Origin of the sequence: Glycomyces mayteni (assembly GCF_042428885.1) — a bacterium.
In the GTDB taxonomy this organism is placed as follows: domain Bacteria; phylum Actinomycetota; class Actinomycetes; order Mycobacteriales; family Micromonosporaceae; genus Glycomyces; species Glycomyces mayteni.
Genome location: NZ_JBHMBP010000001.1, coordinates 281,073 through 393,292, shown reverse-complemented (window position 1 = coordinate 393,292; position 112,220 = coordinate 281,073). Strand labels below are relative to the sequence as shown.

Below are 112,220 nucleotides of genomic sequence, written 5' to 3'. Positions count from 1 at the left end.
GAAGCGGCCCTGCGCGTCAGGGACGGCATCGTCACCGCCCGCGCCACCGGCCCCGGCGCCGCCCGCGCGGCCGCCGCGGCGGACTAGACCGGCGCACTTCGGCGGCCCCGGCCCCGGGTGTTCACCGATTCCAGATGACGTGATCATCCGGCGAGCGGCGTTACCGCTCACCGCTCTCACCTCCCGATCCGCTGGATGCGCCTGCGCTCCAGCCGATTGCGGCGCGGGCACGGCATGGGTAGTCTTGACGCGTCTTGACACCCTCTTGACGCAAAACAACAAAAACAGAGGTCATTGCAACGTAATAGCGATGAAATCTGTGTGAATCAAGGGTCCGTCAGAGAGTCGCCAAGGAGACGTCAACAGATCCGAATCGGACCGCCGACCGCAGTACGTTGGTCGCCGGATCCGCTCCCCCAGAGTGAAAGGCCCCCACCCTTGCCCTCCGTGTTTGAAGACCCCGAAGGCTATATGCGCGACTTCCAGGGGCGCATGGCCGCGATGGTCGAGCGCGCGTCGTCCCTCAACGAGGCCATGGCGACCGCCTCCGCCACGGCCGCGTCCCCTGACGGCGAGGTCGAAGTCACCGTCGCCGTCGGCGGCTCCCTCCAGGAGCTGCGCCTGACCCCCGCGATCAGGCAGATGTCCGCCCAATCGCTGGCGGAGACCATCAAGGCCGTCTACCGCGAGGCGGCCGAGGAGGCCGGACGCAACGCCACCGGCGCGCTGGCAGACGTGTTCGGCGAGGACAACGACCTGGTGCGCCAGGCGCGCGCCCGCACGCAAGGGGAGGACTGACCATGGGAGACGGCTTCAACGTCCCGGACCCGGCCGCGTTCGAGACACATGTGAACAATGTGGACTCCAAGGTGATCGGCCCGGTCGCCGAGTGCTACGCCGCCGCCGAGGCCAAGGGCTTCGGCTCCGTGCTCGACTTCGGGCTGGTCAACATCCAGTTCGCGGGCGTGGCGGCGGTCATCGCCGCGATCGCCACCAACCTCATCGAGTCCGCCCGCGAAGCGGCCCAGGAGACCACGACCCGCGTCAAGGCGACCTGCGACGCCTACCAGGAGTGCGACTCCTCGGTCGCCGAGACCTTCAACGTCTACATCAGGGGGAACTAGTGAACGACCTGATCGTCAACGACACCGCCGACGCCCCGCCCATGGGCGAGCTCGACGGCGCCCGCGCCCTCGCGAGCGCGCAGGACCTCCTGAACTCCGACTCCGGCCTTGAGTACGCGCTCAACGGGACCGTGGCCGCGCTCGACCTGCTCGCGTTCGTGGCGAACCCCTTCAAGGAGTTCCTCATGGCGGGCGTCGGATTCCTGATCGAGCACGTCGACTTCCTCAGGGAGCCTTTGGAGTGGGTCGCGGGCGACCCCGGGGCCATCAACGCCACCAAGGACACCTGGAACAACATCGCCGCCGCGCTCGACCAGGCCGGCGCCGACCTCCAGACCGAGGTCGCGAGCCTCTCGGAGTGGCAGGGCGACGCCGCCGAGGCGTACCGCACCCTCACCGCGGACTTCGGCAGCGCCATCCAGGGCGCGGGCACCGCGTCGAGCGTCATGGGCGGCTACATGATGGTCATGGGGATCTGGACCGCCGTGACGCGCGGCCTGATCCTGGAGCTGATCTGCGACTTCGTGTCGCGCGCGATCATGTACGCCCTCGCGGCCCTGGCCTCCTCGTGGATCACGCTCGGCGGCTCGTTCGCGGCGATGATCGGCGGGATCATCGCCGACGCCATGAGCGTCGGCGCAAAGATCATGAAGCACCTGACGAAGCTCGGCGACGCCATGCAGATGCTCAACACCCGCTTCACGAAGCTCAACGAGATCGTCGGCGACCTCGGCCGCGTCTTCTCGAAGTTCGCCGCCCCCAAGCAGATCAAGCTCGACTTCGGCTCCCTCGGGAAGAGCACGGGCCTGAAGTTCGACCAGCTGTCCAGTGTGATCAAGAACGACCTGCCGTTCCCGGGGAACGGCTACAGGTCGGGGTACCAGAGCGACATCGCCAAGGACGCGTACGACGTCATGGGCAATCTGTGGAGTTCGGGCAAGCTCAACGTCCCGGGCATGACGAGCGCCTACAACACCGATGTGTTCGGGAACGCGCTGGGCGACATGCTCACCGGCTACCCGATGACGGGTCTGAAGAGCCTGCTCGGCGGGACGCCGGGCGCGGTGCAGGACGGCGGATGACCGGTCTTGAGGCCGGCATGGTCGAACTCGGGGTGGTCGTCGGCGGGATCGTCTTCTGGCTGGCAGGCGTGGCCGCGGTGTTCTTCCGCGGGTTCGCCATCCCGGGCATCAAGCTCGACGACCTCCAATCCGAGGTCGCCGAGCGGCGGGGGCTGTTCACCCAGCTCCCGCCCGACGACCTTCCGCGGACCGAGGCCGAGCTGCGCGAGAGAGTGATCCGCAACGAGGTCGGAGTGCTGGCCTCTTCGCTCGGCAAGGAGCGCCTCTTCATCATCTGGGAGGCATGGAGGAACGATCCGGCCTTCAAGGCCGAGGTCATGGAGCGCTACCGCGAGTTCTACCCGCCGCGCCACACGTACGTCGCGCTGCTGCTCGGCGGCGTCTGGGACGCGGTGTTCCTGGCGTCACCGCTGCGGGACGCGCTCGTGCCGGAGCAGGTGGGGGTCCTCACGGCCGTCTGGGTCCTCGTCGTACCACTGTGGATCGCCTTCGGGGCGATACTGGTGATGGAGGCATGGAAGACCGCGGCCCGGCGCCGGAAGGCGAAGGTTTTGTGAAACCGGAACGCGGCGGAGGGGTGGTCGTCATGCGCAGGCCCACTCCTGTTCACCCGCAGCGCAATAGCATTGTCCAACTACCTCGCGGGGGAGCGGTCTCCGTTCCCGAAGGGCCGCGTGAGAGCAAGGAGAGCAAGTGAGCGAGACCCCCGAGCATGCGGAACCGGCCGAGGCGTTCGACCTCGCGGCCTTCATGCGGGACTTCGAGCGTCGGATGGGCGTGCTGCGCGGGGAAGCGGCGTCCGTCAAGCACCTCGTGGACGCGACCAGCGTCCGCCTCGTCTCCGACGGCGGCGAGGTCGCGGTGACCGCGAGCATCGACGGCAAGCTCGTCGACGTCGAGTTCCTGCCGCCCGCGGCGAAGCTGGCCCCGGTCGACCAGGCCGCGTTGATCATCGAGACGTACGAGCGGGCCGCTGACGCGGCGCGCGAGCGGACCGGCGACGTGGTCGCGGGCTTGGTCGACGAGTCGGCCCGCGCCCGCGAACTGGCGCGCCGCCTCGTGGAGGAGACGCGCGAGCGCAAGTCCGAGCAGTAGGCACCGCCGCGAACCGAAGGCCGCCAGGCGCATCCGCGCCCGGCGGCCTCGCCGTGCCGGGGGTCAGTCCCGCAGGAGCGGGAGGAGCTGGTCGCCCTGCCGCTTGATCTCCTGGAGGTACGGAGTGTCGGAGAGCACGAAGTGCGTGATGCCGAGCTCCTGGTACTTGCGCAGGGACGCCGCGACGTCGGCGGCGGAGCCGACGAGCCACGTGGTGCCCGCGCCGCCGCCCCCGAACTTCCCGGGGGCCGTGTAGAGGTTGTCGTCGAGGACCTCGCCGCGCTCGGCGAGGTCGAGGAGGCGCTGCTGCCCGACCGCGGTGCGGCGGTGGGCGTCGCGCAGGTACTCCTGGTTCCCGGCGGCCATGGTCGCCACCTTCGCCTCGGCGTCGGCCCACGCCTCCTCGGTCGTGTCGCGCACGAACGTGGTGATGCGCAGCCCGAATTCGAGGGGCTTGTGCTCGCGGCCGACCTCCTCGCTGAGCTTCTTGAGCCGCTCGATGCGCTCGCGCACGCCGTCCAGGGGCTCGCCCCAGAACAGCTGCACGTCCGCTTCGGCGGCCGCGACCCGTTCGGCCGCTTCGGAAGCGCCCCCGAAGTACAGCTTCGGGTGGGTTCGCTCGCCGCGGACGACGGGCCGCAGCTCCAGCGCAGAGTCGGTGACGGAGAAGTGCTCGCCCGCGTAGGTGACGCGCTCCTCGGTCCAGAGGCGCCGCACGATCTGCATGAACTCCCTGGTGCGGGCGTAGCGGTGGGCCTGGTCGCCCTCGCTGTCGCCGTACGCGGCGAGGTTGTCCTGCCCGGAGACGATGTTGACGAGGACGCGGCCGCCGGTGAGGTGGTCCAAGGTGGCGGAGGCGGACGCGAAGTTCGCGGGGCGCCAGTAGCCGGGGCGGATCGCGATGAGGGGCTTGAAGGTGGTGGTCCTGGCGGCGAGCGCGGTGGCGACGGTGAACGTGTCGGGCCGGCCCCAGCTCGTGCCGAGGAGCGCGCCGCCCCAGCCGTGGTCCTCCAGGGCCTTGGCGTGGCCGGTGAGGGTGTCCAGGCTGTTGTGGCCCTCCACGGCGTCGTCGCCGCGGTGCCCGGGGCGGGCCTGGTTGGGGATGTACCAGAGGAATTCGGCGCTCATATGTCTCCTCGCAGGGAATTCTAGTTCTCCTATCAAGCTAGTATAGTTTCTGGCGGAGCTACCATCCACCCGTCACCGCTCACTGTTGAAAGGGCGTACACCGTGTCATACGGCGCATTCGAGACGACCCACGCCGCCGCCGAGGACCGCTACGAGCGCCTCGCCTACCGCCGCGCGGGCCGCTCCGGCCTCGACCTGCCCGCGTTCTCCCTCGGCCTGTGGCAGAAGTTCGGCACCGACCACCCCTACGAGACGCAGCGCTCGATCATCCTGCACGCCTTCGACCTCGGCATCACCCACATCGACAACGCCGACCGCTACGGGCCGCCGCACCGCGCCGCCCAGCAGGTCTTCGGCCGCGTCCTCGCCAAGGACCTCGCGCCGTACCGCGACGAGCTCGTGCTCTCCACCAAGGCGGGCAACCCGATCGGCCCCAGCCCCTACCTCAAGGGCGGCTCGCGCAAGTCGCTGCTGAACTCCCTGGAGCACAGCCTGCGCGACCTCGGCACCGACTACGTGGACGTCTTCTACCACCACCGCGCCGACCCGACCACGCCCCTGGAGGAGACCGCCGGGGCCCTCGCCGACGCCGTGCGCCAGGGGAAGGCCCTGTACGTCGGCGTCTCGAACTACAGCCCCGAGCAGGCCCACGAGATCGGGGAGCTCCTTCGCGCGCAAGGCGTGCAGCTCCTCGTCCACCAGCCCCGCTACTCGATCTTCGACCGCACCCCCGAGCGCAGCGGCCTCCTCGACACCGCCGCGGCCGACGGCTTCGGGCTCGTCGTCTACTCCCCGCTCGCGCAGGGCCTCCTGACCGACAAGTACCTCCAGGACATCCCGTCCGGGGCGCGCGCCGAGAACAGCGCGTTCCTCAAGCCCGACGTCATCGACGAGGTCTACCGCACCCGCGCGGCGGCCCTGAACGACCTCGCGAAGCAGCGCGGGCAGTCGCTCGCGCAGCTCGCGCTCCAGTGGGTCCTGCGGCGTCCCGAGGTCACCTCGGCGCTCATCGGCGCCAGCTCGACCTGGCAGCTCGACCACAACGTGCAGGCCCTCGACTTCCCGGCGCTCACGGACGAGGAGCTCGCCGTCGTCGACGAGCACGGCGTCCACGGCACCGGCCTGGGCCTCTGACATGTCCGTCACCGAGCGGTACGGCGACCCGGACGCGCGCCTGGGCGCCGTCAACGACACCGTGCGGATCCAGCTGGCGCACCGCTCGGTGCGCCGGTTCGGGCCGCGCGAGGTCACCGAGGACGATCTGACGACCCTCGTGGCCGCGGCGCAGTCGGCGCCCACCTCCTCGAACCTCCAGCCGTGGAGCGTGGTCGCGGTCCGCGACCCCGGCCGCCGGGCCCGCCTCGCGCACCTGGCGGGGGAGCAGGCGTTCATCGCGCAGGCGCCGCTGTTCCTCGTCTGGATCGCCGACCTCGGCCGCGCCCGCCGCCTCGCGGCCCGCCGCGGCACGGACGTGCACGCCGCGGACTACCTGGAGACGACGCTCATCGGATTCATCGACACGGCTCTGGCCGCGCAGAACGCGGTGACCGCCGCGGAGTCCCTCGGGCTCGGCTCGGTCTTCGTGGGCGCCATCAGGAACCGTCCCGAGGAGGTCGCCGCGGAGCTGAAGCTCCCGCCGCACACCGTGGCCGCGTTCGGCTTGGCTGTGGGTGAGCCCGACCCGGCCGAGGCGGCGGGCGTCAAGCCGCGCCTGCCGCAGGCCGCGGTGCTCCACCGGGAGCAGTACGGCGAGGGCGCGGACGCGCACCTGGACGTCTACGACGAGCGCCTCGCCGCCTACAACGCCCGCTACGGCCTGAAGGGGAACTGGACCGACCGGGTCCTGGCGCGCCTGCGCGGACCGGAGTCGATGGGCGGGCGGCACAAGCTCCGCGCGGTCCTCGAATCCTTCGGACTCCCTTCGCGCTGAAGGGGAGAGGCCGTTCTCGCACCGGGGTGAGAACGGCCTCAGTGGATCGTCGCCCTTGATCAACTTCGCTTGGCGTGCGAGGATTCGCGCGAGACCCCCTTGTCCCCTCCCCGGAAGGACCGTCCCGTGCGACGCGTATCCCGCCTGGTCGTCCCCATCAACGCCACCATGCAGTCCTCGATGCGGCGCCAGACCGCCGACGTGGACGGCTACTTCGACAAGCTCGTGCGCCAGGCCGAGGCGGCCTCCGGCGGCAGCGCCGCGGGCGACGAGGAGTTCCTGGAGGGGTACCGGTTCCTGCTCCGCCAGGTCGCCAAGGTCCGCACCATGTCCCCCCTCGGCTGGACCGGTTTCACCGCCGACCTCAAGGGCCGCATGACGAACCGCTTCCGCGTGCGCCGCCTCGTGGCCGAGCACCCGGAAATCCTCGACGAGCCGATCGAGCGCCCCATCGTCGTCACGGGCATGCCCCGCACGGCGACCACGCTGGCGCACAAGATCCTCGCCTTCCCCGAGGGCAACCGCGCGCCGCTCATGTGGGAGCTCCAGGCCACCGACCGCGCCGACATCGACCCGAAGATCCGCAAGCGCCGCATCAACGTCGCCCGCGCCTCGGCCCGCTTCGGCCACTTCTTCTCGCCGGTGCTGCCCGACATCCACGCGATGGAGCCGGAGTCGCCCGAGGAGTGCGTGTTCGCGATTCCCCACGGCCGCAACCAGCTCGTGACGTTCCGCATGCCCGGGTACCGCAACTGGCTCGACGAGCACGACTTCCTCGCCGACTACCAGTACTACAAGACGGTGCTCCAGGTCCTCCAGTTCGGCGCGCCCCGCCGCCGCTGGGTCCTCAAGTCCCCGTACCACCTTGAGCACCTCGGCGTCCTCATGAAGGTCTTCCCGGACGCGCAGATCGTGTGGACGCACCGCGACCCGAACACGGTCATGGGCTCCTGGTGCTCGCTCATGGAGACCGGCGTGGCCATCTGCAACCGCGAGTACGACCCGTACCAGATCGGCGAGGACTGGCTCGGGATGCTCTCGCGCATGGTCGACATCGGTCGCGACGTGCGCACCACCCTCGCCCGAGACCGCGTCGTGGACGTCTCGTACCACCAGCTCACCGCCAACCCCTACGAGGAGCTCCCGGAGATCTTCCGCCGCCTCGGCATGGAGTTCACCCCCCGCGACGAGCAGAACCTCGCCGACGTCCTCGCCCGCCCCGGCATGAAGCGCGGCCACGAGTACAGCCTCCGCCACTACGGCCTCGACCCCGACATGATCGACAAGGCGTTCGGCGACTACGCCCGCATGGTCCACGCCATGCGCTGATCGCGCGCCGCCGCCTCCCGCCCCGGCCTAGGATTGCGGCGGGAGGCGGCATGAACGCATTGACACCGGGGTTCCGCGGACGGCGGCGCACCGTGGACGACCGGGTGCCCCCGGGCCAGTACCTCACGGAGGACTTCCCGGTGCTCAGCGCCGGGCCGACGCCCTCGGTCGCGGCCGCCACCTGGACGTTCAGCGTCACCGCCGAGACCGGCGAGCGGCGCGAATGGGACCGCGCGCAGTTCGCGGCGCTCCCGCACGAGACGCCCACGGTCGACATCCACTGCGTCACGAGATGGTCGAAACTCGACACGAGGTGGCGGGGTGTCTCGGTCGACACGCTCCTGTCCGGGCTCGGCACGGACGCCGTCTTCGCGGTCGCCCACTCCTTCGACGGCTACACGACGAACATGCCGCTCCAGGACCTCCGCGGCGGCAAAGCCTGGGTCGTCACCGAGTACGAGGGCAAGCCGCTCCCCGCCGAGCACGGCGGCCCCGCGCGCCTGCTCGTCCCGCACCTCTACTTCTGGAAGTCCGCCAAATGGGTCTCGGGGCTCACCCTCCACACCGAGGACCGCCCCGGCTTCTGGGAGCGCGCCGGGTACCACGACTACGGCGACCCCTGGACCGAGCAGCGCTACCAGGAGGGGTTTTGACCGGCCTCTGGCAGCGCGCCCGCCTGGTCGAGCGCCGCACCGAGACCGCCACGGCCGTCACGCTGGTCCTCGCGCCCACGGAGTGGCCGGGCCACCTCGCGGGCCAGCACGCCGACATCCGCCTGACCGCCGACGACGGCTACACGGCGGTCCGCTCCTACTCGATGTCCGCTCCGGCCCGGGACGGCCTGGTGGAGTTCACGATCCAGCGCGTCCACGACGGCGAGGTCTCCATGTACCTCTGCGACGACCTCCCGATCGGCGCCGACGTCGAGCTGCGCGGCCCGATCGGCGGCTGGTTCGTCTGGCGCGAGACCGAGACCAGGCCGGTGCTGCTGGTGGCGGGCGGCTCGGGGATCGTCCCGCTGCAAGCGATGATCCGCCAGCGCCGTTTGTCAGGCTCCGAAGCCCGGTTCCGCCTGATCTACTCGGTCCGCACCCCGGCCGACGTCATCTACGCCGACGAACTCGCCGCCGCGGAGGACGGCCTCGAAACCGCGATCCTCTACACGAGGACCGCCCCCGCAGGCGCCTCCCGCCCGCCGTCCCGCATCACCCTCGCCGACCTGAAGGCCCACGGCTGGACCCCCGGCTTCGACCCGTCCTGCTTCATATGCGGCCCAACGGGATTCGTAGAGACCGCCGCAAAAGCCCTCGTCGCCATGGGCCACGACTCCCACAAGATCAAGACCGAACGCTTCGGCTGACCGCGCCGGGGCTCACTCGGCCCCGGTGTAGGCGGGCCACTTCCCCGGGTTGAGGTAGTACGCGACCAGCGCGTTCGCGTGACCGTGGCCGAGTCCGTGCTCGGCCTTGAGCCAGTCGACGAGCGCCTTGTGCCCGGTGATGCCGCTCCCGGCGATCTCGGTGAGCCACTGGTCGATCGACTTGCCGTAGGTCTTCTCGATCGAGGGGAAGTAGGTCAGCGGTCCTTTGGGCTGAGCGGCCATGATGCCTCCGGGGTCATAGTGGTCCAAGCGGTCGTTGTTGTAGACGAGACTCCCGCTCGGAACTCATCGCCCACCCGGAAACCACTTCGCCCGGCCGTCAGTTCAGGCGCTGGGTGAGGTGGACGGCGACCTCGTCGCCGTCGGTCTTGCCGATCTGCTTGCGGATCGCGGCGGCGACGGGGAGCTTGTGGGTGCCGTCGCCGAGGGCCATGAAGGCGCCGCGGAAGGGGACGCCGTCGATCGTGCCCTCGACCTTGACGAGGCCGCGGGTGCCGAACACGGCGGCGGAGTCGGGGAGCTGGACGCAGGTCCAGGTGTCTCCGGGACGCACTTTGCCGAGGGCGGCGGTGAAGTCGATGTCGAGCGGTCCTGCGGTCATGGTTCCTCCTCTGTTTTCGCAGCTTAGGCGAGCGCGCCGACGAGCGCGCCGATCACGGCCAGTTTCACGACCCAGTCGAGCGAGTGGAGCGCAGCGAGCGGGACCGGGATGCCCTCGTGGACGACGGCGCCGGTGAGGATGGCCGTGGGGAGCGCGCCGAGCGCGAGGCCGAGCAGCGCGCCCGCGCCGAGGCCGCTCCATCCGGCCGCGTGCATGAGGCCCGCGATCAGGCACGCGGCGACGAGGCTGCGGGCGAGGACGGCCGCCATCTGCGCCGCGACCGGCATGCCGGGGCGCGGGGTGCTGTGGCGCTGCACGTAGGCGGCGACCGGCGGCGTGCCGTAGAGGGCGGCGCTCCAGACGAACGAGGCGACCGTGGCGGCCGCGATGGCGAGGATCATGGCGAACTCCTTCAGTACTTGCCAGTACTGAATCAACGTAGCCTTTGTTTTCAGTCCCGTCAAGTACTAAAATGACGGCATGACCGACACCGCCCGCCGCCGCGGCCGCCCCTCCGGCAAGACCGGGGCCGACCTCATCGCCGCCGCACGCGAAGTGTTCCTCGAATCCGGTTACGCCGGAACGACAATGGACGCCGTCGCCGCCCGCGCCCAGATCTCGAAGGCGTCGCTCTACCGCGAGCACCCCTCCAAGGACGCGCTGTTCGCCGCCGTCGTCCGCGGCTGGGCCGAGGCGGGCCGCGACGCCATGCGCCCGCACCTGGAACGCCTGGTCGCGGGCGCCGACACCCGCGCCGACCTCATCACCCTGGCCGAGATCATGCGCGCGGGCGTCCTCAGCCGCGACGTGCTCAACATGCGCCGCCTCGTCACCGGCGAGGCCCGGCGCCTGCCCCACGTGGCGGCGAGCTACCTGGAGGAGAGCTGGGACCGCAACATCCGCGCCCTCGCCGACGCCCTCCGCGCCCTCGACCACCAAGGCCGCCTTGCCGTCCCCGACCCCCTCGCCGCCGCCGACCAACTCACCTGGCTCATCATCGGCGCCCCCCTCAACCGCCTCCTCCTCACCGACACCAACACCACCGACACCCCCGCCGCCCCAGTCGCAACCGCCATAGACCTCTTTCTCGCCGGCTACGGCCCTACGGGATGATCGGCCGCGGTTTGATTGCGTTATGCCAAGAACGGGCCGAGTCTGATGCAATTGCATCAGGCTCAGCTATGGGAATCCCCGCGGAAGCGGGGCCACCTACGATCTTTCGATCGACAAGGTGCTTAAGAGCGGCTCATACCCGCGGAAGCGGGTCAGGCCGAAGGGCAACCATCACTATTGCAGGATGCTGATGGTAATGAGTATGGATACCAGGGCACTGATTGCTGCTATGGCTATTATTCCAAGTACGAGGAGTAGGGCAAAGCGGTCGCTCATAAACAAATGTCCCTTCATTCACCCCCGTGACTACCACTCATGTACTGAGGTCGATAATAATCAACCTCTTAATCACTTTGCCGACCAAGGGCTCCCTATTCCGCTCTGCCATGATCTAATTTTGGCGAGTGACGTTGACGAGTGGCCTTGACTTGTGAGGTGCCCGTTGAGAATTGCCTGGAATGCGTCTGAATTCGACAGTGCCGTACTGACATGTTGGGGCAAGTCGTCCCATTCCGATGACGGCGCGTGGATGCCGTTGCACCGGCATTTGTCCGATACTGCGGCGGTCGCCCGTCATCTGTTCCACCGGTTCCTGCCTGACTCGGTGCGGCGGACCCTGGCCGCCGCGATGCCCGGCGGCGAGGAGGACGCCGCCGTGCTCTGCACCTGGCTCGCCTCCGTTCATGACATCGGGAAGGCCACACCGGCATTCGCGATGCAGGTGCCGTGGTTGTTCGCGGCCATGGAGGCGGAGGGGCTCACCGCGCGGGATCAGGTGAAGGCCGACCGGCGCCAGGCGCCCCACGCCACCGCCGGGATGCTCATCCTCGATCGATGGCTGGAGGACCAGCACAACTGGGATCCGCAGCGCACCAAGCAGATCAGCATCGTCGTGGGCGGCCACCACGGATTGCCGCCCGACGGGATGCAGTGCGAGACCGCCCTCTCCCGCCCCCACCTGCTCGGCTGGTCCAGGCACGACCACCCGCATTGGCGGCGCACGCAGTTCGCCCTCCTCGACTGGGCCGCCGAGTCGAGTGGTGCGGTCGACCGGCTCGGCGACTGGCGTCAGGTGAAGCTCCCCCAACAGGTGCAGGTGCTGCTCACCGGGCTCGTCATCATGGCCGACTGGATCGCGAGCAACCCGGCGCTCTTCCCGTACCGCACCGACACCGCCTTCGACCAGGCCCGCATCAGATCCGGGCTCGCCGAACTCGATCTCACCGCACCCTGGAACGCGGTCGTGCCCGAACCCGGCGAGCACCTGCTGAGCGCCAGGTTCGGCCTCCCGAAGCACTACCGGCTCAGGCCGGTCCAGCGCACCGCACTCGCCGAGGCCGCCGCCGCGCCCGGAGCAGGCCTGATGATCATCGAGGCCCCGATGGGGGAGGGAAAGACGGAGGCCGCACTGCTCGCTGCCGAGACGCTGGCGGCGAAGTCCGGCGCCGGGGGCTGCTACATCGCGCTGCCGACCCGAGCGACCTCCGACGCCATGTTCGACCGGACGCTCGAATGGGCCCGGCGCCTCCCCGACCGACGCGTTGAGCGGGGCGACCACAGCATCGCGCTCGCCCACGCGAAGGCATTCGCCAACACCAGGTTCACCCGGTTGTTCCATCGCGGAGCCGCGAGCGCCGTAGCGCAGGACGAGGCCGGGCACGGACCGGACGCCCGGCTCATCGCGCACTGGTGGATGGCCGGACGCAAGAAGACGATGTTCAACAGCTTCGTCGTCGGCACGATCGACCAGCTCCTGTTCGCCGCGCTCAAAGCGAAGCACCTCGCCATGCGCCACCTCGACCTCGCGGGCAAGGTCGTCATCATCGACGAGGCCCACGCCTACGACGTCTACATGGGCGTCTACTTCGACACCGCACTGGAATGGCTCGCCTCGTACGGCGTCCCCGTCGTGATCCTCTCCGCGACCCTCCCCGCCCGGCGCCGCTGCGAACTCGTCGCCGCATACGAGAAGGGACGCAACGGACCCCGGCCGCCGGCGGGACGACGCCGCCGCCCCGCGCCGACTCCCGCGGAACTGCATCCCGAGCTGCTCGGCGACATCGGCTACCCGGCGGTCATCACGGCCGGAACCGAAGGCCCCGTGCGCATCACACCGGTCGAGTCCTCGGGCCGCGCCACAGCGGTCGAAGTCCGCGCGATCAAGGACGACCCGGCGTCCCTGATCGGGATGCTGCAAAGGGAACTCGACGGCGGCGGCTGCGCGCTCGTCATCCGCAACACCGTCAAGCGCGTGCAGCAGACCGCCGAAGACCTCAGGGACGCGTTCGGGCCCAAACTCGTCACGGTCGCGCACTCCCGTTTCGCCGCACCCGACCGGGCCGACAAGGACGAGCTGCTGCGCACCCTGTTCGGCCCGCCCGACAACGGCCACAAGCGGCCCGCCACACATATCGTCGTCGCCAGCCAGGTCGCCGAGCAGAGCCTCGACATCGACTTCGACCTGCTCGTCACCGACCTCGCCCCGGCCGACCTGGTCCTCCAGCGCATGGGCCGCCTCCACCGGCACGAACGCCCCGAGCGCACCCTGCCCGCCCGCTGCTACCTCACCGGCGTCGACTGGGACGCCGAGACACCCGAGCCGGTCCCGGGATCGGTCCGCGTGTACGGCGCATGGACCCTGCTGCGGTCCGCCGCAGTGCTCCACCCGTACCTCGACGGCGGCCGCATGGTCATCCTTCCGGGGGATATCGCGCCCCTCGTCCAAACCGCCTATGGCACCATCGACATTGGACCCGAGTCCTGGCTCCCGGCCTTCGCGGCCGCCGAGGCCCAGGCGCAGGCGAAGCGGGCCGACCAACTCCATCGGGCGAAGACCTACCGGATCCAATCGCCTTCTGCCGCAGGCAGTCCCATACTCGGATGGCTGCACGGCGGCGACCCCCTCCAAGACGAAGAATCCCCCGAAGGCCGCGCCATGGTCCGCGACATCCCCGCCGACACCCTCGAAGTCCTCCTCATCGCCCGCGACGGCGACCACTTCACGACCCTGCCCTGGCTCAAACGCCACCGCCGCGTCGCCCTCCCGACAACCACCTGCCCCGACGACGACCTCGCGAAGGCCATCGCGGCGACCACCCTCAACCTGCCCGTCGAGATGTCCACGCCCGACGTCATCGACGCACTCGAACGCCGCCACCCCTGGCTCGACGCCTGGCAGTCCTCAAGGGACCTCGAAGGGCAACTCGTCCTCGACATCGACCCCGACGCCGGCACCGACCTCGCGGGCTTCCACCTCGACTACGACCGACACGACGGATTGCGGGTGCGCCGACTGTGACCCCACGCTTCAACCTCGTCAACGACCCCTGGATCGCGGTCCGACGCCTCGACGGATCGCCCCAGACGGTCTCCCTCACCGACTGCATCGGCAGCGCCGCGAACTACAGCAGTGTCACCGGCGACCTCCCGACCCAAGCCCTCCCGATCCTCCGCCTCCTCCTCGTGATCGTCCACGCGGCGACCGACGGCCCCGCCGACGGCGACGAGTGGCGCCGAATGTGGGAGTCGAAGCGCCTCCCCGCCGATCACGTCACCGGATACCTCGCCACGCATGCCGACCGGTTTGAGCTCTTCCACCCGGAGACACCCTTCTACCAGGTCGCCGACCTCACCACCAAGAAGACCGAGACAGGCCTGAACGCCTTCATCGCGGACGTCCCGACCGGGAACCCGAAGTACGCCACCCGCGCCGCAGAAGGCCTCGAACGCATCAGTTTCGCCGAGGCCGCGCGCTGGCTCGTCCACTGCCAGGCATTCGACCTCTCCGGTATCAAAGGCGCCGCGGACGGCGACCCCCGCGCCAGAGGCGGCAAGAGCTACCCGATCGGGCCCGGGTCCCTCGGCCGCCTCGGCGGCGTCTACGCCGAAGGCGACAACCTCGCCGAGACCATCCTGCTCAACCTCATGCCCCTGGACTTCCTCGAAACCGCCGGAACCCCCATCGACGGCGACCTGCCCGCCTGGGAACGCGATCCCCACGGCCCCGCGCCCGAGCACCGCGAACCCGAAGGCGCCCCGAACGGACTGCTGGACCTGTACACCTGGCAGTCCCGCCGCCTCCGCCTCACCACCGACGGGCAGTCCGTCACCGGCGCGGTCATCTGCCAAGGCGACCGCCTCGAACTGCGCGACCAATGGGCCGCGGAACCCATGACCGCATGGCGCCGCAGCGAGAACCAGGAGAAACTGCTCAAACTCGAACGGGTCTACCTGCCCCGCAGGCACGACCCCGACCGCGCCTTCTGGCGAGGCATCGCCGCGAGCCTCCCCGCCCTCTCGGCGGGCACCGCCGCGGGAGCGCGGTGGGCGCCTCCCCTGATCGCGCGGTGGATCGGCCACGCCCACGCCACCGGACTCCTCGAACGCGACCGGAAAGTCCACTACCACGCGGTCGGCCTCGCCTACGGCACCCAGGAAGCGGTCGTCACCGACCTCGTCGACGACCGCCTGACCATGGCCGCCGCCGTCTTCGACGCCGCCCGCCCGGAACTCGCCACCACCGTCGCCGACGCCGTCGCGGACGCCGACAAGGCCGTCCGCGCGCTCGCCGCCCTCGCCCGCGACCTCGCCCGTGCAGCGGGCGGCCGCGACGGCGTGGAAGGCGCCGGGACCGCCGCCGCCAGCGCCGGATACGCGGCGCTCGGCGCCCGGTACCGGACCTGGCTCGCCCTCCTCGACGCGGACGCCGACACCGACGCGACCCGCGCCGCATGGCAGGCGGCCGTGTGGGCCGAGGTCCGCGACGCCGCCGCCCGGCTCGTCCGATCCGCCGGCGAAGCCGCCTGGAAGGGGCGCGGCACGGGCGCCGACCGGGTCAACAGCGCCATCGCCGAGAACCGCTTCCGCCGCAACGTCTTCAAAGGCCTCCCGCGCGCCTTCGCCACCCCCATTGGAGCCACCGACCGATGACCGACACTCTCGAACCCGCCGTCCGCAAACGGCCCAGGCATTCCCGCGAGCCGGAAGCCCTCGGCAGGCACGTCGCGTCCGTCGTAGACGACCTCCAGCGGCGCTACCTCAGGCAGGCGCCCGCCGCGATCGCGGCCCTCGCGCAGCTCCGCCAGGCCGTCAACGCCGAACCCGGCACCGCCGGGCTCGATGCGGTCTGGCTGCCCGACGCCCTGATCGAACCGGAGCTCCGCTCCGAGCGCGCCGAGCATCCGCGCGCGACCCCCTCGGAGCAGGCGCTCCACACCGCCGTGACGCTCTTCGCGATCCACCAGCAGTCCCAGCGGGAGCAGCGCATGCACACCCCGGGCACGACGTTCGCCGTCGCATGCCAGTGGCTGGCCGCCGTCCGCGACAACGACGAGACCGTCCACCGCCGCTTCGCCGCCGTCGGCACCGCCGCGACCTATCCCGAGCTCGTCTACCACGTGCGCAACATGGTCACCCAGCTCCGCGCCGCGAAGATCGGGTTCGACTACGGGGTGTTCGCCGACGACCTCCGCCTCTTCCAGCGCGGGCCCGCGCTGGTCAGCGGCCTGACGGGGGCCGACCACGTCCGTGCCTTGTGGGGACGCGAGTACTGGCGCGCCAGCGCGGGGCCGGCCCGTCCCGCCGCGACCGATCCCGACGCCTCCGACGCCTCTGATACTGCCGACCCCTCGACTTCTCAGGAGTAGCCATGCCCCGCACCATCATCGAACTGCACGCCCTCCAGACCGTGCCTCCGGCGAACTTGAACCGCGACGACACCGGTTCACCGAAGACGGCCGTGTTCGGCGGGATGCGGCGTTCGCGCGTCTCCAGCCAGTCATGGAAGCGGGCGATCCGGCTCGACTTCCGGGAGACGCTCGACCAGGCCGACCTCGGCTGGCGGACCAAGCAGATCGTGAAGCTCGTCGCCGAGCAGGTCGAGGCGACCTCGGAGATCGGAGCCGAGGAGGCCCGCGACCTGGCCGTGAAGGCGTTCAACGAGGGCGGCGTCAAGGTCAAGATCCAGAAGAAGGGCGACGAGGTCGAGGAGTCCGGGTACCTGGTCTTCCTCAGCCGCAACCAGATTGCGAACCTCGCCGCCGCGATCGTCGCCGCGTCCGAGAGCGGCGGGAAGCTGGAGAAGAAGGCCGTCAAGGCGATCTTGAACGACCGCCACTCCATCGACGTCGCGCTCTTCGGGCGGATGATCGCCGACGACGCGTCCCTCAACGTGGACGCCGCCTGCCAAGTGGCCCATGCGATCAGCGTCCACCCCGTGGAGACCGAGTTCGACTACTTCACCGCTGTGGACGACGAGAAGGAGGACCAGGACGAGACCGGCGCCGGAATGATCGGCACGGTGGAGTTCAATTCCGCGACGCTCTACCGGTACGCGAACCTGGATGTGGACCTGCTCCGCGAGAATCTCGGCGACGACGCCGCGACCGCCCGGGCTGCGAAGGCGTTCGTGCGCAGCTTCGTCCGTTCCATGCCCTCGGGGAAGATGAACACGTTCGCGAACCGCACCCTCCCCGACGCGGTCCTGGTGACCCTCCGCGACTCGCAGGCGATCAACCTCGTGGGCGCGTTCGAGCAGCCGATCACGGAGGCCAACGGCCGCATCGAGCGCGCATGCGAGGAGCTGAAGAACCAGCTCGAAGCTGTCAACAGCACTTACAACGAAGCACCGCTGCACGTTTGGACGGTGCGACTGGGCGGGCGCACCAAGGCGCTCGGCGACACCGGCGAGCAGGTGGACCTGCAAGGGCTCCTGGACGGCGTCGAGGCCACCGTCGCCGCGCGGTTCGGCGGATCCTGATGGGCCGCAAGACCCTCAGGCTGCGGCTGGCGGGGCCGATGCAGTCCTGGGGCACCTCCAGCCGCTTCACCCGCCGCGCCACCGACGCGGCGCCGTCGAAGAGCGGCGTCCTCGGGATGCTCGCGGCCGCCAAGGGAGTGCGGCGAACCGAGCCGCTCACGGAACTGCTCGACGTGCGCTTCGGCGTGCGCATCGACCAGCCTGGCGCGCTGCTGCGGGACTTCCAGACCACGCGTCCGCTCGACGTTCCCGACGCCAACGCGACGCTCGCCGAGCGCTTCTACCTCACCGACGCGGTCTTCCTCGCCGCGGTCGAAGGCGACGGCGACCTGATCGACGACCTCGCAGAGGCATTGCGCCGCCCGAGGTTCCAGCTGTTCCTGGGACGCCGCTCGTGCCCGCCCTCGGACAAGATCCTCCTCGACGCGGTCGACCTCCCCTTGGGGCAAGCGATCGCGGCCCAGCCCTGGCTGGCGGCCAGGCACCACCGCCACCGGTGCCCGCCGCGCGTGGACCTTGAGGTCGTGCGGGACGCGCGTCCCGGTGAGCAGGGCGACGCGGTCCAGGACGTCCCGGTCAGCTTCGACCCGCGGCACCGGCGGTACGCATGGCGGCAGGTCGTACCCGACAGCGTCACTGTGGATAATCCCGAGTCGCGCCTTCGACGCCACGACCCCTTCGCCGTCTTCGAGGTCTGACATGTACCTGACCCGCTTCCGCTTCAACACGGCCCGCCGCGGCGCGCGTGGCCTGCTCTCCGGCCCGAACCGGCTCCATGCGGCCGTCCTCCACGGCTTCCCCGAACCCGAACGGCTCCAAGGGGACGGCGGCCGCATCCTCTGGCGGCTCGACGCGACCGCCCGCCACGACGCGGTCCTGTACATCGCCAGTCCCGAGGAGCCCGACCTCACCCACCTCGTTGAGCAGGCGGGTTGGCCCGCCCGCGGCACCGGCTGGGACACCCGGCCGTACGGGAAGCTGCTCGCCTCGCTCGACACCGGCCAGCGCTGGGCGTTCCGCTTGACCGCCAACCCGGTGCACTTCGCGCGCACGACGCCTGAGGGCCCGAAGCGGTGGCTGCCGCATGTGACCCCGGACCAGCAGCTCGAATGGCTGCTCGACCGTTGCGCCGGGCGGGGGTTCACCATTCCCGCGGGGGCCGACGGCGGCCCGAACGTCGCGGTGCACGACCGCACCTGGCTGCGGTTCACGAAGTCGCAGGACCGGCGGGAGGTGACGATTCGCGCGGTCACTTATGAAGGCGTGCTGGAGATCGGTGACGTCGAGGCGCTGCGGCATTCGCTCGTCCACGGCATCGGCAAGGCCAAGGCGTACGGCTGCGGCCTGCTGACCCTCGCCCCGCTCGGAGGCCGCTGATGGGCTCGATCCCCGGGGTGCCTCCTCCGGAGCTGCCGGACCTGGTCCGGGTCGAGGACCGCATGTCGTTCCTCTACACGGAGCGGAGCACGCTCGGCCGGGACGCGAACGCGGTCACGATCAGCGACGCGGCGGGCGTCGTGCCCGTGCCCGCGGCGTCGCTCGGCGTACTGATGCTGGGGCCGGGCACCCGCGTCACGCATCAGGCGATGCTCCTGCTCGCCGAGAACGGCTCGACCGTGATCTGGGTGGGGGAGTTCGGGGTCCGCTACTACGCCCACGGCCGGGCGCTCGCCGAGACAAGCCGCCTGATCGAGGCCCAGGCCCGCCTGGTGAGCGACCGTTCGCTGCGCCTCGGCGTCGCCCGCCGCATGTACGCGATGCGGTTCCCGGACGACGACGAGGTCTACGGTCTCACCATGCAGCAGCTCCGCGGCCGAGAGGGCGCCCGCGTGCGGGCCTGCTACCGGGAGCACTCGAAGCGCACCGGAGTTCCTTGGGGGGCAAGGAAGTACGACCCGGCGGACTTCGACTCGGGCGACCCGGTCAATCGCGCCCTGTCGGTGGCGCACTCGTGCCTGTACGGCGTGGTCCACGCGGTGACCGTGGCTCTGGGCGCATCCCCGGCTCTGGGTTTCATTCACTCGGGGCACTCGCGGGCGTTCGTCTACGACATCGCCGACCTTTATAAGGCCGAGGTGACGATCCCCGTCGCCTTCGACGTCGTCGCCGCGGCCCCGAACGACGTCTCCGCGGCGACCCGCCACGCGGTCCGCGACGCGCTCCGTTCCGGGAAGGTGCTGGCCCGATGTGTCAAGGACATCCGGGACCTGATGGCCGCGGAGGATATGGAACTCGACGGCGATGGCCGCGAGGACTACTGGATGCAGACGGCCGAAGTGCGGCTTTGGGACGAGTCGGGCGACGATGTCGCGGGCGGTGCGAACTACGACTCCCCTCTGCTTCCAGACGAGCCCGAGGTTCCGTTCTGATGACGGTGATCGTGCTGACCGCTTGCCCCGCGGGGCTCCGCGGGCACCTGACGCAGTGGATGCAGGAGATCGCAGCCGGGGTCTTCGTCGGCAAACTGAGCCGACGAGTGCGCGAGCGCTTGTGGACCAAGGTCTGCGAACTATCGACCGGAGGCCGGGCCCTGATGGTCTACCAGAACAGAAGCGAGCAGGGATACACCTTCGAGACCCACGATCACCACTGGGAACCAGTCGACTTCGACGGCATCACCCTCATGCGCCGACCCAGCGGAGGAGCAGCCACGGGCAGCAAACTCAAACCGGGCTGGAGCCGTGCCTCGAAGCGCCGAAAGTACGGAGGCAGAAGTGGCCGCTGACGACAATCCAACCTGCCAGAATCGCCGATCACCAACGAGGCCACAATGGTCAGTGATCGAACTGCGCACTGTGCGGCCCCGGCACCCCTGATGAGGAAGCGCAAGCCCCGCACCCGCGGGGATGAGCCTCCATGTCGTCCTGCAAGGCGGCCGGGCGCCATGCAAGCCCCGCACCCGCGGGGATGAGCCCCTCGGCTCCGGCGCGCCGCTGATCTGGTCGCGGCAAGCCCCGCACCCGCGGGGATGAGCCCAGGGATTGCTCTTCGATGGCGATCGACCCGCCGCAAGCTCCGCACCCGCGGGGATGAGCCCCGCAAGGAGGTCTTCGAGCCCAGGCAGACCCAGCAAGCCCCGTACAAGCGGGGATGAGCCCTCGTCGTCTTCCAGCGGCCAGTACTCGATACAGCAAGCCCCGCACCCGCGGGGATGAGCCCTCGCCGTTGGAGGCGCGGATGATCATCGAGTCGCAAGCCCCGCACCCGCGGGGATGAGCCCGACGCCCCTGGACGCACCAAGGACGAGGTCACGCAAGCCCCGCACCCGCGGGGATGAGCCCGGCTCCAGCGGCAGCCACAGGTCCTCGTCGGGGCAAGCCCCGCACCCGCGGGGATTGGTTGGGGTTATTTGGGTTTGCGAAACTTTGTGAGCCAGAGGAGGTCTATTGGGAGGTTGAGGAGGAGGGCGGTTGCGACGCCTGGGGCGTAGCCGCCGTTGAGGATGGCGAGGGGGAGGTGGGGGATGGCGATGTTGATGAGCATGATCGTGGCGAGGGTGGTCACCGGCCAGGTGCGGTCTCTGCGGATGGCGAAGAGGATCAAGACGAGGCCGAGGATGGTGACGATCGCGGTTGCGAGTTGGAAGGCGGCTGCGGAGGGCCATGGGATGGGGAGGCTGGGCGGGAGGCTTTCGAAGAAGGCGGGGGCGGTGAGGGCTTCTTCGAGGTTGTGGAGTGCGAAGGCACCGAATACCGTCCACGCCCAGCCTTTTCGCATGCAGCAAGGCTAGCGGGATTGTGCGGGGGTGGGGGATGGGGCGCCGCGGAGGATTGCGGCGGCTATGCGGAGGGCTCGGGTGAGGCGTTTGCGAAGTGGGGCGCGGGTGGCGCGGGTGGGGATGTGGGCTTGGGCGAGCGGGGCCGAGGATTCGAGGAAGCGGGCCCAGGCGAGTTCGCGGATCACGACGACCTGGTGGTTGGGGGTCTGGAGGAGCGGGTCCGGGGCTTCGTCTCGACGGTGGCGGCCTGTGCGGGTGTCGCGCTGGTAGGTGGGGGAGTTTCGCCAGAGCCACGGGCCGGGGTCTTGGGAGTCGTATGGGGCGGTCCGGAATTGATACCCCGAAAGGGTCATCCGGGTGGGTGTCGGGCGGTTTTCGGGCAGGGTCGACTGCGGTACTGTCGTGAACGACATCGGAAGTAACTCTCCTTGTGTCATGCCGCCCGGTGGAACAAAGTTGGTAGCTGTGAGCCACTGGGCGGCGCTTCTCTCAAACGCCTTATGCGGTTGGTGCGACATGTTCACGGAACGTGTCGGTGCAAGCATGAGGAGTGGTTGTTGATTTTGTCAACCCCTCGTCGCGGCGTGTCCTCAAGTCTTATATGGACAATGCCATCTAGCAGGCACGAGTAAGGGGCCCATCCGGAAGGATGGGCCCCTTACTCGTGGAATTTCGGGATGCGTTACCCGCGGCGGGTGGCGTCGAGGAGGCCGACGAAGTCGGTAGCCGCGAGGTCGAACACGGGGGAGGCCTGGCCGAGCTTCGAGTCGCGGACCTGGAAGGCGCCAACGGTGGAACGGGCCTCCACACAGTTGGAGTTATCGGTGCCGCTGCTGCGGGTGCTCTTACGCCAAGCGGTCGCGCTCTGCATCGAGGTACTCCTCCACTGGTGTTGCACGATGCCAATTCGGCTCGATCGGCCCAGTGTACAACTTCACCCGCATTGGTTCCTCGATGCACGATGTGCGATCACGGATCTGGGTGAAGACGAATCCCGGACCTGCGGTCGGGCTCCCTTCGGGGAGGAACAGCACGAAGTGCCCGCGCAGGGTGTGTGATCTCGCCATGATCCGAATCTCGAAGTTCGGCCGGGCATTCCATTCACGCAAGAGCTCAAGCTGGTCGCGTCGATCGCCCGCTTCGAGCTCACGCAGCCAGAGCAGCGCCGACTCGCCGATGACGGTCTGCGATCGGAAGGGGGCTTCGCGGAGTTCCAAGGTCGTGCGGCGAAGCTCCTTGAATCCGCGCCCGAATCTGGCGACGTCATCGCTGGTCTCTTCGAGCGGCTGGAGAACCTTGTAGTGGAAGGCATCTGTCTGGAACGGGCCGGGAATTCGATCTACCTCCCACGTGAACTCGTAGTTGTAGTGGCGTTCCCCCTTCTGGAGGAGGATCGCATTGAACCGCGGATCGAACTCCAATCCGGTCTGGTCGGCCTTCTTGGTGCGGACCACCTTCTGCACGTACAGGATTCGCTCTTCGTCCGCGCCTCCGAACTGGGTGATGATCTCGCGGACATCGCCGACTGAGGGCTGGCCCTTGCCCTTCTTCCAGTTGCCGATCGTCTGTTGGCTGTAGTCCAGTGCCTCAGCGACTTCGGCATCCGACTTCCCGCTGTCGATGATGCAGTCAGTGAGGTCGCGGATGCCGTACCAGTTCGAGAGCGTCGGTTTGACCATGAGATGTACCCCGCATTTGGTGGGAAAGGCGCTGCTGGCCAATCATGATGACATATGAGGTCCTATTGCGAAACCTGCGGCATTGGAGTAAGGGGCTGCGGTGCAAGGAATTTGGGCCGTAAGGGGCGTCAAAAAATTATGGGGAAATTTTTGACGGGGGTCCCCAGGAGAAGAAGTAGCAGGTCGTGTCGGGTTGCTACCAGCGGAAACGTCGCCTAACTTGGAGTCACGGGGGTCGCAGAAGCGGCTCCTGTCTGGTGGGAAAAGCCGGGAGGCCGAGCCAACGTTCTTGCGAGCGTCGGCCTTCCGGCGCCGTTCGATCGGATATCCGACACTCCTGAATGGAGGGCGAGCATGGCTGGTGGGGCCGAATTGGTGCGGGGCTCGTTCCGAGACGACTATCGGAGCTATACGGTCCGCGCGTCGAGTGCGGACGCGCCCGACTCGTTTCAGGTGATCGCCGGAGCGCGCGAGGACGTCGTCCTCGTCATCTCCGGGCTGAACTCCGGCGACCTGAAGGCGAGCTGGGGGCAGTACTGGGCGCGGCTCAAGCCGCAGGACAAGATCTGGTTGGAGGAGCAGGCGTTCCGGGTGTTCTACCGGGGCAGGCACATCGTGGGCGGGGCGCGGTTCTGCGATGGGTAGCGGCGACGAGGGGCCCTACAACCTCCGGTCCGACGGGAAGCCCGGCGTGGACGGGTACCTGGGGGACTTCCGGAGGGGGCCGGCGGTGTTCACGCTGTATCGGCTCGGGCCCGACCATCCCGGCCGGGCGCAGAAGATGATCGCGTACCTGCTGGACGTCGATGACGGCGTGGGCGCCCGCGAGTGCTGCCGGTTCACCGACGACCCGGAGGACGTGCCCGAATGGGCCGCGACCTGGCTGGGCGACCCGTGGTGCGAGTGGATCCTGGAGCGCTGCAAGGCGCTCATCGACAACCCCGATACCGACTGACCTTGCCCTCCCCAACGGCCCGGTCGGGAGCAGGTGGGCTCCCGGCCGGGCCTCTTCGCGCGGCCCGCTTGGCCCGCTTAGGATTCGGCCGCCGGAGGCGTGTCGAGCGGGGACTCGTCGAACCCGCGGAAGTCGGCGTAAGCGACGATGTTGCGCGAGCGCAGAATGCGCAGGGCCCGGTGCCGCACCTTCAAGAGCACTTCGAGCTCGTTCGGCGACAACGAGCCGAGGTCGACCGCGGGCGGTTTGCCAGTGGTGCGGAGGCGGACGTCTGCGACGATTGCACCGATCGTGACGAGGATCAGCACGATGATCGGCACGATTACCGTCCATAGGGGAATGTCCGCCGTGCCCCGGACGATGACTGCTCCGAGCGCCAGCACCGCGCACACCATCATCATCACCGAGATGCCGCACAGCGTGCGGTCCCACTGCCGGTACGGCGTCAGCGCCCAGGGGACGAGGAAGCCGAGCACCGCGACGCAGGCCAGGCCCGAGCCGATGTACGCGATGGGAAGCAGCGCTTCGGCGTCGATGCCGGTGAGCATCACCAGCGCCAGCGTGACCCCCGCCATCAGTCCGATCACGGTGAAGATCCGCCCGATCACCGCGCATGCGCGGCCCAGGGCCGTGCGGCGGTACCAGCGCTTCGCCAACGTCAGTTCGACGTGGGCGTAGTCGGTGACGACGCGGTTGAGGCTCCCGATGTCGAAGCCCTCGAAGTTCGGATGGATGGTCGCCCACTCGTTGGGCTGTATCGCCGCGGCTTTCGGCATCGCCGGTCTCCCTTGGTGTCCGCCGGTCGTCAGGTCTGCGGGCCGAAGTCGCGCCAGCCGGTGTGGCGGCGTTCGAGGACTCGGCGCCATTCGCGCTCGTCGAGGCCGTCGAGCTCCGACCAGTATCCGAGGGGGAACTCGCCGACGCGGATCAGGTCGGCCTCATCGAGTTTGACCAGGCCGCGGTGCACCACGACCTCCAGGAGCCGCTGCCGGGCCCGCAGGGCGCGGGCGCGCTTGTCGCCGCGCGGGCCGCGGCGGGGCGGCTTGCGGGAGTGCCTGCGGCTCCGGCCTTCGGGTTTCGAGACGAGGCCGAGCACCAGCGTGACGGCGCTGATCAGCCCCGACGCGAGGATCAGGACCGGGAGCCAGGACTCCGCGCTCGCGCTGGAGACGGCGAGCAGCGTGAACGCGCCGGCCGAGCCGATCACGTTGATTGCGTTGACGATCAGCACGAGGGTGCTGCGGCGGCGCGTCTCCCACCAGATGGTGAGCATCGAGAACGCGGAGAGGTTCCCGACCACGAAGGCGAAGTTCGCCAGGGAGAACCAGCTCTGCGCGGCGTCGGCGCCGCTCACGTTGCAGCCGACCGCGACAAGGGCGAGTCCGATCAGCGGCGCTCCTGCGAGCGGGATCGCGATGACCAGGACCGCGGTCCAGCCGACGATGCCGAGCATGCGCGCCACCGTCGAGCCGGGCAGGCGCCCGTACTTGCGGGAGAGCACGGCGGCCTCGGCTTCGCCCCAGCTGAAGGGGCGGGCGAACTCGGCGGTGCGGGCCCAGGAGTCGACTTCCCGGCGTCCCCACTCGTGCTCGGCGCGGTCGACTTTGCGCGCCCATTTCGCCAGCGGTCCGGGGAGTTCCATCGCTGGAGTGTATGGGATCGGTGCAAGGCGCGAAATTGCAGGTCGTGTGGGTTGTCAGTGCGGTGTCAGCGGCGTGTCAGGCGGTCGGCCGATAGTTCTCTCATCAAGGCGAACCGCCGAGAAAACGAACCGCTTGAAGGAGCACGAAATGACCGTCAACATCACCGCCCAGGACGAGATCACCATCCGCACCGCCGCTTGGGGCACCGTCTCGCTCCTCGCCGCCGCCGGGATCGCCGGGTCGGCCCACAAGGTCGCCACCGACGCGGCCCTGGCGCTGAACGCCACGACCGGCGCGGTCGGCCACGTGGTCGCTTCCGCTAAGGGCGCCAAGCTCAAGGGCAAGTCCACCGCGGCCCTCGCCGACGAGGTGTTCCCCGCGCTGACGGAGTCCGTGAAGCTCCTGGAGGCGCAGGACCCGGCCGAGGCCGAGAACTTCCGCAACACGATCGGCGTCGTCATCGACGCGGCCGAGCGGGCGCACAAGGGCGCGCCGAGCCCCACCCTCGCCGAGATGGCCCGCAAGATCAACGAGGCTCTCGCCGCGTAGCCCCTCCCGCCGAACCGCACCACCCGCCGCCGTGCCGCAGGACCTTCGGGTCCTCCTGGCACGGCGGCGAAATGCGTTTGGGCGTCGGTCGGCGGGGGTCGCGGCGGGCTAGGCGTCGGTGTCCGTGCCTGTCCCGGTGCCGGTGCCGCACAGTCCGGCGGTGAGGAGGTCGTTCAACGCCTGGCCGAAGGCGGCCGGGTCGGTGTAGCCGTGCTTGTCGTCGATGTTCCACGACAACGTGATCCGGTGCTCGCCGTCGAGGGAGTGGAACGTCTGGGTCTGGTGGCCCATGCCGTCGCCGACGTGCCCGATGAAGAGCTGCCCGGGTGCGCCGGGGCAGTCGAGGCGGACGCCGCCCAGGCCGAGCCCGTAGTCGAAGCCCGTGCCGGTGTCGATGAACCGGGTGGCCTCGGCGAGCTGCGCGGCCGTCAGGAGGGTGCCGTCGGTGAGCGCGGTGTAGAAGTCGTTGACGTCGTGGACGGTCGAGACGACGCCGCCCGAGGCGCCGAGCTGGGAGTTCGACACTTCGGTGACGTCGAAGTACGGCTCGTCGGGGTCGCCGGTGCTGACGTACGGCACCGAGTGCGCGCCGCGGATGCCGTTGCTGTCGGGGCGGGGGAGGTAGGTGTCGTCGAGGCCGGCGGGCTCGAAGATGCGCTCGCGCAGTTCGTGGCGGAGGGTGTGGCCGGTGCGCTCCTCGATGAGCAGGCCCAGGACCACGTACCCGGTGTTGGAGTAGGACCAGCCTTCGCCGGGGTCGAACGGCGGCGTCTCGCCGGTGCCGATGGCGACCAGTTCCTCTGGGCGGTAGTGGTTCTGGTAGTCCTCGCGGAGCCCGGTGAGGTCGCCCTCGTCCAGGCCGGGGTAGGCGACGGCGACCCAGTCGGGGACCCCGGCGGTGTGCTGGAGGAGCTGGCGGATCGTCGGGTCCTCCTCGTACGGGAGGAGGCCGGGGAGATGGTCGCCGATCGGGTCGTCGAGGTCCAGTTCCCCTTCGCCGTCGAGCTGGAGGACGATCGCGGCCACCATCGACTTGGTGACGCTGCCGATGCGGACCCGGTCACCGGGCCGCGCGGGGCGCGCACCGTCTTCGAGGCTGCGGAGCCCGGCCGCATCGCTCCAGGACTCGCCCCCGTCACGGACCTCGGCCAGTGCCGACCCACCGGTGAGCTCGGCGAACGCCGCGAGCTGCTCCTCCAGGACCGCGGCGTCGAGATCGTCCTGGGGCGGGCCGGCGGCGGCCGGGGCGACCTGAGCGGCAGTGAGCACGCCTACTAGGCCGAGCGCCGCGGCCGCGGCGGGAATCGTGTGTCTTCTCATCATCAGAACCTATGGGCCGCAGCAGAAATGGGCGATCCTGCACACCCCCCGACGTCCGGTACGGCCTGCCCCACCCGCTGCGTGTTCACCCAAGGGCGCCCCCTTCCCCCATCAACGCTTGAACGTCTCCCGCACCAGCTCCCCGAGTTCGACCGTCAGCTCCTCGACCGAGACGGCTCCCGGTCCGAAAAGCTTGTCCTCGAAGCCGTTCCCGCCCGGAAGGTCCCTGCTTTCGAGTGTCAGCCTGAGGTTGCTGGAGGAGGCGATGCACTCGTAGAGCGTCGTGCCAAGGCCGGTGTCGACTTGACGGCAGAGGCCGTACTCCCATCCGTCGAGCGAGTCCGAATCCGCCGACCAGTCCTCTGATCCGAGGCCCAGGCTCGATTCGATCGACGGGTCGTGTTCGCCATAGGCGCGGTCGTCGTCCACGTCGATCGTCAAGGCCAGAAGCTGCCCGCCGCCACTCTCGGACCGCCATCGCCACTCGCACTGATACCGGTGGGACGACCCTCCGGTCCGAACCTCGGGCTGGGCCTCGGGGGCCGCCTCCCATTCGATCAGGTCCGCGGCGACGGCTTCACTGCCCAGGCACGATTCGGTCCACGTGTCCGGCAGCGCGAACCGGTAGTCGAGGTTCAGTCGCATCAGCCACGGGATCAGGCCGATGACCACCGCCAGCACGACGACCACCCCGACCGCGAGGGCCTTGCGCCGCACAGACCACGGCGCCCATCCCCGGGGTGATGGTGCAGGGCTAGATGGAGGATTCATGGTGAAACGACTCCGTATCGACCTCATCCGCACCAGGCGGTGCGGGAATCTCGATCTGCCGCATGGTCCATTCGCTGCGGACGGCGTCGATCGCGGTGTAGATGTCCTCGTCGGCGGTGTCGAGTGCCTGCTCTACATTGGTGAGTTCCTTGTTGAGCTCGTCGATGAACTCATCCAAGTTCTTCGCCGACATCTCCTTCTCGGCCGACTGGATGCTGTAGACCCCGGATGCCAAAGCCCCCGCGCCGCCGCCTGCCGCGGACGCGATCGCGGCGGCACCGGCCGCCGCGGCCAATCCGAATCCCATGGTCGCCAGGCCGATCACGGTGACACCGACCGCTACGGTCAGCGCGGCCTGTGCAGCCCAGTACCCGTCGATGAGGCCCTGCGCGAGTTCGAGAGCGCCTTCGATCTGGCTCTTGACGGCTGCAATGGAAGCGGTCACCGCGAGGTCGAGCGACATGCACGCGTTGATCGCCGAGGCGAAGAGTTCCGCTTGGCGCGACTGCGCCGGAGCGTAGGCCGAGAAGTACTCCTCGAACGCCTCTGCGGCGTCCCCGTACCAGTTGCCGATTTTTCCCAGAACGTTCCCCGGCGCGCCTTCGAGATCGACCATGCTCAGCGCGGCGGACTCAAGGGTGGCTTGGGCTGACCGGAAGGGCTCGGGTTCGATTTCGACGATGCGGCGAGTCCGCTCGGGGAGGTTGCCGAGGAAGTCCAGGCCCCCACCGGGATACGCCTCGTCGACTTTCTGAAGCGCGATCTCGTAGTAGACCGGGAAGCTCGGACCACCGGCGATGGAGCCGGCCGCGGTGAGCACGTTCCAATCGGCGACGGCCATTTCAAGGGCAAGAAGCTCCCTGATCTTGGGGGCCAGTTCAGACAGGTGACCTTCGAGTTGATCGAGTGTGTAGCGTTCTGCCATCGTGTTCGGGCTCCTCGGTGGTCCGGGTCAGTCGTCTCTCGGGGTGGGCTCGTTGCGATCGCTCGCCTCCGGATACACCGGCGGCCGAGGCGGGGGTTGCGTCTGGCCGGTGGGGAAGTCCTCGGCTCGGAAGGAGTCGAAATCGGCCCGGGTCGCGTCGTCCGTATCGGCGTAGCTGTCGGTGACGTCGATGAGTGTCACAGCCGCCGCCTCGATGTTCTCGCTGCTGCGGGCGAAGGCGTATTGAACGTCGTCTCGAAGGGCCACTAGGGCAGAGCCGGAACGGAGTGAACGCTGCCCTCCCGCCAGGGTGCCGCCGGTTGGCATCGGGTCGAGATTGCATGCGCCGGTCTCATCGACCTTGGAGGAGAGGGCGCTGTACTGCTCGGCGAGGGGGCGCAGGTCGTTTTGGGCGACTTCGTAGAGCTCGTAGAGGTCGGCGGCGAATTGGCCGCCGGAGCCGGGGGAGTCGGGCATGCGGGGGCTCCTGGGGATCGGGTGGGGGAGGGCGGGTTGTGGGGAGGCTACTAGAGGTTACTACGGGAATGTCGAAGATGCGGTACTTAGGGAGGGCATGGGGAAAGGGGCCGAACGGTGTTCGGCCCCTTGGTGGTCTAGCCCTTGATGGCTCCGGTGAGGACACCGGAGGTGAAGTAGCGCTGGAGGAACGGGTAGACGATGAGGATGGGGACGGTGGCGAGGACGATCACTGCCATCTGGAGGGTGACGCCGGGTGGGGGCGGGGCGTCGCCGGTGAGGGTGGCGCCGGGGATTTGGACGCCGGCGAGGACGTACTGCTGGAGGACGACCTGGATGGGCCACTTCTCGGAGTCGTTGATGTAGAGGAGGGCGTTGAAGTAGGTGTTCCAGTAGCCGACGGCGTAGAACAGGCCCATGACGGCGAGGACGGGTTTGGAGAGTGGGAGGACGATCTGGAGGAAGATCCGCCATTCGCCCGCGCCGTCGATGCGCGCCGCTTCGATGAGCTCCTCGGGGAGTCCTTGGAAGAAGTTCCTGATGACGATCATGTTGAAGGCCGAGATGAGGCCGGGGATGATCAGGGACCAGGTGGAGTCGAGGAGGCCGAGGTACTTGATGAGCATGAAGTTGGGGATGATCCCCGCGCTGAAGAACATCGTCGCCAGCACCAGGATCAGCACGGCCTTCGCTCCTGGGACTTGGCGGGTTCGCGCTAGGCCCCATGCCAGCATTGAAGTCGCGGTAAGGGAGAGGACCGTGCCGACCACCGTGATGAACAGCGAGTTCTGGAGACCTTGAGTGACCGTGCCGCCGTTGAAGATCGCCCTGTAGGCGTCGAGGGAGAACTCCGTCGGGAAGAAGACTCCGGCGCGGGCCTGGGCCGGGGAGGCGAAGCTCATTGCGATGACGTACACCAGCGGGTAGAGCATGGTGATGACGATCAAAGCGATGACCAGGGCCTTGATGGCGCGCACCCACGGGGAGGGCGGGCTCATCCACGGGGCGCCGTGGCGGCGCTGCTGTGCGAGTGCGGTCATCAGAAGATCCCCTCTCCGCCGAGGCGTTTGGCGATCCTGTTGGCGGACAGGACCAGGATGGTGCCGATGACTCCCTTGAGGAGTCCGGCGGCGGTCGCGATGCCCCATTGGCCGCCGAGGACGCCGCGGAAGTAGACGAACGTGTCGAGCACTTCGGCCGCCTCGGCCCCCACCATCGGCTGCTGAAGGAGCAGTTGCTCGAAGCCGACCGTCAGGATCGAGCCGATGTTGAGGATGAGCAGGAGCGTCGCGACCGGGACGAGCGCCGGGAGCGTGATGTGCCAGGTCCGCTGCCACGGGGTCGCGCCGTCGATCGCCGCGGCCTCGTACCGCTCGTTGGGGATGCCCGCGATGGCGGCGAAGAAGATGATCGTGCCCCAGCCGCATTCCTTCCACACCACCTGCGCGACGACGAGGAGCTTGAAGGTGTCGGCGTTCGTCATCGCGTCGAACCCGCTCACCCCCATGTCCCCCAACAGGTTCGCGATGAGCCCGCCGCCGCCGAGGACCTGCTGCCACACCGAGATGACGATGACCCACGACAGGAAGTACGGCAGGTAGACGACGGTCTGGACCATGCGCTTGACGCGGTCGGAGATCAGCGAGTTCAGCAGCAGCGCGAGCGCGATCGGCGCGGGGAAGGCGAAGACCAGTTGCAGCACCGCGATGACGAGGGTGTTGCGCAGCGCCATGAGCACTTCGGGGTCGCCCCAGATCGCGGTGAAGTTCGCGAAGCCGACCCACGGGGAGCCGTCGATGCCGCGGAACGGCGTGTACTCCTGGAACGCGACCACGTTGCCCAGCATGGGGACGTACGCGAACACCAGGAAGAACAGCGCGCCGGGGACGATGAAGGTGTAGGTCCACCGCTCGCGCCAGATGCGCTGGCGCAGTGAGGTCTTCGGCTTCCGGGGCGGGGTGGGCCCCGGGGCCCGCGCGGTGCGGGCCTCGGGGCTTGCGGCGATGTTCACGCTCACTCGGACGCGTCCTTGAGCGCCCGGGTGTACTCGTCCTTGACCTGGGTGCCGCCCTGCGACATGTAGTTGGAGACGAAGGACTCCAGGTCGCCGATGCTCTCGCGGCCGGTCACGACGCCGCGCTCGTAGTCGTCCCAGAGGGTCTGGAGCTGCGCGCCCTTGGCGACGAACGTGTCGGAGGCGCCTTCGAGGCCCGTCAGCGGCCGGTCGATCGAGTGCTGCGCCATGGACTCCATGACCTGCGAGAAGGACTCCGCCCACGGCGCCTGGTTCGGGTGGCCGCGGTAGGAGTTGTCGCCGGAGACGACGCCGACGTACTGGACGCCCAGCTCGGTCGCGTACTCCGGGTCGGGGATCGGGATGCCGTTCTCGTCGAAGTCGAAGTGGCGGCCCTCGATGCCGCTGCCGATGAACAGGGCCTCCTCCGAGCCGTAGGGCGCCGAGAGGTAGTCGAGGACGTCGAGGATGCGGTGGAGCTGCTCCTCGTCCTCCGCGGCCTTGGCGGAGACGCACGTGGAGCGGCCGTAGGGGATGTTGCGGACCACGAGCTGACCGGAGCCGTCGAAGCCGGGCAGGTCGAAGTAGTCGTAGGTCGCGCCGGGCAGGTCGTGCTCCTTGAGCGCCAGGCCGTCCGGGCTGGTGAACATCGCGCCGACGGCCTCCCAGGTGAAGGCCGCGCCGGAGATGATGTCGGCGGGGTTGGTGGTCATGGCGACCGGGTCGAACACGGCCTCGCCCCACGCCTGGGCGAGCCATTCGAGCATCGCCTTGTAGTTCTCGGTCTCGCTGGCGTGCACCAGGTCCCCGTCGGCGTCGAGCTGCCAGTCGGGGCCGACCTTGAACAGGCGCCGCCACATGACGGGCTCGTACTTGTTGACGCCGTAGACCTGCTGGCCGCCGGGGCCGGTGCCGAGCGCCGTCACTTCCTTGAGGACGGTGAGCAGCTGGTCGGCGTCGGCGGGCGCGAGGCCGACCGAGGTCTGGCCGAGGAGGTCGGTGCGCACGATCGGGAGGTTGGTGAGCGCCCAGACGGTGGAGGGGATCTGGTAGATGCGGCCGTCCTTGAGGCTGGCCTTCCAGATCTCCTCCTTGCGCGCGGCCAGGTTGGGCCACTTGAGGATGTTGTCGCCCGAGAGGGTCTCGGAGAGGTCGGCGAAGGCGCCGTCGCGGATGCCCTGGAGGTTCACTGCGGACTGGTCGTTGACGAACACCAGGTCGGGGACCTCGCCGGAGGCGAGCATCGTCGCGAACTTCTGGTCGAACACCGGCTGGGGCACGAACTGCGGCTCGAACGAGACGCCGAGGCGCTCGTTGAGCTCCTGCCAGTACGGGTTGTCCTCAAGCGGGGTCGAGGGGTCGCCCCACGTGAGCTGGAAGCTCGTGACGGTGCCGCCGGAGGCGGGCTCGCGCTCCACGGACTTGAAGAAGGTCTGCACCGGCTCGGTGTAGACCGACTCCATTCCCGGTGTCCCACTGGTGAAGTACGGCTGCACGTCCAGTTCGGGGGCGGCCTGGAACGTGGGGATGTCGTAGTCGCCGCCGGTGGCGCCGCGCGCGTTGTCGGAGCAGGCGGAGGTGGAGCCGACCGTGGCTGCTGCGGCGGCGGCGCCGACCGCTCCGAGGAGCCGGCGGCGGGTGAATTCGGCCATGAGGGGCCTCCTTGATCAACGTTGATACTGGTGAGGGATATTGCTGGTCACGGGATAGAGAACGGTATCATTCGATATGCAGAACGGTCAATCTCTAGCCATGTCTTACTGGAAATTCATGAGAGATACCGATTTCTATCGGTTGCTCAGGCCTGCCGCCACAGTGTCGCCGGGTCGACCCGGTGGGCCAGGTCCTCGCCGCGCGCCCACCGCTCGGCCTCCTCGACCATGAACAGCCCCATGCGGGACAGCTCGTTGCCGTGCGAGCCCGCGACGTGCGGGGTGACGAAGGCGTTCGGCAGGTCGTAGAGCGGGGACTCGGCGGGGAGCGGCTCGGGGTGGGTGACGTCGATGACCGCGGAGAGGCGCCCGGCGGCGACTTCTGCGGTGAGCGCGTCGGTGTCGACCAGGCGTCCGCGCGCGGTGTTGACGACGACGGCGCCGTCCTTCATGGCGGCCAGGCGCTCGGCGCTGATGAGCTTCGCGGTCTCGGGCAGGTCGGGGGCGTGGACGCTGACGACGTCGCAGCGGGCCACGAGCGCGTCCAGGTCCACCAGCTCCGCGCCGAGCTCGGCGGCCTCGGCCCCGTCCAGGTAGGGGTCGGCGACGAGGACGTCGAAGTCGAAGGGGCGCAGCAGTTCGATGACGCGGCGGCCGATCTTGGAGGCGCCGACGATGCCGACGGTGCGCCCGAAGTTCCCGACCTCGGGGTGGACGTGTCCGAGCGTGAACGACCGCTGTGTGCGGAAGTCCTCGCGCAGGCTGAAGATCCCCTTGCCCGCCATGAGGATCGAGGCGAGCGTGTACTCGGCGACGGGCAGGGCGTTCGCGCCCGAGGACGAGGAGACCGCCAGGCCCCGCGCCCAGCCCTCCTCGGCGACGATCGACTTCACCGTCCCGGCCGCGTGGAGCACGGCCCGCAGCCGCGGCGCCTTCGCGAGGGCCTCGGCGTCGAGCCGCGGCACGCCCCAGCTGGACACGAGCACCTCGGCCTCGGCGAGGACCGGCTGCACGGCCGGGTCGGCGAAGTCCTGGGCGACCAGGCCCGGGTCGAGGTCGAGCGCGTCGCGCAGGCGGCGCATGAGGGGGTCGGGGAACAGGAGGGGGAGGAACTCGGGGCTCATGGCGAGCAGCGCCCTCGGTCGGTCGGCCACGCGGGGTCCTTCTGTCGGCTCGATAGATATCGGTTTCTAGATTAAGGATCACTTGACGGCTTGTCGAGCCTCTGTCATCGACGAATCCCCATGCCCCGGCGTAGTCGTCCCGTAGTTAGGGTCTGATCTTCCAGCTAGAAGCGCTGTCGTTCGGACATAACGATTCGGTAACCGGTCGAGTCGCCTCTCCCGGAAACGCCCGATTGTGCAGAGACCGTTATCTGTCATGTCCTTGATTCGGGCCCGTGCAACCGCTATCGTCCGCATAGATGGATGCTGATATCCGGAAGGACAGTGCATTGGAAAGACGTGCATCGGGGCATGTCCCTCACCGAAAGCGCCTGCGCCTCTTGGCGACCGGCGCCGCCCTCGCCACGGGGCTCGGCCTGCTCTCGCTGCCTGCCCAGGCGCAGGCGCAGACGACGCAGTACGGCGACCTCCTCACCGACCATGTCGTGGCGATCAACGAGACGGTCTCCGACGCCGGGTTCGTGCACCCGGGCGTGGGCCTGACCGCCGACGACCTGCGCAGCGCCCAGGAGATGGCCCGCGCCGGCCAGGAGCCCTGGGCCTCCTACTTCGCCGCGATGGCCGACACGGCCTTCGCGTCCACGACGTACCGGGCGTCGAACTCCAAGTCCGCCGCCGAACCCGACGTGCCGCTCGACCCCACCTTCGTGCAGGTCGGCATGCGCAACCGCGAGACCAACGACTCCTTCGGCGCGCTCACCCAGGCGCTCATGTGGACGGTCACCGGCGACGAGGTGTACCGCCGCAACGCCATCCAGGCCCTGCGGACCTGGGCGAACATGGACCCCACGAAGTACGCGTACTTCCCGGACGCCCACATCCACACCGGCCACCCGCTCTACCAGTTCCTCATGGCCGCCGAGATCATCCGCGCCACCGACCCGGTGGACGACGACACCCCCGGCGAGTACGGCGGCTACGACGTCGCCTGGTCCGACGAGGACGACGCGGACCTGCTCGCGAACTTCGCCGACCCCGTGGTGGAGACGTTCCTGTTCTCCAACGAGCGGTGGATGAACCAGCACAACTTCGGCCTGTTCGGGCGCATCGCGACCGCGATCTACGCCGACGACGCCGACGCCTACGCCACCGGCGTCGAGTGGTTCACCGTCAACTCCGGCGACACCGCGTACGACAACGGCGCGCTCGCGCCGCTGCTGCCGCGCATCGACGCCGACGACCCGCGCAACCCCTACGGCACCGACTTCGTGCAGATGCGCGAGATGGGCCGCGACCAGGCGCACGGCGAGTGCAACATCGACAACTTCACCGGCCTCGCACGCATGCTCGAAGTCCAAGGGACGAAAGTCGATCCGGACGCCGGGACCGTCTCCGAGTCCGCTGACGCCGTGTCCGCCTACGACTTCCTCGACCGGCGGCTCCTCGACGGCGCGAACGTCTTCTACGGCTTCATGATGGGCGCGCCCACGCCGTGGATCGACGAGACCGGCCAGGGCGTCACCATCGCCCAGGCGTACCGCGGGCGCCTGTTCAACCCCGTCAACGAGCTGTACTACGAGTACGCGCTCGAACGCGGCGTGGACGTCGCCGCCGAGGCCCCGCACCTCGCCGAGCTCGCCGACCGCATGACCGGCCCGTACTACTGGTACGGCACGGGCGTCGCGAACTTCTGGTCCCCGGGCGACAAGAACCCCGAGTACTGGGTGGCGTTCCCCGAGTCCCTCGCCGGGACCGAGCCCGCGCCGCTCCCCGAGACCCCGGAGCTGTCGTTCGCCGACGCCTCGCTGGCCCTCGACGCGGGCACCGGGCTCGTCACCGAGGACGGCGAGACGTTCGCGCGCGCCTCGCTCACCGAGGACGGCACGACCAGCGTCGTCGGGCGCATGATGTACGGCGCGAACGCCCGCATCGGCCTGCGCTTCCGCAGCGACGGCCCCGCCGGCCTGGAGGTCCTCTACAAGGAGGAGGCCACCGGCCTCAACCCCGACGAGGCGCCGACGCGGACGCTCGCGGCGCTCGAACTGCCGGACACCGGCGGCGAATGGCGATACGTCACGTACCCCGCGGGCGGCCAGAACGTCAACTTTTACCGCCTCACCGGCGCCGAGGGGACCACCGTCGACCTCGACTCGGTGACCCTCTCCGCCGCCACCGACCTCACCGCGCCCGTCTTCGAATCCACTCAGGACGCCTACTTCCTGACGGCCCGCGACGAGGCGGCCATCGACCTGTCCGCCTCCGACACCGAAGGGACCGTGGCCTACACGGCCGACGGCCTGCCGCGCGGCGCCGACTTCGACACCGCCACCGGGGTCCTCACCTGGGAGCCCGCCAAGCGCGAGACCCGCACCTACGAGGTCCAGGTCGTGGCCGACGACGGCGAGTCCGTGGCCGCCCGCACCGTCGAACTCGTCGTGTCCCCCAACCGGAAGCAGACCGTCGAGAACGCCGTCAAGCACGGCACGGACCGCCGCACCGAGTACACCACCGCCACGCACGAGCCGTTCGAGACCGCCCGCGACGCGGCCAAGGACGCCGCCCGCCACGGCACTCAGGCCGAGTTCGACGCCGCGATGGACGCCCTGCTCGACGCGATCAGCGCGCTCGTGCCGCTCAACCCGCTGCTGGCCGACGGCACGTTCGACTACACCGGCGCCGCGGCCCCCACCGGGGTCAACGCCGCCGCGGTCGCCGCACTCGCCGACGGCGACAACACCACCCACGCAGGCGACCTGCGGTCGGGCTCGTTCACGCTCGACTTCGGGACGCAGTACCGGATCTCGGCCGAGTCGTTCGCGTTCCAGGCCCGCTCGCTGTTCCCGAACCGCTCGCAGGGCACCAACGTGTACGGCTCGAACGACGGCGTCACCTGGGACCTCCTCACCGAGCACCCGACCACCGAGACGAGCCGCACGGAGTCCATCCCGGTCGTCGCCGAGCACGCGGGCGAGGCGTACCGGTACCTGAAGGTCCAGCTCGACGAGCCGGGCATCCCGACCGACCCGGCCTACCCGGGCATCTGGTCGATCGGCGAGTTCCGCATCGACGGTGAACGCAGCGAGGTCCCCGGGACGATCACCACCGCCACGATCGCGTCCCCTGACGCGCTGGCGGGCAGGGTGACCGCGGGCGATGCGGTGGACGTCGCGTTCACCAGCCCGGCCGCGATCACCGGCGTGACGGCGTCGATCGTGGGCCAGCCGCTCACCGTCGCCTCAGAGGACGGTCTGAACTGGACGGCCACGGGCGTCCTCGGCGACCTCGACGGCGGCGGCCCGCTCGACCTGGCGATCGACCACACCACGGCCGACGGCGACACCGCCGCGACGGTCCACGGCTCGACCGACGGGACCGTCCTGTACGGCTCCGACGAGCGGAACCTCGTGGACCTGTCGGCCGCCGAGGTCGTCACGGCCGCAGGCGAACCGGACACGGCGAAGGCCCCGCACTCGGCGGCGATGCTCGACGGGAACGCCGCGACGTTCAGCGACGTGCCCGTCGTGGACGGGCGGTCCACGCTGATCTGGGACTTCGGCGAGGGCGCGAGCCTCACGCTCGACCGCGCCGACTTCCTCGCCCGGCAGGACAACAACGGCATGATCCGCATGGCCGACCTCGTCCTGGAGGGCTCGAACGACCTCGAATCGTGGACGCGGCTCACCGACCCCGCGGTCAAGACCCTGTCCTGGCAGGGCCTCGACGCCGAAGGGACCGAAGGCCACCGGTACCTGCGGGTGTCCAACGGCGCGCTCATCGACATCGCGGAACTGCGCGTCTTCGGCAGCCTCGGCCTCGACCTGGACGCCATCGTCGCCCGGGCCGAAGCCGTCGACCTCGACGCGCACTCGCGGGCATCGGCGATCCTGTTCACCCGCGAACTCGACGCCGTCAAGGCCGCCGCCGAAGCCGAAGGCGCCGACGGGACCGCGCTCGCGCGCCGGCTCCTCGACGCCTGGGGCCTCCTCGAAGCCCCGGCGACCGCGCAGGCCGCCGCGGTGGACGCGGCCTGGGTCGCGGCGAGCAGCGGCTCCTGGGACGGCACGAAGGACGCCGCCGCCAACGGGTGGGCGCTCTTCGACGGCGACACCGCCACGTACACCGACACCACGGCCGCCAGCGGCTGGGTGCGGGTCCTGCCCGGCGGCGACGCCGCGTTCACCGTGGAGGCCGTGCGGTTCCACCCGCGCTCGACCCACGTCTCGCGGGCCGTCGGCGTCCAGTTCCAGGGCTCGAACGACGGCGGCGCGACGTGGACGACCTTCGCCACCGCGACGAGCGCGAGCGCGGGCTGGAACACGATCGACCTCGCCGGGGCCGTCGAGTACGGGGCGCTGCGGGTGAATGCCCCGAGCGGGAACACGAACCTCGCCGAGGTCGAGTTCCTCGTGAAGACCGCCGACCGGACGGGGCTCGAACTGCTCCTCGGCGAGGCCGCGGACCTCGCCGAAGCCGACTGGACGCCCGCGTCCTGGACGGCCCTGACCGCGGCCCGCGACGCGGCCGCCGCGGTCGGCACGGACGCCGCCCAGGGCGAGGTGGACGCGGCGGCGGACGCGCTCGCCGCCGCCCTCAATGCCCTTGAACAGGCATAACACCGTTCGATGACGGGAGCCCCGGCCGCTGACAGCGGCCGGGGCTCCCGCGTTCATGCGGCTCAGCGGCATGTCAGCGCCCTGTCAGCGGCCGCGCCGATAGTTGCGGACATGAGCGGAACACGACCGATACCGACCACCACCGGCTTATCGTCGAGATCCCGCCCGCCGACCGCAACACCGAGACCAGGAGCACCGCCATGACCGTCGAACTCACCGCCCAGGACAAGTCCACCATCCGCACCGCCGCCTTCGGCGCCGTCACCCTCATGTCGTACGCGGGCATCGCCGGATCGGCCCACAAGGTCGCCACCGACGGCTCCCTCGCCCTCACGGCCGCCACCGGCGCGGTCGGCCACGTCCTCGCCGAGAAGCAGCGCGACTTCAAACTCCAGGCCAAGACCTCCGCCGCCCTCGCCGACCAGGTCCTCCCCGCCCTGACCGATTCGGTCAAACTCCTCGAAGCCCAGGACCCCGCCGAAGCCGAGAACTTCCGCCACACCATCACCGTCGCCCTCGCCGCCGCCAACCGCGCCCACCGCGGCGAACCCAGCCCCACCATGGCCGACATGACCCGAAAGATCACCGACGCCCTCAACGCATGACCGGCCCCGACCCGGGGCCCTGCGAACAATGTCCGTCGCAGGGTCCCCGGTCCGTCCGTCGTACTCGCTTCACTTACGGCGAGAACCTCGCAATGAACTCCAGAGCCAACGAAAGTAAATGAAGTCCTTCCAATTCGAGAAGAGTCAGGAAATGAACAATCGGTCTGCTCGGAATATTTGAAATAATCACCTGTGATTGTCGGTGATCTTCCGGAAGTTCGACTTCGATGCGAGTTTCGCTGGTAGCGCGTGCCTTCAGGCTGGCACCCGGTGCCGCTGCCGGGGAATCGAGGGGCGAGGGGTCTTTACGCCACGGGTAGGATTCTAGTATTGTGTTTGGACTCACTTACCCTCTAGCGCAATGACTTCCAGGGACAACGTGGTCCCAGGACGCGGTACCGGACGGGGAGATTCGAGGAGCCGGATGCCTGGCACAGAGTTCTGGACAACCGCTAATGATGCCTGTAGCGTGGCCGACGAGAACGGCCACCTCTCGGCAGTCCCTCTCCCTGCCTCTGCGCGCGCCTCTGATCCAGCAAAACCCAACCAAACGGGGGACGTCTATGGTATCTCTGCGTATCGGCATGTGATCATAGGGTCAAGGGTTCCGTGGCCGATCGCTAGGACGTTGGGTCGGAAGGAGTGAACCGCCATACCAGACGAGTCCAACTTCCGTAACCATCTCCAGGACGCCAGGATCGAGAACCTTATTCAGGCTTACTCGGTCCAGTTGGGGGCCATCAAGCCTCCGAAGCCGATGGAGGCGGCGCTGCCGCCTCGTCACTGGGTCGACCGCAGCGAAGTACTCGAAGCGGTCATAGAGCGCCTGACCGCACCCGAACGATCGCCCGTGGCGGTCTTCGCGCAATCGGGCACGGGTAAGACCGCGCTGATGCTGAAGATCGCCGAACTGCTCCGCGAACGATTCCCCGACGGCCAGATCTTCATCGACCTGTCAGCCGAGCGACCTGTATCCGCGATGAGATCAGTGCTCATGAGACTCGGCGAACCGAGCGACCGCCTGTCCGATTCCCTCGGCGCGCTTCTCAGTCATTATCGCTCCATCACCAGTGACAAGACGCTTCTCGTCATGGTCGACGGCGTGGACCGCGCGAAAGAGGCCATGCTGTTCCAGCCGAGTTCCCGGCAGTCGAGCCTCCTGTTGAATGCAGAGCACCGACTCGACGACCCAGACCTCCAGCAATTCGAACTCAGCGAACTCGATCCAGCGGACGCCGCTCTCCTGTTGCAGCGCCTTTGCCCCTGGATCGAAGCCTCGGAATCCGGCGCGCTCGTCGAAGTCCACGGAGGGTCTCCGGCGAAGGTCAGACGACTCGCGGGACTGATGCGAGCGAGACGCCACCGCAACGGCCGATCAGAGACCGGAGTCCTGGCGTCGTATTCGCCGGAGCGCGTCCTGAATGAGACTTTCAAGGCCTTGAGCCCCTCCGCCGCATGGCTTTCCGACTACTTGAGCGCACTCCCCGGCGAGGAGTTCGAGCAGTCGATGCTCTCGATATTCCGCACTCCCGACGACGCGCACTCAGACGCATTCGAGGAACTGGTAAACGCACAGCTCGTCTCCGAATCGCATCCGGGACGATACCGGCTGGAGCCGTTCGTCATCCGTGACGCCAACAGGGCACGCGGCGCGAGAAGCCTTCCAGTGGAACTGTTCACCGCCATGCACCAGACGCTCCGCTGGTACCTCCGGCGCGCAAGGCTTGCAGACGAGGCCATCATGGGGGACCGGCTTCGCCTCGGCGTCGCCCCCGACGACATCCGGACCCAGGGGTTCACCGACAGCGCTGAGGCGCTCAACTGGTTCGAACGGAACCACCATGCACTGCTGAACGCCATGAGGATCGCGGCCCTGCACGGCTGGCGGACCGAAGCCTGGTCGCTCGCCGAATCCATGTGGGCGTTCTACACCAACGCACCGCACCCGAAAGAGGCCGAACGGTGCTATCGCCTGGCGGCCGTCGTGGCCGACAGCGCGCGCGCCGAGTCCCGGATCCTGTCGCTGCTCGGCAAGACGCTCACCGACCAAGGGCGTTTCGGGGAGGCCGACGAGGTCTTGATCCAGGCGCTCGCACTCGCGCAGGACGAAGGCGACTTGGCGCTCATGGGGACCGCGACCGAACTGCGGGGCAGGCTCCTCCACAAGCAGGGACGTCCGGACGAGGCGGTGGAGGTCTATCAGGCGGCGCTGGCCAACGCCCGAACCCGAGGGCGGGCCAGATCCGAAGCCTGGCAGCTGCTCTTCCTCGGTCAGGCCCATGTGGACATAGATGACTCCTTCAGCGCGAGGGGGTATTTCGAGAAGGCGCTGGACAAGTTCGTCGAGGCAGAGGACGCGAGGACCGCGGCGATGGTCCGGTTCGAGCTGGCCATGCTCGACCTGGCGGAAGAGCCGGGAGCGACCGAGGAGGCGCTGAAGGCCATCGGATGGATGCACCGGCTCGGCCTCGCGGTCCACGAGGCGCGGTTCCTTGAGCGGCTCGGCAACGCCCTAGGCGAGGACGAAGGCAAGCGGTACCTTGAACAGGCGCTTGAGATATACGAAGACATCGGAGATGTCGACGGCGATCGCCTTCGACGCCAGCTTCTCCAGCATTAGGCAGATCGCGGTGGCGATCCAGTCGAGCACCCGCCGCTCCCCCTGCACCTTGATCCTCTCCCCGCCTTTCAGATCGATGTACACCTGCTTGGCGTCGATCATCACGCTGATGTTCTCCACCAGCGGATTGCCCGACCGGACGCTCTCCGCCAGCGCAGCCGCCTCGGGCTCGGTGTGGATCCTCTCGTGGAAGCGGATCACGTCAGCGGTGCTCGTCATCTCGCTGTCCAGGCAGCCCCCCTCGGCGAGCCGGTGCGAGCCCGGCCTCCATTGCTCCGTCGCCGGGTAGCACCGGCGATCACCTTCGCCTCGGTCCAGATCCCAGACGACGGAGAACGCTCCCGTGGCCTCGCTTCCCGGAAGCGGCGTCCCAGACGGGATGAGTTTCACCCGCGCTCTCGGTGCGGACTCCAATTCGAGGAGCTCGTGCACGATCTCGGCGAGCCGCTGCGCGGTGCTGAACTCGACTTTGGCCAGCACCTGAGTGAAGTCGAAGTCGAGCGGCGTCCACCCGTCGATCAGCGCCTCCAACTGACGGCCCAAGTCCCTGTGCTCGTCGATGAGGGGCAATGCCTCGCGGAACCGGTGAAGCGGCGAGTCCGCGCAGATGTCGTCAGTGCCGATACCGGGCAGCGTCGCCACGGGCTTGCCGATCGCGGCGGAGTAGAAGGTCGTCGACCCCATGTCGCCGATCACCAGGTCCGCGGCGATGGACAGGTCCCGCCACTCCTCCGGTTCGGTCATGATCAGTCCGTTGGCGCGCTGCTTGTCGAGCAGCGTCGACAGCGCGATCCCGTTGTCGAACTCCAGGTTCGGGTGCGCGACCACGGCGACCCTGAACGTGTCGGGCAGCCTGTCGAGCAGGTCCCGGACGAAGTCGAGGTGCCGCACCGCCAGCGAGTTCGGTCCGAACGAGCTTGAGAGGACGATCAGCCGCTGCTCGGGCGCGATGCCGTAGTGCGCGCGGTACACGAACTTGCGATGGCGGCTCTTCTCCAGCCGCTCCATGCACACGTCCCCCGTGACCTGCGCGTGCGGGACGGCCGCGGGGAAATCGCGCTCCAATTGGGCGAGCGACTCCGGACCAGGGAGCGCGATGCAAGTGGTGAGCTTCCCGTTGTCGCCGACGTGTTGGCTGGGGGAGATCCCCGAGACCCCGTTGATCCCCTTGCGCAACCGGTTGTGACCGGCGCCGTGCGGCAGTGTCAGCACATGGCAGTTGAAACGATGAAGGTCCTTGTGCGGACTGGAAGAGATCACGAGGTCCGGATCGAGACCGAGGGCCTTGAACCATTTCAAGGGTGCGATCCGCTTGCGGCGTCCCCAGGCGAGTGCGCCCGCGAAGTAATCCGATCCGGGAAGTAGGGAGTACTCGACTTTGATGTCGGTCCCCTGGAGATGAGGGGTCAGATCGAGGTCGATCCTTGCCAGGGACTGGTAAGTCCGGCCGACGACGAGGACGGTTCTCAGGGGCACGAAGCTCGCGCCGGGAAATCTGTCGTTCATTCGTGATCTGAAACCACCCTGAACTCGAAGCAAAAAATGCCTGGCGCCCACGCCGTCGTCCGGATCGGGACGGCCGAGACGGCTCTGCGGTTTGTCGGAGCCAGACCTGACTGCCGTGGTGGACCGCTGTCTGCACGCCGCTACGAGTATTACCTGGGCCGGTTCCGCTGTCAACGCGGGGAGGGAAAGAAGAACGGCCGCCCGCCCACGCGATCCGGAAGGTAGTACCTTTCGCGTTCAAGCGTTGCGCCACGAGTCTACTGAGGTCGGATGGGTCGAGCCCCATTTAAGCCTGACGTACGTCTTCTTAGCCGCGAGCCGCCGCATTCCCGCATGCGCCACTTCGAATTCATAGATGCATTTGCATTTTGGGCCGTGCCCGACGCCGCTCGGCACGGTGGGGACCCGCGGCGCCGACCGTGATCCGGCGCCATTCGCATATAGCCCGAACGGGTTAAGCCCAGCCGTCCGCGGCGATACTCTCGGCAGATGAGCGGCACACGACTCACCCTGACCTCCGTCACCGTCACCGCGCCCGACCCGCGCGCCCTCGCCGACTTCTACGCGCGCCTCCTCGGCGTCCCCGTCGCCGTCAGCGAACCGCCCCGCGCCGGCGAACCCGCCGAAGCCGGATGGGCCCAGGTCCGCACCGGCGAGGGCCTCACCCTCAACTTCGAGTACGAGCAGCACTGGCAGCCCCCCGTCTGGCCCGCCCGCCCCGGCCGCCCCCACGCCACCCAGCACCTCGACATCCACGTCGACGACCTCGACACCGCCGTCGCCCACGCCGCCGACCAAGGCGCCCGCCTCGCCCCCCACCAACCCCAACCCGACGTCAGAGTCCTCCTCGACCCCGCCGGCCACCCCTTCTGCCTGTTCCTTTAGCGCTCTGGGACACGGGCAGAGCGATAGCATCGGAGGAGTTGCCGGGTCCACATTGCGGGTAGGAGGTGGGGTGGTCGTGGGGGTTGTGGTCGGGGTGGCGGTCGGGCTTGCGACCGTGGTGGTGCTGTGGCGGTTGTATCGGAGCGGGACTCGTGGCGGGGCGTTGGGGCTCATGGGGGTCGGGGCTGTCGCGACCGTGGTCGGAGCGGCGCTCGTCGTCGCCGAGCCGTTCGGGAGCGGCGGGGCTGCGACCGTGATCACCGTGGTCGGGGGGCCGGTGGTGTTCCTCGTCGGGAACTCGATCGCCGTGCGGGCCGAGACCGGCCGCGTCTCCCGCTCCCGGATCGCCGCCATCATCGGCCTCGCCGTCGTCGCGCTCATCGGGTCCGTACTCCCCGCGCTCGTGCTCGCCGCGCTCGCCTTCGCGATCCTGCTGCTCCTCGCACTCGGAGCCTCAGGGTGGTTCAAACCGCCGTCGATGAGCGTCGAGGACTGAGGCCCTTGCGCTTCCCACTCCTGCTCCTCGCCTGCCTCACAGCGGTCCTCCTCTACGGAGCCCTCGCCGGAGTCGGCGACGGCGCGCCAGTCGAAGCCGACTGCTTCCACGTCGACCCCACCGGCGACATCGGCACCTGCGCCGACGCCCCCGAACCAGCCCTCACCAGCGCCCTCACCGCCGCCAACTGGGCCTGGTGGGGACCCGCCGCCGCACCCGTAGTACTCGGAGCCCTCGCAGTGTGGACCTGGTGGCGGATCAAGTCGACAGCCGCATCGCGGGCTCCGAGGAGACCGTGAACCCCAACTGCTCGTACAGACCCAGCCCCTTGTCCGTCGCCAGCAACTCCACCGTCCCCACCCCGTTGGCGCGGAACCACTCCACCAGCGCGTCCATGCACGCCCGCCCGTACCCCCGCCGCCGCCACGCGTCATCGGTGACCACATTGAACACCCACCCGTACAAGCCCGACGGATTCCCCGGAGTCGGCAGACGCTCGCTCACCGTCCCCACCGCGCACGAAGCCAGACGCCCCGACCCGTCCGGCGCATCCACGACCACGGCATGCATCGTCGGAGACGGCTCGGCGAGCCGCCGCGCCAGCGTCGCCGCGGTCACCGCACGCCACTGCGGATCGGACGTGTCGAACCACTCCGAGAGCAGGGCCGCCCGGAACCGGACGAGCTCGTCGATGTCGCCGGGGCCGGCACTGCGGGTCTCAGTCATGGCGCGAGTGTAGGCCGCGACGGACCGCCACCCGAACCGGTTCGCACGGGTACCACCCTGCCCCAGACCGTGCCATGATGGGACCTATGTCCCACCGCCCCAAGGACCTCACCCCCGAACAGCTCCGCTTCGTCCCCCAGAAGCCCGTGCGCTGGCTGTCGCCGCGCACGCTCATCGACACGAGCATGCGCTTCGGCCTCGCCCGCGTGTTCGGCGGCTACGTCGACAAGCGCGAGATCATCGGGGGCCGCCCGCAGCCGGTCTACGACCACTCCGGCGCCGAGGAGCTGTGGATCGACTACGTCGCCGACATCGGCGACGGGTTCAACGCCACCTACTCGGTCGCGTACCTCATGGCCCAGGACGAACTGGACGTCGGCGGCGAGCGGCTGCCGCGCGGGTCGGTGCTCGTCATGGGCGGCGACGAGGTGTACCCGGCGGGGGACTGGGTCGAGTACGAGCAGCGGATGAAGGGCCCGTACGAGGCCGCGAACCCGGGCAGTCCGGTTGCGCTGTACGCGATCCCGGGGAACCACGACTGGTTCGACGGGCTCACCGCGTTCGCGCGGCAGTTCACCGAGGGCCGCACGATCGGCGGGTACCGGACGTTCCAGAAGCGCTCCTACTACGCGCTGAACCTGCCGCACCGCTGGTGGCTGTTCGCGCTCGACGCGCAGTTCGACACGCACCTGGACCAGAACCAGATCGAGTACTTCCAGCGCGCGGCCGAGCGGATGCAGCCGGGCGACCAGGTGATCCTGTGCGTGGCGCAGCCCTCGTGGCTGTGGACCGAGGAGGACCCGCGCTCGTTCGACCGGATCGACCACTTCATCCGGGACGTCATCGCCGCGCGGGGCGGGCGGGTGCCGCTCATCCTCACCGGGGACCGCCACCACTACGCCCACTACTCCGAAGTGGACGGTGTGCGGCACCTGGTGGGCGCGGGGGGCGGCGGGGCGTACCTGTCGCCGACGCACACGCTGCCGGAGTCGCTGACGGCGCCGCGCAAGTCGGTGCCCGAACCCGATGCGCCCGAACGGGAGTACCGCCTCACCCAGACGTACCCGTCGAAGGCGAAGTCGCTGAGCTACGCGTTCGGGATCCTCGCGCGGCTGCCGTGGCTGAACAAGGGCTTCGTGGCGCTCATGGCCGTGGTCTCGCTCATCGCGACGGTGTCCATCCTGGAGGGCACCGGGACCACCGTGGCCGCGGCGGCGGTGCTCCTCGGTGCGGGCGTGGGCTTCGCGCACCCCGGGCAGGGCAGCCGCACCGGCAGGCACTACACGCTCGGGGCCCTGCACGGGCTCGCGCAGGTGGCGCTGTCGTGGACGGGCGCGCAGATCATCAAGCAGTTCGACGACGTGTCACTGTGGACGTACCTGGTCTACCTGCCGCTCGCCGGGCTCGCCGGGACCTGGCTCGTGGGTCTCTACCTCGTGGTCGCGAACCGCCTGGGCGTCAACGCCAACGAGCTGTTCGCGGGCATGTCGGTGATCGACCAGAAGTGCTTCCTGCGCATCCGCGTCGACGCCGAAGGGGCGACGGTCTACCCGATCGGGATCGACCGGGTCGGCCGCCGCTGGGCCGCCGACCCCGACGGGTCCGAGACGGACTCGTGGATCAAGCCGGTCGAAGCGCTGAAGCCGCGGCTCATCGAACCGGGCTTCGCCGCGTCCCATCCCGGGCCCAGCGCCGCGTCGCTGCCGCGGCAGAACCCGGTGCGGCGCTTCATGGCCCAGGCCGGGGAGTGGTGGCTGCGCCGCTAAGCGCCGCCGCCGCCGTCTCGGCCGGTCCTCCCCGTTAGTCGTCCTTGCGGGGCTCGGCCGGGGTCTCCATGACGGCGTCGGGGCCGTGCCCGCCGCGGCCCATGAGCCGGTGCAGCGCCGGGCTGAAGACCGCCAGGACCACCGCGGTGAGGATCGCGATCCCCGCGAGGATGTAGAAGAACGCCTGCTCGCCGACCTTCGGCACCAGGAACGCGTACGCCTGCCCGCCGAGGGGCGTGCCCACGGCCGGGCCGAGGAACCACACGCCCATCAACTGGCCCTTGAGGTTCGAGGGCGCGAGCTGCGTCGTCACCGACAGGCCCACGGGGGAGACGCACAGCTCGCCCCACGTCAGCAGCAGGTACACCACGACCATCCATCCGAGCGCGACCAGGATGCCTGAGTCGGCGCGGCCCTGGAGCCACCCGAGGAACACCCACGACAGGCCCGTCAGGCCCACGCCGAGCGCGAACTTGTACGCCGTGCCGAAGCCCGACCCGGCCTTGAGCCAGATCGCGCCGAAGATCGGGGAGAAGACCAGGATGAAGATCGAGTTGAAGTTCTGCACGCCGCCCGCGGGCAGGTGGAAGCCCCACGAGTCGAGGTCCACGGAGTTCGAGGCGAACGCGGTGAGGATCGAGCCCATCTGGAGGTACAGCATCCAGAACACGACGGAGGCGATGAACAGGCCGACGTACGCGCGCAGGCCCGCCTTCTCGGCGGCCGTCACGTCCTTCGCCTCGCCGAAGATGTAGATGAAGTACCAGACCGCGGCCGCGATCGACAGGATCGTGACGACGGTGGGCACCGTGGAGAGCGTCAGCGTCCCGGTGGCCGCCCAGATCGCGATCGCCACGGCCGCGATCACGAGCGAGACGACGACGACCCGCACTACCTTGCCGCGCTCGTCGTCGGCGAGGGGCCGCGAGGGCCCGATGCCGGTGTTCGTCAGGCGCGACCAGCCGCGCACGTACCAGAGCAGGCCCAGCGCCATGCCGACGGCGGCGGCGCCGAAGCCCAGGTGCCAGCGGTCGTCCCCGGCGAGGTAGGGCGTCACGAGGATGCCGAGGAACCCGCCGAGGTTGATGCCCATGTAGAACACGGAGAAGCCGGAGTCGCGGCGCGCGTCCGAGTCGCCGTCGTAGAGGCGCCCGACCATGACGGAGATGTTCGGCTTGAGCAGGCCCGAGCCGAGCACGACCAGGAACAGGCCGAAGAACACCAGGCCCGGCCCGCTCACCGGGATCGCCATGGAGATGTGGCCGCACATGATGATCACGCCGCCGATGAGCACCGCGCGCCGCGCGCCCAGGACGCGGTCGGCGAGCCATCCGCCCGGCAGCGACGTCAGGTACACCGCGCCGGAGTACAGCGACGCGATCGGCACGGCGACGGTGTCGCTCAGGCCCAGGCCGTTGTGGAGGACGCTCGCGGTGAGGAACGTCAGCAGGATGCCCTGGAGGCCGTAGAAGCTGAACCGCTCCCACATCTCGGTCCCGAACAGGACGGCGAGGCCGCGCGGATGCCCGAAGAAGGTCTTCTCGCGGCTCGCGGCCGGGTACTCGCGATGGGACATCTCGGTCCTCCCCGTGTCGATGGCGCTGCACTGCGCTCTCCGGTACCCGGCGCGACCGGCGCCGACACCTGCCGACGCTAACCTTTCGCGGGCCCGGAAGCGGCCGGAACGGGCGAACCTGCGTCCCCGAACGGATGCGGTGCGGTCATTTGTCTGATATGCGCGTTTACGTGGACTACGATCCGGCCTATGAGCGACGATCCTTACTGGAACCCCGGTCAGACCGACGAGCCGTCCGGCCGCTTCTCCGGCGGCGACCCGCTCGTCACCGACACGTTCGAGGGCTGGTGGCACGCCTCCTTCGACGTCGTCCAGCGCTCCTGGCGCACGGTCGGCCTGATCCTCCTCATCGGCGTGGTCCTGCCGCGCTGGATCCTCGGCGCCTACAACAACAACGTGCGCACCCCCGAGAAGGACGTGGTCGTCACCGACTGGGGCGCGTTCGTCCGCGAGTACTCCCCGGGCGTCCTCGCCGGGATCATCGGACTGATCTTGACGCTCGCGGTCCTGTACGTCTCCGGCTCGGCCGTCCTGGGCGCCGTGCGCACCGCCGCCGCCGAGGCCGCCGGGGGCTTCCTGTCCCTCGGCGAGGCGTTCTCCTTCGGGTTCAAGCGCGGCGGCCGGTTCTTCCTGTGGCTGCTGCTCGCCTGGGTCACCATCGCCGTCGGCCTGGTCCTGTGCATCCTGCCGGGCCTGTGGGCGATCTTCGCGCTCAGCCTCATGGCCCCCGCGGCCGTCTTCGAGGCCCGCCGCAGCCCCTACGCCCGGTCGATCCAGCTCACCCACTCGGCGTTCTGGCCCGCGCTCGGGCGCCTGTGCATCGTGGTGCTCGTCGCCATCGCCGCGAACATCCTCATCGCCATCATCGGGCTGCTGCTCGCGGGCGTGTGGCACGCGGTCTTCGCGGGCTGGCTCGCCGCGATCCTCACCGTCGTCACCGAGGCGATCATGGCGCTGCTGCTCCTGGCCCCGATGATCTGGGTCCTCTCGGCGTCCCTGTGCACGTACGCGTGGCTGCGCGGGCGCACCGAGTCCGTCTCCGCCACGTCCCTCTCGGCCGAGGCCTCGGGCGCGGCGGCCCCCGGCGGCTACACCGGCCCCGGCGAGCCCGGCCACCCCGGATCGCCCTCCCCGACACCGTAGGAACCGACGCGAAGCAGCGGACGCCGGGGTGAGAGCCCCGGCGTCCGCGCTTTCCACCACTGGTTCCGTGCCCCGGATTGGCACTCTCACGGCGAGAGTGCTACAACTGGGTTTGGCACTCACCGCTGGGGAGTGCTAAACACGCGATGAGGTGGTCGGGCCCCAGGGCCCACCGTCGCGGGTATGCCGCCTCACCGTCGACCACGAACGTTATCCGAAAGGAAGCCATCCACATGGCGAAGATGATCGCATTCGACGAGGAGGCTCGCCGCGGGCTGGAGCGGGGCTTGAACACCCTCGCGGAGGCCGTCAAGGTGACCCTCGGCCCCAAGGGCCGCAACGTCGTGCTGGACAAGAAGTGGGGCGCCCCCACGATCACCAACGACGGCGTGTCCGTCGCCAAGGAGATCGAGCTCGAAGACCCCTACGAGAAGATCGGCGCCGAGCTCGTCAAGGAGGTCGCCAAGAAGACCGACGACGTCGCGGGCGACGGCACCACCACCGCGACCGTCCTCGCGCAGGCCCTCGTCAAGGAAGGCCTCCGCGCGGTCGCCGCCGGCGCCAACCCGATCGGCATCAAGAAGGGCATCGAGAAGGCCGTCGCGGCCGTCGTGCAGCACCTCCAGGACTCCGCCAAGGAGGTCGACACCGAGGAGCAGATCGCGAACACCGCGTCCATCTCCGCGGGCGACACCACCGTCGGCGCCATCATCGCCGAGGCGATGGAGAAGGTCGGCAAGGAAGGCGTCATCACCGTCGAGGAGTCGAACACCTTCGGCCTCGACCTGGAGCTCACCGAGGGCATGCGCTTCGACAAGGGCTACCTGTCCGGTTACTTCGTGACCGACCAGGACCGCATGGAGGCCGTGCTCGAAGAGCCGTACATCCTCGTCGCGAACCAGAAGATCTCCGCGGTCAAGGATCTCCTCCCCACGCTGGAGAAGGTCACCCAGACCGGCAAGCCGCTCCTGATCATCGCCGAGGACGTGGACGGCGAAGCCCTCCCGACCCTGGTGGTCAACAAGATCCGCGGCATCTTCAAGTCGGCCGCCGTCAAGGCCCCCGGCTTCGGCGACCGCCGCAAGGCCATGCTCGGCGACATCGCCATCCTCACCGGCGGCCAGGTCATCTCCGAGGAGCTCGGCCTCAAGCTGGAGAACACCGACCTGTCCCTGCTGGGCCAGGCCCGCAAGGTCGTCATCACCAAGGACGACACCATCATCGTCGACGGCGGCGGCGACGAGGACGCGATCCAGGGCCGGATCAACCAGATCCGCGCCGAGATCGAGAACTCCGACTCCGACTACGACCGCGAGAAGCTCCAGGAGCGCCTCGCGCGCCTGGCCGGCGGCGTCGCCGTCATCAAGGTCGGCGCGGCCACCGAGGTCGAGCTGAAGGAGCGCAAGCACCGCGTCGAAGACGCCGTGCGCAACGCCAAGGCGGCCGTGGAAGAGGGCATCCTCCCCGGCGGCGGCACCGCGCTCGCCCAGGCCGACTCCGCGTTCGAGAAGGTCGAGGCCGAGGGCGACGAGGCCACCGGTGTGGAGATCGTCCGCCGCTCGCTCGGCGCGCCGCTCCGCGCGATCGCCGAGAACGCCGGCCTCGAAGGCGGCGTCGTGGTGGAGAAGGTCCGCGGCCTGCCGCAGGGCCACGGCCTCAACGCCGACACCGGCGAGTACGTCGACATGCTCGCCGCGGGCATCCCCGACCCGGCCAAGGTGACCCGCTCGGCGCTCCAGAACGCCGCGTCCATCGCCGCCCTGTTCCTGACCACCGAGGCCGTCGTCGCCGACGCCCCGGAGAAGGAAGGCGCCGGCGCCGCCGGCGGCGGCATGGGCGACATGGGCGGCATGATGTAGCAAGCAGCCCTTCGGGACTGCTGCTCAGGCCGACTGAGTACCGCAAGGGAGGACCCCTCACTGTAAAGTGAGAGGTTCTCCCTTTCTCTGTACTGGCCTCCAGTGCAGACGGCGCAGCCGCTGCGCAAGCGGCATACCGCCCCAACCACGGGCGGTATGCCGCCACGGCGGCCGCACCCGGCATTCGCTGCGGCAGTGGCGCACGCGACCGCACCCGATCGGGTGACACGGGGGCCTCGGGCGCCCGTTTCTGTCGGACCCGCATGCCAACCTGGCGCCTACGGTCCCCCTCTGGGAGGGTGGGGGCTAGGGACGGCATCACGGGCCTAAGCTCTTAACGCCCGAAATGTTTGCGCCCCAGCCGATTCGCGGCTCTTCACACCGTGTGCGACGGCGGCTAACCTGTGCACGTGTCCCCCGCACCCCGCCAGCCCCGCTCCGATCGCCGACTCGCAGCGCTCGCGTTCATGACCGGCATCCTCGCCGTGCTCGTCTTCACCTGCTACGTCGGCGGCACCGCCACCGAGTCGCGACTCGACGAGCCCGACCCGTTCCCCGCCGTGCCCGCACCCGAAGCGCCCGCATACCGCGACGACGGCCCGCTCCTGCTCGTGTGCACCGACGACGCCGAGGACTTCGCCGAACGCAACGAAGGCGTCGTCTACAGCGAGCGCATCGCCAACGAGCGCCTCCAAGACGACTGCCTCGCCGACGGCTTCCGCGACCTGCCCGCCGCCGTCGCCGCCGCCGAACCCGACACGCGCATCCAGATCCTCCCCGGCCACTACACCGTCGACGCCGCCATCGTCGTCGAGACCGAGCACCTCCAGATCGAGGGCGTCGGCGACAGCCCCGACGACGTGCAGGTCTCCGCGCACTTCGCCGCCGACACCGTCCTCACCGCCCACGCCGCCTCCGGCCTCTACGTCAAGGGCGTCTCCTTCGGCCAGGCCCGCGGCGCCGCCCTGCGGCTCACCGCCGTCGAGTCCGCGACCCTCGACGAAGTGGGCGCCTTCCAGAGCGACGGCGCCGGCATCCACGTCGCCGACTCCTCCGGCGTCGAGGTCCGCGACTGCCGCGCCGAAGCCGCCGACACCGCCGGGGTCCTCATCGAGAACTCGCACGCCGACGTCATCGGCTGCGAAGCCACCGGCAACGGCGCGGGCATCGAGATCCGCGGCACCGAGACCACCGCCAGCGCCGTCGGAAACCGCCTGCACGACAACACGACCGGACTCGTCGTCGCCGACTCCGGGCCCGCCGCCGACATCGCCGTCACCGACAACACCGTGTACGGCAACAACACCGACCACTACGCCCTCCTCGGCACCGCCGCCTGCGAGACCGATGCGGCCGAACGCGACTGGACCGGCGGCGACCTGTGCCCCGACCGCACCTACCCCTCTGGCGTCGGCATCCTCGCCGCGAACGGCACCGGCACCGCCGTCACCGAGAACCGGATCTGGAACCAGCAGACCGCCGGGATCGCCGCCTGGGGCGCCCCCGGACAGGACGCGGGGCTCGGCGGCGACCGGAACACGTTCAGCGAGAACACGTACGGAGTCCGCGAGGACGGCGCCCGGCACCGCAACCGCCTCGACGTGTGGTGGGACGGGACCGGCGCCGCGACCTGCTTCGACGAGCCCGGCACGCACCGCACCACCCCCGCGGTGCTCCCCGCCTGCGGCGGCGACGTCGCACGCATCGCCGGAGACCCGCTGCGCACCTTGAAGGTCTGGGAGTGCGGGCTCGGGGACGGCGACGACCCGTCGGCGACCTGCGATTGGCTCGGGGCGCGCTTCACCGACCGGCTGGAGTTCCAGACCGCCGTCGCGTTCGCCGCGGTCCTGCTGTTCCTCGCGGGCGCCGGGTGGCTCGGGGCCGCGAGGTCCCCGAACCCGCCGCGGGCGGGCGCGATGACGTTCTCCGCCATAGCGACCGGGTGCGGGGCGCTGCTGTTCGTGCTCGCGGTGTGGTCGGGCCGGGCCGACTACGAGGCGCTCGCGGTGGCCCTGTGGGGCGGCGGGTGGCTCCTGGCCGGGCGGTCCTGGTACCGGGCCGGGGTGCGGTTCCTCGGCGGGTTCACCGTGATCGTCGGGGGCCTAGCGGTGCTCGACGCGATCGACCGGGGGGTCGTGACGCTCGCGCCGATGCCGGTGTCCCCGGCGTGGCTGTGGCTCGGACTCCTGCCCTTGTGGACGCTGTTCGCGCTCGGCGCGGCCTTCGGGCCCCGCCGCCGGGAGGCGGAGCCGGTGCAGGTCGAGCGCACTCCGGTGACCGCGCCGATGAGCGACCGCTGGGACTGGTGAGCGGCCGGGCCGGCGGAATCCGGCTCGGATTCACGGAACCGGCGCGGGGCCCGATCGCGTACTGTTGCCCCATGACTTGGACCTGGAAGCTCGAAGACGCCGACGGCAACGCCATCGAAACCCCCGACAGCGACCTGGGCAGCCAGGGCGACGCGGAGTCGTGGCTGGGCGAGCGGTGGCGCGAGTTCGCCGACCAGGGCGCGGCGGTCGCGGTCCTCGTGGAGGACGGCGCCACGGTCTACCGCATGGACCTCACCCCCGCCGAGGAGTAGGCCGCACCCCCGCGACCTGTCCGGGCCGGGCGGTTCGCGCCGACCGGCCGACTCGTCCCGCTGCCGCGTCCCATTGTCGTACCCCGCAGGCACTCTTGCAGCCGGGGGCGACTGCGAACCGACACCCCCGACCGCGGGGGCCGGAGGCGAGCGTCGCCGACCGGCCCCGGTCCGTAATAGGCTGGGCCGCGTGACCACAACCGGCACCCTCACTCTGACCGCCACCCGCGCCCGCGCCGCGCTCGACGCGCGGCGCGGCATCGTCCGCCTCCACCCCGAGGCCCTCACCGCCCTGGGCCTGCGCCCCGGCGACGCCGTCGGGATCACGGGGCGGCGCACGACCGCCGCGATCGCCCTCGAAGCCGACCGGTACGCGTCCCGCCGCGCCCTCTACGCCGACGACCTCACGCTCGGGAACATCGGGGCCCGCGACGGCGACCCCGTGCGCCTCGCGCCGATCGCCCTCACCGCCGCCGACCGGGTCGTCCTGTCGGGCCCGGCTTCCGCGGTCGCCGTGGTCGACCCGGACACGCTGCGGCTCGCGCTGCTGTCGAAGGTCGTGTGCGAGGGCGACGACGTCTCGCTCCTGCCGATCGAGCTCGGCCCCTCCGCGCGGGACGCGGTCACCGCGACCCGCCGGACCCTCAACAACACGCTCGGCATGGGCTGGACCACCATGGTGCTCAACGTGGTCGAGGCCGATCCGGCCCGCGGCGCGATGATCACCTCCGACACCCGCGTGGAGTGGGTCGGCGAGGTCCGCACCGCCGTCGATCTCCCCGCCGACCTGCCGCTGCCCGCGGGCCGCGCGCCCGGGGAGCGGATGCCCGCCTCCTACGGCGGGGCCGCGAGCGCGGCCCGGCCCCGCGCCGAGGCCCGCGCGCCCCTCGCCGACACGCCTGCGCCGCAGGCGGTCCCGGGCGTCGCCCCGATCCCCTACGACGAGCTCGCGGGCGCGAAGATCCCCGCCGAGGAACTGCGGGAACTGCTCGACCTGGGCTTCAACCACCGCGAGGTCCTCAAAGTGGTGGGCACCGACATGGCGCTGGGCGTGCTCGTCTCCGGCCCCTCGGGCGCCGGGAAGGCCACGATCGTCCGCTCCGTCGCCGAGGCGGTCGGCGCACGCGTCAGCGAGGTCTCCGGCTCCGACCTCGCGGCCCTGGAGGCGAACGCCGCGGCCGACCGGCTCCGCTCGGCCGTCGCCGCACTCGCCGTCCCCGGGGTGCTCCTCGTCCGCGGCGTCGAGCACCTGGCGCCCGCGGGGCGCCGGACCCCGTTGGGCACCATGTTCTCCCGCCTCGTGGAGGAGGTCCTCGCGGAGGCGGGCGAGCACGCCGTGGTGTGCACGACCGCGCGCGTCGAGGACGTCGACGCCGCCCTGCGCTCGCGCCTGGAGCACGAGGTCGTCGTCCCCATGCCCGACGCGGAAGCCCGCCGCGACCTGCTCGTGTACTTCACGCGCTCGATGAAGGTCGCCGAGGACGTCAAGCTCGAAGGGGTCGCCCACCGCGCCCCCGGCTACGTCGCCTCCGACCTCGCGGTGATGGTCCGCGAGGCGGGCGTGCGGGCCGCGCTGCGCGCCAAGGACGGCGGGGCGACCGCGCTCCAGAACGCCGACTTCGACGGCGCGCTCGAATCGGTGCGGCCCACCAGCCTCGCCGGGGACTCCGTGGAACTCGGCGGGCTCACCCTCGCCGACGTCGGCGGCATGGAGGACCTGAAGCAGACCCTTACCGAGACGGTCCTGTGGCCCCTCACGTACCCGGACGCGTTCACACGCCTGGGGATCGAGGCCCCGCGCGGCATCCTCCTGTACGGCCCGCCCGGGTGCGGGAAGACGTACATCGTGCGCGCGGTCGCGGGGGAGGGCCACGCGAACGTCATGAGCGTCAAGGGCTCCGAGCTGCTGAACAAGTGGGTCGGCGAGTCGGAGAAGAACGTGCGGGAGCTGTTCCGCCGGGCCCGCCAGGCCAGCCCCACCCTCATGTTCTTCGACGAGCTCGACGCCCTCGCGCCGGTCCGCGGGGCCGGGACCGACGGCGGCACCGCCGACCGGGTGGTCGCCGCGCTCCTGACCGAGCTCGACGGCGCCGAGGCCCTGCGCGACGTCGTCGTCGTGGGCGCCACCAACCGGCCCGACATGATCGACCCGGCCCTGCTGCGCCCCGGCCGCCTGGAGCGCCTCGTGTACGTGCCGCCGCCCGACGCGCGGGGTCGCGCGGACATCCTGCGCGCCAACGCGAAGAACGTCCCGTTCGCCGAGGACGTGGACCTCGACGCCGTCGCCGACGAGCTGTGGCTCTACTCGGCCGCGGACTGCGCGGCCCTGGTCCGGGAGGCCGCCCTGACGGCCATGCGCGAGTCCCTCGACGCGAGCATCGTCAGCGCCGGGCACGTCGAGCAGGCGATGGAGCGGGTCCGGCCGAGCCTGGACCCCGAGCAACTGGAGTACCTGGAGAACTACGCCTCCAACCGCGAGGGCTGAGCGCCCGATCGATGCCTTCTTGCGGGCGGCCGACCTCGTCAGGTCGGCCGCCCGCGTGCTCCGCGGAGCGGTGCTGTCGGCGGGGACCCGAGCGCGGGTGGGTTCCCGCGCTCGGGTCTCGGTATGGCGACGTTCGCGAATCCCCTCTGTCGCCGCCATCCCGCCGACAGCGGATGACGTTTTTTGCTATCTACTACAACAGGTGGGGCAGCGGAGTGTCGAATGCGAACTTCGTACTTGTGGATAACTCTGTGGACGAGTCCTGTGGATGAGGGCGGTGCTCAAAAAAGAGAGCAGTGCTCTTGTATTTTCGGCGAGGGTGTGCGATCGTTGTTCTCAACAGAGAGCAGTGCTCTCGAATGAGAGAGAGGGAACTCCAGTGACCGACCACGTCATCCTCGGCAAAGGCCAGATCGGCTCCACCGTCGCGAGCCTCCTCGCCGAGCGCGGCGAGCGCGTGCGCGTGCTCAGCCGCTCCGGCGGCCCCTCGCAGCCGGGCATCGAGCACGTCAAGGTCGATGCCCGCGACGCCGAGGCCCTCACCGCCGCCGCCAAAGGCGCCGACGTCATCTACAACTGCGCCAACCCCGCCGGGTACCACCAGTGGGCCGACGAGTGGCCGCCCATGTTCGCCGCCATCCTCGCCGCCGCCAAAGCCCACGGCGCGGGCCTGGTCAACACCGGCAACCTCTACGTCTACGGCCCCGTCACCGAGCCCATGACCGAGCGCACCGCCCTCCGCTCGCCAGGGCACAAGGGGCAGATCCGCATCAAGATGTGGAACGACGCCATGGCCCTCCACGAGAGCGGCGACCTCCGCTTCACCGAAGCCCGCGGCTCCGACTACTTCGGCCCCGGCGCCCTCGCCGACGCCATGCTCGGCGAGCGCGTCGTCCGCCCCGTCGTCCAGGGCAAGCGCACCGTCACCGTCCTCGGCGACCGCGACGCCCCCCACTCCTTCACCTACATCCCCGACGTCGCCCGCGCCCTCATCCGCCTCGGCGGCGACGACCGCGCCTGGGGCCGCCCCTGGCACGTCCCCACCGCCCCGGCCGCCTCCCAGCGCGAGATGATCCAGGCCATGGCCCGCCTCCTCGGCCGCGGCCCCGTGCGCGTCGCCACGATGCCCTGGTGGTTCCTCATCCACGTCGTCGGCGCCGTCGAGCCCGCCATGAAGGGCATGGCCGAGACCCGCCATCAGTGGGACGGGCCGTACGTCATGGAGTCCGCGGACTTCACCGACACGTTCGGGGACAAGGCGACCGACACCGACACGGCGCTGGCCGAGACCCTGGAGTGGTGGCGCCGCCGCCTCGCCGCCTAGCACCGGGTGTTCGCGGACAGTTCACCCCTGCGCAAGCAACCGGCCACGGCCCCGGGGCGTTCTCACGGCATAGTCACGCTCCCGCCCAGAGGAAGTGAGCCCATGCGACTGTCGCCCCTCGTCCCGGCCGCTCTCAAGCGCCGCCTGCGCCGCGCCGCCCCGCGGTCCAAGGAGTTCCTGCACGTCATCGCCACCCGCCACGGGATCGGCGTGTTCGACGAGCAGTGGTTCGCCTACCGCCAGCTCATGATGGAGCACCTGACGCTCGCCTCGCTCGACGCCCAGACCGACCGCGACTTCATCTGGGTGATCGGGGTCGACCGGGACATGCCCCCGGCCGCCCGCAAGCGCCTCGACGGCCTCGCCGAGGGCCGCCCGTACATCAGGATCGCCGAGACCGAGCTCAAGCGCGACTTCGTGCCCGACCTCGCGGCCTGGGTCCGCCAGGAGGCGAAGGCCCGCAAAAAGGGCTGGGTCCTCACCACCCGCCTGGACGACGACGACGCGATCCACCGCGGCCTCACCGGCCGCCTCCACGAGGAGGCCGCCGCGTACCTGGCGGCGGGCGGCACCGCGCCCGCGATCCTCTCGCCGGTCCTGGGCTGCAACTGGGTGCCGTCCCGGGCCGCCGGGCACCGCGCCTACCACCACAGCCCCTCGATCGGACTGAGCCTCCTGGAGCGGGCGGGGGACCCGGGCACGGTCTACCGCAACAACCACCGCACGCTCGCGCAGGTCCTCGCCCCCTGGAACTACAACGTGCGCCACCTCGACGGCGAGACCATGTGGTGGCTGTACGCCCACACCGGCCTGTCGCACATGCAGAGCGAGGGCTCGGACCGGATGGACAAGGTCGCCGGCCACCGCCGCGCCTTCGCACTGGACGCGGCGAGGCTGGCCCCGTTCGGCGTCACCGCCGAAGGGGCCAGGGCCATCCGCGAGACCCCCGAGCCGGAGGTGGGCGGCACGCTGTTCGAGCTCAACCGCCGGGGTCTGGACCTGGAGGACGAGATCCACTCGCTGCGCGAGGCGGCCCGCGGCGGGGACGCGGCGGCTGTCGAGCGGATCGCCGAGCTGCACGCGCGGCGGCGCGCGATCCACGAGGACCTGATCCGCTAGGCCAGTTTCTTCTGGAAGACGGTCTCGTGCCCCGCGAGGCGGTAGCCCACGGCCTCGTTGATGCTGATCATCTGCGAGTTCGACTCGGCGTTGCCGGTCCACACGCGCCGCATCCACGGGCGCATCGACCGCAGCCGCCGCTGGTTCGCGATCTTGAGGATCGTGCCGAGGCGGTGCCCGCGGAAGCGCGGGTCCACGATCGTGTTGCCCTGGTGGCAGTCCCGCTCGTTCCCGGCGGTCACCTGGATCTCGGTGAACCCGGCGACCTCGCCGCTCTCGCGGTGCACGACGGCGGTCTGGAGGTTGAGCTGCCCCTTCTGGAGGCGCTGGCGCTCCCACAGGCGCAGGGTGTCGGCGGTGATGCGGCCCTCCTGGAGGTCCCAGTCGCCCAGCGGCATGTCGGTGTACATGCGGGCGTTGAGGTACGCCATGCCCTCGATGACATGTTCGGGCGGGACGCCGTGGAAGCTGACCAGCTCGAAGCCGTCGGCCTTCGCCCAGGCCGCGTCCCAGACCCGGTCGAGCTCGTCCTCGTCGACCGCGTCGAGGTCGCACATGCGCACGGCCGCTTCGAGGGACCGCTTGTAGCCGTTGTCGATCAGGAACGGGCCGCCGTCGCCGCGCACGTCGGGGGCGCTCTCGTGGGGGACCGCGAGCCACGTCGAGACGGTGGTGCGCCCGTCGGCGGCGGCGCGCTCCTCGGCGTGCCGCAGCAGGGCCGAGCCGATGCCGCGGCGGCGCGATCCGGGGCGGACGCCGGCCGAGAAGTTCGCGAGGTGGGTGTTGTCGCGGTCGGAGAGCACCAGGGTGAGGTAGCCGAGGACCTCGCCGTCGCAGACGGCCGCCCACTGCTCGCGGCGGTTGTCGGGGTCGGGGACGACCAGGCCGACGAGGGGGCCGAGCGGGCGCCACGGGCTCAGGCCCTGGAAGTCGTGCTCCTCCACCGATTCCTGCGCGTCGAGCCAGGACTGGACGAGCCCGTGGTCGGAGGGGTCCACCCGGACGATGTCGAAATGCGTCATGGCCTGAGCCTGGCAGAGGGGTGCGACGCGGGCAAGCCGTTAGCGGCCGCGGATGCGGGGAAGGTTTGGGGGAGTGGGGATCCGGTTACACCCATGCCGGGACGGAAACACCGGGGCAGGGTGGTCGGGAGACCGCAGTTCCTGACACCGGCTGGCGCTGCTCGACACGTTCTAGCCCCAGGACTCGCAGTCAACCGGGTGAGTGGCGACAGGACGTCTGCGGCCTCCCGCACCAAGAATTCTTGCTCATTCAGTGAATACGGTCAAGACCCGAACTTCTCTTGTTTTTGTCGGGTACCCGACACTTCACTTCACAACGGTCACTGTGAGTGATAATTTCAGGAGTTCGGAAAGCGTTTGACGAGCAGGGATTCCGAACTCCTGACTCCATTCAGGAAACTAGAATGCCCGCGTCCTTCGCCGCTTTCAACGACGGCTTCACGGTATGCGTCGGCCCCACCAGGGACGACACCGCGTCCAGTGTCTTCAGTCCCTCACCGGTGTTGTAGATGACGGTCTCCGCCTCCGGGTCGAGGCTCCCCGCCTCCAAGAGCTTACGGAGCGTAGCGACGACGACGCCGCCGGCCGTTTCAGCGAACACGCCGGTGGTCGCGGCGAGGAGCTTCACTCCGTCGCGGATCTCGTCGTCGGAGACCTTCGCCATCCCGCCGCCCGTCGAGCGGCACGCCTCGATCGCGTAAGGCCCGGCCGCCGGGTCGCCGATGTTGAGGCTCTTGGCGATCCCGGTGGGCTTCACCGGGGTGATGACGTCGGTGCCCGCGTCGAACGCGTCGGCGATCGGGCTGCACCCGGCCGACTGCGCCCCGAACACCCGGACCTTCCCCGGGGCCGTCAGGCCGATCTCCGCGGACTCCTCGAACGCCTTGTGGATCTTGGTCAGCAGCTCGCCCGAGGCCATCGGCACCACGACCTGCTCCGGCAGCCGCCACCCGAGCTGCTCGGCGACCTCGTACCCGAGGGTCTTGGAGCCCTCCGCGTAGTACGGGCGGATGTTCACGTTGACGAACGCCGTCGACTCGAAGTCGTCGGTCTCCGTCAGCTCCGAGCACAGGCGGTTCACGTCGTCGTAGGAGCCCTCGACGGCCACGAGCGCGCCGCCGTAGATCGCCGACTGCACGATCTTCCCCGGCTCCAGGTCCGAGGGGATGAACACGATCGACGGGACGCCCGCGCGCGCGGCGTGCGCCGCCACCGAGTTCGCCAGGTTCCCCGTGGACGCGCACGCGAACCGGTCGAACCCGAGCTTCACGGCCGCCGACACCGCGGTCGACACGACCCGGTCCTTGAACGAGTGGGTCGGGTTCGCGCTGTCGTCCTTGACCCACAGCTTCCTCATGCCGAGGGCCTTCGCCAGGTGCTCCGCGTCGATGAGCGGGGTCAGGCCCGGGTTCAGGCTCACCCGGTCCCCGGGGTGGACGCCGACCGGCAGCAGCGGCGCGTACCGCCAGATGTTCTGCGGGCCCGCCTCGATCTGCGCCCGCGTCACCTTCGCGAGCTCGTCCAGGTCGTAGTCCACTTCGAGCGGCCCGAAACACTGCCAACAGGCGTGCTGGGCGACCAGGTCGTAGGTGGCGTCGCAGTTGCGGCAGACCAGTCCCTTGGCCGGGCTGTCGGCGAAAAGGGCATTCGACATACGAGAAGGCTCCTCCCTCATCTTTCCCGCTCGTGGCGGGCCGGATTTGGCACCTGCCGACCGACGTCGGTGGTTGCCGCAGCTTCGCAGGGCCGGACCCCTCAGCTGCTCTGGATGAAGTACGAGCGAAATGCTACGGGTGCGTGACCGGAATCGGCAACAACAGTTCCAACTTCCGAGACGAGGCGCACGGCGCCGTCTAACGGCCCGCCCGGGTCGCCTCCCACACCGCGCGCGCGTCCGCCGTCCCCGCCACGTCGTGGACCCGCACGCCCCACGCGCCCGCCTCGAACGCCAGCACCGACGTCGCCAGCGTCGCGGCCTCCCGCTGCCCCACCGGGCGCGGCTTCCCGCTCTCGTCGCCCAGCAGCCGCCCCAGGTACGACTTCCGCGACGACCCGAACAGCACCGGGTACCCCAGCGCCACGAACTCGTCCAGGTGCGCCGACAGCCGCCAGTTGTGCTCCGCGGTCTTCGCGAACCCGAGCCCCGGGTCCAGGATCAGCCGGTCCCGCTCCACGCCGTTGTCCAGGGCCGCCTCGGCCCGGTCCTCCAGCTCGGCCTTCACGTCGGCCACCACGTTCTCGTACTTCGCGAGCTGCTGCATGTCCGCCGAGTGCCCCCGCCAGTGCATGAGCACCCACCGCACGCCCGTGTCCGCCACGACCCGCGCCATGTCCGGGTCCGCGAGACCGCCCGACACGTCGTTCACGACGCTCGCGCCCGCCCCGATCGCCGCCGCCGCGACCGCCGCGCGGGTCGTGTCGATCGAGACCGCAAGGCCCCGTTCGACCAGCGCCGCGATCACGTCCACCACGCGGGACGTCTCGGTCGCCGCGTCCACCCGGTCCGCGCCCGGGCGCGTCGACTCGCCGCCGACGTCGATCAGGTCCGCGCCGTCGGCGCCCATCTGCTCGCCGTGCGCGACCGCGTCGCCGAAGTCGAGATAGCGCCCGCCGTCGGAGAACGAGTCGGGGGTGATGTTGAGGATCCCCATGATCTGCGGGCGGGCCGGCCCGGTCCCGGCGCTCTGCGGTGTGGTCACGGACTCGACGTTACCCGCGCCCGGAGCGCGAACGCCTCGCATTAAGCCAGGTCCGTGAGGTCGAGCACGTGCCACACGAGGAGCTCCCCGGTGCCCGTGGACCACCACAGCCGCCGCGCGTCCGCCCCGGCCCGCCCCGCACTGGACGCGACCAGGAACGCTTCGCCCGCTTCGAGGTCGAACAGCGTCACCTCCGTCGCGTCGCCCGCGGCCACCGACCGCTCGGCGAGCGGCTCGAAGCGGTCCACCAGTCCCACATCGGGGGACACCGCCGACGTGAACCCCTCGGCGACCGTGACCCTCCCGGTCCCGTCTGGACGGACGAGGTCCGTGCGGGCCCCGTCCTCGGCGTTCACGATGAGGCGGCACCACGTCGCCGAGCACAGCGTCAGCTCCTCCGCGCCGGAGAAGACCTTCACGCCCGCACCGGTGTCGGTGCGCACCAGCTGCGCCCCGCCGAGGGAGTCGGACCCGGCGCTCGCCAGCCACGGCCACGCCGCGGCCTGCCACGCGCCCCGGTGGCCCGTCACCGCCACCTCCCCGCCCTCGACGGGGACCGACCGGTGCTCGGTCACGAGCGTCCCGGAGCGGGCCGTGGCGAGCCAGTGGAGCCCCTCGGCCGCGAACTGGAGGTCGTACGCCGAACCGGACGCGATGACGTCACCGGTGTCGGCGGTCAGCAGCGCGGCCGCACCCGGCTTCCCGTCGGCGCCGCGCGGCGCCGTCCACAGCTCGGAGGCCACGCGGCCCTGCGCGTCGGGCACGGAGGTGATCCACGCGAACCGCTCGTCGGTCGCCGCGGCGGCCACGACCCCGGGGACCGTCCCGGGCTCGGCCAGCACGGTCGCGGCCGCGCCGCCGGTCTCGTCGAGCTCCACATAGAGCAGGCTCCCGGCCCCGTCCGTCGCGAGCGCCCTGTCGTCGTCGAGGACCTTCAGCGGCGTCCACGCCCGGCCGCCGGCGGTCCCGGGCCAGTCGACCGGCTCGGCGTCCCACGTCTCCCACACCGTCGGCGCCGCCGCGGGCGGCGCGGCGGTCTCGGGCCGGTCGGGCGAGGGCCACGCGAGCCACGCGAGCGCGAGCACCGCCGCCCCGGCGAGTGCGAACCGCTGCGCGCCGTCCAAGCCGCCGTCCCAGCTCTAGTCGCGCTCGCGGGACTTGTACAGGTAGAGCAGGCCCGCGCCCACGCCCGCGGCCGTGGCGGCGGGCAGCGCGAGCTTCGCGGCGCGGCGGCCGCGCCGGTAGTCCAGGACCGGCCAGCCGTGGTGGCGGGCCTGGCGCGCCAGGCGCGTGTCCGGGTTGACGGCGATGGCGCGGCCGACCTTCCGCAGCATCGGCAGGTCGTTCGCCGAGTCGGAGTAGGCCGTGCACTGGGACAGGTCGAGGCCGCGCTCGGCCGCGAGCTGGGCGATGCCCTCGGCCTTCGCCGGGCCGTGCATGAGGTCGCCGACGAGGCGGCCGGTGTAGCAGCCGTTCTCGATCTCGGCGATCGTCCCGAGCGCGCCGGTCAGGCCCAGTCGCGCGGCGAGGACCCCCGCCAGCTCGACCGGGCTGGCGGTCACGAGCCAGACCTCCTGGTCGGCTTCGAGGTGCCGCTCGGCGAGGCGCCGCACGGGCGCGAGGATGCGCGGGGAGATGTCGCGGTCCACGACCTCCTCGCACAGGGCCCGCATCTCGTCCACCGGGTACCCGGCGACCAGTTCGAGCGCCGAGGACTTGATCTGCGAGATGTGCCCGTGGTGCTCGACGCCCTGGAACTTGAACCGGGCCTGCTTCCACGCGAAGCCGAGGATGTCGCGCCCGGAGAGGACGCCGTGGCGGGCCAGCGCGCGGGCCAGGTAGTACGTGGACGCGCCGTGCATGAGGGTGTTGTCGACGTCGAAGAACGCCGCGGAGGGGATGTGGGCGAGCTCGTCCTCGCCGGGCGCACCGGGCTCGACGACGACGGAATGGGGGTTGGGCTGGGTGCGAGCGACGCCGCCGCCCCGCACTGCCGTGGAACGGGGTGTGGCGGAGGCGCTGGAGGAAGCCTCGATCTCTGACACCCTGAAAGCCTACAAGCCCAAGGCAGACGGCCTGTAACGCGAGGACGCGAGCCCGGTGAATTTCCAGTGTGGCCTTGTTCATGTATGGCCCCCGTCGCGTGCCTCGGCTACGGGTGGGCGGAAATGCGGCCTTCGCTCCGGTCCCGGTCGGGGGCGCGCGGAAGGGCCGGGTCGCCTCGCGGCTCCCCGGCCCTGCTCCGCACCTTGCTTCAGCGGCGGGTGATCAATTGAACAGGTCCGAGATGATCCCGGTGAGCTCGCCGAGGACGTCGTCCTGCTCCTCGGCGCCGGTGGTCGGGTCGGAGGCGGGGCTGGCGGGCCCGCCGCTCGTCGGGTCGGAGGCGGGCGCGTCGGTCTGCTCGGCCGAGTCGGTCCCGGCGGTCGCGCCGCCGTCGGCGCCGGTGGCGTCGCCGTCCGAGGGCTCGGCCTCGGTGTCGGCGGTGCCGCCGGTGGACCCGGGCGAGGCGGGCTCGGTGGCGTCGACGTTGCCCTGCGCGCAGGTGCCGGGGATCGGCCCGAGGTCGTCGGCGCCGCCGCCGGCCTCGGTGCAGTCGAGGGCTTCGCGCAGCTCGACGGACCTGACGGCCGCGGCCTCCAGGACCGACGCGAGCTCCTCGCCCGCGTCCCGCGCGTCCCCGCCGAGGTCGCCGACGAGGTCGTCGAGGACCCAGCGGTGCTCGTTGGCGAACAGGTCGAGGTAGTCGAGGGGGGCCGGGTCGCCGTCCGCGACCGCGAGCTCGCCGAGGAGCGCGCTGGCGCTCTTCAGCTCCGACGTGGCGTCGGTGAGCGCGTCGGCGGCCGCGGCGTCGTCGTCGGCGACGAGCTGCGCCTCCTGGATGCGGGTGCGCGCGAACTCCAGGTAGAGCTGCGCGCGGCCGAGGTCGTTGCCGGCGAGGGCGAGCTGCGCCCGCTCGGTGGACCGCTTGACGTTGTAGAGGGTCTCGCCGGGGAGGGCGTCGCCGGAGGCCGCGGAGACCCCGGAGATGGCGACGGTGCCGGTGAGCAGTGCCGCGACGATCGCGATGCGCCTGCCGCCGCGGGGGCGGCGGGGGAACATCTCGTCGAGGACGGGCGCGCGCCTCGTCTCGGGGACGGCGGCGCTGGCGCGGTGCCTGGCGGTGACGCCGATCCCCTCTTCGGTGGCGACGGCCATGAGCCGCCTCCTGGTGGCGTCCTGCCAGTCCCTGGACGGGCGCGCGGCGTTGACGAGCTGGTCGCCCAGCCCTCCGAGCCGCTCGGTGACGCCGACGAGTTCGGCGAGTGCCTCTGCCGACGCACCCGATGCGTCCGCGCTGCGGCGCGAGTGAGGGAGGGTGGGTCCTTGGGAGTCAAGCAGCCGCGCGAAATCCTCCGCGCGTCGGCGCTCCATAGGGTTCAATGTCACCGGGCACACCCCCTCTCACTGCATGGATCCTGCTCCTGTACTGAGAACAACGCACGAGTAGCCCCTGAGGTTACGGTTCGCCGCGAACCTTGCGTTTCGGACCACATCGTCCTCGTCGCGGTAGGGTCTCGCGGCGGTATCGGGCCGGTAAAGAGCCCTGACCTGGCAGTTCCGGTCCGCCGTGAGGAGGCGGATCGTCGATTACGGGATTGCGGGCCGAAGCCCTTGGGAACGGGTGGTGTCGGGTTCCCGACGCATGCGGCCGGGAGGGCGGTGGGGGATCGGACGGCCGTCAGCCTCGGAAGCCGTCGGGGAGGAGCCGGGCGAGCGTGCGCACGGCCCGGTACTGGAGCGCTTTGACCGCGCCCTCGTTCTTGCCCATGGTGCGGGCGGTCTCGGCGACGGTGAACCCCTGGAGGAAGCGGAGCACGATGCACTCCTGCTGGTCGGGGTTCAGCTTCTTGACGGCCGTGAGGAGCGTCGCGTTCGTCAGCTTCTCCAGTGCGGCGGTCTCCGGCGAGGTGCTCGGGTCGTGGTCCTTCTCGTCGGCGCCGAGGACGTCGGGCTTGACGATCTCCAGCCGGTACCGGCCGGACTTGAAGTGGTCGACCACGAGGTTCCGCGCGATGGTCACCAGCCACGCGCCGAAGGCCCTGCCCTGCCAGCTGAAGCTGGAGATGCGCCGCAGCGCCCGCAGGAACGTCTCGGACGCGAGGTCCTCGGCGAGCTGGGCGTTGTTGACGCGGAAGTAGATGTAGCGGTAGACCGTGTCGTTGTACCGGTCGTAGATCTCGCCGAAGGCGCCCGGGTCGCCGTCCTGGGCGCGCGCGACGAGGTCGGCGACCTCGTCGCCGTCGACCTGGTCCTCGTGCTGGTCGGTGCCGCGCGGCTCCGCGGCGCCTCCGGCCGCGCCGGGCCCGGTGCCCCGGCCGGGCCGCACCTGGTGCTGCTCGGCGGTGCCGGTGTCCAGGCTGAGGACCGTCCACACGGCCTGCTTCAGCCGGGCGAAGGTCGGGGCCGGGTGCTGCGCGAGCAGCGAGCTGATCGATCCTGCGTTGAAGTAAGGGGCGATGTCTGCTGTGAGCACTGCCGAGTCGTGGCTTGCCACAGCCAAGGTCGGTGCAATACCGGGCACTAGTGGCCTCCTCGTGTGAGGGGTCGTCGGGCCGAGTCGAGTGAACGGATCCCGCAGGGACTGACCCGCCTGAGTCTAGAAATCCGCGGGGTCGGCGACGCGTATTTGCGTTCGGCGTGTCGCGCTCGGTGACGGGTGTGCGGGGGTTGATGTCGGCGCGCGCCCGATGCGCCGGCGTACCCTTCGTTGCGGGGGCGGAATCCCACCATTACCTCCCCAAACGTTCGGTGGTCCGCGGCCGCGGACCGGTTGTGCCTCAATAGTGATCGAGGAATGACGGAGGGTGTCGCACAAGCTGTGCGATCCGGGCCGACTTCTTGGAATGACGGAGGGAGCAGGGTGAACAGGCTGACGCTGCTGACTACAAAGGAATGCCACCTGTGCGTCGCGGCGCGCGAGGCGCTCGACCTGGTGGCGGCCCGGACCGGCGAGGAGTGGACGGAGGTGGACGTCGCCGACGACGATGCGTACGCGCGCGACTACGGCGACCGGCTCCCGGTGCTGCTGCTCGACGGGAGGGAGCACGGCTACTGGGACGTGGACGTCCCGCGGCTGCTCAAGGACCTCGGCGCGACTCCCGCGTGAGGCGACACACCGACAATTATCTGAAATACCGCCCCACAACGGTCTTTTAGGGCAAAATTCTGGCGGACGGCGGCTCGCCGGGACGTCTGCAATTTCGGTACAGCCGGGCCTGGCCCGGTGATACGGGGGTGTACCGCGCAGCGACCGCGAGCCGCCGAGTCCGTTCACCCCTCCGTTCCCCCCGCGACACCCACTTCATAAGCTGAGTGGCGCGCCGGTGCACGGCGGCGCGGATCGGACCTGGAGCTCCAGCATTGACGACCACCGGTGAAGGCACAGGCCAGCGGGCCGCCGCGGTCCCGCCTGCGGCGGCGGCCGACCTCCCCGCCGCGACCGTCAGGCGCCTGCCCGAATACCTCCGCGCCCTCGGCACGCTCTCCGAGTCCGGCGTCGACACCGTCTCCTCCGAGACCCTCGCGGCCGCCACGGGCGTCAACTCCGCGATGCTCCGCAAGGACCTCTCCCAGCTCGGCGCCTCCGGGATGCGCGGCGTCGGCTACTCCGTCGCCAACCTCGCCACCCACATCGCCGGTGTGCTCGGACTCACCAAGGACTCCCGGGTCGCCATCATCGGCCTCGGCCACCTGGGGCAGGCCCTCGCCCGCTACCCCGGATTCTCCGAACGCGGGTTCGACATCGTTGGCCTCTTCGACGCCGACGCGGGCATCATAGGCAGGGACCTCGACGGCCTGCGGGTGCGCGACGTGGCGCTCCTCGCCGGGGCCGTGCGTGACGAAGGCATCAACATAGGGGTGATCGCCACACCCGGCGCGGCCGCCCAACACGTGGCCGACCTCCTCGTAGATGCTGGTGTCACAAGCATTCTCAACTTCGCCCCGTGCGTCCTCGCCGTCCCCCAGGGAGTGGCGGTCCGCAAGGTCGACCTGGCCGTCGAGCTCCAGATCCTCTCATTCCACGAACACCACAAGACGCTCAGCAGGCCGGAAACAGACGTCTAGAGACGGGAACGGTGCAGTGAACCTCCTGGTTGTCGGCATCTCGCACCGCAGCGCAGCGGTCGAGACACTGGAACGGCTGGCGGTCGGCCCCGAGGCCGCCGCCGCCCTCGCGCGCGCCCTCCTGCGCGGCGGCGAGGTCCGCGAGGCCGTCGTCCTCTCCACGTGCAACCGGGTCGAGGTCTACGCCGTCGCCGCGTCCTTCCACGGCGGGCTCTCCGCGGTCGTCGACGAGCTCCACCGCATCTGGGGCCTCACCGAGCTCGAAGCCGACCTCGACTTCGCCTCCTGCGGGTACGTGCGCCACGGCGCCGACGCCGTCGCCCACGCCTTCCGCGTCGCCGCCGGACTCGACTCCATGGTCGCCGGCGAGCCCCAGATCCTCGGCCAGCTCCGCGACGCCTACGACACCGCCCGCGAGGCCGACCAGGTCGGACGCCACCTGCACGAGCTGTTCCAGCAGGCCCTGCGCGTCGGGAAGCGCATCCACGCCGAGACCGACGTGGACGCCGCCGCGCCCTCCATCGTCACCGCCGCCCTCGACCTCGCCGAGCGCGCGCTCGCCGGAGCCGGGTTCGCCAACGGCCTCACCGAGACCCGCGCCGCCGTCGTCGGCGCCGGGTCCATGGGCTCCCTCGCCACCGCGACCCTCGCCCGCGCCGGCGTCAAGTCCCTCGCCGTCGCCAACCGCGACCGCGCCAAGGCCCGGCGCCTCGCCGACGTCTGGGGCGCCGAGGCCGCCGACTACGGCGACCTGCCCGGCCTCGCCGCCGGCGCCGACCTCCTCGTCTGCGCCACGTCCTCCCCCGAGCCGGTGCTGCGCGCCGCCGACCTCGCCGGGCGCACCCGCCCCCTCGTCGTCTGCGACCTCGCCCTCCCCAAGGACGTCGCCGAGGACGTCGCGCACCTGAGCGGCGTCACCGTGGTCGACATCGCCGAGATCCAGCGGGCCGACGCCGCCGGGGCCGCCGCCGACACCCTCGCCGAAGTCGAGCGCCTCCTCGCCGAGGAGATCGCCGCGTTCAACGAGAGCCTGCGCGCCGACGCCGTCACCCCCACCGTCGCCGCCCTGCGCTCGGCCGCCGCCGACATCGTCGACACCGAGCTCGCCCGCGTCGCCCGCCGCGGCGACTTCACCGACGACCAGCGCTCCGAGGTCGCCCGCACCGTCCACCGCGTCGTGCAGCGGCTCCTCCACGAGCCCACCGTGCGCGTCCGCGAACTCGCCGGACAGCCCGGCGCGCCCGACTACGCCCGCGCCCTGCGCGACCTCTTCGCCCTCGACGCGGCCGTCCTCACGGCCGCCGAAGGCGACCACCTCGGCGAGGCCCTGAAGATCAGCCCCGCGTCGGCCCCCGTGGCCGACGCCCTCGGGACGATCCCCTCCGCCCCGTCCGAAACCGGAACGGCTGCGACGCAGCAGTCTTGAGAAGGGAAGCACGCCCGTGATCCGAGTCGGGACCAGGGGATCGAAGCTCGCACTGGCGCAGAGCGGCATGGTCGCGGACGCGATCGGCCGCCTCACCGGCGAGCACGTCGAACTCGTGGAGATCAAGACCACAGGGGACGGGACCACGGTGCCCGTCGCGGAGCTCGGGGTCGGCGTCTTCGTCAACCAGCTCCGGGAGGCCCTGGAACGCGAGGAGATCGACATCGCGGTCCACTCGTACAAGGACCTGCCGACCGCGCAGCCCGAGCACCTCGTCATCGGCGTCCCGCCGCGCGAAGACCCGCGCGACGTCCTCGTCGCCTCCGACGGGCGCACCCTCTCCGACCTGGGCCCCGGCGCCCGCATCGGCACCGGCTCGCCCCGGCGCATCGCCCAGCTCAACGCCCTGGGGCGCGGCTTCGAGTGCGTGCCCATCCGCGGGAACGTCGACACCCGCATCGGCCGCGTCGGCAAGGACCTCGACGGGGTGATCCTCGCGGCCGCCGGCCTCAAGCGGGTCGGCCGCCAGGCCGAAGTGACGGAATACCTGGACCCGTTGGTGATGCTTCCCGCTCCCGCACAAGGTGCATTGGCGGTCGAATGCCGCAAAGCCGACATGACATCTGCGCTGATCTCGGCTAAGCTCAACGACCGGTACTCCCAGGCCGCCGTCGCCGCCGAGCGCGCGCTGCTGCAACGGCTCGAAGCCGGTTGCAGCGCTCCCGTCGCCTCGCTCGCCGACGTCGCCGAAGGCGCCGATCCCGGCGAAGTCGACCTGTATCTGCGCGGCGCCGTGGGCGCCGTCGACGGCTCCGTCATCGAACGGCTCTCGACCACCGCCGCGCTCGCCGACACCGGCGGCCCGGAGCTGGCCGAGCAGGCCGCGGCCGCGGGCAGGCGGCTCGCCGAGGAACTGCTCGACGCGGGTGCCGCACAACTGTTGAAGTAGACGTATCTCAGACGATTGCTGATGGAGAGAACATGACCAGTGCCCGTAAGCCGGTGGGCCGCGTGCGTTTCGTCGGGACCGGCCCAGGCGACCCGGGACTGCTGACCAAGCGCGCCCTCGACGCGATCCGCGAGGCCGACCGCGTCTACTACGACCGGTCGCTGCCGCAGTCGCTCGTCGAGGCCGCCAAGGAGATCAACGGCGACGACGCCAAGCTCAAGCTGATCGAGTCCTCCCCGTCCGACCAGGGCAAGCTCATGGCCGCCGCCGCGCGCGAAGGCGAGAACATCGCCCGCCTCATCGTCGGCGACGCCTACCCCAACCGCCTCGCCAAGGCCGAGATCAAGGCCGCCTCGGCCGAGCAGGCCCGCTTCGAGGTCATCCCGGGCATGAGCCACGCGCAGGCCGTCGCGGTGTACGCGGGCATGCCCCCCGGGGAGATCCGCACCGTCATCGACATCGACGACATCGCCTCCGTCGAGCCGCTCGTCATCGCCGACGCCATCAAGCGCGGCTCGCTCACCGTCACCGCCGACGTCTCCGACCTCTCCTCCCTGCGGGACATCCTCCTCGCGGGCGGCGTCTCCGGCGAGACCGCCGTGGCCGTCACCGGCGACGCGACCGGCGAGACCGAGTACACCACCACCTCCTCCGTGGACACGTTCGTGGAGGCCGCTCTCGGCTACGCCGGGCAGGTCGTGCTCACCATCGGCCCCGGCGTCGACGACCGCCACGAGCTCGCGTGGTGGGAGGGGCGCCCGCTGTACGGCTGGAAGGTCCTCATCCCGCGCACCAAGGAGCAGGCCGGCGTCATGTCCGAGCGCCTGCGCGCCTACGGCGCCATCCCGTGCGAGGTCCCGACCATCGCCGTCGAGCCGCCCCGCACGCCCGCCCAGATGGAGCGGGCCATCAAGGGCCTCGTCGACGGCCGCTACGCGTGGATCGTCTTCACCAGCCAGAACTCCGTGAAGGCCATCTGGGAGAAGTTCAAGGAGCACGGCCTCGACGCCCGCGCCTTCGGCGGCCTGCGCATCGCCTGCATCGGCGAGGCCACCGCGAACGCTGTGCGCGAGTTCGGCATCGAGCCCGAGCTCCTGCCGACCGGGCAGCAGTCCTCGGAGGGCCTCCTGGAGGTCTTCCCGCCGCACGACCCGATCCTCGACATGGTCGGCCGGGTGCTCCTGCCCCGCGCCGACATCGCCACCGAGACGCTCGTCCAGGGCCTCTCGGAGCGCGGCTGGGAGGTCGACGACGTCACCGCCTACCGCACCGTGCGCGCCTCGCCGCCCGCCGCGGACATCCGCGACGCCATCAAGTCCGGCGGCTTCGACGCGGTCCTGTTCACCTCGTCCTCCACGGTGCGCAACCTGGTGGGCATCGCCGGGAAGCCGCACCAGCGCACCGTCGTCGCGTGCATCGGCCCGGCCACCTCGGACACCGCGACCGAGTTCGGCCTGCGCGTGGACGCCAAGCCCGAGAACGCCTCGGTGCCCGACCTCATCGAGGCGCTCGCCGAGTACGCCACGGAGCTCAAGCAGCGCCTGGCCGAGGGCCCGATCAAGACCCGCCGCGGCCAGAAGGTCCAGGGCCCCACGGCCCTGAGGTTCCGCTAGAGAGTCGTCAAACGAGAAGGGAAGTGGCCGCAGTGCCGCACAGCTCCGAATACCCCGTCATCCGGCCCCGGAGGCTGCGCCGCACTGCGGCCCTTCGCCGTCTCGTCGCCGAGACCCGCGTCCATCCGAACGAACTCGTGCTCCCCGTCTTCGTCAAAGAGGGCCTCCACGAGCCCGTCGAGATCGCGACGATGCCCGGCGTCTACCAGCACACCGTCGACTCCGTGCGCAAGCTCGCCGTCGAGGCCGCGCGCGCCGGGCTCGGCGGGCTCATGCCCTTCGGCGTCCCCGCCGTGCGCGACGCCGTCGGCTCCGCCGCGACCGACCCCGACGGCATCCTCAACCGCACCACCCGCGCGATCCGCGAGGAGATCGGCGACGACCTCGTCGTCATCCCCGACCTGTGCCTGGACGAGTTCACCGACCACGGCCACTGCGGCGTCCTGCGCGAGGACGGCTCGGTCGACAACGACGCCACTCTCGACCGCTACGCCGAGATGGGCCTCGCCCTCGCCGAGTCCGGCGCCGACCTCCTCGGCGCCTCCGGCATGATGGACGGCCAGATCGGCTTCGTGCGCACCGCCCTCGACGCGGCCGGGCACACCGACACGGGCCTGCTCGCCTACGCCGCCAAGTACGCCAGCGCCTTCTACGGCCCGTTCCGCGAGGCCGTCGAGTCCCAGCTCCAAGGGGACCGCCGCACCTACCAGCAGGACACCGCGAACGCCACCGAAGCGCTCCTGGAGATCGACCTCGACATCGAGCAGGGCGCCGACATCGTCATGGTCAAGCCCGCCCTCCCGTACCTCGACGTGGTCCGGGCCGCCGCCGAACGGTCTCCCGTTCCCGTCGCGGCCTACCACATCTCCGGCGAGTACGCCCAGCTCGTGGCCGCCGCCGAACGCGGCTGGATCGACCGCGACGCCGCCATCCTCGAATCGCTCACCTCGATCAAGCGCGCGGGCGCGAGGATCATCGCCACCTACACGGCCCTGGAGGCGGCGGCCCTCCTCCGCTAGTCCCGGAGGTTGCGGACCTCGCATCGGATGTCGGGGGTTCCGGCGAACTTCTTGTCCAGCGTGATCAGAGGGACGTCCAGGTATTCTGCGAGCGCAGCGAAGGCCGCGTCGTAGGGCCACATGTTGTTGCGCAGCTCCCAGACGCGGCGCATCAGCGGCGCGTGGTCGAATCGGCGAAGGTCCATGCGGTCGAGCAGATCGATCGCATCTGCGGCGATGCCCGCGTGGAGCTTGCCACCGAGAACCATGCCGCGAAACACCGACGCGCATTCGAGATCGACCGCGTGCGGCGCGGCGATCGGGTTTCCTGAGACCGCTTGTCGGACCCGGAGGCCGGCTTTGTCGCGAACAAGCAGGAACTCGACCATTGCCGAGGTGTCGAGGACGATCACCGCCGGGCCTGCCGCATCTCCTCTATCGCATCGAGAACGTCGTCAGTCGTCACGTTGGCCCGAGCGGCAAGCCGGTCGGCCTCCCGCGCCGCTTGTTCGATGCTGAGCGCGTTCGCCTCGCGCTCAAGCAGATCGCGCACATACGCCTGGAGCGACTGCCGCTTGGCGGCAGCGCGGACTCGGAGGATGGACAGCGCGTCCTCCGAAACGTCGCGAACACTAAGAGTCGTCATGAATGCAGTATAGCAAGTATGAATGCAAAGTACATTCATATTGTGAAGCGGACGGGACTGGCGAAGGCTAGAGCGCCATCACCGGCTCGGGGTGGAGGCGGACTCCGAACTTTGCATCGACGGCGTCGGCGACTTCGGCGGCGAGGGCGAGGAGTTCGGCCGTCGTGGCGCCGCCTCGGTTGGTCAGGGCGAGGGTGTGCTTGGTGGAGAGGCCGACGTTGCCTCTGCGGTGGCCCTTCTCGAAGCCTGCGGCGCCGATGAGCCAGGCGGCGGAGAGCTTGACCTGGCCGTCGTCGGTCTTCCAGTGCGGGGGCTCGCCTCCGGCGCGGGCGGCGATGTCGTGGAGGACGTGGGGGCCGACGATGGGGTTGGTGAAGAAGGAGCCGGCGCTCCAGGTGTCGTGGTCGGCCTCGTCGAGGACCATGCCCTTGCCGCGGCGCAGTTCGAGGACCGCGGCGCGGGCCTCGGCGAGGGGGGCGCGGTCGCCGATGGCGACGGCGAGGCGCTTGGCGAGCTCGGCGTAGGCGACCGGCTGCGACAGCGCCGAGGGCTCCAGGGCGAAGTCGACGCTCATGACGAAGTAGCGGTCGTTGTTCTTGAAGGCGCTCTGGCGGTAGGCGAACCCGCATTCGACCGGGGTCCAGTCGCGGATCTCGTCCTTCTCGCGGTCCCAGACGCGCACCGACTCGATGGTCTGGGCGACCTCCTGGCCGTAGGCGCCGACGTTCTGGATGGGGGTCGCCCCGACCGAGCCGGGGATGCCGCTGAGGCACTCCACGCCCGAGCGCTCATGGGCGACGGTCCACGCGACGAAGTCGTCCCACACCTGGCCGGCCTGGACCCGCACGGTCCGATCGCCGCGCTCCTCGACGCCGCCGCCGCGCAGCACCACGACCGTGCCGTCGAAGCCCTCGTCGCCGATGACGACGTTGCTCCCCCCGGCGAGGACCAGCGTCGGGCCCTGCGCCGCGCGCAGGACTTCGACCGCCTCCTCCGAGGAGGCGACCTCGACCAGGTCGCGGGCGGGGCCGCCCAGGCGCAGGGTCGTGTACGCGCCGAGGAGATTCCGGTCGGCGGCGTGAGGCGTTGGACTGGCGTGTGTCACGCCCGAAAGCCTAGACTTTTCGCAGGCTACGAGGAACGGCGGTCACCATGGCTAAGCTGCGCATCACCGACTACCTCACCGAACTGAAGACCGAGGCCGCGGGCCTGAGGTCGGTCTGCGAGCCCGGGATGCTCGACCGGGTGGCGCCCTCGCGCCCGGACACGACCGTGGCCGGGATCCTCCTGGACCTCGTGCGCCTCTACCGGTGGACCGTGGACGCCCTGTTCGCGCCGCCCTCGGAGGACCGCGACGTCCCCGAGCCGCCCCGGCCCCAGGCCGCGGGGACCGCCGTCCTGGACCTGTTCGACCAGTCGCTCGCCGCCGTCCTCGACGCCGTGGAGGCCCGCGGGCCCGAGTCGCCCGCGTGGACGTGGGCGCCCGTGGAGTGGCGGGCCGAGTTCTGCACCGGCGCGCCACCGTCGCGACCGGGCTGGCCCGGTGGGACCTCCAGATGGCCGTCGGGGCGACCGCGCCCGTGCAGGTGGCGCTCGCGGCGGACGCGGTGACCGAGGCGTTCGAGGCGTTCATCCCCGTCGGCGCCCGCCGGGGCGCGCACCCCGACGCGAGCGGGCTCGTGCAGCTGTTCGCGCAGGACGCCGACTCGACGTGGTTCGTGCGCCTGCGCGAGGGCCGGGTCGCGCTGCTGGACCAGCCGGACGCGCGCACCGAGCTCCAGGCCCGCGCGGCGGGCTCGGCCTCGGACATCGCGCTGGCCCTGTGGGGGCGGCTGCCGTTCGGGATCTGCGACGTCGTGGGGGACGAGCGGCTGCTCCAGGCGCTGCGCGTGGAGTAGCCCGGGCCGGGTAACGGTTCGGTAAAGCACACCGATAAACCGGACAAACGTTCGGAGCCCACTTGGCAAAGGCATTCACCCGAGGCTAGGCTCACACCACGCTCCGCGGTGCTCGCACCGCGCTGCGCGCGTCCCAGCGCGGGGACCTGGTGTTCCCGCCCTGCGGCGGACAACCGCCTTTTACCACGGATCGTCTGGCACGTGCCTGCCAGTGAAAGGGAACATCATGGCCACAGTGACGTACGCGGGCGCCACCCGCATCTACCCGGGCACCGAGAAGCCCGCGGTGGACAAGCTGAACATCGAGATCCAGGACGGCGAATTCCTCGTCCTCGTCGGCCCCTCGGGCTGCGGGAAGTCCACCTCCCTCCGGATGCTCGCCGGCCTCGAAGAGGTCGACGAGGGCTCGATCTTCATCAACGACACCGACGTGTCGAACCTCCCCCCGAAGTCCCGCGACATCGCGATGGTCTTCCAGAACTACGCGCTCTACCCACACATGTCCGTCTTCGACAACATGGCGTTCGCGCTCAAGCTGCGCCGCATGCCGAAGGCCGAGATCAAGCAGCGCGTGGAAGAGGCCGCGAAGCTCCTCGACCTCTCCGACTACCTCGGCCGCAAGCCGAAGGCCCTCTCCGGCGGCCAGCGCCAGCGCGTCGCCATGGGCCGCGCGATCGTGCGCGAGCCGCAGGTGTTCCTCATGGACGAGCCGCTCTCGAACCTGGACGCGAAGCTGCGCGTGCAGACCCGTTCGCAGATCGCCTCGCTCCAGAAGCGCCTGGGCATCACGACCGTGTACGTCACCCACGACCAGATCGAGGCCATGACCATGGGCCACCGGATCGCGGTCATGAAGGACGGCCTCCTCCAGCAGTGCGACACCCCGCGCACCCTGTACGAGAAGCCCGGCAACACCTTCGTCGCGGGCTTCATCGGCTCCCCGGCGATGAACCTCAAGACCGTGTCCCTGACTGAGGCCGGCGCCCTGTTCGGCGACGTGACCCTCCCGCTCTCGCGCGAGGTCCGCGACGCCGCGTCCGCCGAGGGCGGCGACCAGCAGGTCACCGTCGGCATCCGCCCCGAGCACTGCAAGCTCGGCACGGAGTCCTCGGGCGGCATCCCGATCGAGGTCGACCTCGTCGAGGAGCTCGGCTCCGAGGCGTACGTGTACGGCCACGCCGCCTACAACGGGGGCACCGAGCGCTTCGTCGTCCGCACCGAGTCGGTCAACGTCCCGCGCCTGGCCGAGACCGTGTACGTGGTGCCCGAGCCGGGCCACGAGCACGTCTTCCACGCCACCACGGGCGAGCGCCTCAACTAACCCGGTCGAGCGCCTGAACTGACGCTGTACGAAAGGGGGCCGCGCACTGGCTGCGCGGCCCTTTTTCGCTGCCCGTAACGCGAAGGCAACCCTCCGAGAGCTACCGTTGGGGCATGGCCGCCCTCACCCCCAGGCCGAGAGTGGAAGGCGCCGACGCGTTCACCGTCGGCACCGAGTTCCACCGCGCCCTGGACGACGGGCGCATCGAGTGCACCGTCTGCCCGCGGGCCTGCCGCCTGCGGGAGGGCCAGCGCGGGCTGTGCTTCGTGCGGGCCCGCATGGGCGACCAGATCGTCCTCACCTCCTACGGCCGCTCGTCCGGGTTCTGCATCGACCCCGTCGAGAAGAAGCCGCTCAACCACTTCCTGCCCGGCACGCCGGTCCTGTCGTTCGGCACGGCCGGGTGCAACCTCGCGTGCCGGTTCTGCCAGAACTGGGACATCTCCAAATCGCGTGAGATCGACACCCTCTCCTCGCAAGCGGATGCCGTGACGCTCGCCGCCACCGCGAAACGCCTGGGGTGCAACTCCATAGCGTTCACCTACAATGACCCGACGGTGTTCCTGGAGTACGCGGCCGACTGCGCCGACGCCGCCCGCGACGCGGGGCTGAAGGCGGTCGCGGTGTCGGCGGGGTACGTCAACGGCCCGGCCCGCCGGGAGCTGTACTCCCATATGGACGCCGCCAACATCGACCTGAAGGCCTTCACCGAGGACTTCTACAAGCGGATCGCCTTCGCGTCACTGAGGACGGTCCTGGACACACTCGAATACCTGGTGCACGAGACCGACGTGTGGACCGAGATCACGACGCTGCTGATCCCGGGCCGCAACGACTCGGACGCGGAGATCGCGGCCGAGTCGGCGTGGATCGCCGAGCACCTGGGCCCCGAAGTGCCCCTGCACTTCACGGCCTTCCACCCGGACTTCAAGATGCGGGACGTGCCGCCCACGCCCCCCGCGACCCTCCGCCGCGCGCGCCGCATCGCGCTCGACGCGGGCCTGCGGTACGTGTACACCGGCAACGTGCACGACCCGGAAGGGCAGACCACGGTCTGCCACGACTGTGGCGAAGCCCTCATAGTGCGTGATTGGTACCGGATTGACCGGTATGCAGTGTCGGATAGCGGACAGTGCGTACGTTGCGGGGCGCGCGTTCCCGGCATCTTCGAGGGACCGGCGGGAGACTGGGGTCCCAAGCGGCAACCGATCCGCATCGCCGCACCGTCAGTCAGTCAGCGATAACCCACCACCGGAAGACCTGCGATGCCTTCGACGAAATCCGAAACCGTGCGGCCCCCGGCCGTCGCCGGCCGCTTCTACCCGGCCGACCCCGGGCAGCTCCGCCGCGACGTCCAGCGCCTCATCGACGCGGCCGGGCCCGTGAGCGAACCGCTCGCGGCCGCCTACATCGTGCCCCACGCCGGATACCGCTACTCCGGGCCCGTCGCGGCCCACGCGTACGCGCGCCTGGCCGCTCACCGCGGCCGCGTCAAGCGCGTCGTCCTCGTCGGACCGTCCCACCACTACCCGCTGCGCGGCCACGCCGCCGCGCCCTACACCGCGTGGCAGACCCCGCTCGGGCAGGTCCGCGCCGCCGCCACGAACGTCGTCGGCTCCTCGCGCCTCCCGCACGAGGCCGAGCACTCGCTCGAAGTGCAGCTCCCGTTCCTCCAGGTCGCCCTCGGCGACGACATCGAGGTCACGCCCGTCGCCTGCGGCATGAGCCAGACCCCCGACACCGCGCGGATCATCGCCGCGCTCCTCGAAGAGGCCGGGGAGGACGCCGTCCTGGTCTGCTCCACCGACCTGTCCCACTACCACGACCTCGCCACGGCCCAGCGCATCGACGCCGCCACCGCCGAGGCGATCAAGAGCCTGCGGCCCCGCGAGATCGCCCCGCAGCACGCGTGCGGCGTGTTCGCGCTGCGCGGCACGCTCGCCTGGGCCGACGCCACCGGCCGCCGCCCGCGCCAGCTCGCGCTCGCGACCTCCGCGGACACGGCCGGCACGCCCGAGCGCGTCGTCGGCTACCCGGCGTTCGCGGTCGAGCGCCCCGCGCTGTGACCTGCGCTCGCGGGGGCGAAACTCGCACGACCGCCGCAAGGGGCGGCGTTTACCCTGTAAGACGTGACCGAGCACGAGCAAGACAGCACTGAGACCGGCGACGACCTTCCCGAGCAGATGAAGATCCGGCGCGAGAAGCGCGCCGCCCTCCTCGCGGAAGGCAAGGAGCCGTACGCGCTCGGCTACCCGCGCACGCACACGCTCGCGGAGCTCCGCGGGCTGTTCGACGGGCTGGCCGACGGCGAGTCCTCGGGAGTCACCGTCTCCACCACCGGACGGGTGATCTTCGTGCGCCTGGCCGGGAAGCTCGCCTTCGCGCGGCTGCGCGACGGCGACGGCACCGAGTTCCAGGTGATGCTCTCCCAGGGGAAGGTCGGCGAGGAGGCCCTCGCCGAGTGGAAGCGCCTCGCCGACATCGGCGACCACATCGGCGTCACTGGCGAGGTCGTCTCGTCCAAGCGCGGCGAGCTGTCGGTCATGGCCGACTCGTTCCAGATCACCGGCAAGGCCCTGCGCCCGCTCCCGGTGGCGCACAAGGCCCTCGCCGAGGAGACACGGGTGCGCCAGCGCTACGTCGACCTCATCGTGCGGCCCGAGGCGCGCGCGAACGCGCGCAACCGCTCCAAGGTCGTCAAGTCCCTGCGCGAGCAGCTCGACGGGGAGGGCTTCATCGAGGTCGAGACCCCGATGATGCAGGTCCAGCCGGGCGGGGCGACCGCGCGGCCGTTCGTGACGCACATGAACGCGTACGACATCGACCTGTACCTGCGGATCGCGCCCGAGCTCTATCTGAAAAGGTGCGTCGTCGGCGGCATCGACCGCGTATTCGAGATCAACCGCAACTTCCGGAACGAGGGCGCCGACTCGACGCATTCGCCGGAGTTCGCGATGCTGGAGGCCTATCGCTCGTACGGCGACTACCGCACGATCGGGGCCCTCACGAAGTCGCTCATTCAAGGCGCGGCGCGATCGGTCTTCGGGACCGAGACCGTCGAACTCGCGGACGGGTCGAGCTACGACTTCGGCGGGGATTGGGCGGAGATCACGCTCTTCGGGTCCCTGTCCGACGCACTCGGAGAAACCGTGACGGTCGACACGCCCTACGAGGAGCTGCGGGCGTACGCGGACAAAGTCGAACTCGGCGTCGACCCGAAGTGGGGCCCCGGGAAACTGGCCGAGGAATTGTTCGAGCACCTCGTGGTCGACGGCCTGCACGCGCCGACGTTCGTCTACGACTACCCCGAGGAGACGTCCCCGCTCGTGCGCGGCCACCGCACCACTCCGGGCCTCACCGAGAAATGGGACCTGTACGTGCGCGGCTTCGAGCTCGGCACCGGCTATTCCGAGCTCATCGACCCGGTGATCCAGCGCGAGCGCATGGAGGCCCAGGCCAGGCAGGCCGCGAAGGGCGACGACGAGGCCATGGGCGTCGACGAGGACTTCCTGCGGGCGATGGAGTACGGGATGCCGCCGCTGTGCGGCATGGGCATGGGAATCGACCGGCTCCTTATGGCCCTCACCGGACTCGGCGTGCGGGAGACCATCCTCTTCCCGCTGGTGAAACCCGAATAGCAAAGCAAAGGGACCGCATCGGGACCCGCGAAGCCGCTTGCGCGGCCGACTGCGGAGAATCCGATGCGGTCCCTTTTCGCCCACCCCCGGGTCCATTTCCCGATGATGTTTGCCGAGCGGTTTGCCACGCTGCGAGCGGCGCGGTAGCGATCCATTCACAAATCTTTCGCTCCACCCTCTTTCCTTTCTCTTAGGGACTCGTATATGCTCTGGCACTAGTAAGAGCAAAAGGCACTGTTGGGCCGGGTCCGAGGGGAATTTGCCATGGCGAAGAAGACACAGGTCATCCTGATCGACGATATCGACGGCAGCACCGCTGAGGAGACGGTCAAATTCGCCATCGACGGGCAGGCCTACGAGATCGACCTGTCGGCGTCGCACGCGAAAGAACTGCGCGACGCGCTGGAGAAATTCCAGGAGGCGGGCACCCGACTGGGCCGCTACACGCTCGGCACCCCGCGCGGGCCGGTCCGCGGCGCCGTCGCGCCCCCGCGCCGCCAGTCCGTGGACCGCGAGCAGAACAAGGCCATCCGCGAGTGGGCCTCCCGCTCCGGCAAGAACGTGTCGCCCCGGGGCCGCATTCCGGCCGCCATCGTCGAGGAATACAACGCCGCGCACAACTAGTAGTCCGGCGCCCGATCGCACCGCCCGCTTCCCCCGCCCGGGAAGCGGGCGTTTTCTCATGTCCCGCAGCAGTGCGGCCTCGCCATTGATTGGGACGCGGGGGCGCGGGTATTGCGCTCAGAGCGAACCTGTTATCACGGGGAATGGCTTAGGGTGCACGCTTGTTGTCACCCACGTGGCACCCGCCGTCCGCGGACCCGGGGGATAAGGTGTACCCACAGGGTTTTGCAAGCCACGACCAGTAACGACGACGAAGTAGCGGCGGACGCGAGGAGCAGAAGCGCATGTTTGAACGGTTTACGGACCGTGCCCGACGCGTGGTCGTCCTGGCTCAAGAAGAGGCCAGGATGCTCAACCACAACTACATCGGCACGGAGCACATCCTGCTCGGCCTCATCCACGAGGGCGAGGGCGTGGCGGCTAAGGCCCTGGAGAGCCTGGGGATCTCCCTGGAAGGCGTGCGCCAGCAGGTCGAGGAGATCATCGGCCAGGGGCAGCAGGCGCCCTCCGGGCACATCCCCTTCACCCCCCGGGCGAAGAAGGTCCTGGAGCTGAGCCTGCGCGAGGCGCTCCAGCTCGGCCACAACTACATCGGCACGGAGCACATCCTGCTGGGCCTGATCCGCGAGGGCGAGGGCGTCGCCGCCCAGGTCCTCATCAAGCTCGGCGCGGACCTCAACCGGGTCCGCCAGCAGGTCCTCCAGCTGCTCTCCGGCTACCAGGGCAAGGAGCCCGCGGGCGCGACCGCCGGCGGCACCTCCCAGGAGTCGCAGCAGTCCGGGTCGCTCGTGCTCGACCAGTTCGGCCGCAACCTGACCCAGGCCGCGCGCGACGGCAAGCTGGACCCGGTCATCGGGCGCCAGCGCGAGATCGAGCGCGTCATGCAGGTCCTGTCGCGGCGCACCAAGAACAACCCGGTGCTCATCGGCGAGCCCGGCGTCGGCAAGACCGCCGCCGTCGAGGGCCTCGCGCAGGCGATCACCAAGGGCGAGGTCCCCGAGACCCTCAAGGACAAGCAGCTGTACACGCTCGACCTCGGCGCGCTCGTCGCCGGGTCGCGGTACCGCGGCGACTTCGAGGAGCGGCTCAAGAAGGTCCTCAAGGAGATCAAGACCCGCGGCGACATCATCCTCTTCATCGACGAGATCCACACGCTCGTCGGCGCGGGGGCCGCCGAGGGCGCGATCGACGCGGCCTCGATCCTCAAGCCGATGCTCGCCCGCGGCGAGCTCCAGACCATCGGCGCGACCACGCTCGACGAGTACCGCAAGTACCTTGAGAAGGACGCCGCCCTGGAGCGGCGCTTCCAGCCGATCCAGGTGGCCGAGCCGTCGCTCGCGCACACCATCGAGATCCTCAAGGGCCTGCGCGACCGCTACGAGGCCCACCACCGCGTGTCCATCACGGACGGCGCCCTGGTGCAGGCCGCGACGCTCGCCGACCGCTACATCTCCGACCGGTTCCTGCCGGACAAGGCGATCGACCTCATCGACGAGGCGGGCGCGCGCATGCGCATCCGCCGGATGACCGCACCGCCGGACCTGCGCGAGATCGACGAGGAGATCGCCGAGACCCGCCGCCAGAAGGAGTCCGCTATCGACGCGCAGGACTTCGAGGCCGCCGCGCGCCTGCGCGACACCGAGAAGCGCCTGCACGAGAAGCGCGCCAAGCGCGAGCAGGAGTGGAAGGCCGGCGACCTCGACCAGGTCACCGAGGTCGACGAGGAGATGATCTCCGAGGTCCTCGCGAACTGGACGGGCATCCCCGTCTACAAGCTGACCGAGGAGGAGACCTCCCGCCTGCTCAAGATGGAGGACGAGCTCCACAAGCGGATCATCGGCCAGGAGGACGCCGTCAAGGCCGTCTCGAAGGCGATCCGCCGCACCCGCGCCGGGCTCAAGGACCCCAAGCGCCCGTCCGGCTCGTTCATCTTCGCCGGCCCGTCCGGTGTGGGTAAGACCGAGCTGGCGAAGGCCCTCGCGGAGTTCCTGTTCGGCTCGGAGGACTCGCTCATCCAGCTCGACATGTCCGAGTTCCACGACCGGTACACGGTGTCGCGCCTCGTCGGCGCGCCTCCCGGGTACGTCGGGTACGACGAGGGCGGCCAGCTCACCGAGAAGGTGCGCCGCAAGCCGTTCTCCGTGGTCCTGTTCGACGAGATCGAGAAGGCCCACCCGGACGTGTTCAACACGCTCCTCCAGATCCTGGAGGACGGCCGCCTCACCGACGGCCAGGGCCGCATCGTCGACTTCAAGAACACGGTGCTCATCCTGACCACGAACCTCGGCACGAGGGACGTCGGCAAGGCCGTGTCGCTGGGCTTCCAGGCCGACGCGTCCGAGGGCGGCGACTACGAGCGGATGAAGGAGAAGGTCAACGAGGAGCTGAAGAACCACTTCCGCCCCGAGTTCCTCAACCGCATCGACGACACGATCGTGTTCCCGAAGCACACGCAGGAGGCGATCGTCTCGATCGTCGACCTCATGGTCAAGCGCATCGAGGACCAGCTCGCCAACCGCGACATGGCCCTGGAGCTGACGGACAACGCGAAGCTGTACCTCGGGCACAAGGGCTACGACCCGGTGCTCGGCGCCCGGCCGCTGCGCCGCACGATCCAGCGCGAGATCGAGGACACGCTCTCGGAGAAGATCCTCTTCAACGAGTTCGTGCCCGGGCAGATCGTCATCGTCGACGTCGACGGCGACCCGAAGGACATCGAGAAGACGAACCTGACCTTCAGGGGCGCCGACAAGCCCGCGGGCATCCCGGACACGCCTCCGGCCGAACTGGCCGGCGAGCGCGCGCCGAAGAGCCCCGGGGCCGGAACCGGCACGATGCCGCCCAAGAGCCCCGGAGCGGGCCCGCGCGGCGGCATGGCCGGCGAGGGCGCTGGCTAAGCCTTTAGGCAGTGAAGCGGGGCGGGACCGAAAGGTCCCGCCCCGTTGCGCGTCCCGGGGCTACGCGCAGTCCCAGACGACCGCGTTGCGGACCGGCAGGCCCGCCTCGTCGGTCTCGATGTAGACGTCGCCGGCGATGAGCGCCCCGTCGGCGCTGATCTCCTCGGCGCTGTCGCCGCCCCACTCGGGCTCGGCCACGCCCGGCAGCTCCACGATCGCGTCGCCCGCCTGGTACGCGGCCTTGGTGACCTCGCCCGGGACGTACCCGGCGACGGTGCCGTCGGCGCTCACCGCGACCTCGTGGTCCAGTCCGGTCCGCTCCACGGTGCCCTCGGCGAGGTTCCAGCGGACCCCGGCGGGCGCGTCGCCGCCCCCGGCGACCCACAGCTGGCCCGAGGTCCAGTCGCCGTTCAGGTCCGTGGCGATCGCGAACACGCCCTCGGCGCCCTCGGGCACCGGCAGGGCCTCGCCCTCGCCCTCGGCCGTCCACGAGTAGGCCGTGGCGGTCCCGTTCTCGTCGTAGAACGCGCCCACGACCAGGCCGTCGTCCCCGATGTCGTGCGCGACGCCGCTCTTGGCGCCCTCCGGCAGCGGCAGCTCCACCGGGCCGGAGCCGTCGGCGGGCCACACGACCGGCACGCCGCCGTCGAAGGTCTGGCTCAGGCCCACGACGTCGCCGCCCTCGTTGATCCCCATCGCCCGGCCGCCGTCCTCGCCCACGGGCAGGGCGGTCAGCTCGCCGCCGCTCCACAGGTACGGCACGTCGCGCCCGTTCGACCCGGTCGCGTACCCGGCGGCCTCGGCGGCCGAGTTCGCGTCGTGCAGGCGCGGGTGGTCCCCGGGCATCGGCACGTCGGTCACCTCGCCGTCGCTGTACAGGCGCGGGAACGCCCCGAGCCCGTCGGGCCAGCTCTGGTCGAGCGGCAGCGCGTAGTACGCGATCACCGAGCCGTCGTCGCTCATTCCCGACACGCCCGTCGACACGAGCCCCTCGGGGATCGGCAGCGCCGTCCTCACGCACGCCTGCGCGTCCTGCGCGGCCTCCTCCGCGGACGCGAACTGCACGGCGAACACCGTCGCCCCCGCCGCGGCGGCCCCCGCGATCCCCGCGGCGATCAGCTTCTGTCCCCTGCGCCTTCGATTGGTCTGCATCACTGGTTCCCTGCCTCCTCGAATGGCCGCCGGACGGTGCGAGGCCCGGCGGCCGGTACCCCGAACAATCTGCTTCGGCGACCGCCGCTTTACAAGGCGAACCACCGGCGGTTCGGCGGCAGGAGTGACACGAGGGCATGAAAAAAGCCGGGTTCGGAAACCCGGCCGTTTGGCGGAGGATAGGGGATTCGAACCCCTGAGAGCTTTCACTCAACACGCTTTCCAAGCGTGCGCACTAGGCCACTATGCGAATCCTCCGCGGAGTACCTTACCCGACGCCGCGAACGCCCTCCAACCGGGTTGATCGAGGTGACCTGCGTTGCATCGGGGCCGCGGCGGCCGCTCCCGGTTCGGCGGGGCCGCGCGCGTGCGGTAGACTTTCGCCCGTCTCCCATGCGGCGTCATCTTGTGAACCTCCCCAGGGCCGGAAGGCAGCAAGGATAAGCGGGCTCTGGCGGGTGTGTGGGAGACCCAGGCCGCCTTAGCTCAGTCGGCAGAGCGATTCACTCGTAATGAATAGGTCGACGGTTCGATTCCGTCAGGCGGCTCAAGCAGAAAGACCCCGGTTCCCGCCGGGGTCTTTTCGCGTACTCGGGGTCAGGCAGCGGGGAGCGAGACCGTTACCACCAGGCCGCCTTCGGGGCGGGGGGTCGCGGTCGCCTCGCCTCCGTGGGCTTCGGCGACCGCGCGGACGATGGAGAGGCCGAGGCCGGCGCCTTTGGAGGCGGTGGCGAGGCGTTCGGTGCCGAGGCGGCGGAAGGGCTCGAAGAGGCCGGGGGCCTCGAAGGCGGCGATGAGGGGGCCGGAGTTGGCGACCTCGACGACGGCGCGGCCGTCGGCGGTGCGGGTGGCGACCGTGACCCAGCCGTCCTCGGGGAGGTTGTAGCGGACGGCGTTCTCGACGAGGTTCTGGACCATGCGTTCGAGGAGGACCGGTTCGCCGCGGGCGGGGGCCTCCTCGCAGTCGGCGGTGACCGCCAGGCCCGGGGCCGGGGTCTGGGCGACGACGTGGGCGGCGATGTCGGCCAGGTCGAGGTAGGAGCGCTCGCGCAGCTCCCGGTCGGAGCGCATGAGCAGCAGCAGGCCGTCGATGAGGCGCTCGTGGCGGGCGTTCACTTCGAGGAGGGTCTCGCCGAGCTGGCGCACGTCCGCGGAGGCGCCCTTGCGGTTGACGGCGACCTCCAGGAGCGCGCGGGTCACCGTCAAGGGCGTGCGGAGCTCGTGGGAGGCGTTGGAGATGAAGGAGCGCTGGCCGTCGAAGGAGTGGTCGAGGCGCTCCAGCATCCGGTTGAAGGTCTCGGCGAGCTCGCGCAGTTCGTCCTGGGGGCCTTCGATGTGGATGCGCTCGTGGAGGCCCTGCCCGGCGGCGGGGGCCTCGGCGATGCGGGCCGCGGTGTCGGTGACGCGGGAGAGCGGCCGGAGCATCCGCCCGGCGATGAGCCAGCCGAGCGCGATCGAGCCGATCGAGACCAGGCCGAGCGCGAGGGACCCCTGGGTGCTGATGGCCCCGAGGGCGTCGGCCCAGACGTCCTCGGTGAGGAGGATGCGGAACTGCTCCTGGGAGACCAAGGTCCCGCCCGAGCCGGGCGGCGGCGCGTCCTGGTAGGAGCCCTGGATCGTGCCCGGGTTCGGGGTCGAGTTCGCGACCAGGCTGTAGGTCAGGGCCAGGAGGAAGACGCCGCCGAGGACGAACAGGACGCCGTAGACGAGCGTGAGGCGGTTGCGCAGGGTGAGTGTCATCGGATGCGGTACCCCACTCCCGGTTCGGTGAGGACCACCGGCGGGTCCCCGAGTTTGCGGCGCAGCTTTAGGATCGTCATGCGCACGGCCTGCGTGAACGGGTCGGTGTGCTCGTCCCACGCCTTTTCGAGGAGCTGCTCGGCCGAGACCGGGGCGCCGTCGGCGCGCAGCAGCTCCGCGAGGACCGCGAACTCCTTGCGCGACAGCGGGACGTACCGGCCGCCGCGGAACACCTGGTGCAGGTGGACGTCCAGGGTGATGTCCGCGCGGGCCAGGACCGGCGGGGCGGCGCGGCGGGTGCGCCGGCCCAGGGCCGCCACCCGGGCGGCCAGCTCCCGGAACGCGAAGGGCTTGGGCAGGTAGTCGTCCGCGCCGAGGGACAGGCCCGTGACGCGGTCGTCGACGTCCGAAGCGGCCGTGAGCATCAGGATGCGCGTGTCGCCCCCCGCCGCGGCGATCTCGCGGCACACCTGGTCGCCGTGGACCACGGGCAGGTCCCGGTCGAGGACCACCACGTCGTACTCGTTGACGGCGAACCGCTCCAGGGCCGCGCCGCCGTCGGCCGCCACGTCCACGGCGTGCGCGTCGCCGCGCAGCCACTCCGCGACCGCGTCCGCCAGCAGCGGCTCGTCCTCCACCACCAGGATCCTCATGCCCCCATCTTGGCGCGTCCGGTGTTGCCGCGGCATTGCCGTTTCGGATTACGGCCGCGCAACGCCCCCTTCGCTGTACTGGCGGAGCGGCCGGGGCGCCTCCCGCCCCCGGCCGCGCCACTACTCACGAAAGGCGATCCGATGCGGCGATACCTCATCGCACTCCTCCTGTGCCTCACCGCCCTCACGGCGGCGGCCTGCGGCGACGACGCCGACGACGGCGGCGTGGCCTCCGTCGACGGCGACGCCTCCGAGTCGGCTTCCGAGGGCGGGGACGGCGAGGACCTCGACGGCTTCGAGCAGGCACTCGCGTACTCGGAGTGCATGCGAGAGAACGGCGTCCCCGACTTCCCCGACCCCGAGCAGAACGGCGACGGCGGCGTCGGCCTCAGCCTCCCCGAGGGCCTCGACCCCGAGGACGAGGACTTCAAGGCCGCCGAAGCGGCCTGCGAGGACCAGATGCCCGGCCCCGACGAGAACGCGACCATGGACCCCGAGGTGTACGAGGCGCTCCTGGCGTACTCGGAGTGCATGCGCGAGAACGGCGTCCCCGGCTTCCCCGACCCCGAGCCCAACGGCGGCATCATGATGAACGGCGACGAGCTCGGCGTCGACCCGCAGGGCCAGGAGATGAAGGACGCCCAGGCCGCCTGCCAGGACCTCGCCCCCGGCGGGCCCGGCGGCTCCACGAACAGCGGGGACGAGTGATGGCGGGCCGCAGGCGCGGCAGGGGCCGCACCGGGAAGGTCGTCGCAGGCGCGGCGATCGCAGTGGCCGCGGCCGCGGCGGTCGCGGCGGCGCTCGGCGTCGACTTCCGCTCGCTCTTCGCCTCCCCCGAAGCCGAGGCGACGCAGGAGACCCCCGAGACCGCCGAGGTCACGCAGACCACCCTCACCGAGACCGTCGCCATCGCCGGGGACCTCGGCTACGGCGACGCGCTCGACCTGGGCTGCCTCCTCAGCGGCACCGTCACCGACCTGCCCGCCGCAGGCGACGTCATCGAGCGCGGCGACCGGCTCTACAGCGTGGACGACACGCCCGTGGTCCTCATGTACGGCGCGCTCCCCGCGTACCGGCCCCTCCAGGCCGGCGCCGAGGGCGCCGACGTCGAGCAGTTCGAGGAGAACCTCGCCGCGCTCGGCTACGACGGGTTCACCGTGGACGACGAGTACACCGACGCCACCGCCGCCGCCGTCGAGGAGTGGCAGGAGGACCTCGGCCTCGACGAGACCGGCGCGGTCGAACTGGGCCGCATCGTGTTCGCGCCCGACGCCGTCCGCGTCGGCACCGTGGACCTCCAGCTCGGCGCCGCGGCCCAGCCCGGCTCCACGCTCCTGACCTACACCGGCCTCGACAAGGTCGTCACCGTCGAGGTCGAACTCGACTACCAGGAGCTCGTGGTCGTCGGCGACCCCGTCACCATCACCCTCCCCGACGGCACCGAGGCCACCGGGACCGTCACGGGCTCCGAGACCGCGGTGACCGAGGAGCAGAGCGGCGGCGAGACCGAGGACGTCACCTACCTGGAGGTCACCGTCGCCGCCGACGACGCCGCGGTCTTCGACGCGCTCGACCAGGCCAGCGTGGACGTCGGCTTCGCCGGCGACAGCGCCGAAGACGTGCTCGCCGTCCCCGTCGAAGCCCTCCTGGGCCTCGCCGAAGGCGGCTACGGCGTCGAGGTCGTGGACGGCGAGACCACCGAGATCGTCGCCGTCGACACCGGCCTGTTCGCCGACGGCTTCGTGGAGGTCAGCGGCGAAGGGCTCGAAGCGGGCCAGTCCGTGGTGGTGCCCTCATGACCGTCCTCGCCGAAGCCGCCGCGGCCGGGGCGGGGACGGGTCCCCGGCCGGTGGTCGAACTCGAAGGCGTCTCGAAGACCTACCCGGGCGGGGTCCGGGCCCTGCGCGGCGTCTCCCTGCGGATCGAGCCGGGGGAGATGTGCGCGATCGTCGGCCCCTCCGGCTCGGGCAAGTCGACGATGCTCCACCTCATCGGCACGCTCGACCGGCCCAGCGAGGGCTCGGTCCGCATCGACGGGTTCGACGTGGCGAGCCTGCGCGACAAGCAGCTCTCCGCGCTGCGCGCCACCAGGATCGGGTTCGTGTTCCAGCAGTTCCACCTCGCCGTGGGGCAGCAGGTCCTCGACAACGTCGCCGACGGGCTCCTCTACTCGGGCCGCCGCGGCCCCGACCGGCGCGCCCGCGCCGCCGAGGCGCTCGAACGGGTCGGGCTCGGGCACCGCCTCGACCACCTCCCGAACGAGCTGTCGGGCGGGGAGCGCCAGCGCGTGGCCGTCGCCCGCGCGATCGTCGGCGCCCCCGCGGTGCTCCTCGCCGACGAGCCGACCGGCAACCTCGACTCGGTCTCCGGCGCCGGGGTGATGGCGCTGCTGCACGAGCTGCACGCGGCCGGGACCACGGTCGTGGTCATCACCCACGACCAGGACATCGCCGCCTCGCTCCCCAGGCAGGTCGCGATGCGCGACGGCGAGGTGGTCTGAATGGCGACGACCGCAACGGGAACCGGGCACGGCGGTCCGCCGCCGGGACCGCCCGCCGCTCCGCCGCCCGGTCCGCCCGCCACGCCCGCCGACCCGCCGCCCGCGAAGGCGCTGCGGCCCGCCCGGATGCACACCGGCGACGTCCTCCGCGTGGGCGCCACCGGCCTGCGGACGCGCCCGCTGCGGGCCTGGCTCTCGGCCCTGGGCATCGCGATCGGCATCGCGGCGATGATCGCGGTCGTCGGGATCTCCTCGTCGAGCCGCGCCGAACTCGACCGGCAGCTCGCGGCGCTCGGCACGAACCTGCTGCGGGTCGAGCCGGGCACGTCGATGCTGTCGGGGGAGGAGGGCGTCCTGCCGTACGAGGCCACGGCGATGGTCGCGCGGATCGAGCCGGTCTACGCGGTGGCGGCGACCGGGAGCGTCTCGGACGCGAACGTGTACCGCTCCGACCACATCCCGGAGGGCCGCTCGGGCGGCATCACCGTCAGCGCCGCCGAGCTCGACGTGTTCGACACGATCGGCGCGGAGCTCGCGGACGGCGTGTGGCTCAACGAGGCGACCGCGCGGTACCCGGCGGTGGTCCTCGGGGCCACGGCCGCCGAGCAGCTCGGCATCACCTCGGTCGACGGGGGCGTGGAGGTGTACGTCGGGGGCCGCTGGTTCACCGTCGTGGGCATCCTCGAACCCGTGGCGCTCGCGCCGGAGCTGGACCTCGCGGTCCTGGTCGGGTGGGACGCGGCCGCGGCGTACCTGGGCTTCGACGGGCACCCGACGACGGTGTACGCCCGCGCCGAGGAGCAGTACGTGGAGGAGGTGGCGGGCGTCCTGGCGGCGACCGCGAACCCGGAGGCGCCCGACGAGACGTCGGTGTCGCGTCCCTCGGACGCGCTGGCCGCGAAGAACGCGGTGGACACGGCGTTCACGGGGATGCTGCTGGGCCTGGGCGGGGTGGCGCTGCTGGTCGGCGGGGTCGGGGTGGCGAACACGATGGTCATCTCGGTCCTGGAGCGGCGCAGCGAGATCGGCCTGCGCCGGTCGCTCGGCGCGACGAAGGGGCAGATCCGGGTGCAGTTCCTCGCTGAGTCGCTCCTGCTGAGCGCCTTGGGGGGCGTCGGCGGGGTGCTGCTGGGGACGGCGGTGACCGCGGTGTTCGCGGCGGTGCGGGAGTGGCCGACGGTGGTCCCGTACTGGGCGAGCGTCGGCGGCGTGGCCGCGACGCTGTTCATCGGCGCGGTCGCGGGGCTCTACCCGGCGGTGCGGGCCTCGCGGCTCTCGCCGACTGAGGCCCTGACCGCGCAATAGATCCCGATATCCTATTTCCTATAGGATATCGGATTCGGCCGCAGTCGAGGCCGCAGTCGAGGCCGCAGTCGAGGCCGCGGCGCCCGTGGAGAGCGGGCGCCGCGGCCTCGGCCGGTCAGATGTACTGGTCGATGATCGGGGTGAGCCGGTTGGCGATCTTGAGGTGGCCGGCGTCGCTCGGGTGGACCGAGTCGACGAGGTCGCCCGCGTCGGGGAGCCAGCCGGTCGTGTCGACGAAGTGGACCTTCGCGTCACCGGCGCTGATGCGGGCGTTGACGGCGGCCTGGGTCTCGGGGACGTAGCGGCCGCGGAACGTCTGGAGCGCGAAGATGTGCGCGTTCGGGTAGGCCTGGCGCACGCGTTCGAGCATGGTGACGTAGTTGGCCTGGAACGCCGTGGTGGAGACGCCGTGCCCGACGTCGTTGGTGCCCAGGTTGATGACCACGGCCGTGGCCTGGTACCGCGAGAAGCTCCAGTCGTCCGAAGTGGACGCCATGGAGGTGCGGCGGAACCAATCCATCATCCCCCAGCACCCGTCGGAGGTGCTGACCAGGCACGCGCCGCCCTGCGCGACCTGCGTGTGGCCCGCGTTCAGGTTGTCGCCCACCAGGTACGGGTAGGCCGTGAACGGCCGGTTCCCGTTGGGCTGGCCCACGGTGATGGAGTCGCCGATGAACTCGACGAAGTTCGCCGGGCGGCTGATCGCGCCGGTCGCGCCGCCGGAGGCGAGGATGAGGCCGCCGAACGCCGGGTCGCCGGTGTAGGACCCGGCCTTCTCGCGGAAGCCGATGCGGATCGTGTGGGTCCCCGAGGAGAGCCCGGTCCGGATCGTGACGTTCCCGGAGACGGCCCGCAGCCAGGTCTCGGCGCCGCCGTCGACCGAGTAGTACAGGTCGATGGTGTTCCGCAGCTTCACGCCGACGGAGGAGCCGGTGAAGGCCGCCTCGACGTAGCCGCCGGCCCAGCCCATCGTGTAGAACGACGCGTCGGTCGTGTTCCAGCGGCCGTAGTACTGGAGGTTCGGGTCGTTGACCGCGCCGTTCCCGGCGGCGGCGACGGGCACGAGCTTCCAGTGCTGCGATTCGAGGTTGTTGCGGTCGTACTGGGAGACGCGCGAGCCCGCGCTGGTGGCCCACTCCCAGTTGTCGAGGGCCTTGCCGGAGTTGCGGTTGACGAGTTCGACGGCGCCGTCGGATTGGGTGTTCACCTGCCACTGCTGGTTGGCGCCGTTGTTGTCGGTCCACTGCACGAGGTTCGCGCCGTTCTCGGTGGACTTGGCGTAGACGTCGAGTACCTGATTCGAGTGCCGGGCCTGGATCCGGTAGTAGCCGCTGCCGGAGTCGACGAATCGGAACTGCTGGTCGGTCGCGGAGGACGGCGCGGCGAGGACCGCGGCGGCGCCGGTCGCGGTGGAGGCGTCCTGGATGCTGACGGCGAGGCCGGAGAAGTCGTTGACGATCCGGTACCAGGTGCCGGTCTCGACGGCCGCCGCCGGGGCGGCCCCGAGGGCGGTGAACCCGGCCGCGGTGCAGACGGCCGCGATGGCGGCGGCCAGCCACCGGGCGAGCCGCGCGCGGCGGGTCGGAGCGGGAGTGCGCAAGGGGGAGCTCCTTTACATTGAAACGTTTAAATGTCTTGCGATTGTATGAGGATACCGCTTTCATCCGTTCTGGGCCAGACCTCGCCGCCGCCCTCATATGACCCCCGCGCCAAGACCCCCGGTCAGCCGCAGAACGTCGGACCCAGCCCGTACCCTGGCTTGAGGCGCGCCGCGCACCGGCGCCGCCGAGGGGCGATCAGCAGGAGGAGAACGTGGCACTCGCGCTCTACCGCAAGTACCGGCCGCAGACCTTCGCGGAAGTGGTCGGCCAGGAGCACGTCACCGAACCCCTCATCAACGCCATCACCGCCGGGCGCCTCAACCACGCCTACCTCTTCTCCGGGCCCCGCGGCTGCGGCAAGACCTCCTCGGCCCGCATCCTCGCCCGCTCCCTCAACTGCGCCCAGGGGCCCACCGCCGAGCCGTGCGGCGAGTGCCGCTCGTGCGTGGCGCTCTCGGCCGCCGGGCACGGCTCGGTCGACGTCATCGAGATCGACGCCGCCAGCCACGGCGGCGTGGACGACGCCCGCGAGCTGCGCGAACGCGCCGTCTTCGCGCCCGTCGACTCCCGCTTCAAGATCTACATCATCGACGAAGCGCACATGGTCACCGCCGCCGGTTTCAACGCGCTGCTCAAGCTCGTCGAGGAGCCGCCGGAGTACGTGCTCTTCATCTTCGCGACCACCGAGCCGGACAAGGTCCTCCCGACCATCCGCTCGCGCACGCACCACTACCCCTTCCGGCTCATCCCGCCGCCCGCGATGCGCGAGCTGTGCCGCAAGCTCTGCGACGAGGAGGGCGCCGTCGTCGCCGACGACGTGCTCCCGCTCGTCGTGCGCGCCGGGGGCGGCTCCGCGCGCGACACGCTCTCCGTGCTCGACCAGCTCATCGCCGGGGCCGGGCCCGAAGGGGTCACGTACGAGCGGGCCGCCGGGCTCCTCGGCGTCACCGACGCCGGGCTCCTGGACGAGATGTGCGAGGCGTTCGCCGCCGCCGACGGCGCGGCCGTCATGGAAGTGGTCGAGCGCGTCGTGGAGGGCGGCCACGACCCCCGCCGCTTCGCCGGGGACCTCCTGGAGCGACTGCGCGACCTCATCGTCCTCACGCAGGTCCCCGACGCGGGCGCGAACGGCCTCGTGGACGCCCCCGCCGACCAGCTCGCCAAGATGACCAGCCAGGCCACCCGCATGGGCACCTCGACGCTCGCGCGCATGGCCGAGGTCGTCGCCGCCGGGCTCGCGGGGATGCGCGGGGCCACCGCGCCGCGCCTGCTCCTGGAGCTCGCGTGCGTGCGCGCGATCCTGCCCGGCTCCGACGAGTCCATGGCCGGGCTCATGCAGCGCCTCGAAACGCTGGAGCAGCGCGCCGCCGGAGCGGCCCTCGCCGCCCCCGCGCGGCCCGTCGCCGCACCCGTCGAGCCCGCCGCGGTCCGACCCGCGCCCGCCAGGCCCGCCGAGGCCCCCGCCGCGCCGGAGCCCGCGCCCGCCGCGGTCCCGCCGTGGGAGGAAGCCGAAGCGCCGCAGGCGAAGGCGCCCGAGCCCGCGCCCGCCGCGCCCGCGGAGGAGCCCCCCGCCGAGGAGTGGACCGCGCCCCCGCCCGCCCCCGTCTACGAGCCCGAGCCCGCCGGAGGCGGCACCTCCGCCGCCTCGGTGCGCCGCCAGTGGGACCGGATCATGATGGCCGTCAAGGACAAGAAGCGCACCACCGCCGCGCTCCTCCAGGACGCCACCATCGCCGACGCCGCCGCGGGCGAGCTGGTCCTCACCTTCAAGCACGCGTTCCACGCCGAGAACCTCCAGAAGGAGCCCGCCTACGGCATCGTCGCGGGCGTCCTCGGCGACGTCCTCGGCGGCACCTGGAAGATCCGATGCGAGGTGGGGGAGGCGGGGAGCCTCCCAAAAGCCCCGGGGGGAGCGGCGCCGGCCCCGGCGCCTAGGGCCGCCGCGCCCTCGTCCCGGCCCGCCGCCGCACCCGGCCGCCAGGCCGCCGCGCCCGTCGCCGAGGCCGTCGAGGAGCCCCCGCCGGACGACTACGACGAGCCCAGCCCCGACGACCCGGTCGCCCCCGGCGGCTTCGGGACCAGCGAGGAGCAGGCGATCAAGCTCATCACCACCGCGTTCGGCGCCAAGCAGATCGCGCGCTGACCCGCCGGTCCGACGTGTTCGGGCCCGCGGCCGGGCGTGCTCCACTGCCGCCGTCGCCCCGTGCGGCTACGCTAGGGCCTGTTCTGCGAATCAGAACGGTCGCTATCCGGCCCGTTCGCCCGCTCGCTGCGTTGTCGGCACCTCCCGATACAACCCCGGTATCGGGAGGCACCTCCGCCTTGCGAGCGAACGAACGGACTCGGATACCGCCACGCCCTGATTCGCAGAACAGGCCCTAACCGCCAGACCAGGAGAACCGGAAACCGAAGGCGAGGAGACGACATGGACATGTTCCCGGGCGGAGACATGCAGAAGCTGCTCCAGCAGGCCCAGCAGATGCAGGCCGACATGCTGAAGGCCCAGGCCGAACTGGCCGAGAGCGAGGTCACCGCGGCCGCGGGCGGCGGGCTCGTCTCCGCGACGGTCACCGGCGACGGCGAGCTCAAGGCCGTCAAGATCGACCCGCAGGCGGTCGACCCCGAGGACGTCGAGACCCTCGAAGACCTCATCGTCGCGGCCGTCCAGGCCGCCGGCGCCGACGCGAAGCGCCTCGCGGCCCAGAAGATGGGCCCGCTCGGCGACGCCCTCGGCGGCATGGGCCTCCCGGGCATGTAGCCCGGCCCCACCACGCGGAACCACGGAGGAGAATCCTTGTACGACGGGGCTTTGGGCGACCTCATCGAGGAGCTCGGGCAGCTGCCCGGGATCGGCCCGAAGAGTGCGCAGCGGCTGGCCTTCCACCTGCTGGCGTCGGAGAGCGCGGACGTCGAGCGGCTCACCTCGGCGCTGGAGCGGGTGAAGGCCCAGGTCCGGTTCTGCGAGACGTGCGGCAACGTCACCGAGGGCGAGCAGTGCGGCATCTGCCGCGACCCGCGCCGCTCGGAGGCGCTCATCTGCGTCGTCGAGGAGCCGAAGGACGTCCTCGCGATCGAGCGGACCGGCGAGTTCCGCGGCAGGTACCACGTGCTCGGCGGGGCCATCAACCCGTTGGAGGGCATCGGCCCCGACGACCTGCGCATCCGCCAGCTCATGGTGCGGCTCCAGGCCGGGGAGACCACCGAGCTCATCATCGCCACCGACCCGAACACCGAGGGCGAGGCCACCGCCACCTACCTGGCGATGCTGCTGAAACCCATGGGGCTCAAGGTGACCAGGCTGGCCAGCGGCCTGCCCGTGGGCGGCGACCTGGAGTACGCCGACGAAGTGACCCTCGGGCGGGCCTTCTCGGGCCGCCGGACCATGGACTGAGTGGACCTCCCGCGCCGTGCCGCGCCGCGCTTGACCCGATTTGAAACACCTTGTGCGACAACGTTTTTCACTTGCGCATGGTTGATGGGGATTCGGTAACAATAGCCCGCGGAACGGTCACGATCACATAACGCTTAACAGTGGTGTAACTCACCGTGTTCTAGTCTGTTTGGTACCTCCGAATACCCAACGACCGACGGGTGAGACAACCTATGCGCACGTCCCCAACCCCAGTCAGGCGCGTCCTGGCCGCCGCGGCGAGCGCCGCGATGGCAGTGGGCATCCTCGCCGCCTGCGGCTCCGACGGCGACGACGGCGGCGACGCCGAATCCGCCGAGGACTTCGACTTCTCCTGCCCGGAGCGGACCGACGGGACCCCCGAGGCGGACACCGCTGCCAACGAGTCGCAGCCGTTCGTCTTCGGCTCCCCGGGCGACCCGACCAGCATGGACCCGGTCCTCGCCTCCGACGGCGAGACCTTCCGCGTCACCCGCCAGATCTACGAGACCCTCGTCGACACCGACTGCACCGACAGCGTGCCGGGCCTCGCCGAGTCGTGGGACCAGAACCCGGAGGGCACCGAGTGGACCTTCCACCTGCGTGAGGGCGTGACCTTCAGCGACGGCACCGCCCTCGACGGCGCCGCGGTCTGCACGAACTTCGAGCGGTGGGCGAACTTCAAGGGCGGCTTCCAGTCCCCGAACTTCACCTACTACTACTCCGCGATCTTCGGCGGCTTCACCGAGAACGACCCGGCCATGGGCATCGAGTCCGAGTCGATCTACCAGGGCTGCGAGGCCGACGGGCTCGACGCGACGATCTCGCTGAGCAAGTACACCTCCAGCTTCCCGGGCGCGTTCTCCCTGAGCTCCTTCTCGATCATCAGCCCCGCCTCCCTTGAGGCGATCGCCGACGTCGAGCTGGCCGCCGCGGACTCGCCGCTGCCGGACTACTCGCAGACCGCCGGGACCCTCGCGGGCACCGGCCCGTACGTCCTCACCGAGTGGGACCACGGCGAGCAGCAGGTCACCCTGACGCGCAACGACACGTACTGGGGCGACGCCGCGAAGGTCAAGACCCTGATCTTCCGCACCATCTCCGACGAGACCGCCCGCCGCCAGGCCCTTGAGGCCGGCGACATCCAGGGCTACGACCTCGCCGCCCCCGCCGACGTGCAGCCGCTCATCGACGCGGGCTTCCAGGTCCCCGTCCGCGGCGTGTTCAACCTGCTGTACCTCGCGTACACGCAGGGCCAGGCGCCCCTTGAGGACCACGCGGTCCGCGAGGCCCTGTCCTACGCCGTCGACCGCGAGCGCATCGTCAACAACGTGCTCCCGCCGGGCGGACTGGTCGCCACGCAGTTCATCCCGCCGAGCCTTGAGGGCTACTCCGAGGACGTCAAGACCTACGACTACGACGTCGACAAGGCCAAGGACCTGCTCGCCGAGGCCGGCCAGGAGGACCTGACGCTGACGTTCTGCTACCCGACCGACGTGTCGCGCCCGTACATGCCGGCGCCGAAGGACATCTTCGACATGATCGCCTCCGACCTCGAAGCGGCCGGCGTCACCGTCGAGGCCCGCCCGATCACCTGGGTCGAGTACATCCCGACCACCCGCTCCGGCGAGTGCCCGCTGTACCTGCTCGGCTGGACCGGCGACTTCAGCGACCCGTACAACTTCCTCGGCACCTGGTTCGCCGCCGAGTCCACCGAGTGGGGCTTCGACAACCAGGAGGTCTTCGACTCGATCGCGGCCGCCAACACCGAGCCCGACGAGGCCACCCGCGTCGACCTGTGGAAGACCGCCAACGAGGCCGTGATGGAAGAGCTCCCGGGCCTGCCGCTGTCGTCCTCCCCGCCGTCGATCGCCTTCGCCGCCAACGTGTACCCGCCGGACGTCTCCCCGCTGACGCAGGAGAACTTCGCGCAGGTCTACTTCACCGCCGGCTCGTGACCTGAAGACCGACTAGCACAACATGCTGCGTTACACCGTCAAGCGCCTCCTGCAACTGGCCGTGGCCCTCTTGGGACTCTCGCTGCTGCTGTTCGCGTGGTTCAAAGCCCTTCCGGGCGGACCCGAGAACCGGCTGCTCCCCGAGAACGCCACGGACCAGCAGCGGGAGGCGCTGCGGGCGGCCCTGGGGCTCGACGAGCCCGTCTGGGTCCAGTACGGGGACTTCCTGGGACGGATCGTCCGCTTCGACTTCGGCAGTTCGCTGTCGAGCGGGCGGCCCGTCGCCACGGAGCTCGCCGACCGGCTGCCCGCCACCATCGAACTGTCCCTGGCCGCGATGATCATCGCCGTCGGCCTGGGCATTCCGCTCGGCTACCTCGCGGCCAGGCGCCGCGGGACGTGGCTGGACTTCACCGCCGTCTCCGGCTCGCTCCTGGGCACGTGCATCCCGATCTTCTTCCTCGCCGCCATGCTGAAAGTGGTGTTCGCGCAGGAGCTCGGGTGGCTGCCCACGACGTTCCGGCTCTCCGCCGGGGCTGACTACACGGAGGTCACCGGCCTCAGAGTCGTCGACGGGCTCATCACCGGCGAGTTCGACATCGCCTGGGACGCGGTGCTGCACCTGGTGCTGCCCGCGATAGCCCTGTCCTCGATCCCGCTCGCGGTCATCGTCCGCATCACCCGCGCCAGCGTCCTCGACGTCGTCGGCGAGGACTACGTGCGCACAGCGGACGCCAAGGGCCTCAAGCCCTCCGTGATCCGCGGCCGCCACGTCATGCGCAACGCCATGCTCCCGATCGCCACGATCATCGGCCTGCTCCTGGGCAGCCTGTTCGCGGGCGCCGTGCTCACCGAGTCGGTGTTCTCCTTCGGCGGCATCGGGTCCTTCGTGTACCAGGCGACGACCGAGCGCGACTACCCGGCGCTCATGGGCTTCATCCTCGTGATCGCCATGTTCTACGTCGCCATCAACCTGATCGTGGACCTGTCGTACGGGCTCCTCGACCCGAGAGTGCGGGTGCGGTCATGACCGTCGCGAAGATCGAGAAGCTCGACCGCCTCATCGAGGCGAGCGTCTCCGCCCGCGAGGCGCAGACCGGTTCGCTGCTGCGCCAGTCGTACCGCAGGCTCAAGCGCTCCCCGATGGCCGTCACCGGCGCCGTCATCGTCGGCCTGTTCGTCATCGTGGCGGTCCTCGGGCCGTGGATCGCCCCGTACGACCCGACCGCGCAGACCTGGGGCCGCGAGGTGTTCCTCAACCGGAACATCTTCCCCGGGCCGCGCCCCGAGAACTGGTTCGGCCTGGACCACCTGGGCCGGGACATGTTCTCTCGCATGATCGTCGGGGCCCGCCAGACGCTCCTGGTGGGCGTCGTCGCGACGCTCATCGGCTTCGTCGCGGGCGCGGTCATCGGCGGGGTCGCCGCCGCCGCGGGCACCTTCGGGGGCCGCTGGGGCGAGCGCGTCGAGGCCGTCCTCATGCGCACCGTGGACGTGGCCCTCGCCATCCCGATGCTCCTGCTCGCCTTGAGCGTCGCGGCCCTCCTGGGCCCGTCGCTGAGCACCGTCATGGTCGCCGTCGGGGTCGCGCAGATCCCGATCTTCGCGCGGCTGCTGCGCGGATCGATGCTGGCGCAGGCGCACTCGGACTACGTGCTCGCCGCCGTCTCCCTGGGCGTCCCCAAGGGACGGATCGTCGTCTCGCACATCCTGCCCAACTCGCTCGGGCCGGTCATCGTCCAGGCCACCCTGGTGCTCGCCACCGCGATCATCGAGGCCGCCGCGCTGTCCTACCTGGGCCTGGGCAACCCCGACCCCGGCAGCGCCGAATGGGGCACCATGCTCGCCGACGCGCAGCGGTTCCTCTCTGGGGCACCGCAGCTCGCCATCTACCCGGCGGTCGCCATCATCGTGACCGCGCTCGGGTTCACCCTCCTCGGCGAGGCCATGCGCGAATCGCTCGACCCGAGGCTGAGGAGGCAGGAGTAGTGGCACTGCTCGAAGTAGAGGACCTGCGGGTCGCGTTCGGGGCGTCCACCGCCGTCGACGGCGTCTCCTTCTCCGTGGAGCAGGGGAAGATCGTCGGCCTCGTCGGCGAGTCCGGGTGCGGCAAGTCCGTCACCAGCCTCGCCGTCATGGGCCTCCTCCCCAGGGGCCGGGCCGCCAAGGCCCGCAAGGGGGACCAGCCGGTCCAGGCCGCCGCCGAGGAGGCGTCGCCCGGAGCCGTGAAGGCGAGCGTCGCCGCGCCCCAGGCCGTCCCGGCCGGGGGCGGGCGCCGCAAGGGCGGCGGCGCCGACGTCAGCGGCCGGGCCGTCTTCGACGGCACCGACCTCCTGTCGCTGCCCGCCTCCGCGATGCGCCGCCGCCGCGGCAAGGACCTCGCCATGGTCTTCCAGGACCCCCTGTCGAGCCTCAACCCGGTCGTCCCCATCGGACGGCAGATCACCGAGGTCCTCGAACGGCACCGGGGCCTCAAGGGCGACAAGGCGAACAAGGAGGCCGCCAGCCTCCTCGACCGCGTCGGCATCCCCGACCCGGTCCGCCGCCTCAAGGAGTACCCGCACCAGCTCTCCGGCGGCATGCGCCAGCGCGTGCTCATCGCGATCGCCGTCGCGTGCGCCCCGCGCCTGCTCATCGCCGACGAGCCGACCACCGCGCTCGACGTCACGATCCAGGCGCAGATCCTGGAGCTGCTCAAGGACCTCGTCGACCACGAGGGCACCGCGCTGCTCATGATCACGCACGACCTCGGGGTCGTCGCGGGCATGTGCGACGAGGTGAACGTGCTCTACTCGGGGCGCGTGGTCGAGTCGGCGCCGGTGCGCGAGCTGTTCGCGCGGCCCACGCACCCGTACACGGTGGGGCTGCTCGGGTCGATCCCGCGCCTGGACCTGCCGCTGCACGAGCCGCTGACGCCGATCCGCGGCTCGATCGCCGACGTCATCCGCTGGAAGGACGGCTGCGCGTTCGCGCCCCGCTGCGACCGCGTCGCCGACGCGTGCGTCGCGGGCGAGCCCGCGCTCGTCGGGTCCGCGCACGCCCACCGCTGCGTCATGGCCGAGGAGGTCGCATGAGCACCGAAGACCTTGCGCCGCAAGACGAGGCGCCGCAGGCGGAACCGCACGTCCCCGCGCAGCGCACCGAGGAGCCCTCCGGCTCCGAGCCCGCGCTGCTGGAGGTCGAGGACCTGAAGGTCCACTTCCCGATCCGCCGCGGCGTGCTCGTGGAGCGCACCGTCGGCCACGTGCGCGCCGTGGACGGCGTCAGTCTGCAAGTCTCCCAAGGCGGCACGTACGGCCTGGTGGGCGAGTCCGGCTGCGGCAAGACCACCTTCGGGCGGGCCGTGCTGCGCCTGGAGGAGCCCACGGCCGGGCGCGTGCGCCTCGGCGACGACGAGGTGACGACCCTCAAGCCCGAGCGGCTGCGGAAGTTCCGCTCCCGCATGCAGATGGTCTTCCAGGACCCGCTCGGCTCGCTCAACCCGCGCCACAACGTGGACATGCTCCTGGCGGAGCCGCTCAAGGTCCACGGCGTCGGCTCGAAGGCCGAGCGCCGCAAGCTCGCCGTCGAGACGCTCGACGCGGTGGGCCTGCCCAAGACCGTGCTGGAGCGCTTCCCGCACGAGTTCTCGGGCGGGCAGCGCCAGCGCCTGGGCATCGCGCGGGCGCTCATGCTGCGGCCCGACCTGATCGTGTGCGACGAGCCGGTCTCCGCGCTCGACGTGTCGATCCAGGCCCAGGTCATGAACCTGCTCGACGAGCTCCAGGGCGAGTTCGGGCTGACGTACCTGGTGATCGCGCACGACCTGGCGGTGGTCCGGCACCTCTCGGACCGGGTCGGGGTCATGTACCTCGGCAAGCTCGTGGAGGAGGCCGACTCGGCCTCGATCTACGAGCACCCCCGCCACCCGTACACGAAGGCGCTGCTCTCGGCGGTGCCGCAGCCCGATCCGGAGAAGGAGGCCACCCGCGAGCGCATCATCCTCAAGGGCGACCTGCCGTCCCCGGCGAACCCGCCCTCGGGCTGCCGCTTCCGCACCCGCTGCCCGTGGGCGCAGGACATCTGCGCGGAGCAGGAGCCGCAGTGGCGCGAGGCGGCGAGCGGCCACAAGGTCGCCTGCCACTTCGACCTGTAGTACTGCATGACGAAGGCGCGGACCGCGATGCGGTCCGCGCCTTCGTGTTCCGTCTAAGCGGGCCCTTGCTCCGGGATGCCCAGGCGCCCGCGGTACGGGTGGCGGATCTGCCAGGACGCCTCCCACTGGAGCAGGCCCTCCTGCCATTCGGGGAGGTCGGGCCGGTAGGTGCGGGGCGCGTTGGCGCGCTCGGGGGTCTCGACCATGAACTGCCAGAAGTCCTCCAGCGCGGACCTGACGGTCTCGACGTCGTACTCCGCGCGCTGGCGGTTGCCGTAGACGGCCTGGATAGTGACGCCGGACGGGTCGAACTCGACGTCCCAGCCCTCGGAGTCCCACTGCTCGAACGGCTGCCCGCCGCTGCGGACGTCGTCGATCATGGCGAGGGCGTCGAGGAGCACGCGGAACTTCCGGCCGATGTCGGTGCAGATCCAGGCGGCGAGGACGTCCTGGCCGGCGGGCGCGGCGTCCACGACCGGGCCGAAGTAGTCGTCCATTCGGAAGCGCATTGTTCAGCGGTGCCTTTCGTTACTGCTGGTCGGATGGGAAGCCGTGCGTGTACCCGCGGCCGTTGTTGCCGTCATAGTAGCCGCTGATCTTGACGCCGCCGGACTCTCCGACCCACATGTTCGGGTCGGTGGGGTGCGGCTGGCTCTTGCGGAACGCGGTGGCGATGTTCTTGTCGACGTCCTCGCCGGTCCAGGAGTCGGGGAAGAACGTCGAGGTGCCGCCGTTGCCGCCCTTGGGCTTCCAGATCGGCGGCGGTCCGGCGTCGAAGAACTCGGGGTCGGCCTGGTAGACGCCGTTGTCGCCGACGGGCCGCTTGGAGTCGGGCCTGATCCGGCGGCCGTCGAAGTCGTTGCCGCCGGGCCGCCAGTGGTACCCCGAGCCGGAGGGGCGGCCGGGCCGCACGTCGCCGACGAGCGCGTGCTGGAGCTTGTCGTAGTCCATCTTGTTCTGCTGCGCGCGCCCGGCGCGCTGCTTCTTCGCCTTCTGGAAGAACTCCAGCGCGGCGCTGATGAGCTTGCCGCCGCTTTTCTTTCCGGTTCCCACGGGCCGCGCCTATGCGTCGATGAGCTTGAATATGGCTTCCTGCACGAGGTTGCCGACGACGGTCCGGGAGATCTGCTGGAAGATCGGGACCTGGAGCAGGGACGCGCCGAAGGTCACGGCGGCCTCGGCGATCGCCATGGCGATCTGCACGGCGAGGATCACGAGCTGCACGATCACCATGATCTTGAGGCACAGCACGATGACGGCGCAGATGATGAGGCCGACGCCCGCGATCATGGAGCCGACGGAGCCGTCCCCGATGATCTTCTGGGGGCCGTCCTCACTCTCCCACCAGGTCTTGAAGGCGTCGATGTCCTTGCCGACCTGGTCGGTCCACGCGGAGGCGGCGTTCTCGGCGGACTCGCCGTTCAGGTCCCCGAGCTTGCCGCCGAAGTCCATCCACGCCTGCCCGAAGTCCATGAGGTTGTCCTCATTGGACTGGGGCCAGTCGTAGCCGAGGATGCCGAGGAGGCTCGCGAGCTCGGAGGGCAGCGTGATCGCCATCAGGCGCCCCCGATCTCGGAGGCGATCTGCGCGAACGCCTGGGACACCGCGTTGTCGGCGTCGAGGTGCTGGGCCGCGAAGTCGCGCACGTCGATCCCCGCGTCGGCCATCGACTGGGCCGCCTCGGTGAAGCACTCCTTGGCGAACTCGAAGACCGCCTGGTGCGCCTGCTCGATGAGCCCGCCGATCTCGTCGCTCCCGCACGCGGCGGTGACGCCCTCGATGCTGGAGGCGAACTCGTCGATGGCGGTGAAGAACTTCTCCGCGGTGCCCTCGATGCGCTGGCCGCTCTGGTCGAGGGCGTCAGGGTCGATGCTGAGGTCGGGCATCAGCTCAGGCCCCTGCCGTCGGCGGCGGTCTGCACGATCCGCGCGTGGGACTCGGTGAGGGTGTTCATGAAGGAGCTGAGGCGCTGCACGGACTGCTGCTGGAGCTCCTCGACCTTCTCGTTGAGCCCTTCGAGGTCGATCGCGCCGGGGATGCCGGCCTGCTCGCGGGCGGCGTCGAGCGCGGCGTTGACGCCCGCGGTGATCTCCTCGCTCAGCTGCTCCTTGCTCAGGCGCACCGCGCGGGGGTCGACGATGTCCACGGCGACCTTGCCCGCCGTGGTCGCCGAGATCCTGACCATGCCGTCGGCGGCCTCGACCTCGACGGTCTGCGCGCCGCTCTCCTCTTGGGCCCGTTGCGCATCGCGCGCGATCGCGAGGGCCTTGCCGAGGGCCTCGGCGATGCCGTTGGATTCAGATGAACTGCTCAAGGAGGCTCCTCGCGTCCGGGGCTGAATTGGAGCGAGTCGAACGTAGCAAACCCCTGCAACGGGCGCTGCGGAGCGTTCCCACCGTGTGGCGGTCAGCCCAGGGCGCCCGCCTTCACCTTGCCGCCCTGCATGACCAGGTCGAGGTTGGCCTCCGGGTCGGTGAGCACGCCGATGTCGGCGAGCGGGTCGCCGTCGACCACGAGGAGGTCCGCGGCGAACCCGGGGGCGACGCGCCCGATGCGGTCCTCCTCCCCGAGGAGCTGCGCGGCGGTCACGGTCGCCGACCGGATCACGTCGGCCGCCGGGATGACCGCGCCGCGGATCGCGAACTCGTCGAGCTGGTGCTTCCTCATGCCGCCCAGCAGGTCCGAGCCGTAGCAGAGGTTGACGCCCGCCCCGTGCGCGAGTTCGAGGGCCTTGAGCCCGGCGTCGAGGACGATCTCGTTCTTCGCGAGGTTCGCCGGGGACAGGCCGTAGTCGGCGCCCTCGATCGACATGCGCCGGTACGTCACCAGCGTGGGCACCAGGAACGCGTCGTGCTCCAGGAACAGGTCGAGGCTGGACCGGTCGAGGAGGTTCCCGTGCTCGATGGACCGCACGCCCGCCTCCAGGCCCCGGTTGATGGCCCTCGCGGTGTAGGCGTGCCCGGCGACGTACCGGTTGGCGGCCTCCGCCTCCTCCACGATCGCGCGGATCTCCTCGATCGAGAACTGGGTCGAGTCGATCCGGTCGGTGGGGGAGGCGACGCCGCCCGACAGCATGATCTTGACGTGGTGGGCGCCGGTGCGCAGCTGCTCGCGGGCGGCCTTGCGCACGCCGTCCACGCCGTCGCACACGAGCCCGAGGTCGGGGCAGCAGTGGTGGCCGTCGCTGACCGCGCGCCCGCGCGGGCGCATGTCCACGTGCCCGCCGGTCTGCGAGAGCGCCTTGCCGCCGAAGAAGACCCGCGGCCCGTCGATGAGCCCCTCGGCCACGGCGTCGTGGATGCCGAAGTCCGCCCCGCCGGGGTCGCGCACCGTCGTGAACCCGCGATGGAGCATCTCCCGCAGCTCGATCGCGGCCTTGACGGCCACGTACGCGGGCGACTGGTCGCCCAGCCCCGCCAGGTCCGCGGTGTGGGCGTTGACGTGCACGTGGCAGTCGATCAGGCCCGGCATGAGGGTCCGCCCGCCCAGGTCCACGACCCTCGCGCCGGCGGCCTCGACCTCGGACCCGACGGCCGCGATCTCCCCGCCGCGCACCAGCACCCGCTGCCCGGCCACGAGCACCCCCGCGGCGGTGTCGAGCACCGCGGCGTTCGCAAAGAGCACGGTCTCGGACATGGCGTCTCCTCAGCGTCACAGCCCTAGCCGCTCGGCTAGGAACGCTACCAATATGCCGGACGGCCCGGTAGCGTCGGACACGGGCCCCGTCCACGAGAGAGAGCGAGCGACATGTCCTATCCCGAACCGCGGTACTTCGGCGACGAAGGCGAGACGAGCGCGTACTTCCGGCCCGCCGGGCAGGCGCCCGACATCGCGTACCCGAACGGCGGCAACGCCGGGTACCTGGCGACCGGCGCGACCACGAACGGCCAGTTCGGCCTCTACCAGTGGAACATGAGCGGCGCCCGCTCCGGCCCCGACCCGCACTTCCACCGCACCATCTCGGAGTCCTTCTACATCCTCACCGGCACGATCCGGATCTACAACGGCGCCAAGTGGGTCGACCACACGCCCGGCGACTTCGTGCACGTCCCCGAAGGCGGCGTCCACGGCTTCCGCAACGAGTCCGGCGAGCCCGCCTCGATGCTCCTCATGTTCCACCCCGGCGCCCCCCGCGAGGACTACTTCGAGGGCCTCCTCACCATCGGCGAACTCACCGACGACGAGCGCAAGGCCTTCTTCGCCGAGCACGACAACTTCTGGATCGAGGAGTAGGAACACGAAGGGCCGGGCGAATCGCCCGGCCCTTTCGCTTTGCGCCGCTTAGAGGTTTTCGACGACCTCGCGCATGAGGCGGGCGGTCTCGCTCGGGGTCTTGCCGACCTTGACGCCCGCGGCCTCAAGGGCCTCCTTCTTCGACTCGGCGGTGCCGGCCGATCCGGAGATGATGGCGCCGGCGTGGCCCATCGTCTTGCCCTCGGGGGCGGTGAACCCGGCGATGTAGCCGACGACCGGCTTCGTCACGTGGTTCTTGATGTACTCGGCCGCGCGCTCCTCGGCGTCGCCGCCGATCTCGCCGATCATGACGATCGCCTTGGTCTCGGGGTCCTCCTCGAACGCCTTGAGGCAGTCGATGTGGGTGGTCCCGATGACCGGGTCGCCGCCGATGCCGACGGAGGTCGAGAAGCCGATGTCGCGCAGCTCGTACATGAGCTGGTAGGTCAGCGTGCCCGACTTGGAGACGAGGCCGATGGGGCCGGTCCCGGTGATGTCGGCGGGGGTGATGCCCGCGTTCGACTTGCCGGGGCTGGCGATGCCGGGGCAGTTGGGGCCCACGATGCGGGTCTTGTTGCCCTTGGACTCGGCGTAGTTCCAGAAGGTCACGGAGTCGTGCACCGGGATGCCCTCGGTGATGACGATGACCAGCTCGATCTCGGCGTCGATCGCCTCGACCACGGCGGCCTTGGAGAAGGCCGGGGGCACGAACACGACGGAGGCGTTCGCCCCGGTCTCGCTGATGGCCTCCTGCACGGAGGCGAACACCGGGAGGCTCACGCCGTCCACGTCGACCTTGGTGCCGGCCTTGCGCGGGTTCACGCCGCCGACGATCTCGGTGCCGGCCTTGAGCATGCGGCGGGTGTGCTTCATGCCCTCGGAGCCGGTCATGCCCTGGACGATGACCTTGGAGTTCTCGTTGAGGAAGATCGCCATTGGACTAGGCCCCCTTGTTCGCGAGCTCGGCGGCCTTGTCGGCCGCGGCGTCCATGGTCTCGACCACGGTGATGAGCGGGTGGTTCGCGTCGGCGAGGATCTTGCGACCCTCCTCCGCGTTGTTGCCGTCGATGCGGGCGACGAGCGGCTTGGTGACGTCCTCGCCGCGGTCGGCGAGCGTCTGGAGCGCGCCGAGGATGCCGCGGGCGACCTCGTCGCAGGCGGTGATCCCGCCGAAGATGTTCACGAACACGGCCTTGACCTGCGGGTCCGACAGGACCACTTCGAGGCCGTTCGCCATGACGGCCGCGGAGGCGCCGCCGCCGATGTCGAGGAAGTTCGCGGGCTTGACGCCGCCGTGGTTCTCCCCGGCGTACGACACGACGTCGAGGGTGGACATGACCAGGCCCGCGCCGTTGCCGATGATGCCGACGGAGCCGTCGAGCTTCACGTAGTTGAGGCCGGAGTCCTTGGCGCGCTGCTCCAGCGGGTCGACCGAGGACTTGTCCTCGAACTCGGCGTTGTCGGGGTGGCGGAAGTCCGCGTTCTCGTCGAGCGTGACCTTCGCGTCGAGTGCGAGGACCCGGCCCTCGGGCGTGCGCACGAGCGGGTTGACCTCGACGAGGGTCGCGTCCTCGGCGACGAAGGCGCCCCAGAGCTTCACGAACACGTCCACGAGCTGGTCGCGGAGGTCCTCGGGGAAGCCCGCCTGGGTGACGATGCCGTCGGCGATCTCCGGGGTGACGCCGACGCCGGCGTCGATCGGGAGCTTCACGACCTTCTCGGGGGCGGTGTGGGCGACCTCTTCGATCTCCATGCCGCCCGCGGTCGACGCGATGCACAGGAACGTGCGGTTCGCGCGGTCGAGCAGGTACGAGAAGTAGTACTCCTCGTCGATGTCGGCGGTCACGGTGAGCATGACCTTCTCGACGGTGTGGCCCTTGATGTCCATGCCGAGGATGTTCGTGGCGTGGGTGTTGACCTCGTCCACGGTGTCGGCGAGCTTGACGCCGCCGGCCTTCCCGCGGCCGCCGACCTTCACCTGCGCTTTGACGACCACACGGTCGCCGAGGCGCTCAGCGAGCGCAACGGCCTCCTGCGGTGTGGTGGCGACGCCGCCGTCCAGAACCGGCACTCCGTGCCGGGCGAACAGTGCGCGGCCCTGGTATTCGTACAGATCCACTGTAGAGTCCGCTCCACTAGCTAGTCTTCCTTGACCGGACTGGCCTGGGCCTCCCCGCCATGGCCCGGTGCGGGCCGCGGCCTCGGCGAACCGGGTCCGGTCAGGCGGGGGAGAGCTACAGGTGCCCGTTATCGCAGGGTAACGCGCGGCGAGGCGCCGGAGACCCGGGCGGGCGGCGGGTGTGACGAGTCAGGCTCAGGAGGCCGCTTGCCGGGCCCTTGCAGGCGATTCACGTCCCGGCGGGGTGGTTGTGCGGCCCCCGCGGCCGGGTGTGTCGGGATCGAGTCGCCCCCGGTTTCAACAGTGCCCGGAGGGTGCGACATTCGGGGCGGGGCGAACGGGGCGGAGCGGGCGGGATCGGCCCGGGGAATAGAGGCGGGGACCGGACGCACCCCTCAGGCGTCCGGTCCCCTTAGCGGGAACCAAGCCCACCCCTCAATGGCTTGATTCCCTTAGGCACGATGCCCTATCGCCACCCCTCAATCGACAGGGCATCGGCAGCTTGTGGCACAGCTCAATTGCACGACGCTTCGGGAGTGAACTCCCGGTGAAGCCTCTGCGTCATTGTCCGGCGGCCTTTCGGCCGACTGCTGATGCGTCTTCGGCGGTGTTGCCATCGCGTCCGACACTTATAAGAACGAGGGCCGCCAGGCGCGGTTACGGTCTCCTCGAAGAATTTTTTGCGGCGGGCGTATCCGCAGTTCAGGGCCGTTCAGACGGCCGCGGGGCTGCCCTGATCGGGTGAGGGCACATGGCCGCGCACCCATTCGGCGATGGCCTGGGTCGAGGCGCCGGGGCCGAATATCTGCGCCACTCCGGCTTCGCGCAACTGCGCGGCGTCCTCGTCGGGAATGATGCCGCCGCCGAATACGACGATGTCGCGCGCGTCGTTCTCGTCGAGGAGTTTCAGCACCCGCGGGAAGAGCGTCATATGCGCGCCGGAGAGGATGCTCAGCCCGATCGCGTCGGCGTCCTCGGCGAGGGCGGTGGCGACGACCTGCTCGGGGGAGTTGTGGAGGCCCGTGTAGACGACCTCCATGCCCGCGTCGCGCAGCGCGCGGGCCACGACCTTCGCTCCGCGGTCGTGGCCGTCGAGCCCGACCTTGGCGACGACGACGCGGATGGGCGCCCCGGTTGCAGTCATCTGTACCTCCTCGTACGGAGGCCGCGGCGCCTGCGTCGCTCGTGGCGATCGTCGGCGCCGCGGCCAGTTCATACGAGTGAGCTTAGTCGCGACCGGTGCGGGTTGGAAGTCCTACTGGCCGTAGGGCGGCTGCGGCGGCTGCTGCTGGCCCGGCTGCGGGTAGCCGGGAGGCGGCGGCGGGTACCCGCCGGGCTGCTGGCCCTGCGGCTGGCCGTAGCCCTGCGGCGGCTGCTGCGGCTGGCCGGGCTGCGGGAAGCCGCCGGGCTGGCCGTAGCCGGGCGGGGGCTGCTGCCCGTACCCGGGCTGCGGGTATCCGGCGGGGGCGGTCGGCGCGCCCTTGATGTACGCCTTGACCTCCTGGTCCTTGATGTAGATGAAGGACGCGTAGCCGTAGGCGCCGGCGGCGGCGAGGTTGAGGATGAGCGTCAGGAAGATGATGCCGCCGACGATCGCGATGGCCGCGAGGCTCGACAGCGCGCCGATGATCCCGAACCCGGCGCCGACCATCATGAGGATGACGCCGGTCAGGCGCAGGCCGCCAGAGGTGATCTGGCCCTTCGGCAGCGCCCAGCCGTACCAGGCGAGCGCGGCGGCGACGAGGAGGCCGATGACCCCGGCGAAGCCCCCGTAGGGGTTCATGAAGGAGAACACCGCGGAGACGACGCCGATGCCCGCGCCGATGAGGGCCATGAGGCCGATGCGCTTGATCCCCTCGGGGACCGGGCCCTGCGGCCCGGCGGCCTGGGGCTGCGGGAAGCCCGCCTGGGGCGGGGGCGGCGGGT

General features: G+C 70.4%; 107 protein-coding genes, 2 tRNA genes, 1 other RNA gene, 1 pseudogene and 1 riboswitch (2 of these 112 cut by a window edge). Of the genes and pseudogenes, 66 read left to right on the top strand and 45 right to left on the bottom strand.

The features are described from left to right. From ACFFXY_RS01860 to ACFFXY_RS01835, 6 genes are all read left to right on the top strand, one after another. Positions 1 to 87, top strand: partial view of a TetR/AcrR family transcriptional regulator gene (locus tag ACFFXY_RS01860; protein WP_382345320.1) — the end only. Its footprint begins 1,023 nt before the window's first position; only the last 87 of its 1,110 coding nucleotides appear in the window; the start codon falls outside the window, past its left edge; it ends in the stop codon at positions 85 to 87. Between the two features lie 384 nt (positions 88 to 471). Further along, positions 472 to 798, top strand: a complete 327-nt coding sequence (locus ACFFXY_RS01855; protein ID WP_382345318.1) for a YbaB/EbfC family nucleoid-associated protein — start codon at positions 472 to 474, stop codon at positions 796 to 798. A 2-nt stretch (positions 799 to 800) separates the two neighbouring features. Continuing rightward, the gene (locus ACFFXY_RS01850; RefSeq protein ID WP_382345316.1) at positions 801 to 1,124 is read left to right on the top strand and encodes a hypothetical protein; all 324 of its coding nucleotides are present in this window, start codon (positions 801 to 803) and stop codon (positions 1,122 to 1,124) included. Beyond that, positions 1,124 to 2,206, top strand: coding sequence for a WXG100 family type VII secretion target (locus tag ACFFXY_RS01845; RefSeq protein ID WP_382345314.1), 1,083 nt, complete (start codon positions 1,124 to 1,126; stop codon positions 2,204 to 2,206). The genes ACFFXY_RS01850 and ACFFXY_RS01845 overlap by 1 nt, the downstream gene beginning before the upstream one ends. Next, entirely contained in the window at positions 2,203 to 2,763 is a 561-nt protein-coding gene (locus tag ACFFXY_RS01840; protein WP_382345312.1) for a hypothetical protein, read from the top strand. Before ACFFXY_RS01845 ends, ACFFXY_RS01840 begins: the two co-directional genes overlap by 4 nt. Before the next feature lie 136 nt (positions 2,764 to 2,899). Beyond that, positions 2,900 to 3,301, top strand: a complete 402-nt coding sequence (locus ACFFXY_RS01835) for a YbaB/EbfC family nucleoid-associated protein (protein ID WP_382345310.1) — start codon at positions 2,900 to 2,902, stop codon at positions 3,299 to 3,301. A 63-nt stretch (positions 3,302 to 3,364) separates the two neighbouring features. Here the strand turns inward: ACFFXY_RS01835 and ACFFXY_RS01830 are convergent, their stop codons facing one another. Then, complete coding sequence (locus ACFFXY_RS01830; protein ID WP_382345308.1) at positions 3,365 to 4,429, bottom strand: LLM class flavin-dependent oxidoreductase; 1,065 nt, start codon at positions 4,427 to 4,429, stop codon at positions 3,365 to 3,367. Between the two features lie 102 nt (positions 4,430 to 4,531). On the opposite strand from ACFFXY_RS01830, the gene ACFFXY_RS01825 reads away from it, so the two are divergent. The 5 genes from ACFFXY_RS01825 to ACFFXY_RS01805 all read left to right on the top strand — a co-directional run bounded on the left by ACFFXY_RS01825 (position 4,532) and on the right by ACFFXY_RS01805 (position 9,048). After that, positions 4,532 to 5,563 carry an aldo/keto reductase gene (locus tag ACFFXY_RS01825; protein WP_382345306.1) on the top strand — a complete coding sequence of 344 codons (1,032 nt, stop codon included), beginning with the start codon at positions 4,532 to 4,534 and terminating at the stop codon, positions 5,561 to 5,563. A gap of 1 nt (position 5,564) precedes the next feature. Beyond that, the gene (locus tag ACFFXY_RS01820; protein ID WP_382345303.1) at positions 5,565 to 6,359 is read left to right on the top strand and encodes an NADPH-dependent oxidoreductase; all 795 of its coding nucleotides are present in this window, start codon (positions 5,565 to 5,567) and stop codon (positions 6,357 to 6,359) included. 126 nt (positions 6,360 to 6,485) lie between these two features. Next, complete coding sequence (locus tag ACFFXY_RS01815; RefSeq protein WP_382345301.1) at positions 6,486 to 7,688, top strand: sulfotransferase family protein; 1,203 nt, start codon at positions 6,486 to 6,488, stop codon at positions 7,686 to 7,688. Between the two features lie 50 nt (positions 7,689 to 7,738). After that, a complete protein-coding gene (locus tag ACFFXY_RS01810) occupies positions 7,739 to 8,341 on the top strand; it encodes a sulfite oxidase-like oxidoreductase (RefSeq protein ID WP_382345299.1) in 603 nt (200 codons plus the stop codon). Continuing rightward, complete coding sequence (locus ACFFXY_RS01805) at positions 8,338 to 9,048, top strand: ferredoxin reductase (protein WP_382345297.1); 711 nt, start codon at positions 8,338 to 8,340, stop codon at positions 9,046 to 9,048. Before ACFFXY_RS01810 ends, ACFFXY_RS01805 begins: the two co-directional genes overlap by 4 nt. Before the next feature lie 12 nt (positions 9,049 to 9,060). Here ACFFXY_RS01805 and ACFFXY_RS01800 read toward each other — a convergent pair whose 3' ends face one another. The 3 genes from ACFFXY_RS01800 to ACFFXY_RS01790 all read right to left on the bottom strand — a co-directional run bounded on the left by ACFFXY_RS01800 (position 9,061) and on the right by ACFFXY_RS01790 (position 10,071). Beyond that, on the bottom strand, positions 9,061 to 9,291 hold the full coding sequence (locus ACFFXY_RS01800) for a DUF4287 domain-containing protein (RefSeq protein ID WP_382345295.1): 231 nt from the start codon (positions 9,289 to 9,291) through the stop codon (positions 9,061 to 9,063). Between the two features lie 97 nt (positions 9,292 to 9,388). Further along, positions 9,389 to 9,670 (bottom strand): DUF1905 domain-containing protein, encoded by a 282-nt coding sequence (locus ACFFXY_RS01795; RefSeq protein WP_382345293.1) that lies wholly within the window; start codon positions 9,668 to 9,670, stop codon positions 9,389 to 9,391. 23 nt (positions 9,671 to 9,693) lie between these two features. Continuing rightward, the gene (locus ACFFXY_RS01790; protein WP_382345291.1) at positions 9,694 to 10,071 is read right to left on the bottom strand and encodes a DUF1761 family protein; all 378 of its coding nucleotides are present in this window, start codon (positions 10,069 to 10,071) and stop codon (positions 9,694 to 9,696) included. A 79-nt stretch (positions 10,072 to 10,150) separates the two neighbouring features. Here ACFFXY_RS01790 and ACFFXY_RS01785 point away from each other — a divergent pair, with 79 nt between their 5' ends. From ACFFXY_RS01785 to cas2e, 9 genes are all read left to right on the top strand, one after another. Beyond that, positions 10,151 to 10,783, top strand: a complete 633-nt coding sequence (locus ACFFXY_RS01785; RefSeq protein WP_382345289.1) for a TetR/AcrR family transcriptional regulator — start codon at positions 10,151 to 10,153, stop codon at positions 10,781 to 10,783. A gap of 430 nt (positions 10,784 to 11,213) precedes the next feature. Next, a complete protein-coding gene (cas3, locus tag ACFFXY_RS01780; RefSeq protein WP_382345286.1) occupies positions 11,214 to 14,081 on the top strand; it encodes a CRISPR-associated helicase Cas3' in 2,868 nt (955 codons plus the stop codon). Then, positions 14,078 to 15,712, top strand: coding sequence for a type I-E CRISPR-associated protein Cse1/CasA (gene casA / locus ACFFXY_RS01775; protein ID WP_382345284.1), 1,635 nt, complete (start codon positions 14,078 to 14,080; stop codon positions 15,710 to 15,712). The genes cas3 and casA overlap by 4 nt, the downstream gene beginning before the upstream one ends. Further along, the gene (casB, locus tag ACFFXY_RS01770; RefSeq protein ID WP_382345282.1) at positions 15,709 to 16,428 is read left to right on the top strand and encodes a type I-E CRISPR-associated protein Cse2/CasB; all 720 of its coding nucleotides are present in this window, start codon (positions 15,709 to 15,711) and stop codon (positions 16,426 to 16,428) included. Before casA ends, casB begins: the two co-directional genes overlap by 4 nt. 2 nt (positions 16,429 to 16,430) lie before the next feature. Next, positions 16,431 to 17,540, top strand: coding sequence for a type I-E CRISPR-associated protein Cas7/Cse4/CasC (gene cas7e, locus ACFFXY_RS01765; protein WP_382345280.1), 1,110 nt, complete (start codon positions 16,431 to 16,433; stop codon positions 17,538 to 17,540). Then, complete coding sequence (gene cas5e / locus ACFFXY_RS01760; RefSeq protein WP_382345278.1) at positions 17,540 to 18,238, top strand: type I-E CRISPR-associated protein Cas5/CasD; 699 nt, start codon at positions 17,540 to 17,542, stop codon at positions 18,236 to 18,238. Before cas7e ends, cas5e begins: the two co-directional genes overlap by 1 nt. Position 18,239: 1 nt before the next feature. Continuing rightward, positions 18,240 to 18,917, top strand: coding sequence for a type I-E CRISPR-associated protein Cas6/Cse3/CasE (gene cas6e / locus ACFFXY_RS01755; RefSeq protein WP_382345276.1), 678 nt, complete (start codon positions 18,240 to 18,242; stop codon positions 18,915 to 18,917). Further along, on the top strand, positions 18,917 to 19,909 hold the full coding sequence (cas1e, locus tag ACFFXY_RS01750) for a type I-E CRISPR-associated endonuclease Cas1e (protein WP_382345274.1): 993 nt from the start codon (positions 18,917 to 18,919) through the stop codon (positions 19,907 to 19,909). The genes cas6e and cas1e overlap by 1 nt, the downstream gene beginning before the upstream one ends. Then, positions 19,909 to 20,265 (top strand): type I-E CRISPR-associated endoribonuclease Cas2e, encoded by a 357-nt coding sequence (gene cas2e, locus ACFFXY_RS01745; protein ID WP_382345272.1) that lies wholly within the window; start codon positions 19,909 to 19,911, stop codon positions 20,263 to 20,265. The genes cas1e and cas2e overlap by 1 nt, the downstream gene beginning before the upstream one ends. Before the next feature lie 620 nt (positions 20,266 to 20,885). Here the strand turns inward: cas2e and ACFFXY_RS01740 are convergent. From ACFFXY_RS01740 to ACFFXY_RS01730, 3 genes are all read right to left on the bottom strand, one after another. After that, positions 20,886 to 21,257, bottom strand: a complete 372-nt coding sequence (locus ACFFXY_RS01740; protein ID WP_382345269.1) for an HXXEE domain-containing protein — start codon at positions 21,255 to 21,257, stop codon at positions 20,886 to 20,888. A gap of 683 nt (positions 21,258 to 21,940) precedes the next feature. Then, positions 21,941 to 22,066, bottom strand: a complete 126-nt coding sequence (locus ACFFXY_RS01735; protein WP_382345267.1) for a DUF397 domain-containing protein — start codon at positions 22,064 to 22,066, stop codon at positions 21,941 to 21,943. Positions 22,067 to 22,103: 37 nt separating this feature from the next. Beyond that, positions 22,104 to 22,937, bottom strand: coding sequence for a Scr1 family TA system antitoxin-like transcriptional regulator (locus ACFFXY_RS01730; RefSeq protein ID WP_382345265.1), 834 nt, complete (start codon positions 22,935 to 22,937; stop codon positions 22,104 to 22,106). A 453-nt stretch (positions 22,938 to 23,390) separates the two neighbouring features. On the opposite strand from ACFFXY_RS01730, the gene ACFFXY_RS01725 reads away from it, so the two are divergent. Together ACFFXY_RS01725 and ACFFXY_RS01720 are read left to right on the top strand one after the other, a co-directional pair. After that, complete coding sequence (locus tag ACFFXY_RS01725; protein ID WP_382345263.1) at positions 23,391 to 23,582, top strand: hypothetical protein; 192 nt, start codon at positions 23,391 to 23,393, stop codon at positions 23,580 to 23,582. Beyond that, positions 23,575 to 23,892: a hypothetical protein gene (locus tag ACFFXY_RS01720; RefSeq protein ID WP_382345261.1), complete on the top strand. Its 318-nt coding sequence runs from the start codon at positions 23,575 to 23,577 to the stop codon at positions 23,890 to 23,892. The genes ACFFXY_RS01725 and ACFFXY_RS01720 overlap by 8 nt, the downstream gene beginning before the upstream one ends. Positions 23,893 to 23,969: 77 nt before the next feature. Here the strand turns inward: ACFFXY_RS01720 and ACFFXY_RS01715 are convergent, their stop codons facing one another. Continuing rightward, positions 23,970 to 24,668 carry a hypothetical protein gene (locus ACFFXY_RS01715; protein WP_382345259.1) on the bottom strand — a complete coding sequence of 233 codons (699 nt, stop codon included), beginning with the start codon at positions 24,666 to 24,668 and terminating at the stop codon, positions 23,970 to 23,972. A gap of 29 nt (positions 24,669 to 24,697) precedes the next feature. Continuing rightward, positions 24,698 to 25,534 (bottom strand): hypothetical protein, encoded by an 837-nt coding sequence (locus ACFFXY_RS01710; RefSeq protein ID WP_382345257.1) that lies wholly within the window; start codon positions 25,532 to 25,534, stop codon positions 24,698 to 24,700. Positions 25,535 to 25,682: 148 nt separating this feature from the next. On the opposite strand from ACFFXY_RS01710, the gene ACFFXY_RS01705 reads away from it, so the two are divergent. Next, the gene (locus tag ACFFXY_RS01705) at positions 25,683 to 26,084 is read left to right on the top strand and encodes a hypothetical protein (protein ID WP_382345255.1); all 402 of its coding nucleotides are present in this window, start codon (positions 25,683 to 25,685) and stop codon (positions 26,082 to 26,084) included. Positions 26,085 to 26,192: 108 nt separating this feature from the next. On the opposite strand, the gene ACFFXY_RS01700 is transcribed toward ACFFXY_RS01705, so the two are convergent. The 8 genes from ACFFXY_RS01700 to ACFFXY_RS01665 form a co-directional block, all read right to left on the bottom strand. After that, entirely contained in the window at positions 26,193 to 27,404 is a 1,212-nt protein-coding gene (locus tag ACFFXY_RS01700; RefSeq protein ID WP_382345253.1) for a serine hydrolase domain-containing protein, read from the bottom strand. A 111-nt stretch (positions 27,405 to 27,515) separates the two neighbouring features. Then, positions 27,516 to 28,121, bottom strand: coding sequence for a hypothetical protein (locus tag ACFFXY_RS01695; protein ID WP_382345251.1), 606 nt, complete (start codon positions 28,119 to 28,121; stop codon positions 27,516 to 27,518). A gap of 37 nt (positions 28,122 to 28,158) precedes the next feature. Continuing rightward, on the bottom strand, positions 28,159 to 29,100 hold the full coding sequence (locus ACFFXY_RS01690; RefSeq protein WP_382345249.1) for a hypothetical protein: 942 nt from the start codon (positions 29,098 to 29,100) through the stop codon (positions 28,159 to 28,161). 27 nt (positions 29,101 to 29,127) lie between these two features. Continuing rightward, a complete protein-coding gene (locus ACFFXY_RS01685) occupies positions 29,128 to 29,577 on the bottom strand; it encodes a hypothetical protein (RefSeq protein ID WP_382345247.1) in 450 nt (149 codons plus the stop codon). A gap of 137 nt (positions 29,578 to 29,714) precedes the next feature. Further along, positions 29,715 to 30,617, bottom strand: coding sequence for a carbohydrate ABC transporter permease (locus ACFFXY_RS01680; protein WP_382345246.1), 903 nt, complete (start codon positions 30,615 to 30,617; stop codon positions 29,715 to 29,717). Continuing rightward, positions 30,617 to 31,594, bottom strand: coding sequence for an ABC transporter permease (locus ACFFXY_RS01675; RefSeq protein WP_382345244.1), 978 nt, complete (start codon positions 31,592 to 31,594; stop codon positions 30,617 to 30,619). The genes ACFFXY_RS01680 and ACFFXY_RS01675 overlap by 1 nt, the downstream gene beginning before the upstream one ends. After that, a complete protein-coding gene (locus tag ACFFXY_RS01670) occupies positions 31,591 to 33,243 on the bottom strand; it encodes a type 2 periplasmic-binding domain-containing protein (protein ID WP_382345242.1) in 1,653 nt (550 codons plus the stop codon). The genes ACFFXY_RS01675 and ACFFXY_RS01670 overlap by 4 nt, the downstream gene beginning before the upstream one ends. Before the next feature lie 146 nt (positions 33,244 to 33,389). Then, positions 33,390 to 34,397 carry a hydroxyacid dehydrogenase gene (locus tag ACFFXY_RS01665; RefSeq protein ID WP_382345240.1) on the bottom strand — a complete coding sequence of 336 codons (1,008 nt, stop codon included), beginning with the start codon at positions 34,395 to 34,397 and terminating at the stop codon, positions 33,390 to 33,392. A 350-nt stretch (positions 34,398 to 34,747) separates the two neighbouring features. On the opposite strand from ACFFXY_RS01665, the gene ACFFXY_RS01660 reads away from it, so the two are divergent. The 3 genes from ACFFXY_RS01660 to ACFFXY_RS01650 all read left to right on the top strand — a co-directional run bounded on the left by ACFFXY_RS01660 (position 34,748) and on the right by ACFFXY_RS01650 (position 42,205). Beyond that, entirely contained in the window at positions 34,748 to 38,980 is a 4,233-nt protein-coding gene (locus tag ACFFXY_RS01660; protein ID WP_382345238.1) for a putative Ig domain-containing protein, read from the top strand. A gap of 200 nt (positions 38,981 to 39,180) precedes the next feature. Next, a complete protein-coding gene (locus ACFFXY_RS01655) occupies positions 39,181 to 39,585 on the top strand; it encodes a hypothetical protein (protein WP_382345236.1) in 405 nt (134 codons plus the stop codon). Positions 39,586 to 40,315: 730 nt separating this feature from the next. Beyond that, positions 40,316 to 42,205 carry a tetratricopeptide repeat protein gene (locus ACFFXY_RS01650; RefSeq protein ID WP_382345234.1) on the top strand — a complete coding sequence of 630 codons (1,890 nt, stop codon included), beginning with the start codon at positions 40,316 to 40,318 and terminating at the stop codon, positions 42,203 to 42,205. Here ACFFXY_RS01650 and ACFFXY_RS01645 read toward each other — a convergent pair. Continuing rightward, positions 42,098 to 43,711 carry a hypothetical protein gene (locus ACFFXY_RS01645; protein WP_382345232.1) on the bottom strand — a complete coding sequence of 538 codons (1,614 nt, stop codon included), beginning with the start codon at positions 43,709 to 43,711 and terminating at the stop codon, positions 42,098 to 42,100. The two genes, ACFFXY_RS01650 and ACFFXY_RS01645, sit on opposite strands and share 108 nt — an antisense overlap. 489 nt (positions 43,712 to 44,200) lie before the next feature. Between ACFFXY_RS01645 and ACFFXY_RS01640 the strand changes: the two genes are divergently transcribed. The 3 genes from ACFFXY_RS01640 to ACFFXY_RS01630 all read left to right on the top strand — a co-directional run bounded on the left by ACFFXY_RS01640 (position 44,201) and on the right by ACFFXY_RS01630 (position 45,391). Beyond that, positions 44,201 to 44,596 carry a VOC family protein gene (locus ACFFXY_RS01640; protein ID WP_382345230.1) on the top strand — a complete coding sequence of 132 codons (396 nt, stop codon included), beginning with the start codon at positions 44,201 to 44,203 and terminating at the stop codon, positions 44,594 to 44,596. Between the two features lie 172 nt (positions 44,597 to 44,768). Then, on the top strand, positions 44,769 to 45,092 hold the full coding sequence (locus ACFFXY_RS01635) for a hypothetical protein (protein WP_382345228.1): 324 nt from the start codon (positions 44,769 to 44,771) through the stop codon (positions 45,090 to 45,092). Positions 45,093 to 45,097: 5 nt separating this feature from the next. After that, entirely contained in the window at positions 45,098 to 45,391 is a 294-nt protein-coding gene (locus ACFFXY_RS01630; protein WP_382345226.1) for a hypothetical protein, read from the top strand. Here the strand turns inward: ACFFXY_RS01630 and ACFFXY_RS01625 are convergent. Then, positions 45,351 to 45,818: a GNAT family N-acetyltransferase gene (locus tag ACFFXY_RS01625; RefSeq protein WP_382345224.1), complete on the bottom strand. Its 468-nt coding sequence runs from the start codon at positions 45,816 to 45,818 to the stop codon at positions 45,351 to 45,353. The two genes, ACFFXY_RS01630 and ACFFXY_RS01625, sit on opposite strands and share 41 nt — an antisense overlap. A gap of 86 nt (positions 45,819 to 45,904) precedes the next feature. Between ACFFXY_RS01625 and ACFFXY_RS01620 the strand changes: the two genes are divergently transcribed. Further along, on the top strand, positions 45,905 to 47,584 hold the full coding sequence (locus ACFFXY_RS01620; RefSeq protein WP_382345222.1) for a metallophosphoesterase: 1,680 nt from the start codon (positions 45,905 to 45,907) through the stop codon (positions 47,582 to 47,584). Positions 47,585 to 47,618: 34 nt separating this feature from the next. Here ACFFXY_RS01620 and ACFFXY_RS01615 read toward each other — a convergent pair whose 3' ends face one another. Beyond that, positions 47,619 to 49,160 carry a peptide MFS transporter gene (locus tag ACFFXY_RS01615; RefSeq protein WP_382345220.1) on the bottom strand — a complete coding sequence of 514 codons (1,542 nt, stop codon included), beginning with the start codon at positions 49,158 to 49,160 and terminating at the stop codon, positions 47,619 to 47,621. A 189-nt stretch (positions 49,161 to 49,349) separates the two neighbouring features. Here ACFFXY_RS01615 and ACFFXY_RS01610 point away from each other — a divergent pair, with 189 nt between their 5' ends. The 7 genes from ACFFXY_RS01610 to ACFFXY_RS01580 all read left to right on the top strand — a co-directional run bounded on the left by ACFFXY_RS01610 (position 49,350) and on the right by ACFFXY_RS01580 (position 59,671). After that, positions 49,350 to 50,303: a hypothetical protein gene (locus ACFFXY_RS01610; RefSeq protein WP_382345218.1), complete on the top strand. Its 954-nt coding sequence runs from the start codon at positions 49,350 to 49,352 to the stop codon at positions 50,301 to 50,303. Positions 50,304 to 50,536: 233 nt separating this feature from the next. Then, positions 50,537 to 52,162 (top strand): chaperonin GroEL, encoded by a 1,626-nt coding sequence (groL, locus tag ACFFXY_RS01605; protein ID WP_382345216.1) that lies wholly within the window; start codon positions 50,537 to 50,539, stop codon positions 52,160 to 52,162. Positions 52,163 to 52,572: 410 nt separating this feature from the next. Then, positions 52,573 to 54,471, top strand: a complete 1,899-nt coding sequence (locus ACFFXY_RS01600) for a right-handed parallel beta-helix repeat-containing protein (protein WP_382345214.1) — start codon at positions 52,573 to 52,575, stop codon at positions 54,469 to 54,471. 71 nt (positions 54,472 to 54,542) lie between these two features. Further along, a complete protein-coding gene (locus ACFFXY_RS01595) occupies positions 54,543 to 54,743 on the top strand; it encodes a hypothetical protein (protein ID WP_359945649.1) in 201 nt (66 codons plus the stop codon). A 190-nt stretch (positions 54,744 to 54,933) separates the two neighbouring features. Next, entirely contained in the window at positions 54,934 to 57,228 is a 2,295-nt protein-coding gene (locus ACFFXY_RS01590) for an AAA family ATPase (protein WP_382345211.1), read from the top strand. Between the two features lie 379 nt (positions 57,229 to 57,607). Next, positions 57,608 to 58,552, top strand: a complete 945-nt coding sequence (locus ACFFXY_RS01585) for an NAD-dependent epimerase/dehydratase family protein (protein WP_382345209.1) — start codon at positions 57,608 to 57,610, stop codon at positions 58,550 to 58,552. A 102-nt stretch (positions 58,553 to 58,654) separates the two neighbouring features. Further along, complete coding sequence (locus tag ACFFXY_RS01580; RefSeq protein WP_382345207.1) at positions 58,655 to 59,671, top strand: glycosyltransferase; 1,017 nt, start codon at positions 58,655 to 58,657, stop codon at positions 59,669 to 59,671. Here ACFFXY_RS01580 and ACFFXY_RS01575 read toward each other — a convergent pair. From ACFFXY_RS01575 to ACFFXY_RS01545, 7 genes are all read right to left on the bottom strand, one after another. Beyond that, positions 59,668 to 60,693 (bottom strand): GNAT family N-acetyltransferase, encoded by a 1,026-nt coding sequence (locus tag ACFFXY_RS01575; protein WP_382345205.1) that lies wholly within the window; start codon positions 60,691 to 60,693, stop codon positions 59,668 to 59,670. The genes ACFFXY_RS01580 and ACFFXY_RS01575 overlap by 4 nt on opposite strands. A gap of 391 nt (positions 60,694 to 61,084) precedes the next feature. Then, a complete protein-coding gene (gene thrC, locus ACFFXY_RS01570; RefSeq protein ID WP_382345204.1) occupies positions 61,085 to 62,347 on the bottom strand; it encodes a threonine synthase in 1,263 nt (420 codons plus the stop codon). A gap of 14 nt (positions 62,348 to 62,361) precedes the next feature. Continuing rightward, positions 62,362 to 62,468, bottom strand: a riboswitch (SAM riboswitch). Positions 62,469 to 62,546: 78 nt separating this feature from the next. Beyond that, positions 62,547 to 63,344 (bottom strand): dihydropteroate synthase, encoded by a 798-nt coding sequence (gene folP / locus ACFFXY_RS01565; RefSeq protein WP_382347328.1) that lies wholly within the window; start codon positions 63,342 to 63,344, stop codon positions 62,547 to 62,549. A gap of 89 nt (positions 63,345 to 63,433) precedes the next feature. Then, positions 63,434 to 64,516: a hypothetical protein gene (locus ACFFXY_RS01560; protein WP_382345203.1), complete on the bottom strand. Its 1,083-nt coding sequence runs from the start codon at positions 64,514 to 64,516 to the stop codon at positions 63,434 to 63,436. Between the two features lie 15 nt (positions 64,517 to 64,531). Next, complete coding sequence (locus ACFFXY_RS01555) at positions 64,532 to 65,437, bottom strand: HAD family hydrolase (protein ID WP_382345202.1); 906 nt, start codon at positions 65,435 to 65,437, stop codon at positions 64,532 to 64,534. Positions 65,438 to 65,660: 223 nt separating this feature from the next. Further along, positions 65,661 to 66,806 (bottom strand): DUF5667 domain-containing protein, encoded by a 1,146-nt coding sequence (locus ACFFXY_RS01550; protein WP_382345201.1) that lies wholly within the window; start codon positions 66,804 to 66,806, stop codon positions 65,661 to 65,663. A 307-nt stretch (positions 66,807 to 67,113) separates the two neighbouring features. Next, complete coding sequence (locus tag ACFFXY_RS01545) at positions 67,114 to 67,857, bottom strand: ECF subfamily RNA polymerase sigma factor, BldN family (RefSeq protein ID WP_417398519.1); 744 nt, start codon at positions 67,855 to 67,857, stop codon at positions 67,114 to 67,116. Positions 67,858 to 68,295: 438 nt separating this feature from the next. Between ACFFXY_RS01545 and ACFFXY_RS01540 the strand changes: the two genes are divergently transcribed. The 6 genes from ACFFXY_RS01540 to hemB all read left to right on the top strand — a co-directional run bounded on the left by ACFFXY_RS01540 (position 68,296) and on the right by hemB (position 74,507). Next, positions 68,296 to 68,541 carry a glutaredoxin family protein gene (locus tag ACFFXY_RS01540; protein WP_382345197.1) on the top strand — a complete coding sequence of 82 codons (246 nt, stop codon included), beginning with the start codon at positions 68,296 to 68,298 and terminating at the stop codon, positions 68,539 to 68,541. Between the two features lie 254 nt (positions 68,542 to 68,795). Then, positions 68,796 to 69,500 (top strand): redox-sensing transcriptional repressor Rex, encoded by a 705-nt coding sequence (locus ACFFXY_RS01535; RefSeq protein ID WP_382345195.1) that lies wholly within the window; start codon positions 68,796 to 68,798, stop codon positions 69,498 to 69,500. Positions 69,501 to 69,516: 16 nt separating this feature from the next. Beyond that, positions 69,517 to 70,926, top strand: a complete 1,410-nt coding sequence (locus ACFFXY_RS01530) for a glutamyl-tRNA reductase (protein ID WP_382345192.1) — start codon at positions 69,517 to 69,519, stop codon at positions 70,924 to 70,926. Between the two features lie 16 nt (positions 70,927 to 70,942). Beyond that, the gene (hemC, locus tag ACFFXY_RS01525; RefSeq protein ID WP_382345190.1) at positions 70,943 to 71,875 is read left to right on the top strand and encodes a hydroxymethylbilane synthase; all 933 of its coding nucleotides are present in this window, start codon (positions 70,943 to 70,945) and stop codon (positions 71,873 to 71,875) included. 32 nt (positions 71,876 to 71,907) lie between these two features. Further along, positions 71,908 to 73,488: a bifunctional uroporphyrinogen-III C-methyltransferase/uroporphyrinogen-III synthase gene (locus ACFFXY_RS01520; RefSeq protein ID WP_382345188.1), complete on the top strand. Its 1,581-nt coding sequence runs from the start codon at positions 71,908 to 71,910 to the stop codon at positions 73,486 to 73,488. A gap of 23 nt (positions 73,489 to 73,511) precedes the next feature. Beyond that, positions 73,512 to 74,507 (top strand): porphobilinogen synthase, encoded by a 996-nt coding sequence (gene hemB, locus ACFFXY_RS01515; RefSeq protein WP_382345186.1) that lies wholly within the window; start codon positions 73,512 to 73,514, stop codon positions 74,505 to 74,507. Here the strand turns inward: hemB and ACFFXY_RS01510 are convergent. The 3 genes from ACFFXY_RS01510 to ACFFXY_RS01500 form a co-directional block, all read right to left on the bottom strand. Then, positions 74,504 to 74,899 carry a type II toxin-antitoxin system VapC family toxin gene (locus ACFFXY_RS01510; RefSeq protein WP_382345184.1) on the bottom strand — a complete coding sequence of 132 codons (396 nt, stop codon included), beginning with the start codon at positions 74,897 to 74,899 and terminating at the stop codon, positions 74,504 to 74,506. The genes hemB and ACFFXY_RS01510 overlap by 4 nt on opposite strands. Next, entirely contained in the window at positions 74,896 to 75,132 is a 237-nt protein-coding gene (locus ACFFXY_RS01505) for a FitA-like ribbon-helix-helix domain-containing protein (RefSeq protein ID WP_382345182.1), read from the bottom strand. Before ACFFXY_RS01505 ends, ACFFXY_RS01510 begins: the two co-directional genes overlap by 4 nt. A 67-nt stretch (positions 75,133 to 75,199) precedes the next feature. Beyond that, positions 75,200 to 76,237 carry a UDP-N-acetylmuramate dehydrogenase gene (locus tag ACFFXY_RS01500; RefSeq protein WP_382345179.1) on the bottom strand — a complete coding sequence of 346 codons (1,038 nt, stop codon included), beginning with the start codon at positions 76,235 to 76,237 and terminating at the stop codon, positions 75,200 to 75,202. A gap of 47 nt (positions 76,238 to 76,284) precedes the next feature. Between ACFFXY_RS01500 and ACFFXY_RS01495 the strand changes: the two genes are divergently transcribed. The 8 genes and pseudogenes from ACFFXY_RS01495 to ACFFXY_RS01460 all read left to right on the top strand — a co-directional run. After that, positions 76,285 to 76,743: a hypothetical protein gene (locus ACFFXY_RS01495; protein WP_382345177.1), complete on the top strand. Its 459-nt coding sequence runs from the start codon at positions 76,285 to 76,287 to the stop codon at positions 76,741 to 76,743. Then, positions 76,689 to 77,030, top strand: a complete 342-nt coding sequence (locus ACFFXY_RS01490; RefSeq protein ID WP_382345175.1) for a hypothetical protein — start codon at positions 76,689 to 76,691, stop codon at positions 77,028 to 77,030. Before ACFFXY_RS01495 ends, ACFFXY_RS01490 begins: the two co-directional genes overlap by 55 nt. A 226-nt stretch (positions 77,031 to 77,256) precedes the next feature. Next, complete coding sequence (locus ACFFXY_RS01485; RefSeq protein WP_382345173.1) at positions 77,257 to 78,351, top strand: ABC transporter ATP-binding protein; 1,095 nt, start codon at positions 77,257 to 77,259, stop codon at positions 78,349 to 78,351. Positions 78,352 to 78,464: 113 nt separating this feature from the next. Then, on the top strand, positions 78,465 to 79,595 hold the full coding sequence (amrS, locus tag ACFFXY_RS01480) for an AmmeMemoRadiSam system radical SAM enzyme (protein WP_382345171.1): 1,131 nt from the start codon (positions 78,465 to 78,467) through the stop codon (positions 79,593 to 79,595). 21 nt (positions 79,596 to 79,616) lie between these two features. Next, positions 79,617 to 80,417 (top strand): AmmeMemoRadiSam system protein B, encoded by an 801-nt coding sequence (gene amrB / locus ACFFXY_RS01475; protein WP_382345169.1) that lies wholly within the window; start codon positions 79,617 to 79,619, stop codon positions 80,415 to 80,417. A 117-nt stretch (positions 80,418 to 80,534) separates the two neighbouring features. Further along, complete coding sequence (gene lysS / locus ACFFXY_RS01470; RefSeq protein WP_382347325.1) at positions 80,535 to 81,989, top strand: lysine--tRNA ligase; 1,455 nt, start codon at positions 80,535 to 80,537, stop codon at positions 81,987 to 81,989. A gap of 264 nt (positions 81,990 to 82,253) precedes the next feature. Then, positions 82,254 to 82,613 carry a histone-like nucleoid-structuring protein Lsr2 gene (locus ACFFXY_RS01465; protein ID WP_359945590.1) on the top strand — a complete coding sequence of 120 codons (360 nt, stop codon included), beginning with the start codon at positions 82,254 to 82,256 and terminating at the stop codon, positions 82,611 to 82,613. Positions 82,614 to 82,897: 284 nt separating this feature from the next. Then, positions 82,898 to 85,408: pseudogene (locus ACFFXY_RS01460) on the top strand (ATP-dependent Clp protease ATP-binding subunit); the annotation flags it as partial. 162 nt (positions 85,409 to 85,570) lie between these two features. Here ACFFXY_RS01460 and ACFFXY_RS01455 read toward each other — a convergent pair. Both ACFFXY_RS01455 and ACFFXY_RS01450 read right to left on the bottom strand, forming a co-directional pair. After that, positions 85,571 to 86,662, bottom strand: coding sequence for a hypothetical protein (locus ACFFXY_RS01455; protein WP_382345167.1), 1,092 nt, complete (start codon positions 86,660 to 86,662; stop codon positions 85,571 to 85,573). 170 nt (positions 86,663 to 86,832) lie between these two features. After that, positions 86,833 to 86,920: transfer RNA gene (locus ACFFXY_RS01450), tRNA-Ser, on the bottom strand. A 125-nt stretch (positions 86,921 to 87,045) separates the two neighbouring features. Here ACFFXY_RS01450 and ffs point away from each other — a divergent pair. Beyond that, an RNA gene (gene ffs, locus ACFFXY_RS01445) (signal recognition particle sRNA small type) lies at positions 87,046 to 87,139 on the top strand. Then, positions 87,138 to 87,210, top strand: a tRNA-Thr gene (locus ACFFXY_RS01440). Before ffs ends, ACFFXY_RS01440 begins: the two co-directional genes overlap by 2 nt. Before the next feature lie 49 nt (positions 87,211 to 87,259). Here the strand turns inward: ACFFXY_RS01440 and ACFFXY_RS01435 are convergent. Continuing rightward, the gene (locus tag ACFFXY_RS01435; protein WP_382345165.1) at positions 87,260 to 88,402 is read right to left on the bottom strand and encodes a sensor histidine kinase; all 1,143 of its coding nucleotides are present in this window, start codon (positions 88,400 to 88,402) and stop codon (positions 87,260 to 87,262) included. Further along, on the bottom strand, positions 88,399 to 89,055 hold the full coding sequence (locus tag ACFFXY_RS01430; protein WP_382345163.1) for a response regulator transcription factor: 657 nt from the start codon (positions 89,053 to 89,055) through the stop codon (positions 88,399 to 88,401). Before ACFFXY_RS01430 ends, ACFFXY_RS01435 begins: the two co-directional genes overlap by 4 nt. 141 nt (positions 89,056 to 89,196) lie before the next feature. On the opposite strand from ACFFXY_RS01430, the gene ACFFXY_RS01425 reads away from it, so the two are divergent. From ACFFXY_RS01425 to ACFFXY_RS01410, 4 genes are all read left to right on the top strand, one after another. Further along, the gene (locus ACFFXY_RS01425; protein ID WP_382345161.1) at positions 89,197 to 89,763 is read left to right on the top strand and encodes a hypothetical protein; all 567 of its coding nucleotides are present in this window, start codon (positions 89,197 to 89,199) and stop codon (positions 89,761 to 89,763) included. Next, positions 89,763 to 90,854 carry an efflux RND transporter periplasmic adaptor subunit gene (locus ACFFXY_RS01420; protein ID WP_382345159.1) on the top strand — a complete coding sequence of 364 codons (1,092 nt, stop codon included), beginning with the start codon at positions 89,763 to 89,765 and terminating at the stop codon, positions 90,852 to 90,854. Before ACFFXY_RS01425 ends, ACFFXY_RS01420 begins: the two co-directional genes overlap by 1 nt. Next, positions 90,851 to 91,555, top strand: a complete 705-nt coding sequence (locus tag ACFFXY_RS01415; RefSeq protein ID WP_382345157.1) for an ABC transporter ATP-binding protein — start codon at positions 90,851 to 90,853, stop codon at positions 91,553 to 91,555. The genes ACFFXY_RS01420 and ACFFXY_RS01415 overlap by 4 nt, the downstream gene beginning before the upstream one ends. A gap of 126 nt (positions 91,556 to 91,681) precedes the next feature. Then, on the top strand, positions 91,682 to 92,860 hold the full coding sequence (locus tag ACFFXY_RS01410) for an ABC transporter permease (RefSeq protein ID WP_382347322.1): 1,179 nt from the start codon (positions 91,682 to 91,684) through the stop codon (positions 92,858 to 92,860). Positions 92,861 to 92,975: 115 nt separating this feature from the next. On the opposite strand, the gene ACFFXY_RS01405 is transcribed toward ACFFXY_RS01410, so the two are convergent. After that, positions 92,976 to 94,460, bottom strand: coding sequence for an RICIN domain-containing protein (locus ACFFXY_RS01405; RefSeq protein ID WP_382345155.1), 1,485 nt, complete (start codon positions 94,458 to 94,460; stop codon positions 92,976 to 92,978). A gap of 212 nt (positions 94,461 to 94,672) precedes the next feature. Here ACFFXY_RS01405 and ACFFXY_RS01400 point away from each other — a divergent pair, with 212 nt between their 5' ends. The 8 genes from ACFFXY_RS01400 (at position 94,673) to ACFFXY_RS01365 (ending at position 103,942) form a co-directional block, all read left to right on the top strand. Beyond that, positions 94,673 to 96,604, top strand: a complete 1,932-nt coding sequence (locus ACFFXY_RS01400; RefSeq protein ID WP_382345153.1) for a DNA polymerase III subunit gamma and tau — start codon at positions 94,673 to 94,675, stop codon at positions 96,602 to 96,604. A 288-nt stretch (positions 96,605 to 96,892) separates the two neighbouring features. Next, positions 96,893 to 97,219 carry a YbaB/EbfC family nucleoid-associated protein gene (locus ACFFXY_RS01395; protein WP_359955496.1) on the top strand — a complete coding sequence of 109 codons (327 nt, stop codon included), beginning with the start codon at positions 96,893 to 96,895 and terminating at the stop codon, positions 97,217 to 97,219. 36 nt (positions 97,220 to 97,255) lie between these two features. Then, complete coding sequence (recR, locus tag ACFFXY_RS01390) at positions 97,256 to 97,852, top strand: recombination mediator RecR (RefSeq protein ID WP_106363180.1); 597 nt, start codon at positions 97,256 to 97,258, stop codon at positions 97,850 to 97,852. A gap of 212 nt (positions 97,853 to 98,064) precedes the next feature. Beyond that, the gene (locus ACFFXY_RS01385) at positions 98,065 to 99,807 is read left to right on the top strand and encodes an ABC transporter substrate-binding protein (RefSeq protein WP_382345150.1); all 1,743 of its coding nucleotides are present in this window, start codon (positions 98,065 to 98,067) and stop codon (positions 99,805 to 99,807) included. Positions 99,808 to 99,829: 22 nt separating this feature from the next. Then, positions 99,830 to 100,837 (top strand): ABC transporter permease, encoded by a 1,008-nt coding sequence (locus ACFFXY_RS01380; protein WP_382345148.1) that lies wholly within the window; start codon positions 99,830 to 99,832, stop codon positions 100,835 to 100,837. Continuing rightward, positions 100,834 to 101,796, top strand: a complete 963-nt coding sequence (locus ACFFXY_RS01375; RefSeq protein ID WP_382345146.1) for an ABC transporter permease — start codon at positions 100,834 to 100,836, stop codon at positions 101,794 to 101,796. Before ACFFXY_RS01380 ends, ACFFXY_RS01375 begins: the two co-directional genes overlap by 4 nt. Further along, positions 101,796 to 102,881, top strand: a complete 1,086-nt coding sequence (locus ACFFXY_RS01370; protein WP_382345144.1) for an ABC transporter ATP-binding protein — start codon at positions 101,796 to 101,798, stop codon at positions 102,879 to 102,881. Before ACFFXY_RS01375 ends, ACFFXY_RS01370 begins: the two co-directional genes overlap by 1 nt. Then, positions 102,878 to 103,942 (top strand): ABC transporter ATP-binding protein, encoded by a 1,065-nt coding sequence (locus ACFFXY_RS01365; RefSeq protein ID WP_382345142.1) that lies wholly within the window; start codon positions 102,878 to 102,880, stop codon positions 103,940 to 103,942. Before ACFFXY_RS01370 ends, ACFFXY_RS01365 begins: the two co-directional genes overlap by 4 nt. A gap of 53 nt (positions 103,943 to 103,995) precedes the next feature. Here ACFFXY_RS01365 and ACFFXY_RS01360 read toward each other — a convergent pair whose 3' ends face one another. From ACFFXY_RS01360 to ACFFXY_RS01335, 6 genes are all read right to left on the bottom strand, one after another. Next, on the bottom strand, positions 103,996 to 104,439 hold the full coding sequence (locus ACFFXY_RS01360; protein ID WP_382345140.1) for a hypothetical protein: 444 nt from the start codon (positions 104,437 to 104,439) through the stop codon (positions 103,996 to 103,998). A 31-nt stretch (positions 104,440 to 104,470) separates the two neighbouring features. After that, a complete protein-coding gene (locus ACFFXY_RS01355; protein WP_382345138.1) occupies positions 104,471 to 104,995 on the bottom strand; it encodes an EndoU domain-containing protein in 525 nt (174 codons plus the stop codon). A gap of 9 nt (positions 104,996 to 105,004) precedes the next feature. After that, positions 105,005 to 105,499, bottom strand: a complete 495-nt coding sequence (locus ACFFXY_RS01350; protein WP_382345136.1) for a WXG100-like domain-containing protein — start codon at positions 105,497 to 105,499, stop codon at positions 105,005 to 105,007. Next, positions 105,499 to 105,828, bottom strand: coding sequence for a hypothetical protein (locus tag ACFFXY_RS01345; protein ID WP_382345134.1), 330 nt, complete (start codon positions 105,826 to 105,828; stop codon positions 105,499 to 105,501). The genes ACFFXY_RS01350 and ACFFXY_RS01345 overlap by 1 nt, the downstream gene beginning before the upstream one ends. Then, the gene (locus ACFFXY_RS01340) at positions 105,828 to 106,256 is read right to left on the bottom strand and encodes a YbaB/EbfC family nucleoid-associated protein (protein ID WP_382345132.1); all 429 of its coding nucleotides are present in this window, start codon (positions 106,254 to 106,256) and stop codon (positions 105,828 to 105,830) included. The genes ACFFXY_RS01345 and ACFFXY_RS01340 overlap by 1 nt, the downstream gene beginning before the upstream one ends. 92 nt (positions 106,257 to 106,348) lie before the next feature. Continuing rightward, positions 106,349 to 107,578, bottom strand: a complete 1,230-nt coding sequence (locus ACFFXY_RS01335) for a metal-dependent hydrolase family protein (protein ID WP_382345130.1) — start codon at positions 107,576 to 107,578, stop codon at positions 106,349 to 106,351. 111 nt (positions 107,579 to 107,689) lie between these two features. Between ACFFXY_RS01335 and ACFFXY_RS01330 the strand changes: the two genes are divergently transcribed. Beyond that, on the top strand, positions 107,690 to 108,175 hold the full coding sequence (locus ACFFXY_RS01330; protein ID WP_382345128.1) for a cupin domain-containing protein: 486 nt from the start codon (positions 107,690 to 107,692) through the stop codon (positions 108,173 to 108,175). Positions 108,176 to 108,223: 48 nt separating this feature from the next. On the opposite strand, the gene sucD is transcribed toward ACFFXY_RS01330, so the two are convergent. The 4 genes from sucD to ACFFXY_RS01310 all read right to left on the bottom strand — a co-directional run. Then, on the bottom strand, positions 108,224 to 109,111 hold the full coding sequence (gene sucD / locus ACFFXY_RS01325; protein WP_382345126.1) for a succinate--CoA ligase subunit alpha: 888 nt from the start codon (positions 109,109 to 109,111) through the stop codon (positions 108,224 to 108,226). Between the two features lie 4 nt (positions 109,112 to 109,115). Continuing rightward, on the bottom strand, positions 109,116 to 110,294 hold the full coding sequence (sucC, locus tag ACFFXY_RS01320) for an ADP-forming succinate--CoA ligase subunit beta (protein ID WP_382345124.1): 1,179 nt from the start codon (positions 110,292 to 110,294) through the stop codon (positions 109,116 to 109,118). A gap of 712 nt (positions 110,295 to 111,006) precedes the next feature. After that, positions 111,007 to 111,438, bottom strand: a complete 432-nt coding sequence (gene icmB / locus ACFFXY_RS01315) for a coenzyme B12-dependent isobutyryl CoA mutase small subunit (protein WP_106363195.1) — start codon at positions 111,436 to 111,438, stop codon at positions 111,007 to 111,009. 111 nt (positions 111,439 to 111,549) lie between these two features. After that, positions 111,550 to 112,220, bottom strand: the 3' portion of a protein-coding gene (locus ACFFXY_RS01310) for a hypothetical protein (RefSeq protein ID WP_382345121.1). Its footprint extends 385 nt past the window's final position; only the last 671 of its 1,056 coding nucleotides appear in the window; its start codon lies beyond the right edge, outside the window; the stop codon is at positions 111,550 to 111,552.

Excerpts from the sequence above, each read along its gene's own strand:
- ACFFXY_RS01855 (WP_382345318.1), top strand. The coding sequence starts at position 472 with ATGCGCGACTTCCAGGGGCGCATGGCCGCGATGGTCGAGCGCGCGTCG.
- ACFFXY_RS01850 (WP_382345316.1), top strand. The coding sequence starts at position 801 with ATGGGAGACGGCTTCAACGTCCCGGACCCGGCCGCGTTCGAGACACAT.
- ACFFXY_RS01840 (WP_382345312.1), top strand. The coding sequence starts at position 2,203 with ATGACCGGTCTTGAGGCCGGCATGGTCGAACTCGGGGTGGTCGTCGGC.
- ACFFXY_RS01830 (WP_382345308.1), bottom strand. The coding sequence starts at position 4,429 with ATGAGCGCCGAATTCCTCTGGTACATCCCCAACCAGGCCCGCCCCGGG.
- ACFFXY_RS01820 (WP_382345303.1), top strand. The coding sequence starts at position 5,565 with ATGTCCGTCACCGAGCGGTACGGCGACCCGGACGCGCGCCTGGGCGCC.
- ACFFXY_RS01810 (WP_382345299.1), top strand. The coding sequence starts at position 7,739 with ATGAACGCATTGACACCGGGGTTCCGCGGACGGCGGCGCACCGTGGAC.
- ACFFXY_RS01800 (WP_382345295.1), bottom strand. The coding sequence starts at position 9,291 with ATGGCCGCTCAGCCCAAAGGACCGCTGACCTACTTCCCCTCGATCGAG.
- ACFFXY_RS01795 (WP_382345293.1), bottom strand. The coding sequence starts at position 9,670 with ATGACCGCAGGACCGCTCGACATCGACTTCACCGCCGCCCTCGGCAAA.
- ACFFXY_RS01790 (WP_382345291.1), bottom strand. The coding sequence starts at position 10,071 with ATGATCCTCGCCATCGCGGCCGCCACGGTCGCCTCGTTCGTCTGGAGC.
- ACFFXY_RS01785 (WP_382345289.1), top strand. The coding sequence starts at position 10,151 with ATGACCGACACCGCCCGCCGCCGCGGCCGCCCCTCCGGCAAGACCGGG.
- casB (WP_382345282.1), top strand. The coding sequence starts at position 15,709 with ATGACCGACACTCTCGAACCCGCCGTCCGCAAACGGCCCAGGCATTCC.
- cas7e (WP_382345280.1), top strand. The coding sequence starts at position 16,431 with ATGCCCCGCACCATCATCGAACTGCACGCCCTCCAGACCGTGCCTCCG.
- cas5e (WP_382345278.1), top strand. The coding sequence starts at position 17,540 with ATGGGCCGCAAGACCCTCAGGCTGCGGCTGGCGGGGCCGATGCAGTCC.
- cas6e (WP_382345276.1), top strand. The coding sequence starts at position 18,240 with ATGTACCTGACCCGCTTCCGCTTCAACACGGCCCGCCGCGGCGCGCGT.
- cas1e (WP_382345274.1), top strand. The coding sequence starts at position 18,917 with ATGGGCTCGATCCCCGGGGTGCCTCCTCCGGAGCTGCCGGACCTGGTC.
- cas2e (WP_382345272.1), top strand. The coding sequence starts at position 19,909 with ATGACGGTGATCGTGCTGACCGCTTGCCCCGCGGGGCTCCGCGGGCAC.
- ACFFXY_RS01740 (WP_382345269.1), bottom strand. The coding sequence starts at position 21,257 with ATGCGAAAAGGCTGGGCGTGGACGGTATTCGGTGCCTTCGCACTCCAC.
- ACFFXY_RS01730 (WP_382345265.1), bottom strand. The coding sequence starts at position 22,937 with ATGGTCAAACCGACGCTCTCGAACTGGTACGGCATCCGCGACCTCACT.
- ACFFXY_RS01720 (WP_382345261.1), top strand. The coding sequence starts at position 23,575 with ATGGGTAGCGGCGACGAGGGGCCCTACAACCTCCGGTCCGACGGGAAG.
- ACFFXY_RS01715 (WP_382345259.1), bottom strand. The coding sequence starts at position 24,668 with ATGCCGAAAGCCGCGGCGATACAGCCCAACGAGTGGGCGACCATCCAT.
- ACFFXY_RS01710 (WP_382345257.1), bottom strand. The coding sequence starts at position 25,534 with ATGGAACTCCCCGGACCGCTGGCGAAATGGGCGCGCAAAGTCGACCGC.
- ACFFXY_RS01705 (WP_382345255.1), top strand. The coding sequence starts at position 25,683 with ATGACCGTCAACATCACCGCCCAGGACGAGATCACCATCCGCACCGCC.
- ACFFXY_RS01700 (WP_382345253.1), bottom strand. The coding sequence starts at position 27,404 with ATGAGAAGACACACGATTCCCGCCGCGGCCGCGGCGCTCGGCCTAGTA.
- ACFFXY_RS01690 (WP_382345249.1), bottom strand. The coding sequence starts at position 29,100 with ATGGCAGAACGCTACACACTCGATCAACTCGAAGGTCACCTGTCTGAA.
- ACFFXY_RS01685 (WP_382345247.1), bottom strand. The coding sequence starts at position 29,577 with ATGCCCGACTCCCCCGGCTCCGGCGGCCAATTCGCCGCCGACCTCTAC.
- ACFFXY_RS01680 (WP_382345246.1), bottom strand. The coding sequence starts at position 30,617 with ATGACCGCACTCGCACAGCAGCGCCGCCACGGCGCCCCGTGGATGAGC.
- ACFFXY_RS01670 (WP_382345242.1), bottom strand. The coding sequence starts at position 33,243 with ATGGCCGAATTCACCCGCCGCCGGCTCCTCGGAGCGGTCGGCGCCGCC.
- ACFFXY_RS01655 (WP_382345236.1), top strand. The coding sequence starts at position 39,181 with ATGACCGTCGAACTCACCGCCCAGGACAAGTCCACCATCCGCACCGCC.
- ACFFXY_RS01645 (WP_382345232.1), bottom strand. The coding sequence starts at position 43,711 with ATGAACGACAGATTTCCCGGCGCGAGCTTCGTGCCCCTGAGAACCGTC.
- ACFFXY_RS01640 (WP_382345230.1), top strand. The coding sequence starts at position 44,201 with ATGAGCGGCACACGACTCACCCTGACCTCCGTCACCGTCACCGCGCCC.
- ACFFXY_RS01635 (WP_382345228.1), top strand. The coding sequence starts at position 44,769 with ATGGGGGTCGGGGCTGTCGCGACCGTGGTCGGAGCGGCGCTCGTCGTC.
- ACFFXY_RS01625 (WP_382345224.1), bottom strand. The coding sequence starts at position 45,818 with ATGACTGAGACCCGCAGTGCCGGCCCCGGCGACATCGACGAGCTCGTC.
- ACFFXY_RS01620 (WP_382345222.1), top strand. The coding sequence starts at position 45,905 with ATGTCCCACCGCCCCAAGGACCTCACCCCCGAACAGCTCCGCTTCGTC.
- ACFFXY_RS01615 (WP_382345220.1), bottom strand. The coding sequence starts at position 49,160 with ATGTCCCATCGCGAGTACCCGGCCGCGAGCCGCGAGAAGACCTTCTTC.
- ACFFXY_RS01610 (WP_382345218.1), top strand. The coding sequence starts at position 49,350 with ATGAGCGACGATCCTTACTGGAACCCCGGTCAGACCGACGAGCCGTCC.
- groL (WP_382345216.1), top strand. The coding sequence starts at position 50,537 with ATGGCGAAGATGATCGCATTCGACGAGGAGGCTCGCCGCGGGCTGGAG.
- ACFFXY_RS01595 (WP_359945649.1), top strand. The coding sequence starts at position 54,543 with ATGACTTGGACCTGGAAGCTCGAAGACGCCGACGGCAACGCCATCGAA.
- ACFFXY_RS01580 (WP_382345207.1), top strand. The coding sequence starts at position 58,655 with ATGCGACTGTCGCCCCTCGTCCCGGCCGCTCTCAAGCGCCGCCTGCGC.
- ACFFXY_RS01575 (WP_382345205.1), bottom strand. The coding sequence starts at position 60,693 with ATGACGCATTTCGACATCGTCCGGGTGGACCCCTCCGACCACGGGCTC.
- thrC (WP_382345204.1), bottom strand. The coding sequence starts at position 62,347 with ATGTCGAATGCCCTTTTCGCCGACAGCCCGGCCAAGGGACTGGTCTGC.
- folP (WP_382347328.1), bottom strand. The coding sequence starts at position 63,344 with ATGGGGATCCTCAACATCACCCCCGACTCGTTCTCCGACGGCGGGCGC.
- ACFFXY_RS01550 (WP_382345201.1), bottom strand. The coding sequence starts at position 66,806 with ATGGAGCGCCGACGCGCGGAGGATTTCGCGCGGCTGCTTGACTCCCAA.
- ACFFXY_RS01520 (WP_382345188.1), top strand. The coding sequence starts at position 71,908 with ATGACCAGTGCCCGTAAGCCGGTGGGCCGCGTGCGTTTCGTCGGGACC.
- ACFFXY_RS01505 (WP_382345182.1), bottom strand. The coding sequence starts at position 75,132 with ATGACGACTCTTAGTGTTCGCGACGTTTCGGAGGACGCGCTGTCCATC.
- ACFFXY_RS01495 (WP_382345177.1), top strand. The coding sequence starts at position 76,285 with ATGGCTAAGCTGCGCATCACCGACTACCTCACCGAACTGAAGACCGAG.
- ACFFXY_RS01490 (WP_382345175.1), top strand. The coding sequence starts at position 76,689 with ATGGCCGTCGGGGCGACCGCGCCCGTGCAGGTGGCGCTCGCGGCGGAC.
- ACFFXY_RS01485 (WP_382345173.1), top strand. The coding sequence starts at position 77,257 with ATGGCCACAGTGACGTACGCGGGCGCCACCCGCATCTACCCGGGCACC.
- amrS (WP_382345171.1), top strand. The coding sequence starts at position 78,465 with ATGGCCGCCCTCACCCCCAGGCCGAGAGTGGAAGGCGCCGACGCGTTC.
- amrB (WP_382345169.1), top strand. The coding sequence starts at position 79,617 with ATGCCTTCGACGAAATCCGAAACCGTGCGGCCCCCGGCCGTCGCCGGC.
- lysS (WP_382347325.1), top strand. The coding sequence starts at position 80,535 with ATGAAGATCCGGCGCGAGAAGCGCGCCGCCCTCCTCGCGGAAGGCAAG.
- ACFFXY_RS01465 (WP_359945590.1), top strand. The coding sequence starts at position 82,254 with ATGGCGAAGAAGACACAGGTCATCCTGATCGACGATATCGACGGCAGC.
- ACFFXY_RS01455 (WP_382345167.1), bottom strand. The coding sequence starts at position 86,662 with ATGCAGACCAATCGAAGGCGCAGGGGACAGAAGCTGATCGCCGCGGGG.
- ACFFXY_RS01435 (WP_382345165.1), bottom strand. The coding sequence starts at position 88,402 with ATGACACTCACCCTGCGCAACCGCCTCACGCTCGTCTACGGCGTCCTG.
- ACFFXY_RS01430 (WP_382345163.1), bottom strand. The coding sequence starts at position 89,055 with ATGAGGATCCTGGTGGTGGAGGACGAGCCGCTGCTGGCGGACGCGGTC.
- ACFFXY_RS01425 (WP_382345161.1), top strand. The coding sequence starts at position 89,197 with ATGCGGCGATACCTCATCGCACTCCTCCTGTGCCTCACCGCCCTCACG.
- ACFFXY_RS01420 (WP_382345159.1), top strand. The coding sequence starts at position 89,763 with ATGGCGGGCCGCAGGCGCGGCAGGGGCCGCACCGGGAAGGTCGTCGCA.
- ACFFXY_RS01415 (WP_382345157.1), top strand. The coding sequence starts at position 90,851 with ATGACCGTCCTCGCCGAAGCCGCCGCGGCCGGGGCGGGGACGGGTCCC.
- ACFFXY_RS01410 (WP_382347322.1), top strand. The coding sequence starts at position 91,682 with ATGCACACCGGCGACGTCCTCCGCGTGGGCGCCACCGGCCTGCGGACG.
- ACFFXY_RS01395 (WP_359955496.1), top strand. The coding sequence starts at position 96,893 with ATGTTCCCGGGCGGAGACATGCAGAAGCTGCTCCAGCAGGCCCAGCAG.
- ACFFXY_RS01385 (WP_382345150.1), top strand. The coding sequence starts at position 98,065 with ATGCGCACGTCCCCAACCCCAGTCAGGCGCGTCCTGGCCGCCGCGGCG.
- ACFFXY_RS01380 (WP_382345148.1), top strand. The coding sequence starts at position 99,830 with ATGCTGCGTTACACCGTCAAGCGCCTCCTGCAACTGGCCGTGGCCCTC.
- ACFFXY_RS01375 (WP_382345146.1), top strand. The coding sequence starts at position 100,834 with ATGACCGTCGCGAAGATCGAGAAGCTCGACCGCCTCATCGAGGCGAGC.
- ACFFXY_RS01365 (WP_382345142.1), top strand. The coding sequence starts at position 102,878 with ATGAGCACCGAAGACCTTGCGCCGCAAGACGAGGCGCCGCAGGCGGAA.
- ACFFXY_RS01360 (WP_382345140.1), bottom strand. The coding sequence starts at position 104,439 with ATGGACGACTACTTCGGCCCGGTCGTGGACGCCGCGCCCGCCGGCCAG.
- ACFFXY_RS01350 (WP_382345136.1), bottom strand. The coding sequence starts at position 105,499 with ATGGCGATCACGCTGCCCTCCGAGCTCGCGAGCCTCCTCGGCATCCTC.
- ACFFXY_RS01345 (WP_382345134.1), bottom strand. The coding sequence starts at position 105,828 with ATGCCCGACCTCAGCATCGACCCTGACGCCCTCGACCAGAGCGGCCAG.
- ACFFXY_RS01335 (WP_382345130.1), bottom strand. The coding sequence starts at position 107,578 with ATGTCCGAGACCGTGCTCTTTGCGAACGCCGCGGTGCTCGACACCGCC.
- ACFFXY_RS01330 (WP_382345128.1), top strand. The coding sequence starts at position 107,690 with ATGTCCTATCCCGAACCGCGGTACTTCGGCGACGAAGGCGAGACGAGC.
- sucD (WP_382345126.1), bottom strand. The coding sequence starts at position 109,111 with ATGGCGATCTTCCTCAACGAGAACTCCAAGGTCATCGTCCAGGGCATG.
- icmB (WP_106363195.1), bottom strand. The coding sequence starts at position 111,438 with ATGACTGCAACCGGGGCGCCCATCCGCGTCGTCGTCGCCAAGGTCGGG.